This window comes from Pirellulales bacterium (assembly GCA_019636335.1).
Lineage (GTDB): Bacteria > Planctomycetota > Planctomycetia > Pirellulales > JAEUIK01 > JAHBXR01.
Genome location: JAHBXR010000003.1, coordinates 173,015 through 288,357, shown reverse-complemented (window position 1 = coordinate 288,357; position 115,343 = coordinate 173,015). Strand labels below are relative to the sequence as shown.

Genomic DNA, 115,343 nt, shown 5'->3' with positions numbered 1-115,343 from the left:
CGCGTCCCAGCGGCTATGGGTTCTTCCACGGCGAACGATATTTCGTCCCACTCTCCAACGCCGAGGTGGCCACCATCAACGTGGCGACCGGCAAGATCGAAGCGCGTTCGAAGTCGCGCAGCGGACATGTGCCGGGCAACCTGGTGGCGTACGAAGGACAGATCATTTCGCAAAGCCCCGGCTGGGTCGAGGCCTATCACGAGCTGGGCGCGATCGAGAAGGAAATCGCCGCGCGGCTCGAAAAGTCGCCCGACGATGCGGATGCCCTCGCACAGCGCGGCGAGATCCTGTTGCACCAGGGGAACTACACCGCCGCCACAGAAGACCTGCGCCGGTCGTACAAGCTGAAGTCCGACCCTCGCACCCGCGACACGCTGGTGTCGTCGCTGTTGGAACAACTCGCGGCAGATTTCTCGGTGCAGCGCGAACTCGCGCCCGAGATTGCCAGTCTCGCCACGCGTCCCGAGGACATTGGCACCTACCTGCGGGTGATGGCCACGGGGTTTGAAAAGGAGGGGCACCTGCAGGAGGCCTTCCAGAACTATCTCCAACTCTCCGACCCGAAAGCGAATATTTCGGTGGTCGAGCGAGTCGACGGCGACTGGTCGGTCCGGCGCGATCGTTGGGTGCAGGCGCGTGTTGCCGAGTTGGCCCACAAGGCTGGCGACCGCGAACGACAGACGCTCGACGAGGCGATTCAACACCGTCTGCAGGCAGCCTTGGCCGATGGCAACATCAACTCGCTGCGCAAGTTCGTGGCAGTCTTTGGCAGTCACGAGACGGGCGCCGAGGCCCGCGCCGCGCTGGCCGAGCAACTGCAGAAGCCAGGCGAGTTGCTCGAAGTCGAGTTGCTGCTCTCAGAGCTTGCGCAGGGGCGTGATCCCATTCGTGCCCGCTGGGCCGTGGCGAGGTTGGCGCAGCGGCTGCGCGAGGCTGGCCGCGAGGACGCCGCTGCCCCGTATTTTCAGCGTTTGGTCACCGATTGGGCGGACGAGGTCTGTCTCAATGGCCTGACCGGCCGGCAGTTGGTCGAGCAATTGCCGGAGGCCAGCACCGTGCGACGTCGCCTGAGCGATGCCCAAGTCTGGCCCGTCGGCCTGATCGACCTCACGCACGAGGATCGCACGAATCCGAACTTCCGCTACTTTGTGTGCGAGATGCTCGGTCCGCGCGGACCACATTTCCGTTCGATGACGGTCGAAGTCGACCAGGGGCAGTCCATCATCGGGCGCGACGGTCTCGGCCAGGTTCGCTGGCGTTTACCACTGGTCGAACCGGGACAACAGCCACGCTTCGCGATCAACCCGGCCACGACGCGCGTGAAGGCCAACGGTCATTTGCTGCTGGTCTCGCTGGGTCAACAAGTACTGGCCATCGACACGCTTGGCGGCGAGACGCCGGGCACCGCCAAGCTTTTGTGGACGCGGGACATCATCGAGACGATTCCCGGCATGCCGATGCAGCAGGTGGCGCATGCGCATCAGATCGGTCTGCCGTGGGGGGGGCGGCGCATGATGATCGCCGATTCGCTGGGGCGCCCCTTGGGCAATCTCGGCCCGCTGACCGAGCGTTACACCTGCCTGCAAGAGGGACGCAAGCTCGTCGCGCTCGAGCCAGTGACCGGGGCCGTGCTCTGGACGCGCACCGACGTCGAGCCCGGCAGCGACTTGTTTGGCGACGACGAAATGCTCTTCGTCGTGGCGCCGAACGCCGTCGAGGCCCTCGTGCTGCGGCCCACCGACGGCGCCGACCTGGGCCGGCGACCGATCCCCATTATCAACAATCGCATGGGCACGGTCGGACGCCACGTGTTGGAATTCGTCCAGACCTCGGAAGGCGCCAAGCTCCAGCACCAAGTGCGGCTGCTCGACCTGTGGAACGAGAAAGTGATCTGGCAGCGCAGCTTCGATCGGGCGCTGTGCCAGGTAATCGGCGAAGAGGCGGTGGGGGTCGTCGAGCCGGGGCATTTCACCCTGCTGCGGCTGCCCGATGGCGCGACACTCGTCGATGCTCCCATCGAACAAGACGACGCGGTCAACGACGTGTACGTGTTGACCTCGCGCGACCAATACCTGTTGGTGGCCAGCAACAACAACCCCGGCAACGAGCCGGGCATGTTCTTGCGTCCACTGCCGGGGGGCATGACGAACAACCCGTTGGTGACCGGCTACGTCTACGGCTTTGACCGCCCGACGGGGGCCAAGCAATGGTCGAAGCGAGTGTACAAGCAGGGCTTGTTCCTCGATCAACCGAGTGAGTTGCCCGTGCTCTGTTTCTCGACGACGGTCTACAAGAGCCGCAGCAATCCCAACGTGCAGTTCCGCGCGACGACGCACGTGTCGATGCTGTGTCTCGATCGCCGCAACGGCCGCACAATTTACCAGGAACAATTGGGGGCCGAGTACAACGCGTTTGAACTCGAGGGGGAACCGGCCAAGCACACGGTCGACCTGAAGCTGCTGCGCAAGACGGTACACATGGCGCTCAGTGACAAGCCGATTCCGGCCGACATGCCCGACCCCCCCGCGGGGCAGCCCGAGCCGGCCCCGATGCCGGAGGAGGCCGACCAGGAAGGACGCGCCGCAGGCCCCGCCGCGGCGAACGCGGCCCCCGCTCAGGCAACGATCAACCAGCGTCTCGCCCCACGCGCGTTGGAAAATCGATTGGCGCCCCAAGGGCAACCGAAGAAGCCGGTCGATGAGAAGCCCGACGACGAGCAACCGATCGTCGAGAAAGCCGAAGAAAAACCCCCGGTCGAAGTCCCCGACAACTAAAGATTTGTAAGCTCCATGCACATTTCGCGACGCAAGCTGTTGCCGCTACTGGCCGCGTGGCCCTTGGCTGGGGGTGCGCTCGCGGGTACGGCGGCGACGGCGGCGGCGCGCGATCCGAACGTGGAGAAGTCGATCGCGCGCGGTTTGGAATGGATGACCCGCACGCAATCGCGTCTGGGACATTGGACCGCCAATACCGCGCAGTACCCCACGGCCATGACGGCACTCGCGGGCATCGCCCTGTTGTGCGAAGGATCGACCACGACCCAGGGCAAATACTCCGAGCATATTCGCCGTGCCGTCGACTATCTCGTCAGCCGCAGCCGGTCGAACGGCCTGATCGGCGATCCGATGTCGCGCGACAATCGCTACACGTATGGCCATGGGTTTTCGGTGCTGTTCCTCTCGCAGGTCTTGGGGGAGGAAGAAGACCTGGACCGGCGTGAAACGCTGGTCGACGTGCTGGTCCGGGCCGTCGAGTTTACCGGCCAGGCGCAGACGCCCGCCGGTGGCTGGGGCTACGTCAGCGCCAAGGAAGGCAACAACCAGGACGAAGGCTCGACGACGATCACCCAGGTCCAGGCGCTGCGCGGTTGCCGCAACGCGGGTATCCCCGTGCCGAAAGAAATCATCGACCGTGCGATTGGCTATATCCAGCGCTGCACTCTCGAAGACGGCGGCGTGCAGTACAGTTCTCAAGGCGGCGGCGCCCGGCCGGCGATTACGGCGGCGGCGGTGGCCTGCCTGTACAACGCGGGCGATTACGACAGCGAGTACGTGCCCAAGCTGCTGAACTACTGCAAGCAGAACTTGTCGAACATCGCGAACGAAGGGTTCGGCCACTGGCATTACGCGCACTATTACTACGCGCAGGTGCTGTACCGCGAGGCGGGCAACACCTGGCGCGACTACCGCGACAAGATCTACACGAAGATTCTCAACGAACAGAGCGCCGACGGCTCCTGGACGCAGGGGTATATCGGACCGATTTACACCTCGGCGATCAACCTGACGATCCTGCAACTCGAGCGCGCCGCGCTCCCCATTTACCAACGCTAAGCCTGCTCGCGTCCCCGGCTTCGCCCGGCGCGCGAGCGTGCTTCACCCAGAGGAAACCGCGATGAATTCGCCCCATGCGCCCTCGCTCGATTCGGCCGCGATCGGCCGGCTGAGCGCTGCCCGCGAAAAGATCCTCGAGCAGCTCGGTCAGGTGATCGTGGGCCAGAACCACGTGATCGAAGAGTTGCTGATCTCGCTTTTCGCGCGCGGCCACTGTCTGCTCGAGGGCTTACCGGGCCTGGCCAAGACCCTCATGATCAGCACGCTGGCGCGCTCGCTGAACCTGTCGTTCAGTCGCGTGCAGTTCACGCCCGACCTGATGCCGGCCGACATCACCGGCACCGAGGTGATCGAGGAGAACCGCACCACCGGCGGCCGCGAATTCCGCTTTCGCGAGGGGCCGCTCTTCGCCAACGTGGTGCTGGCCGACGAGATCAATCGTACGCCTCCCAAGACCCAGGCCGCGCTGCTCGAAGCGATGCAGGAGCGCCAGGCGACCGTGGGTCGCGTGCGGCACCAGTTGCCCGATCCCTTCTTCGTGCTGGCCACGCAGAATCCCATTGAGCAGGAAGGAACCTATCAACTGCCCGAGGCGCAGCAAGACCGCTTCATGTTCAAGGTCTTCGTGCGCTATCCCACGTTCGACGAGGAATTCGAGATCGCGCGACGCACGACGATGATCTCGAGCGACCATATCGTGCCGGTCCTTTCGGCCGAAGAGATTCTCGAGTTGCAAAAGCTGGTTCGCGCCGTGCCGGCAACCGACCACGTCATACGCTACGCGCTGGCCCTCGTGCGTCAAACGCGGCGTGGCGAACCGGGCACGCCCGACTTCGTCGAAGAGCAGGTGAGTTGGGGGGCCGGCCCGCGCGCCGTGCAGTTCCTGATTCTCGGCGCCAAGGCGCGGGCCTTGCTACACGGCCGCACGCACGTCTCGACCGACGACATTCAAGCGCTCGCGCGCCCCGTGCTGCGGCATCGGCTGGTGGTCAACTTCGCCGCCGAAAGCGAAGGCATCACCTCCGACGACGTGGTCGGACGGCTGCTCTCGCTGACCCCCACCAAAGAAGACGAGTTGATTGGCGATGCCCGCTTCCAAAAGATTTTTGCATCCTGAGGCGATCAGCCGCATCGCGCGGCTCGAATTGCGCGCCCGGCACGTGGTCGAGGGATTTCTCTCGGGCATGCACCGCAGCCCGTATTTCGGCCAGTCGATCGAGTTCCTCCAGCACCGCGAATACGCGCCCGGAGACGATCTGCGCCACATCGACTGGAAGGTCTGGGCCAAGCAAGACCGCTTCTACGTCAAACAGTTCGAAGAAGACACGAACCTGCGTGCCGTGCTGCTCGTCGACGTCTCGGCGAGCATGGAGTACGGCTCGGGCCCCTTGAACAAATACGAATACGCCGCCACGGTCGCGGCGAGCCTGGCCCATCTCATCCTCCGCCAGCAGGACTCCGTCGGCTGCCTGGCGTTCGATGCCGGCGTGCGTTCGATCGTGCCGCAGCGGGCGCAACACCATCACCTCGACGCCATCGTCCGCGCGCTCGACCGTTCGCCGCCGAGCGAAAAGACCGATCTCTACCCCATCTTGCGCCGCGCGGCCGAGAACTATCCGCGCCGGGGCCTGATGGTGATCGTGTCGGACCTGCTCGTCGATCGTGCCGGATTCTTCAAGGGGGTGCGGCTCTTGCGCCAGCGCGGTCACGACGTGCTGGTGCTCCACGTGCTCGACGATGAAGAACTCAATTTTACCTTTGCCGGCCCGACGCGTTTCGACGGTCTCGAGTCGGACGACTTTTTAAACTGTAATCCCCGTGCATTGCGCGAGGGCTATCTCGCGGCGCTGGGGCGCTATCTCGACGAGTTGCGGCGCGGCTGCGCGCAAGACGTCGTCGACTACCAACTGCTGCGCACGAGCGAGCCCCTCGATGCGGCGCTGGCGAAGTTTCTCTCGAATCGACTGGGCATGCACCATCGAAACTAATCCACCCCCTCGCTCTTCCATCGCGCGCGTTGCCGCGTCCTGCGCTTAACGGAACCCGATGCCCGCCTTCGTTCATCCAGCACTGCTCTGGGGACTCGCCCTCGTCGGCGTGCCGCTGTTGATCCATCTGATCAACATGCTCCGGCACCGGCGCGTGCGTTGGGCGGCGATGGAGTTCCTGCTCGAAAGCCAACAGCGCAACCGGCGCTGGATCATGCTGCGGCAGTTGTTGCTCCTGCTGTTGCGAATGTTGGCGATCGCGGCGGTGGTGCTGATCCTGGCGCAGCCGATGTTGTCGAGCGGCTGGGGGGCCATGTTCGGCGGCTCGCGCACGCACCACATCGTGCTGCTCGACGATAGCTTCTCGATGAGCGAGCGTCGTGGCGACACGACCGCCTTCGACCGCGCCAAGGCGGCTATTTCTCGCCTGGGATCCGATCTCGCCCGTCGCGGAGTGCCGCAAACCTTTACCTTGCTGCGCTATTCAAAGTCGGGGGGACCCGGTCGTGGCGCCGAGCCCGATCTGCTCGAAGTCATCGTCGGAGGCGACTTTCCTCAGCGGCTCGATGAGACTCTTGAAGGCCTCGTCCCCTCGCAGTTGGCCAGCACGACGCTGCCGGCGCTCGAGGCGGCCGATCGCATTTCGACCCCCGACGATGCGACGCGCCGCGTGCTCTATGTGGTGTCTGATTTCCGCGCGCACAACTGGAGCGAGCCCGAGGAACTGCGTACCCGACTGGGCGAGCTGAGCGATAGCGGCACGCGATTGAACTTCGTGGCCTGCGCGGAAGTACCGCAACCGAACGTCGGCATCACGGGACTCTCGCCGAAGCCGAGCACGCTGGCCGCGGGCGTGCCGATCGAAATCGAGGTCACCGTCCGCAACTTCAGCGGCGAGACCGCCTCGAACGTGGCGGTCAAGCTCGAAGAAGATGGCACCGCGCGGCCCGGCTTCGTGATCGAGGAAATCGCCGGCGGTCGAAGCGAGACGCGACGGTTTCCCGTGCTGTTTCCCACGGCCGGTCCCCATCGTGTGGTCGCGCGACTGGACGACGATGCCCTGCCCCCCGACAATTCCCGCTATGCCGTAGTGAACGTCCCGCTCGACGAACGAGTGCTCCTCGTCGATGGCGATCCGTCCGGCAAGGATGCCCGATTCCTGGCGACGGCGCTCGCGCCTGGCGGTTCGGTCAGGACGGGGCTTTCTCCGCTGGTCGAGACGCCGCGATTCCTGGCCGAAGAGCCGCTCGACGGCTTCCAGACGATCTACCTCACGAACGTCGCCCATCTGGAACGCGCCGCGGTCGACGCTTTAGAGAAATTCGTGCAACGGGGGGGTGGGCTGGCCCTCTTCGTCGGTCCGCCGTCGAATGCCGCCACCGTTAATGAAGGGCTCTATCGCGACGGCAAGGGCCTGCTTCCGGCGCCACTGGCCGAACCGCGCGAGTTGCTCGTCGATCGCCTCGAAAAGGCTCCCGATCTGCAGGTCACCGAACACCCGATCTTCAAGATCTTCGCCGGCGAGCGGAACAGCTTTCTCGGGACGGTGGGCATCGAGCGTTACGTCGCCATTCCCGACCTGTGGCAGCCGGCCGATCACCCCGGGGTCCGCGTGATCGCGCGGCTGCGCAACCATGCGCCACTCGTCCTCGAGCGCAAGTTCGGCGAGGGGCAGGTCGTGCTGTTCCTGACAACCGCCGCGCCCGTTTGGAACAACTGGGGGCGAAATCCCAGCTTCGTCGTGACGCTGCTCGAGTTGCAGACCTTTCTGGGAGGGGAGCAGCACCGCGAGCCGCCCCGGCTCGTCGGTACGCCCCTCGTGCTCGATCTCGAACCGAGCGTTTACGATCCGCGCGTGCGATTCAGCGTGCCGGGAGTCGCCTCGGACGGAGCCGTCAGCACGGATGGCGTGCTCAAGAATGGTCGGCTCGACGTCACCCTGCCCGATACCGACATCGCGGGCGTCTACGCCGCCGAGTTGGTGACGACCGCGGGTGACTCCGAGCGGCGCGAGTTCGCCTTCAATGTCTTTTCCGACGAAGGCCAGCTTGCGCTGCTCGATGGCCAGCAGTTGGCCGCCGCCCTGACGGGCATTCCCTTCGACTATCACCGCGCCGAAGGCTTCCAGTTCTCGGCGCGCGAGCTGGCCGGTTTCAATCTGAGCGACGGCCTGCTCTATCTCCTGGTCGCCCTGTTGATCGGCGAGCAGGCCCTGGCGTATGCGGCCAGCTATCATCCCTCGCCACCACGGGGGAAACGCTGATGCCGTACGCCGGACTACTCTTCGCGCAAGAAGCGACGCGCACCGTCTTCGAATGGGGGCGCATCCAGGATCGTGTCGACTGGGTGCTGCCGCTGGCGATCTTCGCCGGCATCCTGCTGTACGTGCGTTGGATGTATCGCCGCGACAGCGTCGAGATCGGGCCCTGGCGCCGTCGCCTGCTGACTTCGCTCCGGCTGGCCGCTTTTCTGGGACTGCTCGTGGTTTACTTGCAGCCCCAATGGCGGACCGAGCGCGACGTGACGACCAACTCGCGCGTGCTGCTGCTGGTCGATACGAGCCTCAGCATGGGGCTGGCCGACGAAGGGTCTCCCTCGCAGTCGGGGGGCGCGTCGCGCGCCGATGCCATCGCAGATAGCCTGGCCGGGCATGCCTTGCTCGACGAGCTTCGCAAACGTCACGACGTGTCGGTGATCCGCTTCGACGAAGACACGAACACGCTGGCCACGTTGCCGAAGCAGCCTGCCGCCGGCGCGGGTATTGCGCCGGACGCACCAATCAAGGAGGACCAGACGGCTCAACCACCGCTCGACTGGCGCGCTCTGCTCGCGCCGCGCGGGCCAGAAACTCGCCTGGGACAATCGCTGCGCGACGTGCTGCTCTCCGAGCGTGCCACGCCCGTCGCGGGTCTGGTCATCTTTACCGATGGCGGGCAGAACGCCGGCTTGGGGCCCCAGGCCATCGTGCCGCTGGCGCGCGAGTCGGGCGTGCCGTTGTTCCCCATCGGGTTGGGTTCCGACAAGGCCCCCGGCAATATACGCATCGGCGATCTCGTCGCCCCCATGCGAGCTTATCCGGGCGACAGTTACTCGGTAACCGGATACGTGCAAAGCCAGGGACTGACGGCCCAGTCCATCCAGGTCGAGCTCTTGTCGCGCCCCGCCGATGTCTCCGACGCCGAGGCGGCCGCCGCCACCCGGGTCGAAGCGACCGAAGAAGTGCTGCTCGGCGCCGAGGGTGAACTGGTGCCCGTGAAGTTCGACCTCACGCCGGACGCGACGGGACGGCGGACGTTGATCTTGCGCGCCGATGTGCCCGAGGGAGACAGCGTCGCGACGGATAACGAGCAGCAGGCCGACGTCGAGATCGTCGATCAAAAGACGCGCGTTCTGCTCGTCGCAGGGGGACCGAGCCGCGAGTATTCGTTTCTCCGGGCGATGTTGTTTCGGGATAAGAACGTGACGCTCGACGTGCTGCTGCAAACCGCGCGCCCCGGTATCTCGCAGGACGCCGCCAAGATTCTCGATAACTTTCCGACGAAGCGCGAGGAGATGTTCCAGTACGACGTGGTCGTCGCGTTCGATCCCGATTGGACGCAGTTACGCCCCGAACAAGTGGAACTGCTGGAACAATGGGTGGCCGAGCAGGCCGGTGGCTTGATCGCGCTGGCGGGGCCCGTCAACACGCACCGCTGGGCGCCCGAACCCACGCTGGCGAAGCTGCGCGACTTGTACCCCGTGGAGTTTCAACGGCGTTTCTCGCTGCTCGACGACGGCCGTTTCGGTTCCGAAGAGCCCTGGCCCCTGCGTTTCACGCGCGAGGGACTCGACGCCGACTTCTTATGGATCGACGAGTCGGCGATGCAAAGCAAGACGAAGTGGGAAGAGTTCCCCGGCGTCTACGGCTACTATTCGGTGCGCGGCGCGAAACCTGGCGCCACGGTCTACGCGAGCTATTCCGATCCGCAAGCGGCCGATGGCGGTAAGCCTCCCGTTTACATGTGCGGGCAGTTCTACGGCTCGGGCCGAGTGTTCTATCTCGGCAGCGGCGAGATGTGGCGTCTGCGCGAGGTCGACGAGGCCCTCTTCGAGCGGTTTTACACCAAGCTCGTGCGTTATGTCTCGCAGGGCCGCTTGTTGCGCGGCTCGAGCCGGGGCGTGCTCCTCGTGGAACGCGATCGATATCTGCTCGGACAGACGGTCTCGGTACGAGCGCAAGTGACCAACGAGCAACTCGAACCGCTCGAAGTTCCCTCGCTCACCCTACGGGCGGTCGCCCCCGATGGCACCTCTCAGGCAGTCAATTTGCAACCCGATCCGACGCGCGCGGGCACGTACGCCGGCCAGTTCACCGTGCGTCAGGAAGGGGCCTATCAACTCGACTTGCCCATCGACCAGGGAGAGTCGGAAAAGCTGTCGCGGCGCATCCAGGTGCGCGTGCCCGATCTCGAACGGGAGAATCCGCAGCGTAACGACGCCCTGCTTACCGAGCTCGCGCAAGCGACGGGGGGGCACTACTTTGTGGGGGTCAACGCGGCGGTGACGGGCGAAGGCTGGCAGCCTTTGCCCACGCTGCTGAAGGACCGCAGCCGCACGATGCCGGTTTCCGAGGCCCCGCGTAGCCTGTGGGACAATGCGTGGTTGCTGGCGATCATTTGCGGTCTGCTTTCGCTGGAGTGGCTGTTCCGCCGGCTGTCGCGACTGGCATAACCGCACAAACCCGAGAATACCTTGAACCCCAACCCCATCCAGCCCCACTTAACAGCAGGGTCATCGCATCGGCGAACGTGGGAGCCAGGCCCCTTTGCTGTGCGTAAATACCGCACCATCGTAGAATTGCGGTAGCACGAACCTGGCCGCAGATCAGCAGTTCCGACGAGACTCCAAAACCGGCATGGCGCGCAGTACCAACGAGCATCGGCTACCGGGCGACGTAGGCCACTTGCTGGCCGCGGTGCGCGCCCAGATCAGCCGCTACGTGTGGCTCGAAGGGCTGGGGGCCACGTGCGGGGCGATCGGCCTGGCCTTTTGGGTGCTGCTGGCCATCGACTGGACCTTCGAGCCGGCCGCCTGGATCCGGCTCGGGCTCTTGTTCGTGGCCCTGGCCGGCGTGGGCTTCGTGGCCTATCGCCGCCTGCTCTCGCGCGCGTTCGTGCGGTTTCCCGATCGCTCGCTGGCACTGCTCATCGAGCGGCACTTCCCGCAGTTCCACGATAGCCTGGTCACGGCCGTCGAGCTGAGCTCGCCCCAGGCGTCGGCCGCCCCGATCGATGCCGAGATGCTGCAGCGTACCTGTCGCGAGGCTCAAGCCCTCGCGCGCGGCGTGGACGTGCGCGCCGTGTTCGATCCGGCGCCGCGCAATCGAGCGCTCGCCGCGGGGTCGCTGGCACTCTTGTCTCTGGCGATCTTCGCCCTGCTGGCGGCCGGCGAATTGGGGGTCTTCGCGCGGCGCACCGTGCTCCTCTCCGACGAGTTGTGGCCGCGGCGAACGCATCTCGAGATCGACGGTTTTCCGGGGGGCATGGTCAAGGTGGCTCGCGGCGGCGACCTCGATATCGTCGTCAAGGCCGACACGAAGATGGTGGTCCCCTCGGTGGTGCAGGTGCGCTATCGCAGTTCCGAAGGGGTACGCGGCTGGGCGAACATGAGCCGCCAGGGAGAGGCGCGCACGAGTCAGGATCCTTTCCAACAATTCGCGCACAAGTTTCAGGGGCTGCTAACACCGCTCGAATTCGAGGTCCTCGGCGGGGACGATCGCCTCCGCGATCTACGCATCGAAGTCGTCGATAGTCCCTCGATCGCCGAGATGTCGCTCGACTGCGTGTTCCCCGCGTACACCCATCGCCCGCCGCGCGTCTTGCCGGTGACGGGCGTGATGCAGATCCCGCGCGGCACGGAGATTGTCGTCCGCGCGCGGGCGAACAAGCCCCTGGTGCGGGTCACGGTCGAGGAACCGGTGGCGGGGGATCCATCAACGGGGGGCGCAGGACTGCTCGCCCGCGATGTGGGCGTCGATCGGGACGATCCTCGCGCCTTTGCCTTCCCCTTGGGACGCCTCGACAGCAACCGTACGTTGATGGTGACCTTGGACGATCAAGACGGCATACGCAGTCGCGAACCGGTCCGGCTGGCAATCACCGCCGTGCAGGATGAAATTCCGCGCCTGGCCGTGCGCCCGCGTGGCGTGGGGACCTCGGTCACTCCCGCGGTGCGTATTCCCATCGTGGGCGAGATCAAAGACGACTATGGCATCGCCCGGACCTGGATCAATTACGTGATCGATGAGCGACCGGCGGTGGAACAGGCCTTTGCCAAGCCGCCGCGCGAGCGCGCGGAGCTCTCGGTGGAAGAAACGCTCGATGCGGGGCCTTTCGAATTGCAGCCCGGGCAAAAGCTGGCCCTGAGCGCGCATGCCGCCGACACGTTCGCCCTGACCGAGACGCCGAATATTGGTACGAGCGAGCGATTCGAGTTCGAGATCGTCACGCCCGAGCAACTCTTGGCGCTGCTCGAATCGCGCGAGTTGAACTTGCGACGGCGCTTCGAGCAACTGCTGGATGAAGTCACCGAGTCGCGCGATTCGCTGCGCGACATCACGTTTGCCGAAACCGCGTCGGCCGCGGCCACCACGGACGATGCGACTGCCGCGGAACCGGCTGCCGAGGAAGTTGAAGAGCCGGTCGGGGACACCCCCGAGCGGAGTGCGGAAAGGCGCAAGATTCGCACCGAGCGTGCGATCCAGAATGGCCGCAAGAACGCCAGCGAAACGCGCGGCGTGGCCGTGGCTTTTACCGACATTCACGAAGAATTGACGAACAATCGCGTCGACACGCCCGAGATGATGAGCCGCCTGATGGATGGCATCGCTCGTCCGTTGACGCGCGTGGCGGACGAGATGTTTGTCGAGCTCGATCGGCGCCTGCTCGATCTGCAACGCGACGTGGACAACGCGGCCACGGGGCCCGAGCGACTGGCAGCCGCCGAACAGCAGGCCGACGCGATCCTGCTCGAAATGCAACGTGTGCTCGACAAGATGCTCGAACTCGAGACCTTCAACGAAGTGGTCGCCATGCTGCGATCGATCATCGACGAACAAAAAGACGTGAACGAAGCGACGCGCGACCTGCGCAAGCAGAAGGTGCGTGACCTGCTGGACGATTAGGACCGGCATCTGCCGGACACCGCGTGTAGGATGGAAACGATGCAGAACATGCGCACGATGGCCATGGCTGGGATGCTCTGCGGCGCCACCTGCTGGTGTTCGATCACCGTGCGCGCGCAGGAGGTCCAGCCCCAGCCTGCCTCATCCACGGAACAGGAAGGTGCCAGCACCGCGCCGGCCAAGGCCAACAATCTCGCCACCTTGACGGCCGAGCAGCAACAACTCGCCGCCAAATACAAGCGGTTCGAAGAGGTGCTGCTGCGGCTGGCGGAGCTCACCGCGGGAGAAGATCCGGAACGGGCCGCCCTGCTCCGCAAGGCGGTCTCCCAGAGCAAGGATCGCCTGATCGGCCTGCAGTACGAACGCCTCATCGAGATCCTCGAGCAGGATCGCCTCGCTAATGCCATCACCAATCAGGGAACGATCGCGACCGATCTCAACGCGCTCCTTGAATTGCTGTTGAGCGAGGATCGCGCCAAGAAGATCGACGAAGAAAAGAAGCAGCTCGAGGCCTACATCAAGGAAGTCAACGAGCTCATCAAGACACAGAAGTCGCTGCAAGCGCAGACCGAAGGTCGGGGCGACCCCCAGAAGCTGGCCGAACAAGAGGGAAGCCTTGCCGATCGCACGGGGAAACTGGCGGGAGACATGAAGTCGACCGGCGAAGCGGCGAAACCGAACGAAGCCGAATCACAAGAAGGCACGCCCGGCAGCAAACCGGGTGAGGGGCCCATGCCCGACGAGGAGGAACGTCCGGGCGCCCCCCCAGCGGGTGACGCTTCGGGCGAACCGAAGGAGTCGGGCAAACCATCGTCCCCCATGGGAGATCAGGGCGAACCTCAAGAGGGCCAGTCCGGCGAACCGCAAGAAGGAGCATCGGGGCAGCCCCAAGAAGGCCAACAGGGACAGCAAGGCCAACAGGGCGAACAGGGCGAACAAGGAGAATCTCCGCCGTCGGGTCAGCAACCTTCGTCTGAACAGCAACAGAAGACAGCTCCGGCGCAAGAGCGACTTCAGGCGGCGCAAGAGAAGATGCGCGAGGCGCAGAAGAAACTCGACGAGGCGAAACGGAGCGACGCACGCGACAAGCAGGAGGAAGCCCTGGCCGAGCTCGAGCGCGCCAAGGCCGAGCTCGAAGAGATTCTCCGCCAACTGCGCGAGGAAGAGCAGAAGCGCATGCTGGCGATGCTCGAGGCCCGCTTCCGTGCCATGCTGGCCGAGCAGATCGAGATCTACGAAGGGACGCTGCGGCTGGACCGCACGCCCGAACAGGCCCGCTCGCGCGGCTTCGAGATCGAGTCGGGCCGCCTGAGCCGCCGCGAGTCGGTCCTGTCCGGCGAAGCGGAAAAGACGCTCCACCTGCTGACCGAGGAAGGGTCGGCCGTCGCCATGCCCGAGGCGGTCATGCAGATGCGCGACGACATGGAGCAGGTGGTCGTGCGGCTCGGTGGCGCCAAGGTCGACGAGCTGACGCAAGGCATCGAGGAAGACATCATCGCCGCGCTGGAAGAAATGCTGGCGGCCATCAAGAAGGCCCAGCAGGAGCAGGAACAGAAGCAATCGCAGCCGCCTCCGCCAGCGGGTGAGCCGGGCGAGCCCCCCTTGATCGATAAAATCGCCGAACTGAAGATGATTCGCTCGCTGCAGCTCCGCGTGAACAAGCGCACCGAGCGTTATTCGAAGCTGGTTGACGAAGAAGGTCAGACCGAACAGGCCGAATTGCTCGAGGCCTTGCTCGATCTCGCCGCCAGGGAACAGCGCATCCACAAGGCCACGCGCGACATCGCTGTCGGGAGGAACCAATGACCGCGCTGCGTCGCCTGCAAACGTGCCGGTTGGCTTGGTGTGCCTTGTTTGTCGCCCTGCCCCTGCTAACGGTCTCGGGCCAGGACATGGCGGCTGATCCCTTCGCGCCGACGGCCACGCTCTACACGCCCGCGCCAGAAGAAGTGCGCGCCCAGGCGTTCGCCTGGCTGACCGAACAAGAGGCTACGCCCGAGATCCTCTCCGCCGCCGAGCGCATCTGGGATCCGAGACACCTCGAACCGACGGGCGCGGCGTTGCTCGATCGGCTGGCCGAAACCGTGGCCTTGGTCGATCCGCAGGCACGCGAGCTGGTCACGCTCTGCTCCATGCCTCGCACGACGACGTTGCTGCCCGCGGGCGAGTGGTTGCACGACGACAGTCGCCCGGCGTTCGTGCGCGATAATCTCCGACTGCTGTACGGCCGGTGGCTCTCGCAAGAGAGTCTCTACGACGAGGCCCTGCGTCAGATCGGCGAGCTCTCGCCCGAGCAGGTGGTCGATCCGGCCACGCTGCTGTTCCATCAGGCGGTGGCCTATCACCGCCTGGTCGAGCAGGAGCCGGGCATGCAGGCACTCACTCGCCTGCTCGACGACGTGGGAGACGCGCCGGAACGCTATAAGACCGTGGCCACGCTGATGCGCGAAGATCTCGCGGCGGTGGAGGTCGATTCGCTCGATCACATCGCGCGCCGCATGGACGACATCCGCCGCCGGCTCGAATTGGGCCGCGCCGGCCAAAAGGTGCTCGACGTCGAAGATGGTGTGATCGAGTCGCTCGACAAGCTGATCGAAGAACTCGAAAAACAGCAGCAGCAACAACAACAGCAACAGCAATCTTCGTCGGGCGGCGCTCCTTCGAGCACGCCGATGCAGGATAGTCGCATCGCAGGCGCCGCGGGCAAGGGTGACGTCACCAAACGCGACATCGGCAGCGGCGACGGTTGGGGGGCGCTCCCCCCGAAAGAGCGCGAAGAGGCCCTGCAGCAGATCGGCAAGGATTTTCCGCCCCATTACCGCGATGTAATCGAACAATACTTCCGCAAGCTGGCCACCGAGCAAGCGGATGGCGCACCGCTCGAGACTCCGTAAAGACACAGTAACTTCAAGGAACTCAACCGCGATGTGGGCCCTGGTACTCATCACGCAGCTTCTGGCGGCGGCGCCCCCCGAGGCCGAGCTGCAAACGCTCTCTGGCGAAACGCTGCACGGCCGGCTCACCGAGCTCAGCCGCGAGCGCATGCTCTTCGCCACGCAGGACGGTCCGAAGACCCTTCGTCCCGACGACGTGCTGCAACTGAGCTTCGCACCCGTCCACAAGCCGACGAACAGCGTCACGCGGGCCGGGGCGAACAAGGTCTGGGTCACCTTGGCCGATGGCTCGACTCTGGTCGGTAGTGAATTCGCCTCGGCAGACGGTCAGGCGAGCCTCACCACGACCGACGGCGCCACGATCGGCATGGCCACATCGGCGATCGCCGTAGTTCGCCTGCGCGCGCTGACCGAAGCGGCGGCGGAACAATGGACCACCATTCTCGAAGGTGAGCACGCCTCCGATCTGCTCGTGGTGCGCAAAGACGATGCCATCGACTTTCTCGAAGGCGTGATTCGCGACGTCGACGCCGAGAAAGTCCACTTCGAGCTCGACGGCGAGATACTGCCCGTCAAACGCACGAAGCTCGATGGTTTTGTCTACTACCATGCGAATCGGCCCGATCTGCCCAACGCGGCGTGCCGGGTCACCACCACGGACGGCGCGCAGCTCGCCGCTCGGGCGGTCCATCTCGGTGATGATACATGGCAGGTGACGACGCGTGGCGGCCTGGAGCTGACCTTACCGCTCGGGGCGATCGCACGGCTCGATTACTCGCAGGGCAAGGTCGTCTACCTGAGCGATCTCGACTGGGATGCGAAGCGCTCGCGCTGGGAACCCTACTTCGGTCAGTTCGCCGCCGAGTCGGCGCTCGAGCAATTCTATGCGCCCCGCCGCGATCGGGGGTTCGAATCTCCGCAACTCGTGCTGGGGGGCACTCTCTTCACCAAGGGCCTGGCCCTGCGGAGCCGCACCGAGCTCGTCTACCGCCTGCCCGACGATTTCCGCCGGTTCAGCGCCAGCTTGGGAATTGACGATGCCGTGGGGAACGCGGGAGACGCGCACGTCACGATTCGCGGTGGCGACCGCGTGCTGTTCGAAGGAGACGTGGTCGGCGGCGCCGAGCCCTTGCCGCTCGACCTCGACGTGCAGGGCGTACGCGAGCTGACGATCCTGGTCGACTACGGCCGCGACGGCGATGTCGCCGACTATGTGAATTTCTGCGATGCGAAGGTGATTAAATGACGCGTGTCGCCGCGATTGCAATCGTCTGCCTGGCGTGGACGTGTCTGGCCACGCGAGTGGCGCGGGCCGTCGACCCGGCCGTGCTGGCGGCCGAGCAGGCGCGCGTCGACGCGATTGAAAGCGTGCGCCCCACGGTGCTGGCCGTGTTTCCCGCCGCCGGCGAAGGGGGGGGCTCGGGGGTCGTCATCTCGCCCGACGGCTACGCCCTGACCAACTTCCACGTGGTGAGCGGCTCGGGCAGCCATTTCAAATGCGGCATGGCCGACGGCAAGTTGTACGACGCCGTGCTCGTGGGGCTCGATCCCACCGGCGACATTGCCGTGCTGAAGCTCTTCGGCCGCGACGATTTTCCCGCCGCGAGAATGGGAGACAGCGATACGCTCCGCGCCGGCGACGAGGCGCTCGTCCTGGGCAATCCTTTTCTGCTGGCGACCGATTACCAGCCGACCGTGACGTATGGCATCATCTCGGGCGTCCACCGCTATCAATACCCCGCCGGTACCGTGCTCGAGTATGGCGACTGCATTCAGACCGATGCCTCGATCAATCCGGGCAACTCGGGGGGCCCCCTGTTCAACGGGGCCGGCGAGCTCGTCGGTATCAACGGGCGTGGCTCGTTCGAGAAACGTGGCCGGGTGAATGTCGGCGTCGGTTACGCCATCTCGATCAATCAGATCAAGAACTTTCTGGGGCAGCTCAAGGGAGGACTCATCGTCGATCACGCCACGCTTGGCGCGGTGGTCTCGACCGATCTCGACGGACGGGTGATCGTCACCGACATCCTGCCGGACAGCGACGCCTATCGCCGCGGACTGAGATATGGCGACGAGATCGTCTCCTTCGCGGGGCGCACGATCACCACGGTCAACGCGTTCAAGAACGCGCTGGCGATCTTTCCTCAAGGCTGGCGACTGCCGCTAAGCTATCGCCGCGACGGCCGGCGTCACGACACGCTCGTTCGCCTGCGCGCCGCACACGCCCAGGGAGAGCTGGCGGAACTTGCCGGCAAGCAGGCCGAAGTCCCGGCGCCGCGGCCCAAGCCAGACGACGAACCGCGATCGCCTACGCCCGACGAACACGACCACCAAGAGGGGGACCGCCCGGCCGAGGACACGCCGCGCCCCAAGTTGCCGCCGCGCCTGATGCCGGTGCAACCGGGTCCCAAAAAACCGCCGCTGCCCGAGATCATCCGGCAGCATCTCGTCGAACGCCGGGGCTATGCGAACGCCTACTTCAACAAGTTGAACCTCGATCGCGTGTGGAACGCCTTCCTGGCCAGCGGCTCGTTCGAGGGTGCTGCTGGTCTCTGGACGATCGACGGAGAGATGGAAGGGGGGGGCGGAGTACGCCTGCAACTCGACGAGGTCAGCGTGCGGGCCACGGTGCCGGCCGGCGAGACATCGCTCGCCGCGGCCGACGATCTTTCACAAGCCCTCGATCCGCCCGGCAGCGGCGGCTTGCTCGCGGCGTTGCACCTGTGGCGACGTTTGCTGACGCAAGGCCCCGGCGATTTCGGCGCCCTGCATTACGATGGCGCCGCTCCGGTACTCGGCTCGGCGAATCTCGCCGAAGTGCTGCGCGGCACGTACGCGAACGTCGAGGTCACCTTCGCTTTCGATCCGACGGACGGCCGACTCCTCGCGCTCGAGATGTTTCCGGCCAACGACGTCGACCCCTGCGAGCTCTATTTCAGCGACTACCGCGAGTTCGACGGCCGGCGACTGCCGGGCCGGATCGAAGTTCGCCATGGCGACGAGGTCTACGCCGTGCTGCTGCCGGAGACCTATCGTCTCGAGGCCGCCTCCGCGGACGCCAAGGCCCAGGAGGTACCGTAGTCGATGCACGCGCCGAGTTCCTCGTTCGTCGTCCACGTCGCCCAATGGCGCGCCCTCTTGGTAGGGCTGTTGCTGGCCGTTTGCATGCTTTCCGGAACGGCGGTCGCGCGCGACCTGACCGAGGTGATCGAAGAGGCGCAGCCCAAGATCGTCAAGATTTACGGCGCCGGGGGCTTTCGCGGGCTCGAGGGCTATCAGAGCGGCTTTCTCATCTCGGCCCACGGGCACATTCTGACCGCCTGGAGCACGGTGCTCGATAGCGACGAGATCAAAGTCACGCTCGACGATGGGCGGCGTTATCAAGGCACGCTGGTCGGCGCCGATCCCGTTGCGGAGCTGGCGGTGCTCAAGATCGAAGCGGCCGATCTCCCCTGCTTTCCGCTGGTGACCGCCGTCTCGGTCGAGCCGGGCGCCCCGGTGCTCGCCTTTAGCAACCTGTTTGGCGTGGCGACGGGGGACGAACCGGTGAGCGTGCAGCGCGGTATCGTGGCGGCGAAAGCGCCGCTGACGGCGCGGCGCGGCACGTTCGAGAGCCCCTACCGCGGCATGGTCTACGTACTCGATACCGTGACGAACAACCCGGGGGGCGCGGGGGGCGCGCTCACCGATATCGAAGGGCGACTCGTCGGCATGCTGGGCAAGGAGCTGCGGCACGCGACGGCCAACACCTGGTTGAACTACTCGCTGCCGGTGGAAGAGCTCGCCGGTACGATCGACGAGATCATCTCGGGCAAGTTCGTCCGCAGCGCCGACGCCAAGACCGTAAAGCCGGCCGAGGCGCTGCAGCTCGCGGCACTGGGCATTCGACTGGTGCCCGACGTACTGCCGCGCACCCCCCCCTACGTCGACGCGGTCATCGCGGGCAGTCCCGCGGCGATGGCCGGCATCCGTCCCGATGATCTCATCGTGTTCATCGACGAGCGCCTGGTCGCCTCGTGCCAGTCGCTCGTCGACGAATTGTCGTACATCGAACGCCTGGCCGAAGTCGCCGTCACCTACAAACGCGGCAACGAACTGACGACGGTCAAACTACGTGGACAAGGAACCGCCCAGAGCGAGGCGCCATGATCTGTCACCGATCGTCCCCTTTCGTTCGCGGACTGGTCGCCGCGCTAGCCCTGATAGCGGGCACGCCCTGGGTGCCCTCGCGCGTGCTGCGCGCGGCCGAGGAGACTAATGTCGCCGCGCTGCGCCAGCAGGCGGTGCGCGACGCAGCGGCCGCCGTCGGCCCCAGTGTCGTGCGCATCGAGACGATCGGTGGACTCGAAAAAGTCGGCGACGTCCTCACGAGCACGGGCCCCACGACGGGGCTGATCGTGTCGCCCGACGGCTTCATCATCTCGAGCGCCTTCAACTTCGCGCAAAAGTCGAGTTCGATCCTCGTCACCCTGCCAGACGGCTCGCGCTCGCCGGCCCGGCTCGTGGCGACCGATCACAGCCGCATGCTGGTGTTGCTGAAGGTCGATGTCGAAGATTCGCTGCCCATGCCGGAGGTTGCGCCCCCCGATGCCCATCGTGTCGGCCGCTGGGCCGTTGCCGTGGGGCGCACGTTTGACGGCGACTCGCCGAACCTGTCGCTCGGTATTATCAGCGCCTTGGGCCGCGTCTCGGGCAAAGCCTTGCAGACCGATGCCAAGATCTCGCCGGCCAACTACGGCGGGCCGCTCGTCGATATCGAAGGACGCGTGCTGGGCGTGCTCGTGCCTCTCTCCCCCACCGAGTCGGGGAGCGTCGCCGGATTCGAATGGTACGACTCGGGCATCGGCTTTGCCATTCCGCTGGCGCACGTCCTGTCGGTCTTGCCGCGCATGGTCGACGGGCAGGATCTTCACCCCGGCCTGCTGGGGGTTTCCTTGGGGGGGGACGAAGAGAACGCCGAAGCCCCGCGCATCGCCGAGTGCCGCATCAATTCGCCCGCTGCCAAAGGAGGCCTGGCCGCCGGTGACGTGATCGTCGAACTCGATGGCAAGCCGATCGAGCGCGCCGCCGACGTGAAGAACGAGCTCAACCGCCTGTACGCGGGAGATAAAGTCCGTGTCGTCGTCCTGCGCGGCGAGGAACGCGTCGCCCGCGAGCTGGAGCTCGTCGCCCGTATCGATCCCTACGAGCGGCCACTGATCGGTCTGCTTCCCCTGCGCGGCGAGACGCCCCCGGCCGGCGGCGTGCCGGTGCGTTACGTCTTTCCGACCAGCGGCGCCGCGGCGGCAGGACTACAGCCGGGCGATATCGTCACGTCGATCGATCAGCAACCGGCCGCCGACGCGCAGGCTTTGCGCGTCGCCCTAGCCGATCGCAAACCAGGCGACACTGTAACTCTGGGCGTACATCGCGGCGCCGAGCAGCTTTCGTTCGAAGTGCGACTCACGCCGCAGCCCGAGTTCCTGCCCGAGTCGTTGCCCCCCGCCTCGGCCGCGCGGCAACCGGCCGGCGCCGAGCGTCCCGAATCGGGGCGCGTGCCGCTCGCCGTAGCCGGCTTCAAGCAAGAACCGCTCGTCTATCTGCCGGTGAACTACGATCCGGCGATTCCCGCGGGGCTCGTCGTGTGGCTGCGCCCCACCGGCCAGACGACCGATGACGAGGTGCTCGCCCGGTGGCAGAAGTTGTGCGACGAGTACGATCTCGTGCTGCTCGCCCCCGCTCCGCAGGCCGACGGGAAGTGGCAGCCCGCGGATCTCGAGTTCATGAGCAAGGCGATCGAAGCGCTGCGTGCGAATTATGCGATCGATGCCACGCGCCTGGCGGTGGCGGGCGAAAAGACCGGTGGCACGGCGGCCTTCGTGCTGGCCTTCCAAGCGCGCGACGCGGTACGAGCCGTGGGGGCGATCGATTGCCCGTTGATGGCCAAGCTCACCGACCATGAGCCGCTGCGACCGCTGTCGATCTATCTTGCTTCGGCCAGCCAAACGCCCTTCGCGGCCGCACAAACGAAGGCCATCGCCAAGCTGCGCGAGATGAAATTCCCCGTCACGGTGCAACCACTGGGAGAAACGCCGCGCGAGCTCACGGCCGACGAGTGGCAAGCCTTTGCCCGCTGGCTCGACTCGCTCGATCGCATCTAAGACGCAGCTTCGGTCTTTCTCGTTCGTCGCAGAGGCCGGAAGCTACGCAGACGGCCCTGTCCTCACGGTACTCCGTGTGGGCAAACGAGCGACGTCCTCGTCACGCGATACATGCCCTGGGTGTGAGGTCTTGCCCCCGCTACACTTCGTACCGGCAGCAGGCTGATACGATTCTTCCGTAAAATCCTTCCGCGTCTCCGCGCCTCCGCGTGAGACCCAGATCGTGGAAACCACGCGCGATGCATCGCCCAAGTGTCGGCATTTTGGCCCTGGTTCTGCTCGCGACGGGCACCTCGCTGTGGGCCTTCGGCGAAAACACCGATACCACGGCCGCTTGGGTGGCCGCCTGCTGGCGCATCGGGCTGGCGCTCGCGGCACTCTGGCTGGCGCTGCCCGACATGCGCCGCGTGCCCGTCTGGCTGCTCGCAGGTCTGCTCTTCGTCGCGCTCGTGGTGGCGCGCAATCCACGAATTATGCTGATCGCCGTGGGTGCGGCACTGGCCTTCACCGTGCTACGACCGTTCGTGCAGCGTGGGATGTCTGGACCGCGCTGATGTTCGTGGGCGAACGACAGCATCTGGATTTTGCGAACGCGCGGAGCATCGCGAGACTCCATGCAACGCGCATTTTCGTTTCTTTGTCAGGTACGGGGTACCTGACCACTTTCGATGTGACCAACTCGATCGGTTGTCAGGTACAGAGTACCTGACCTACATGGCGTCACACCCAGGTGCGATTTACACAAACGGGGTGCGGCCTGGCATGGCGACGGGGGCCACGGCCAGCGAGCCCCATTCGTAGGCCGTCGGCGTGAGGTCTTCGGTCGAATTGATCGCCTGATCCCAGGTGATCTCGCGACCCGTGTAGGTGGCCATGCGCCCCATGATGGCCAGCATGGTGCTGCGGGCCATGTAGACGCCGTTGTTGATCGGCTGGCCCGAGCGAATGCCGGCGAAGAGTTCGTCGTGCTCGGTCTGATACATGTTGTTGCGCGGGCCGCGGTAGCGCCATTCGTTCGGGCCTTCGATGCGGTTCTTCAGCACCGTGGCGCGCCCCTTCGTGCCAAGAATGTAGTCGTCGACATCCGAGGCACATCCGTCCTGCTGGCGGCAGAAGGCGAACAGTCGCACACCGTTGGCATACTCGTACTGCACGGCGTGGTGATCGAAGATATGGCCGTACTCGGGCTCGGTGCGAACCTGACGCCCCCCCAGGCCGACGCAGTAGACCGGCGGCTCGTCTCCCATGGCCCAGGCCGCCTTGTCGAGACTGTGGACGTGCTGCTCGACGTTGAAATCGCCCGACAACCAGGTGAAGTAGAGCCAGTTGCGGAGCTGCCACTCCATGTCGCTCCACTCGGGCTGGCGCGGCTTCATCCACAGACTGCCCGTGTTGTAGTTCTCTTGCATGGCCACGATGTCGCCGATCGCGCCATCCTGAATACGCTGCATCGTCTCGCGCACGCCGTTGTCGTAGCGCCAGCAAAGCCCGGAGACGATCGACAGATTCTTCTCCTTGGCCAGCTCGGCAGTGGCCAGCACGCTGCGAACGCCCGGGGCGTCGACGGCGACCGGCTTCTCGCAGAAGACGTGCTTGCCTTGCTCGATGGCGGCCTTGAGATGGGCCGGGCGGAAGTGTGGGGGCGTGGCCAGCACCACCACGTCGACGCCGCTGTCGAGCACCTTCTGGTAGGCGTCGAAACCGACGAAGGAGGTTTCGGGCGTGACGGCCACCTTATCGCCCGCCTCGCGACGAATGGTCTCGAGGCTGGCCTGCAGCCGATCGCCGAAGGCGTCTCCCATGGCGACGAGCTTCGTGTTCTTGTCGGCCGCCAGGGCCTGCGCCGCCGCGCCGGTACCGCGCCCGCCACACCCGATCAGCCCCACGCGGAGCACGTCGTCGCCACCGGCATGGGCGCTCCGGGCAAAGGACATCGAGCCGACGAGCGATCCCGTCACGGCCATGGCCGTCGAGCGGCGGAGAAAATCGCGGCGGTTCGGTTGGGGCGTGGCAGCGGCTTGATCTTGGGGGGGCATGTTGGGCAGGTCTCCCTGTCGAGGGGGAAAAAGCAGATCGGCGAGACTTGCATGATAACCGAAACTGCCCCGCGAACCCAAATCTGATACGCCAAGCAGCGCGGAATCGTTCTCGTCCGGCCGTGCCCGAACAGCCCGCCGTCACGAACCGTAAGATAGTTGCCACGGCCAGCTTGGCACGCTATCGTGGAGCCTTCTTTGCCCCCGCAAAAGAGCCCACCAACGCGCTCGCCTCCCACACCACCCTAGGAGCACTCGCTCATGTCCCAGCGTACAACTCGACGTCGTTTCATTCAGAGCACGGCCGTGACCGGCGTCGGCGTGTGGGTCGCTAGCCGCGCCCGCGCGGACGAGACCGAATCGGCCAACGAAAAGATTCGCTTCGCTTGCGTCGGCGTTGGCGGCAAGGGGACGAGCGATTCGGCCGATGCCGGCAATCATGGCGACGTCGTGGCGATCTGCGACATCGACGAAAAGCGTCTCGATGCCGCCGCCAACAAGTTCCCCGACGCGAAGAAGTACGTCGACTATCGCAAGATGTTCGAGGAGATGGGGGCGAACATCGACGCGGTGACCGTCAGCACTCCGGATCACTCGCATGCCGCGGCCTCGGTGATGGCGATGCGGATGGGCAAGCACGTCTACTGCCAGAAGCCGCTGACCCACTCGATCTATGAAGCCCGCACCATGGCGAACGTCGCCCGCGAGAAGGGGGTGGTGACGCAGATGGGCAATCAGGGCACGGCCGAGAACGGCGTGCGCAAGGCGGCCGCGCTCGTGCAGGCCGGCGCGCTGGGGGACGTGAGCGAAGTTCACGTCTGGACGAATCGCCCGATCTGGCCGCAGGGGGGCGAGGCCCCGAAGCCCGAGGCCGAAGTACCCGCCCACATCCACTGGGAGTTGTTCCTCGGCCCGGCAGCCTATCGGCCCTACGCCAAGGGCTATCACCCGTTCGCCTGGCGCGGCTGGTGGGATTTCGGCACGGGCGCCTTGGGCGACATGGCCTGCCACACGATGAACATGCCCTTCATGGCGCTCGATCTGCGCGATCCGATCTCGGTCGAAGCGAAGACCTCGGGGCACAACAAGCAGAGCTACCCGAAGAACTCGACGATCACCTACGAGTTCGCCGCGACCGACAAGCGTCCGGCCGTGAAGCTCTTTTGGTACGACGGTGGCAATCTGCCCCCGGCGGATCTCTTCGGCGAAGAGAAGCCGAAGAACAGCGGCTCGCTGCTCATCGGCAGCAAGGGCAAGCTCTACTCGCCTGATGACTATGGCGCCGAGTTTACGCTGCTCGGCGACGCCACCAGCCCGGAAGTGACCTTCCAGCAGTCGCCCGGCCACTTCACGGAATGGGTCGAGGGGATCAAGGGTGGTCCGAAGCCGGTGTCGAACTTCGTCGATTACTCGGGCCCCCTCACCGAGACGGTGCTGCTGGGCAATCTCGCCGTCTGGGCCGATGGCAAGAAGATCGAGTGGGACGCCGAGAAGATGGAAGCCAAGAACGCTCCGGAAGTGAGCGAGATCATCCATCGCGAATATCGCGAAGGCTACACGCTGTAGTCGCGCGTTCCGCACGCAAACTCGACAGGCCGCCGGCGCTCAGTCAACATGGGTAGCCGGCGGCCTTTTTTTGTAGTGGTCAGAGATCAGGGGTCAGTTTTGTTGACCGCGTCCACTGCCCACTGCCCACTGCCCACTGCCCACTGCCCACTGCCCATGTCCGACCGCGACGCGAACAAGACGCACAGCACGAAGCCAACGCAGGACTGGCTCGGTTGGCTGTTGCTCGGCGTCGTGCTGCTGTTGGTGATCGGCATTCGCTGGCGCACGCTCGATGCGCCGCTCGAGCGTGACGAAGGGGAGTACGCCTACATCGCCAGCCTCATGCTGCGCGGCGTCCCCCCGTACGCCGAGGCCTACACGATGAAATTCCCCGGCACGCCGGCCATGTATGCCGCCGCTTTCGCCATGTTTGGCGAGTCGACACGGGGGGTCCATCTGGGCCTGCTCGTGGTCAACGTCGCCACGATGGTGCTGATGTATTGCCTCGCGCGCCGCTGGCACGACGGCCCGACCTCGGCCGCCGCGGCGGCGGTCTATGGCTTGTGGTCGCTGACGCCCGGGTTGCAAGGGACCTCGGCCCACTCGGAGCATTTTGCCGTTTTCTTCGGACTGGCCGGCTATGCGGTGCTGGCTGCTGCCGTCGAACGTGCGACGTACTCCGGCGTGGCTTTCGCAGGGCGAGTCTTCGCCGGCGGATGGTTGTTCGGGGTGGCCGTGCTCATGAAACAGCAGGCCGCATTCTTTGTGGCCCCGGCCCTGCTCTATCTGCTCGTCGAGGTCTGGCGACGCACCGAATCTGGCAAGCCTCTCGCACGTGCGCTGACCGGGACGCTGGCCCTGGCGCTGGGCGTCTTCGTCCCCTTTGCGGGGCTGGTGGCCGCTCTGTGGCGATGGGACGTTCTGGAAACGTTCTGGTTCTGGGCGATCGACTACGCGAGCACCTACGGAGTTGGAAACCAGACACATTTTCGCACCATGCTCGGTATCGCCTACAACCAGGTGGGCAAGGCCTCGCTGCTGCTCGATGCCCTCTTTCTGTTGGGAATGGCATCGTTTGCCTGGAATCGAGAAAGTCGCCGCGGCGGCACGCTGGCCTGGTGTCTGCTAGCCGGCGGCAGCGTGGCCGTGATGCCTGGCCTGCGTTTCTACAACCACTACTTTCTGTTCCTGCTTCCGGCAGCCTCGATCTTCGCGGCTTTGGGCTTGATGTCGCTGGTGCGCTTGCTGGAAGCAGCGTGGACGGCACCTTTTCCACAGATGTGGCGTGCAGCATTCCTACTACTGGTGGTCGGCGGGATCGCCTGGGCGAACCGACTCCCCTGGTTTCAAAGCAGCATGGTGGGGTTGTCGCGCATCACGTACGGCAATAACCCCTTTCCCGAAGTCATCGAAATCGCCAAGTTCCTGCGGCACGTTTCGTCGCCCGGCGATCGGCTGCTAGTGTTTGGCTCGGAACCGGAACTGTACTTCCACGCGGGCCTGCCAGCCGCAACGAAGTACATCTACATGTATCCACTCGTCGAACGTCAGCCGTATGCAAAACAGATGCAGGCTGAAATGATCGAGCAGGTCGAACTCGCTCGTCCCGAGTATTGCGTGGCGCTGTACGTGACTCCATCGTGGGTCGCCGAAGCCGGAGCCCCGGATGAGATCTTCCGCTGGTGGAAGAACTACCGCCATGAACACTACGACCAGATCGGCGTGGCAGATATCCTGGGTCGACACGCCACGCATTACTATCTGGGCGAGCGTTGGCGCGACTACCAGCCGCAATCGAACGTCTGGATCGGGGTGTATCGCCGACGCGATCTCACACCCGCTGAGCCACGCAACTGAGCGTCACGCCCGCCGGCAGATTCACCACCCGCGACAGGCCATGCTCGAAGCGCATGGCCAGGTCGAGCGCGGCGTTCACTGGCCAGGCGGGCAAGGTACCGTCGTTGAAGTCGCTTTCCGACTTCTTGCTCGGCAGTACGCGGCGTGCAAGCCAGATGGGAGGCAACAAGAGCGAATTCCAATAGCTCAGGCGCACGATGCGGAAGCCTGCCGCCTCGAGCAGCGGTCGCAATCGCCCGGCCGTGAAACGCCGGGCGGTCATCACGGCGTCGTCGTGCGTGCTGTAGAGCGAGTCGTACGCGGGCAATTCGAGGAAGAGCATCCCGCGTTCGCGCAGCACTCGGTGGAACTCGTCGAGCGGACGCGAGACATCCTTGACCCAGGCATGGTAGAGGACGTGCGTGCTCAACACGGCGTCGAACGACCGGTCGTGCAACGGAATCGCCGACACGTCGGCCCGCACCAGGTTCATGAGTCCGCGCCGTCGACAGAACCGGAGGGCGTCGGGCGAATAATCGATGCCCACGGTCTGCGAGTTCTGGCCCAGACGAGAGAGATTCCCGCCGGTACCGCAACCGGCGTCGAGGATCGGCTTGTCCTGCCAGTCGGTCAGGTAGCGGTCGAGGTTGGCAAAGATGACGCGCCGCAGGGCGCGATACCACCAATGCCCCTCTTCCACGCGAGAGAGAACGTCGTATTCCTGGGTTTTCATGGCAAGTCTGGCCGCTGGCCAGGCGTTGGTGGATCAAAGGATGTCGAGCGATCCGGCCGGCCAGCTTTCGCTCTGGCGCAAGACATCGATCGGTCGCAAGACGGCCACATCCTGCTGCGCGGCCAGCCAATCGAGAAACTGCTCCAGCGCCCCCCCCAAGCGCCGTCCGCCGCACAGATGGGGCTCGGAGTGAACCGTCAGCACGGCCAATCCACCAGCCGCGCGCACGTAGGCACACTTCTCATGCCAGGCAGCCACGATGGCTCGCGGCGAGTACCCTACGTACGTCAGCGACGAGTCCATCGGCAGCGTGATGGGAATCTCCAGGCAGTCGTGTCCCGCGAAGGGAAACACCGTCGTGCAGCCGCGCGCGAATTCGAGGTCCGTATCGCATGTGCTCGAGTCGTAGGCAAAGTGGCGCCCCACGGCCTGAAGCATCCGGTGCGAACGCAGCAGCGATGGCGAACGAAACCCGACACCGCCGTAGGGCTCGATCGAATGCCGCGCCGCTATGAGCCGCTTTTCCATGACGTCGTTGGGCAGGTAGGCCAGCCGATTGTCGTGGACCACGTCGTGCGAGCCGATCTCGTGTCCCCGGGCCACCAGGTCGCGCACGATGCCGGGCTCGGCGAGGACCGCCTCGCCCACGATGTAAAAACAGCCGCGGTAGCCCCGACGTTCGATCGCGTCAGCCACGGGGATCGCGCGACGCAACCCGTGGTGAGAATCGACGTCGACCGTGAGTGAAGCTCCCCATGTGGCGGCAGGCCAGGGCTCGACCGGCAGTCGTCCTGTCAGTGAGCGCAATACATCGAGCCCGGGCGCAATGGGCCAGGGGGGAGACTGATGTCGGCGACGCCAGCGATTGCGAAAGTAGACCAGCTTGGCCCCCAGATAACGCATGCGCCCCGGTAGCCGCTGGTACGAAAAGGGGACGAAGCGCGTCTTGGCGGGCATGGGGCCCGTGAAGCTCTCGTCCGCCAAAATGCGCATCAGCTCGAGCGGATCGAAATTGAAGCTGGCTTCTCCCTGCTCGACCGAGACCGACGGCGCGACGCCATCCGGCACGGGCAGCGTGACCCGATGGCGGCCCAACCAATCGGGGCGTGCCTCAGGGGGCAGGTCCAGGTTTGCCCAACGCATGGGACACCTTCTCCGCGGTTGTCGCGCGTCGCGCCGCGCGTTCGATTCGTAGCAGCTCGCGCATCGTTCGCCAAATCGTGCGAATGCGTATGCCGGTCGGATGGCCCCACGTTCGCGGATGATGGGGCACGCGCACCTCGGTCACGCGATAACCGAGCGCCTGTGCCTTGACAACGATCTCGGCATCGACTGCGAAGCCCGCCGTCTCGATGTTGATCTGCGAGAGGGCCTCGCGTCGGATCATCTTCACCCAATTCAAATCCGACACCTGCAAGTGCAGGTGATTTCGCACGTACCAATTATAGACACGACTCACCACGCGGCGCGGCCAGGGATCGGCCCGATCGATGCGGACGCTGGCGATGATATCGGCCTCGCGCCGCGCGTCGAGAAAGAGCGCCAAGTGCTTGACGTCGAACTGATGATCCGCCGGCACGAGCACGACCCAGTTCTTCTGGGCGTAGCGGAAACCGGTCTTCTGGGCGCCGCCATAGCCGACGTTGAAGGGATGGTGGATCACCCGGACGCGCGGATGCGCCGCGGCCAGATCATCGGCGATGACACCCGTGCCATCGTGACTGCCGTCGTTGACGATGAGGATCTCGAAATCGTCGACCAGCTCCGCGACTTCGTCGAGGGCGTAGCGGACGATCGACTCGAGATTGCCGGCCTCGTTGAAAGCCGGGATAACGATCGTCAGGCTGTCGGGATCGGGAGTCGCCGCTGCCGGCGTCGCCGTCGCACGAGACCGCACGACGCCACTCTGTCGCAAGCCGGGCAACACCTCGGAGAAGTAATCGCGCACGTCCGCCTCGCCGCGGACCCAGTCGAGGTAGCGTGCGAGCCCCGTGCGCAGATCGACCTGCGGCGAGAACCCTAGCTGGCGAATCTTCTCGATATCGGCCACCACGTGCCGCGATTCGTTGGGACGGAATTCGTCGGGGAACTCGGCGGTCAGCTCGGGCAGGTTCAACAATTCGGCCAGCGTTTTGGCCACGTCGCCGATCGAGGTGCTCACGCCGGTCCCCACGTTGAAGACCTCGCCGCGCGATCCTTCGCTTTCGAGCGCCAAGACGTTCGCCCGGGCGACGTCCTGGACAAAGACGAAGTCGCGCCGCTGGCGACCATCCTCGAACAGCACCGGACGCCGGCCGGCAAGCAGTAGCGAGGAGAAAATCGCGATCACGCCGGTATAAGGATTCGTCAGCGATTGGCGCGGACCGTACGTGAGAAAGTAGCGCAACGCGCAGGTATCGATGTCGAACTGACGACCGAAGGAGAGCACGAGTCGCTCTTCGTCGTACTTCGAAATAGCATACGCGTTCTCGGGCGAAGGGGTCTTCGTCTCGGGCGTGGGGACCGACTCGAGCGCGGCGCCGCACTGCGGGCACTTCGGCTCCCATTCGCCACGTTCGAGCTGCTCGACGGCACGCACCGCCCCGGCCTGCGGACCGCAGGCCGCACAGCGGTAGCTGCCTTCGCCATAAATGGCGACCGACGACGCGACGACCACCTTCTTCAACCGGTGCCGCCGTTCGGCCACGAGTTCCAACAGATGGGCGGTGCCGATCGAATTGGTTTGGAAGTAGCGAGAAAGCTCGGGCGTGAAGCCCCCCGTCGCCGCCAGATGGATGACGCCATCGACTCCGTGCAGGGCGCGGGCCACGTCGTCGATGCGCCGCACGTCGCCATAAATGAACTCGGCCTGGGGGGGTACGTGCCGCGGGACGCCCCCCGCGTGCGTCGGCTGCTCGAGATTGTCGAGCACCCGCACGCGGTAACCGCGCTCGAGCAGCAGATCGACGGTGTGCGAGCCGATGAAACCCGCGCCGCCGGTGACGAGGATCTTTCTCATGTCGACTTCCCCCAGCGGTGAAAGACCTCGATCACGTGTTGTTGCGCCTCACGCGTGAGGTGGGGATGAAGGGGCAGAGAAAGCATCTCGCGCGACATACGTTCGGCCACGGGGAGGCTGCCGGGCTTGTAGCCTAGCGAGGCAAAGCACGGCTGCAAGTGCAGCGGACAGGGATAATGGATGCCGGTCTCGATGCCCGCCTCGGCCATGCGCTGCTGCAGTTCGTCTCGATTGGCCACGCGCACCACATATAGGTGGTAGACATCGCCCGGCAATCTGGGTGGGCGGCCAAACCGCAGATGCTCGTCGTAGAAAGCGGCCGCCGCGCGGCGGCGATCGTTCCAGGCGTCGAGACAACGCAGCTTGACCGACAAAACGGCGGCCTGCAGGGCGTCGAGCCGGGCGTTGTACCCCAGGTGGTCGTGAATATAGCGGGCACTTTGTCCGTAGTTGCGCAGGGCACGCAGACGCGTGGCCAACGCGTCGTCCGAGGTGACGATGGCGCCGGCGTCTCCCCAAGCCCCCAAATTCTTCGCCGGATAGAAGCTGAAACAGGCGGCGATGCCCTGGTTGCCTGCGGTAAGCGATTGTCGCCGTGCCCCCTGTGCCTGGGCGGCATCCTCGACGATCGGCAGATTCGCCGCCCGCAGCGGAGCGACGTCGCCGAGGCGCCCGTAGAGATGCACCGGTACGATGGCCCTGGTCCTGGCAGAGACCGCGGCCAGGGCCTGCTCGGCGTCGATGAGCGAATCGTCTTCGCGGCAGTCGACGAAGCGCGGCGTGGCGCCGAGCGCCGTCACGGCCATGGCGGTCGCGGCGAAGGAGTTCGTCGGCACGATGACCTCGTCGCCCGGCCCGATCTCCAAGGCCTCGAGGGTCAGCTTGAGCGCTTCGGTACCGCTGGAAACACCAATCCCCTGCCCCGCGCCGACGTAGGCGGCGAAGGCGCGTTCGAAGGCGTCGACCTCGGGCCCCAGGATGAAACGCGAGCTCTCGACGACGCCGCGCACGGCCGCGTCGAGCTCGGCGCGAAGCTCGGCATGGGCCGCGGCAAGATCGATCAATGGCACGTTCATCCCACCCGCCTTGCCGGCGATCCGACGACGGTGGCGCCAGCTTCGACATCTCGCGTGACGACGCTGCCGGCGCCGACCATCGCACCGCGGCCAATGGTGACGCCGGGAAGAATCGTCGCGCGCATGCCGATCTTTGCCCCCGCGCGAATGATCGGCCCGCGCAGATTGGATTTATCGATCGGATACTTGTCGTTCGCGGTCATCGCGCCGGGGGCCAGGAAGACGTCATCCTCGACCACGGTGAACTGCGCGAGGTAGACGCCCGTGTGTACCAACACGCGCGAGCCGAGGCGGCAGCCATAGTCGATGACCGAGTTGCTCCAGATGCGGACATGATCGCCGATCTGGTTCTCTTCACGGACGATCACGTGGTGTCCCGTGGCAAAATGATCGCCGATGGTCGATCCCTCGTAGAGCACCGTGCCGCTGCGCAGCCGCGCGTATGCCCCCAGGATCAAGGGGCGCCGTTCCGCCAGTCGCTCTGCCAGGTAGCCGAGCAACACTCCGTCATCGCGCCGCAGGCCCTCGCCCGTGCGAACTAGAGATCCATCGGTCATACGCGCACCTCGCGGCCGCGCGCGGCGAGCGACTCGGAACAGGCCTCGAGCACGCGTACGACGTTCGCGCCGCTCGTCCCGTCCGAGATGGGGCGCGTTCCCGTCTCCAGGCATTCGAGGAAATGCAGGCACTGATTCTTCAGCGGTTCGCGCATGTCGATCTTCGGGCTGACGATGTCGCCGGTGGTGAGCAAATAGCGGAACTCGCCAAACGAATCGGTGCGTTTGTCGGTCGAGATCCCCTTTTCGAACACGCGCACCGTGTCGAGGCTGTCGGTGTCGTCGAATTCGATCGTCCGCTTCTCGCTGACGACGACCATCTGGCGAATCTTGCGGGCGTTGAGCCACCCGACCTGGACGCTGCCCAGAATCCCGCTGGGATAGAAGAAGTGCATGAAGGCGACATCTTCGAGATGATCGCGCAGATATTTGCGGCCGACGACGCTGACGGCCTCGGGCTCCTCGCCGAGCAGATACGAAAAAATGGCGACATCATGCGCGGCCAGATCCCACATTGCCCCCACGTCGTCGCGGATGTAGCCCAAATGGTGCCGACGCGATTCGAGATAGTACAGCTTGCCCGTGGCCGGTTGCTGGATCAATTCGCGGATCTTGCGCACGGCGTCGTTGTATAGATAGGTGTGCCCCACCATGAGCACCCGGTTCTTGCTCGCGGCCAGTTCGGCCAGCCGCCGCGATTCGTCGCTGACCAGCGTCAGGGGTTTCTCGACCAGCAGATGCTTGCCGTGCTCGAGCGCCGACGTCGACAGGCGAAAGTGGCTGGCCGCCTCGGTTGCGATGACCACCGCATCGACTTGCGGATTGGCGAGCACGGGTTCGATCTCGGCCGTGGCCCAAACGCCCGGATAGCGTTGCGCCATGCGAGCCAGCGTCGCCGCGTCGCGATCGACGACTGCCACGACGCGCGCGCCGGCAATCTCATGGAAGACGCGAACGTAGTTCGCTCCCCAGCGACCGCAACCAATGACGGCAATACCCGGCATCGAGGCAACAACTCCCTTGTGACGACGAACGTCGACAGCCGCGCCAGTGGGACGTGCGCGCGGCCCTGGTCTCGACACGCAGCTCCTGCGTGGACGGCAGCTTGTCGGCGGCCGTCGGACGTTACGAAATGAGTTCCCCCCACCAACTCCAGACCGTCGGCCAGAGAAGACCGCCGACAAGGCCTAGATCCCGAGTCTAACCGGCCTCTAAACCGCCGACAACAAACTCCACGGGCAGGAGCGGTTATGTCGATTGTAGGGGCTCGAAACTGCGGCTCAGTCTCCGGCCACAAAGTTGTTCGGCGCGGCAGGGGCGGTTACCATCGGTGAACCCTGCCTACCCACCCCGCCCGCCTACCCACAGCGTGGCGTTTCGCCACCGCACGAGTTGTTCATGAATGTTGCCCGCTCGACACGCCAACACTGGCTCCCTGCCCTTCGCCCGCTAGGCCTGGTGCTCCTCGGTGGTCTGACGGCCACGTTCGCTTGGAACGACAATTTCGATTCGGCCCAGGGCGCCCCGCCGGCTGCGGCCACCACTGCGGATGAAGCCCAGGCCGAAGACAGTGCCGACAAAGATTATTCGGCCGAGTTGCCGCGGATCGCTCCAACCGAACCAGCCGAGGCCCTGGCCACGTTCGAAACCCGGCCCGGCTTCCAGATCGAGCAAGTGGCGGCCGAACCCCTGGTGCGCGATCCGGTGGCGGCGGCCTTCGATGCCGACGGACGTCTTTACGTGGTCGAGATGTGCGACTACTCGGAAGATTCAGAAGGACATCTCGGCGCCGTGCGGTTGCTCGAAGACACCGACGGCGATGGACGTTTCGACCGCAGCTCGAATTTCGCCGAGGGGCTCTCCTGGCCGACCGCGATCGCCTGTTACGACGGAGGTGTATTCGTCGGCGCCGCACCGTTCATCTTCTATCTGAAGGATACCGACGGCGACGGGCGCGCCGATGTGAATCGCACCGTCTTCGAGGGGCTCGGCCGTTCGAATGTGCAGGGGCTCGTCAACAGCTTCAACTGGGGGCTCGACAATCGTATCCATGCGGCCACCAGCAGTTCTGGCGCCAGCCTGCGGCGTCCCGTGGCGGACGGTGGCGCGCCCGACGCCCAGCCGGTGACGCTGTCGGGGCGCGACTTCTCGTTCGATCCCCGCACCATGGAGGTGAAGCCCGAAAGCGGCGGCGTCCAGCACGGGCTGAGCTTCGATCGTTGGGGACGCAAGTTCGTCTGCGCGAACAGCGATCATATCCAACTGGTGATGTTCGAAGATCGCTACGTGGCGCGCAATCCGCATCTCGCGGCGCCGGGCGCGCGCATCAGCATTGCCGTCGATGGTCCGCAGGCCGAGGTCTTTCGCATCAGCCCGGTCGAACCGTGGCGCATCGTCCGCTCGCGACTCCGCAAGTCGGGCATCGTTCCGGGCATTGTCGAAGGAGGCGGACGCCCCGCAGGCTACTTTACCGGCGCCACTGGCACGACGATCTATCGTGGCGATGCCTGGCCGGCCGAGTATCTCGACAACTCGTTCACCGGCGACGTCGGCAGTAACATCGTGCATCGCAAGAAGCTGACGCCCCAGGGGGTTGAGCTCTCGGCCGACCGTGCCGAGCCGGGGGTCGAGTTTGTGGCCTCGCGCGATATCTGGTTTCGACCGTGCCAGTTTCTGAATGCGCCGGATGGCACGCTCTATATCCTTGATGTCTACCGCGAGGTGATCGAGCACCCGCTGAGCCTGCCGCCCGTCATCAAGAAGCACCTCGACCTGACGAGCGGCAGCGACCGGGGACGGATCTATCGCGTGGTACCGCAGGGGTTCCAGCAGCCACCGCTACCACGATTGAGCAACGCCACCACCGCCGAGCTGGTTGCGACGCTCGATCGCGCCAATGGCTGGCACCGCGACACGGCGGCCCGCTTGATCTACGAGCGGCAGGACCAATCGGCCATCGCCCCACTCGAGCAGCTTGCCCGTGCGGGCGAACGCGCCGAAGGACGCATGCACGCGTTGTACGCTCTCGACGGTTTGAACGCTCTGTCGGCCGACCTCCTCGGCAACGCCTTGAAGGACAAGCATCCGCGAGTTCGCGAGCACGCGATTCGCCTGGCCGAAGCGAAGGCAGCACAGCATCCAGAACTGCAAACGGCGCTCGTGGCGTTGGCCACCGACGACGATCCGCTCGTCCGCTATCAGCTCGCGTTCTCGTTGGGCGAGTTGCCAGCCAGTGCAGAGCGCCGGGGGGCACTGGCGACCATCGCGCGACGCGATGCGAACGATCGTTGGGTACGTCTGGCCCTGCAAAGCTCGCTCGCCAGCGGCGCCGGCGAATTGTTGGCCGTCTTGCTCGCGGATCGAGAGTTTAGCCAGGCTGCCGGGGCCGCTCCCCTGGTGACGGCGCTGGCCGCGCAAGTCAGTGCGGAACAGAAGCCCGACGAGTTGGCGGCCGTGCTCCGCGCCGTGGCGGCGCTCCACAAGGAACACGCGAGCTTGGCCTCGGCCGTCGTTCGCGGATTGGGCGAAGGTCTCGCGCGACACGGACGAAGCCTGCACGATCTGGCGGCCACGACGTCGGACGCGCAGATCAAAGAGGTAATTGCCAAGCTGCTGGCCGATGCTCGAGACCGGGCGGCCAACGGCGAGTTCCCCGTCGCCGTGCGTGTGGACGCCATCGGCACCCTCCCTCTCGACGACTTCTCCACCGTCGAAGTTGTGCTCGCCGGGTTGATCGATGGCCGGCAGCCGCAAGAGATTCAATTGGCGGCGCTCGCGGCGCTGTCGAGATTCTCGGACGATGGAGTGGCCGAGTTGGTACTGACGGCATGGCCAAGCCTCGGTCCCCGCGTGCGTGCCGAAGCGGGCGAAGTGCTTTTCGCTCGACCCCAGCGCATCGCGGCCCTGCTCGCCGCGCTCGAGTCGAAACGCATCGCCGGGACGGATCTCGATCCCGCTCGGCTCAAGGCACTCGTCAAGCACAACGATCGCGAGATCGCCGCACGAGCCGAATCGCTCGTCGGACAATTGGCGCTCGGTCGCCGGCAAGACGTCGTCGCCATGTATCGTCCGGCACTCGAGCTTTCGGGCGATGTCGAGCGCGGTCGCGCCGTTTTTCGCAAGACCTGCGCCGCCTGCCACAAGCTGGAGGGAGCCGGGCACGAAATCGGTCCCAATCTGGCCACGATTCAGAACCGCGGCAGCGAAGCGATCCTGCTCAACGTCCTCGATCCAAATCGCGAGGTGAATCCGCAGTACGTCAACTACACGCTCATCACGACCGACGGTCGATCGATCACCGGCATGATGGCGGCCGAAACCGCGACGAGCGTCACGCTGCGCCGAGCCGAAGGGGCCGAGGACACCATCCTGCGGAGCGATATCGACGAACTGGCCAGCACGTCGCTGTCGATCATGCCCGAGGGACTGGAAAAGGAGATCGACGCCCAATCGATGGCCGATCTGCTGGCCTATCTGAACTCGATCAAGTAACTCACATGCCCCCCTGCTGAAGTCGTCCGGCCCAGTCCCTGGTGGCCGGCATGACCGGGAGATTCCCATGTCGCGCTGCCACGTGCCCTATTGGTTCGTTCGTTCCTTGTTGCTCGCGCTGGTGGGCGTGTCGCTCGTCGCGGCGTCTGCTCGTGCCGAAAATTGGAAGGCTGGCGTCGCCCGACGCAGCATCACGCCCGAGCAATTCATGTGGATGTCGGGCTACGCCAGTCGCGACAAGCCGGCCGACGGCAAGCTCACCGACCTGTGGGCCAAGTGTCTCGTGCTCGAAGATCCCGCCGGGCGCCGCGTGGCCCTGGTGACGCTCGATCTCGTGGGCATCGATCGCGAGATTTCGAACAACGTGCGCGATCGGTTGCAGGAAAAGCACCAACTCGATCGTTCGCAGGTAGCCCTCAATTGCTCGCACACCCACACGGGCCCCGTCGTGGGACACAACCTGCGGCCGATGTATTTCTTCGACGACGAGCAGGCCTCGCTCGTGCGCAGCTACACCAAGACGCTCGAAGATTCGATCGTGGCCGTTGTCGGCGAGGCCATCGAGAAGCTGGCGCCGCGCGAGATCGCCTTTAACGAAGGCCAGGCGACGTTTGCGGTGAATCGCCGCAACAATCCCGAGAACGAGGTGCCCCAGCTCCGTACGGTGGGCAAGCTACGTGGCCCGGTCGATTACTCCGTGCCGGTGCTCTCGGTGCGTGACGGCGCTGGTCAGCTACTTGCCGTGGCCTTCGGCTATGCCTGCCATGCCACGTGCCTGAGCTCGTTTCAGTGGTCGGGTGACTACCCGGGTTTTGCGCAGCTCGCCCTCGAGCAGCGGCATCCCGAGGCGATCGCCCTCTTTTGGGCAGGCTGCGGCGCGGATCAGAACCCGATACCGCGGCGCACGACGGAGCTGGCCGAACAGTATGGAAACCAACTCGCCGACGCGGTGGATCGTGCCTTGAACGCCGTAGCGACCCCCGTAACGGGGTCTCTCGGCGCGTCGTACAGCGAGTTGCCGCTCGAGTTCGATCGACTCCCCACGCGCGAGCAATTGCAGAGCGAGGCAGCGTCGGGCGATCGTTATGTCGCCAGCCGCGCGACGTACCTGCTCGAGCAAATCGATGGCGGAACGCCCTTAAGTTCGACCTACCCTTACCCGGTTCAAGTGTGGCAGATCGGACCACAGCTCCACTGGGTCACGTTGGGCGGCGAGGTGGTCGTCGACTATGCACTGCGCCTCGAGCACGAACTCGGTCCGCACACGTGGGTCTCCGGTTACACGAACGACGTCATGGCCTACATCCCCTCGCGCCGCGTGCTCACCGAAGGTGGCTACGAAGGAGGAGGAGCGATGGTCTATTACGGACTCCCCACCGTGTGGTCTCCCCAAGTCGAGGAGCAAATCGTTCACCAAGTGCGCAATACCGCCGAGGAAGCAAAAGCCAAGCAATCGGAAAACTGACCTCCATGACGATGGTAATCCACCGCGAAGGCGCGAAGAGCGCAAAGGAATAAACCATGTGCAAAAACGAGCGGTATCCCTTCGTGCCAAAATGCCGTGTAATGCATCATTCCAATGTGCAGTTCATTTCCTTAGCGCTCTTCGCGCCTTCGCGGTAGGCAATCACTTTTAGATTCGGGGCAGACATGCCCCCCTTCGCCGCTGGGGGCCGTTTGCGGTAGAGTAGCGACCGACATGCTTCCCAGGGTGGTGTTGGTTCGAGTCAACGGCGGTCGTCGATGCGGCTTTTTCTCTCGCGGCAGTGGTTCTTGCTGAGCCTGGCGGTCTTGCTGGCCAGCGGCCTGTTGTTTCCGCGGCAGCTCGATCCCCTGGCCGAGGCGATTCCCCAGGCAGCGGTAGTCGCGCTCGTCCTGTTTCTCATGGCGCTGCCGCTCGACGCGCACACCGTCTGGCGCGCGTTGACGCATCCCCGGGCCGTCGTGCTGGCGATCGCGATCAGTTGGGGCCTGCTCCCGCTGGTCGCCTGGTGCGTGGCGCCGCTTTTGCGCCCCGATCTGGCCCAGGGCCTGCTGATTGCCGCGGCCTTGCCTTGCACGATGGCCTCGGCGGCGGTGTGGACACGCCGCGCCGGCGGCAACGATGCCGTGGCCCTGCTGGTCACGATCTCGACCAACTTCTTCTGCTTTCTCGCCACGCCCGTCTTGCTTTACCTCTCGACGGGCACATCGGTTGAAATCGATCTCGCGCAGATGGTCCTTGCACTGGCGGTGCAGGTCGTGCTGCCGACCTTTGCCGCACAAGGTGTGCGACTCTACGCCCCGGTGGCGCGGTTTGCCGCGGCGCACGTCGGTACGCTCGGCTCGATCGGTCAATGCGGCATTCTCCTGATGGCCTGGATCGGCGCCGTGAAGGCGGGCTTGAAGTTCTCCGCCGGCGAGGTGCAAATCGAGCCGCTCGACTGGTTCATCATGTTCGCCGCCGTAATCGGACTGCACGTCTCGATGCTATGGTCGGGCCATGCGATCGGCCGCTTGATCGGCCTCGATCGCGCCGATCGTGTGGCGGTCGGTTTCAGCGGCAGCCAGAAGACGCTGATGATGGGGCTCTATATCGCCATCACCTACTACGATGGCCTCGCCATGCTGCCCATGATCGCCTACCACGTCTGCCAACTGCTCATCGACACGGTGGTGGCCGATCGCCTGGCAATTTCGCACCGCCGAACGATGGCGGCGGCCGAGACGCCCGCCCGCTAGCGCGCGTCTCGCGCGGGTGTACGATTGGCCGTATGAGGAGTTGCTCCTGCGTGACGCAGATCCAGCTCGTGGGGACCCGCGGCTCCACCGCTCGCCTGGCGTGCTTGCATGAATTCGCCGATCCTGGCAACCTTGTCGGCCGCTTTCCCTTCGCCGTCCGCTTCCGCCTCGGGTGCGTGGCCCCATTGAATCACGGCACCGTCGCGCGTGCGAATCTCGTAAAGCTGCCCGCTTCCGTCGCTAGAAAAGTTCTCGCCGACCGGCGTGATGCGCTCGAGATCCCAAGCGACCCAACGATCGATCAATTGGGCGCCGATCTTTGCCCCGCCACGCACGCGCGGGTCTCCCCAGTAGGTTCCCACCGGTCCCTGGGGCTCGGTCGTGATGCCACCCAGTCGCGGGTAGTTGCGCTGCGCGTCGAGCGGGTCTTTCAAAAAGTCGGCCGTCGGTAGCCAGATGCCGGCGGCGTCGGCCGGGTAGAGCCCCTCGGGCACCTCGACCATCACCGTGGGCTGGCGATACGTTACTTCGACGTCGACCCGGGCCGGATGGCTCTTCGTCACACGGTCGACACGCGCGATCCAGGGATGCAGCTTGAAGCCTTCCGCCACGCGCACGGCCAGATCGTCGTCGAGGATCGAGGCGCCACGATCGAGTCCGGTGGCGCGTACCGCCTCGGTGCGCACCTCGGTGCGAATCCAGGCTGGCGGGGGCGTGAGATGGAAGTCGTCGACCGTCAGACGGTATTCATCGCGTGCCGTGACATGGCGGCGCACATAGAGCCAGGAAGCACGCCCGGCGAACCAGAGCACCACGAGCACGACCAGGCCCACGGCCAGGGCGCGACGTACGTTGCCGTCCCAGACGAGCATCCGTAACAGGCGGAAATCATTGCGGGGAGGAGCGTTCTTTTTCGCACTCACCGGCTCACCTCCTTGTGAGTCAGTCTGGCGTTCACTATTTGGCGCCGGCGCCGGTTACCAGATTTCGATCTCGGTTTCGAGTTCCACGCCGAAACGCTCGGCCACTCGATCGCGCACCAACTCGATCAAGCGGAGCACATCCTGGCTCGTCGCGCTCTCGTCGGAGACGATAAAGTTGGCGTGGCGTTCGCTCACTTCGGCGCCACCGATGCGATGCCCCTTCAGCCCGGCCTGGTCGACGAGCATGCCGGCGCTGATGCCGCGTGGATTCTTGAAGATGCAGCCCGCACTCTGATGGCCCAGCGGTTGCGAGGCTTTCTTCACGATCCATTGCTTCTGCATGCGCTTGGTGAGCTCGGTCGGATCGTCTTTTTCGAGTTCGAACTCGGCCTCGAGAATCACCAGGTCGTCGAGACTGCTCTCGCGGTAGGCGAAGTGGAGTTCGGTTCGCTCGCGCGTGCTGATCTCGCCGCTGCGCGACATGACCGTGGCGCGTCGCGTCCACTGGCCGACGTCGCCACCACGGCTGCCGGCGTTGCCGTGCAAGGCGCCCCCCAGCGTGCCGGGAATGCCGACGAGTGGTTCGAGGCCGGCCAGCCCCTCGCGTACCGAGGTGGAAATGACATGGCCCAATTTGGCGCCCCCGCCCGCTTTGACGCGGCGTCCCTCGACCGCGATCTGGCCGAAGGCCGCCTCGGGCAGCCGAATCACCAGCCCCGGCACGCCATCCTCGCGCACGAGCAGATTCGAACCGCCGCCGAGCAGACGAACGGGCGTTTCGGTTTCGTGGCAGCGGCGCACGAGCGCCGACAGCTCGTCGAGGGTGCGTGGCTCGGCAAAGAACTCGGCCGGACCGCCAAGGTGGAACCACGTGTGCGGGGCAAGTGGCTCACGCGGCCGCGCGAACTCCTCGAACCCGGTCAAGAACGCCATCGTGTACCTTCCGTATATCGCCGGCCCCCAGGGTGGCCAGCACGTCTCCCGGTTGCAATTCACTCGCCAGGTGAGCGGCGATCTCGTCGGTGTCGTGCAGGGGCACGATCGCGGCGCCCAGGCGCGAGGTCAATTCCGCCAAAGCGACAGCCAGGCTCCGTGCCTCGGTCGATGGCTCGCGCGCGGCGAAGACATCGGCCACGATCACTTTGTCGGCATTCTGCAAGCTGACAGCCAGTTCGTCCAGCAGATGTTCGGTACGCGAAATCTGGTGCGGCTGAAACACGCACCAAACCCGGCTGTCGGAGTACATTTCGCGGATGGCGGCCAGGGTGGCTGCCACCTCGGTGGGGTGATGGGCGTAGTCGTCGAGGTGGTGGAGCCCCGAGTCGACCGCCAGCGTCTCCAAACGCCGTGTCAGCCCACGGAAATGAGACAGTCCCGCCACGATCGCCTCGGCCGGCACCCCAAACTCCGCCGCCAGGGCCGCCGCCGCCAGGGCATTGAACATATTGTGGCGTCCGGGAACCAATAGCCGGCACTCGACGAACGAACGCCCGGCGCGTTCGATGCGGAACGTGTACCGGCCACGATCCTGCTCGAGGGGCACCGCGCGCCAATCGGCGCCGACAACACCGCCAAACGTGACGACACGCGCCGCGAGATCGGCCGTCGCCCGACCGGCTACCTTACACTCGGCGCGTCGCACGATGACACCATCGGCCGGCACGCGATCGGCGAACTCGGCAAATGCTTCTTCCAGGGCGTCGAGCTGCGGGTAACAGTCGAAGTGATCGGCGTCGACCCCGGTGATGACCGCCAATTGCGGCGACAGTTGTAGAAAGTGGCGACGGTATTCGCAGGCCTCGACGACAAACACGGGGTCCTCGCCGCAATGGCCACCGGGCGCATCGCTCGCCAGACGCGCCGCGCCAAAGATGTGCGAGGGATCGAGCCCGCTCGCGCCCAGAATCTCGACCAGCATGGCCGTGGTGGTCGATTTGCCGTGCGTGCCGGCCACGGCCAGGGTGGTCCGCCCGTACGTGAGCAGCCGCAGTGTCTCGGCATAGCCGAGCGTGGGCACGTGCAACTCGCGGGCGCGCTGTAGCTCGACGTTGTCGGGCGCGATGGCCGCGCTGTGGACGACCAGGTCGAGCGTCGGCCGCACCGCCGAGGCATGGTGTCCCGCCAGGCATTGGTCCGAACCGGTAACGTCCCAGCCGGCTTCGACGAGCAAGCGGGCCAGCGAGCGCATCCCTGCCCCGGCGACTCCCACCAGGTGCGCGCGACCCGCCGCCATGACCGAGGGAGCGTGCTCCTGGGCCGGCGCGCAATTCGCCATGCGAGCGTGATTGGTGAGATTCGTGGCCTGCCCCCCACGATCCGCTAGCAATGGCAGCATGCTTCCCTCCGACAATAGAGCGTCCCGAGACCGTGAGCACGGCGGGGCGGATCATAGGAGGGAGGCCGCGCCAGTGTCAATTCAAGCTGGGGGAAAGGGTTCGATGCTACTTGCCGTCGCGAACGGAGATAGCCCCTTGGGCGACCAGCCACGCGGCCAACTCGGGTTTCTTGCTGCGCTGGGCCGCGTCGAGGGGCGTGAGCTGATCGTGCCCGATCCAATTCAAATCGGCGTCGTGCTCGAGCAGGTACTTTGCCGCCTCTTGCTGGCCCCCGTGGCAGGCGCACCAAAAGGCGTTCGTCACCGCTTCCGGGTGGGGGAGCGAATCGTCCGTAAAAAAGCTCGCCACTCGATCCACCAGGCCAAGACCAGCCGCCTGCCAGAGGGTTGCTGTGGCACCGTGCTCGATGAGCCGGTTCGCGGCGCGCCACTGTCCGAAGGCCACGGCATTTGCCAGGGGCGTGCCATTGGCGATCACGCCGCCGTCTGCTTCCAAGTCGGCCCCCAACTCAATCAGCGTGTCGAGCAAGTCGACATCGTCGCAGCTCGCGGCCCAGTGCAACGGTGTCTCGCGATGATGCCCGACGAAACGTGCGTTCACATCCGCGCCCGCTCGCACGAGCGTTCGCACCGTTTCCGAGGCGTGCGGAAAGTGTCCCGACCAATCGGTCGCCACGTGCAGCAAGGTCTTTGAAGCGCTACGATCGTTCTCTCCCGTGCATGCTTCTAGTCGGGCCGTCGCGAGTGCCGGTTGCGCCGCTAAGAGCCGTTCGAGATCGACCACGCTGCCCGACTGGATGGCCGCGACGGCGGCTGCCAGCACGGCTTCGTCCGGCGAAGAGTGCGACATGGCAGCGATCTCAGTACGTCTCGACGAAGGTCTCTTCGCGGCGATCGGCGCTGTTTTCGAAACGTGTAAATTGCTTGAGCCAGGTGAGCTGGATCTCGCCGATCGGGCCATTGCGCTGTTTGGCCACGATCACCTCGGCGCGGCCTTCGAGGTTATTGGCCCGGGCTTCTTCCTGCGTGTGATAGTACTCCTCGCGGTGGACGAACATCACCACGTCGGCATCTTGCTCGATGGCCCCCGACTCGCGGAGATGGCTCAAGCGCGGTCGATTGTCGCGCGATACCTCGGCCTGCCGATTGAGCTGCGCCAGGCAGAGCACCGGCACTTCGAGCTCGCGGGCCAGCATCTTCAGCCGGCGGGCGATCTTGGCGACCTGTTCCTGCCGGGCATCTTTTTGATTGTCCGGCTCGATCAACTGCAAGTAGTCGATCACCACCAGCCCCAGCCCGCCGCCGTCGCGGCGATGTTTCAGCCGGCGAGCGACGGATGAGATTTCGCTCACCGTGCGGCTGGCGGTGTCGTCGATAAACAGCGGAGCTTTGCTGAACTCCGAACTGTGCTTGACCAGCTTATTCGAATCGTCCTCGCTGAAGTATCCATGCCGGACCTTCTGCGAATCGACGCGCGCCAGAGAACAAAGCATGCGGTTGGCGAGCTCGATGCGTGACATTTCGAGACTCACGAACAGCGTCGTCGTGTTCTCTTGCAGCGAGGCATGTTCGGCGATGTTGGCCGCCAGTGCGGTTTTGCCCATGCTCGGACGGGCCGCCAGGATGATCAGCTCCGACTTTTGCAGCCCCCCCAGCAGGCCGTCGAGATCGACGAGCCCCGTCGGCACGCCCGAGGCGCCATGCTCGCTGCGCGCGTACATCTGGTCGAGCGCCTCGCTCAACGCCTCTTCGATCGATTTGACGACGCTCGTCGAGCGTTGGTCCTTGATAAGAAAGACCTCGCGTTCGGCGTCGTTCAACAACTCGCGCGGATCCTCCGTCTCGTTGAAGGCGCGCCGCTGCACCTCGTTGCTCGTGTGAATCAATGCCCGCAGCAACGCCTTGTCGTGTACGATCGAGGCGTAATGGATCGCATTGGCCGCGGTCGGCACGCTCTGGGCGATCTCGGCCAGCGCCGCGGCGCCCCCCACCGCTTCAAACTCTCCCTCGCGCCTCAGACGATTGGCCAGGAGCAGGATGTCGACGTTGTGACTCTCGTTATGAATCGCCTGAATGTGGCGATAGAGGGTCTGATGCTCGGCCAGATAGAAATCGTCGGCGCGGATCACCAGCGCCACCTCGTCGCACATCTGCGAGTCGAGCAGGATGCTGCCCAACACGGCCCGCTCGGCATCGAGATCGCGCGGCAGCACGCGTCCTCCGGACTGCTCGTCTGGGCGAATTGCCATGCCCGTCCATCCTCCCTGTGCGACGTGTCGTGGCCGCTGGGCCCGAAATCAAGTGTCCGCTCGCATTCTCATCACGTGGTCGATCATAGTGGGTGTGCGCTGCGTCGCAAGCGACTGCCAGGAGTTCGTCATGACAAATGTCGCGGCTCGACCAGACTGCGAGATGTGCGAAAACTGCGGGGGTTAGCCGTCGAATGTCGAGCGAACGAACTCGCGCGACGAAAAAAAAAGCGGCAGCCGTCCGGGGGGATCCGGAGCGGCCGCCGCTCGATACGGCAACAAGGCTCAAGCCTGCACGGTGGCTCAGGTGGCCTCGGTCTTTTCTTCTTCGGAAACGGTCGGCACGACCCAGACCTTGAGGTCGGCTTCGATCTCGTGCCCCAGGTGAATCTTGACCGTGTAGAGGCCCAACTCCTTGAGCGGCCCCTGCAGGCGGACCTGATCGTCGGTGATCGTCACGTCGTTCTTCTTCAAGGCGTTGACGATATCAACGGCGCCGACCGAGCCATAGAGGTGACCTTCGTCGTTGGCGTTCGCATCGACCGTGATGCTGAGCTTGCTCAACTCGTCGGCCATCGACTGCAGGCCGGCCAGACGCGCCTTTTGGATCTCGAACAGCTTGGCACGGTGCTTCTCGACCATGCGTTTGTGGTGGGCCGTGGCCAGCGTCGCGAGCCCCTGCGGCAGCAGGTAGTTCATCGCGTACCCGCGCTTGACTTCCACGACGTCGCCCGCCTTGCCCAGGTGGTCTACCCCTTGGATCAACAGCAGTTCGATCCCGCCGCGTTCACCGCGTGGAAGACGCTTGCCGGGGCCGGCAACACTTCGCTTCACTTTCGTCTGGGGCATCGCTTCCTCACGTGCTATTTCGAGTAAGTCGCCCGCCGTGGGGCAACGACTGATGGTTGATTCGTATCTCGGAGTTGGCCAAACAATCCGCTAGAAGGGGATGTCGTCGCCGCCATCGCTATACGACGAGGCCGAGACGTTCCGCTCCTGACGCCGTTCTGGGGGGGGGCCATATTCGTCGTCGCCACCTCGCTGTCGGGCACGACCGCCGCCGCCACCACCACCGCCACCTTCTCCCTTACCGCCGAGCATCTGCATCCGCTCGCCGATCACCTTGAGCTTCGAGCGTTTCTGCCCGTCCGTCTCCCAGGTGTCGAGCTTCAGTCGCCCTTCGATGAGCACGCTCGAACCCTTGTTCAAGTACTCGCCGGCGATCTCGGCCAGACGGGCCCACAGCGTCACGTCGACGAAGACCGTCTCCTCGACCCATTCCCCCTTGGCGTTCTTGTGCTTCTCGTTGATGGCCAGCCCGATATCGGTGACCGCCGTACCGCTGGGGATGTAACGCAATTCGGGGTCGCGGGTCAGATTGCCGACGAGCATGACGCGGTTATAGCTGGCAGCCATAGATAGGTCGCTCCATCTCTCGGTTCTAGCAATCGCGGTGCCCGACTTCGCGCTCGGCGGCAGGGATTGCCCGCCGGCACGCACCAAATTGCCTATATGAACAAACGTTCCCTAGCTGTTGAAGCTACCAAAGCAGGGCACGCCGGGCAAGCACCGCGATCGCCGCCGTGGCGAAATGCCACGGCATCGTCTCGCAGACTCGAACCAGCAGTCCGCATCGCCGGGGGGGACTTAGGCCGTCGCCTCGACGGCGCCACGGCGACGTGCGCCCCCTTCGCCATCGCGTTCTTGCTCGCGTTCCGTCGCTGGGGCTTCCTTGCGGACGCCGCCCGACAGGGCGTGGCTGACCAGCGTTTCGGCAATGCGGGGATCGACCTTCAGGAAGAGCGCTCGCAGGATGCTCTCACTGAGGCGAACATCACCCTTCACGTCGGTCAGCTTGCGGCTGTCGAGCTTGAAGTAGGTCAGCCAGTAGGTCCCCTTGCGTTGTCCGTTGATGGGATACGCCAGGCGACGTTCTTCCCACAGACGGCTGGCGAGCATTTCGCCGCCATGCTTGGTCACGAACTCGGCAAGCTGACCCGACACGCCGGCCTGATCACGAGCGTACCGATTCGAATCGAGGATCAACAGGCACTCGTAAACTTGAGATGGCAACTGCTCACTCCTTCTCCGGGTCTCGATTGTAACGGTTCATGCAGGCGGCCGTTCCTTCCGCCGCCCACAGGGCCACGGCGTCTGCCGCGAGCCGCACGGCCAGATCGACTTCTGGCCGCTCTTGTTTTGTAAACTTGCTCAGCACGAAATCGGCGGCATCCCAGTTCGCCGGCGGTTCGCCGATGCCCACTCGCAGCCGGGCAAACGCTTCGCTGCCCAGCCGGCGAATGATGTCCGCCAACCCTTTCTGTCCCCCGGCCGATCCCTTGACTCGCATCCGCAACCTGCCCAGCGGCAGATGGAAGTCGTCGCAAATGATCAGCAGGTCCGCATTCTCGATCTTATAAAAATCCCGGGCGGCGAGCACGCTCGTCCCGCTCAGGTTCATCAGCGTATGGGGGGCAAGCAACAGGGTACGATGTCCCCGCACGCTTGCCTCGCTCACTTCACCGTGGAAGGCCGACTTGCCCGGCGAGCTGCCATACTCGCGAGCCAGTTGGGCCAACACCTCGAAGCCGACGTTGTGGCGGGTTCCCTCGTACTTGCGGCCGGTATTGCCCAGGCCAACCACCAGCTTCATCGGTTCTCCCCTGGAGGGCATGCCTTACCTTACCGCAGGCACGCTCCCAGTCGACCAGCCACAAGCGGCCAGCCTATTCCTCTTCTTCCTCCTCCTCGGACGCCGCGCGACCGATGATCTCCGGCTCGGCCCCCTCGGCGCCGACCTCCTCTTCCTTGGCTTCGACCGGCAGATGGCACGACACCACCACCTCGTGCGGGTCGGAGACGAGCGAGGCGCCGGCCGGAAGCTCAAGCTTCCCGAAGGTCAGCGTCTGACCGAGCCCCAGGTGATTCACGTTCACCACCAGCTTTTCCGGAATCGAGCCGGCGGGACAATCGATCTCGACCTCGTGCTGCAGCAGTTCGATGACGCCCCCATCCCGAATGCCGGCGGCCTCGCCACGCATCTCGACGGAAAGCGTGACCTGTACCTTCTCATCGAGCGAGACTCGCGTCAAATCGGCGTGCAACACCTCGATGCCGTAGACGTCCCACTGCAGATCGCGGAGCAGGGCCTTCTCGGAAACCGCTCCTTCGAGATCGACGATGCGGCTGCCGTGACGGATGACCGCGGCCATTTGCTCGGCGCTGGCCGCCAGGTTGACGACTTTTTCGCCGTGGCCGTACAGGATGCAAGGCACCGAGCCCGCGCGGCGCAGCCGGCGCGTGTGGCGTTTGCCCAGGTCGTTGCGAAGCTCGACTTTCAAAACTTCCGACATGTTCGTTTCAATCCTTTGGTCGTTCGGCATCGCCCAAATTCGGCCACGCGGCAATCGCACGGCGGATGAGGCGCAAATGATGTACGAGGGGCATACCTGCCAGCGGCTCTGCCGACGACGAAGAACAGACGTCGCCACGGCCACGGGGTACGACCTTAGCCAAGGCCCTCAAGGACCTTGCGCGAATCTCGCTATTTTGCCCGAATCGTTCTGGATTGCAAGCCCAACGAGGGGTGATTCTTGCGCGAATTTTTAGCCCTGCCCCCGCGGGAGCCTGTCGCAGCCATCACCCCCCCTTTTTCTTTCGCGTTTCCGGAAGGTCGGCTGATAGACCTCGAGCCGCAAGAGAGGCAGAATAACGACTGCCGAACCCATCACCCATTCAGCCCCGAGAGCGCCCCAGGGCACGCCCGATGGAAATCAAGCCCTTCGAGATGGTCGATCGGGAGATGGCAGCCATTCTTGCCGAGAAGTCCTCCCGCGAGCGGTTGGAAATCGCCTTCGGGATGTGGCGATCCGCCAGAAACATGCTCCTCTGCATCGTTCGCGCCGAGCATCCCGACTGGCCGGAGCGCGAGGTCGAACTCGAAGCCGGGCGGAGGCTGCTGAGTGGAACTGACTGACCTGTTGCGGCATACCGCCGATCACCTCGACCGACTGGGCCTCCGATATCTCGTCACCGGTTCCGTGGCCACGATTGCCTACGGCGAACCACGCTTCACGAACGATATCGACATTGCGATCGAACTGCCCCCCGAGCGGGTCGACGAATTCTGCGCTGGTTTCTCGGAAGAAGATTACTACGTCAGCCCCGCTGCAGTCGCTCAAGCCGCGAAATCAAGGCGGCATTTCAATGTGATTCACCCTGCGGCAGGGTACAAGATCGACTTTATGGTTCTGACCGACTCCGCCTTCGATCAGTCGCGACTGGGCAGACGGACTGAAGTCGCCGCCCTACCAGACCGCAAGGTGACCTTTGCGTCTCCCGAGGATGTCCTGATCAAGAAGATGGAATTCTACCGCGAGGGTGGTTCGGAGAAACATCTGCGAGACATCGCCGGCGTCTTGCGGTCGGGAAAGGTCTCGATCGACTCCGCTTACATGGCGGAATGGACCCAAAAGCTAGGCCTGACCGCCATCTGGCAAGAGGTCAGCCAGCGATCTCAACGAGCACCGTGAGCTCGTAGCGCGAACTTCTATCGAGTGAATCCGCGTGCGTCGTCGATGAGCCGGTGCTGCTGCTCGATCCACTCCGAGACTTGCCGTTCGAAGGGAAAGCGAGCGGCGATGGCCACCATGAGCGCGACCGCCACGACGAGGCAAATGATCGCCCCCTCCATGAGGACCGCGATGGTGGCGAAGAAGGCCGCTCCTTCGAGCATGGCGCACGAGACGATCGTCTTCGTCTGATAGACCGCCATCAGGCGGCCGGTGTCCCCCGTGTCGATATAAGAATCGGCCGGCGAATGCCCCCCTGGCGGGTTCCACGTGCCATCGGCGATCTGCTGCCGCGAGCGGGCGACCAGCCATCGCGCGACGAGCGGTTGAGCCAGCACCACCAGGATGGCCACCACCACCGCCGCCACGGAGATGGGCGAAAGCCCCAGCGTGAAGTCGACCTCGGGTTCCTTGACGCGCAAATAGATCGCCACCGCGAGAAACACGAGCGTCCCCTGCAAGAGCGCGCCCACGATGATGCGCTGCGTCATCAGAAACGCCGGCAATCGCTCGTTCATCACTTTCTGAGGCATCGCAACCATCAACTGCTTGGCAAGAACGCTAGAGCCATCCGACCTCTTATTGTGCTTTGACGCGCTTCCAGGCGAAAGCAAAAACAGTCGCGATGTCGACTCACTTCACCTCGCGCAGCCACGTTTCTATCACCCAGCCGACTTTGGCCAAACTCAGTGCCGAGCATTGCTCGGGCGTGTCCTGCTCGGTGTGCCAGTAGGGATAATCGAAATCGATCACGTCGCAGGTCGGAATCTTGCCCACGTCGTGCAGCATGAGGTGATCGTCGCGAATCTCGTGCTTGCGACGGGCCACGAACTCGGTGACGCCGAGCTTCGCGGCCACGCCCCAAATCTCTTCGACCAGCGGACGCGTATCGGGCCACCACATGCTGTGCCGCTCCTGGAAAATCTCCAGGTTTTTATCGGCCACCATGTCGAGCAGCACGCCCCAGCGATAGCGATACGGGGGCGGGTTGGTCACGTATTGCCGCGAAAAAAACTCCGAGCCCAGGAAGTAACGATCGTCGTCGTCGAAGACCAGCTCTTCTCCATCGAAGAGGACGAAATCGACGCCGAGGGGACCCTGAAAGTCACGCATCGACTTGGCCAACTGCATGAGCAGCGCCACGCCACTCGCTCCGTCGTTCGCGCCGATGAACGTCCCGCGCGGATTTACCGGGTCCTGGTCGGGAAAGGGACGCGTGTCGTAGTGGGCCGCCAGCAGAATGCGCTCCGTGCGCTCGGGGTGCCACTGCACCACCAAGTTGGCCATGTCGACGGGCTTGCCCGTCTGCGGATGAGGGTAGCGGAACTTCTGCAGCGATACCTTGCCCCCCAGTTCGGCAAAGTGTTTGGCCAGCATCCGCTGCTGCGCCGCCATTCCGCGCGAGCCGCTGGGGCGCGGACCGATCGCGCAGATCTGCTTCAGGTACTCGTAGGCCTGCTCGCCATCGAAGGGGATCTCGCCCAGGCGCCGCACGGGGGACTGCGCCACGGCCTCGCCGGTCAAGCCGCCGCGGTCGGCCAGCGCCAAATAGGTGCCGGCCAGCGCGCCTATCGCCAGGCTAACCAACAGGGCAATCGTGGAAGAACGAAGCTTGCGCATCACCAACTCGCGCGTTCAGGCGCGCCGACCTTCAGCCAATTGCCCCACTCCCTTGCCCATTGTACCGGAGCAGGCCGATCGACGTGAACCGCACGACGCTACGACGCGGCTCGCCACGGGGGCAGGGCCGAGCGCTCTTGAATTCGCCGGGCAATCGAGGTGGTCGAGTAACCGGGCAACAGCGACAGCGAGACGACCTTGCCGCCACGGGCTTTGACCGTGTCGGCTCCCACAATTCGGTCCACCGACCAGTCGCCTCCCTTCACGAGCACGTCCGGCTGCAGTTCGTCGATCACGCGGGCCGGCGTATCCTCGTCGAAGAGAATCACATCGTCGACGCAGCGCAAGGCCCGTAAGATGACGACGCGATCGGCCGCGGGGATGAAGGGGCGTTCGGGTCCCTTGAGGCGCCGAATCGAGGCATCGCTGTTCACGCCGACGACGAGCCGGCTTCCCAGCTCGCGAGCCCGCTGGAGCAGGTCGATATGACCGGCGTGGATGATATCGAAGCATCCGTTCGTGAAGACCAGGACCCCGTCTCGATCCATCGATGGGACTCTGCTTGCGGCGTTGAAAGGGAGCGGCCAAGAGGGAGATCCTTTCCCAGATCGGCACGCACGAGGGGGGGCATCTTACCGCTCTTGGCCTGAATTCCCCAATAGACGTTCTGGGGTGGCGTCTGCGGATGGTTTGCCGGTTTCGCCACCCCATCTACCCGGCAGCGTGGCCCCTTTTCCACCGGTCTACTGTGGTGGCTGGAACCATTGGGTATATTGGCGGGTAACTGCTAGCGAACCTGCCTGCACGGTGCTGCCGCACCGCGATCACGCCGCACTCCGAATTAGGAAGCTTTCATGAACTGCGTCAGCTTGCGACGATCTCGCTCGATTTTGTTGCTGGCCACCCTGGCCTGCCTGGTTGCTTCGCCGTTGGCGCTGGCCGACGAGACGGAAAAGGAGCCACGCACAGGGGAAGTAATCTTCACCCCGGCCCCTGAAGAAGCGACCGCCGTGCCCGAGGCCTTCCAGCTCGAAGAACACACGTTCCCATTCGAGCAGAAGTTCCTCAAGACGGCTTCGAAGGCGATCGAGATCTCCGAGGTGACGTTCCCCTCGCCCGTCGAGACCCCCCATGCCAATAACAATACCGTCCATGCCGAGTATTTCCGTCCGCTGAGCGAGGGGAAGCATCCGGCCGTGATCGTACTGCACATTTTGGGGGGCGATTTCGATCTCTCGCGGCTGGTGGCCCGTCAAATGGCGAGCAACGGCGTGGCGGCCCTCTTCATCAAGCTGCCCTACTACGGTCCGCGTTCGGAGCCCGGGGTCGAGATCGCCATGGTCGATCCCGATCCGCACCAGACGGTAAAGGGCTTCACGCAGGCGGTGCTCGACATTCGCCGCGGCGCCGCCTGGCTGGCCGCGCAGGAAGAAGTCGATCCCGAGCAACTCGGCATTACGGGTATCAGCTTGGGGGGCATCACCACCTCGCTGGCGGCAGCCGGTGAGCCTCGCTTCAAGAAGATCTGCCCGATCCTGGCTGGCGGCGATATCGCCCGCGTGAGCACCTCCTCGCCCGAGGCGGCCGTCTTCCGCGAACGCTGGCAGGCGCAAGGGGGGACCATGGAAGAATTGATCGAGATCTTGCAGCCGATCGATCCGGTGACGCACGCCGATCGCGTCAAAGATCGCAAGATCCTGATGATCAACGCCCGCTACGACGAGGTCGTCCCGCCGGAATGCACCGTATCGTTGTGGGAGGCCTTCGGTCAGCCGGAGATCCACTGGTACGACGCCGGGCACTACTCGTTCGCCCGGTTCATCTTCGATGCGCTGTCGCGGGCGACGCGGTTCTTCCAGCCGGATGGCTCGAACAGCACCACGGCGGCCGCCAGCAGCAACTAACTCGGCTGGCTGTTATCTGCGTAAATCTGCGTCCATCTGTGGATCAATCGAATTCGATCCGCAGATTCACGCAGAGGAACGCAGATTGGTCTGACGATGCAGGCAGTTGGCGTAGCGAAGGGCTCACACCTTCTGGCTGAGTTTCTCGGCCAGGCGGGCCAGGGCGTTGCTGACGTCGTCATCGGCCAGATGCACTTGGATCAGGCTCATGCCGCTCTTGTCGGCTAGGGCCTTCGTCAGGGCTTGATCGAACTCTCCCTCGGTGCGCACCTCGTAGCCCGTGCCGCCGCCGAACACCTCGGGCAGCCGGGCGTAGTTCCAGGGCTGGATATCGTTGAAGTCGCCGGGGTGCAGGAAGCGTTCGGTCCCGTACCCCTTGTTGTCGAGCACGATCACCACCGGGTCGAAGCGGTGCCGCACGATCGTCGAGAGTTCCATCCCGGTCATCTGGAACGCGCCGTCTCCCACGATGGCGATGATACGTTTGCCGGGTCGCGCCACGCTCGCCCCCAAAGTCGCCGGCACGGCAAAGCCCATCGACGTGTAATAGGCCGGGCTCAAGAACTCGGTCCGCTGGTGGATCACCAGATCGCTCGCGGCGAAGAGGGCGTCGCCGATATCCGAGATCACGATCGTCTCCTGGTCGAGCGAATCGTTGATCCTGCCCATCAAGCGCGAGATGGTGATCTGCGACGTGGGACGAATGACATAGGGCTCGCGGTCGGTGGCGGGACGAGGGGGCACGGCACGCCTGGTCGGTTGCGGGCGACGCGCGGCCAGCTCGCGGAGAAAATCGCCCAGCAGCACCCCTTCGTACATGTGACGGCGGATGCGCAGTTGCTCGCTCGTGACGTAGATGCACTTGCTGGGGTCGAGATTGGCCGTGTAAATGCCCAGATTGATATCGGTCATGAAGGTGCCGAGTAGCACGACGCAGTCGCTGTCCTCAATGAACTCGGTCACTTCGCGGCGTCCCATGGCGCCTTCGTAGATGCCGACGTAGAGCGGGTGCGTCTCGGGCACGACGCTCTTGCCCAGCAGCGTGGCCGCCATGGGAATCTGGCTCTGCTCGGCCAGCGCGATCAGGCGGTCTTGCAGGCCGAAGCGATGGATCTCGACGCCGCCGATGATAACCGGCTTCTTCGCGGCGCTAATCAAGGTGGCGGCTTCGTTCGCGGCCTCGTTGAGCGCCTCGGTGTCGCTCGCCAGCGGCAACAGGTCGAACTCGCAAGGGGCCTCGGGAATCACCTTGACCATGTCGCGCGGGATCTCGATGTAGACCGGCCGCTTGTAGCGCGCGCAGGCACTCAGTACGCGGTCGATCTCGCGGAAGGCGGTGACCGGGTCGTTCAACTCGGTCGCCTCGATGCACAACCGCTCAAAAACTTCGAGCTGCGTGCGGAAGTCGCGCACCATGTGGTGCAACAAGGGATTGTTCTGGCGTTCGTTGAGTCCAGGCGCCCCGGTGATGACCACCACCGGAGACTTTTCGGCAAAGGCGCCCGCGATCGGATTACAGAGCTTCAGCCCCCCCACACAGTAGGTCACGCAAACGGCCCCCATGCCGTTGATGCGGGCGTAGGCGTCGGCGGCAAATCCGGCCGAATCTTCGCTGCAGCAGCCGATCACGTTGATCGGACTGTCGTTGAGCATCGAGTAAAAGCCCAGGATGTAATCGCCGGGCAGCCCGAACACGTCGTGGATGCCGTAATCCTGCAGCCGCTGGATCAGGTACTCACCGATCGACACGCCCGTGCGCGGCATCGGCGGTCGCCCGACGGCGAGCACGTCGCGGGGAACGGAAATCACCGAGGAGTGCGTCGCGTGTGCCATGTCGAGTAGCCTCCAGATCGAACCCTGCGCCTGCCGCGGCCTCAATTCTCCGCGCGAACGCCCCCTATCGCACGGGAGCCAGGGAATTATCCCCCTAGGGGGCGAGAGGGGCAATGCGGATTCAGCGGGACCGCACCGGCGCACCAAGGCCTAAAAGCCGCCCTCGAAATGTATTACGCAGACGGCGCGGTCAAGGATCAGCGATCGCCCTGACGGCCGTCCGGCGATTTCTCACGTTCGAGCCGCGCCCGTCGCGAGGCGAGCATCGCCAGCCAGAAACCGACAAAGGCCAGCGAACAGAGCACTACGACCACGGCCCGCCAGGGGTTGTGGTTGTATTGATACGCCCCCACGGCATGAAAGGTGCCCCAAGCCAGCAAGGCGAAAATAATCAACACGATCCAACCGCGGTTCGTCATGGTCGTTAAATGTGTTCCTTTCGGCGTTCGATGACGTACTCGGCCTTGATACCCGTGCGCGCAAAGAGCTTCTTTTCGAAGTTGGGTTCGTCCACTTCGAAGATAATCCGATCGGCCGACACCTCGGTGAAATATTTCATGCGCTTTTGCAAATTTTCTTCGATCTGGGCCGGATCGTGCCCAGGTTGGGGCAGCACGTGCAAGACGACCAGATCACGAGAATACTCCTGGGCTCCGTTTTCGCTTTCGAGGCTCACCTGGAAGTTGCGCACGCCCGGCGTGTCGCGCACCGCCTCGATCAAGACCGAGAGATCGACCCGCGTCCCCTTGATCTTGGTGAAATCCTTCTCGGCGCGGCAGATGGGGGTGAAGACGCGAGGAAAAGTCCAACCGCAGTGGGGACAGCGTTGCCATTGCAGGCCCCCTTTCACCAGGTCCCCCGTCCAGTAGCGCACCAGCGCCGTACCTCGCCAGTCGATGTGGCTGAAGACGAGCACGCCCGGCTCTCTCTCGGGCACCGGCTCGCGCGTTTTGGGGTGGAGCAACTCCCAGTAGAAGTAGCGCGGGTTCATGTGGATGCCGCTGCGTTCGCTGCATTCGAGCCCGAACCACTTCATCTCGGTCATGCCGAGGCTCTGGAAGATGCGAAACCGCGGATCGGCCCCCAACTGCAGGGCCAGCTCGCGGATGTGCTCGCGCAGCGTGTCGCTGACCGGCTCGGCCCCCAGGACGACTCGTTTGAAGGCCGTCAGCTTGCCGATCACCCCTTCTTGTTGCAGAGTCAGTGCCCGGCGCAACCAGTGTACGAAATAGGAAGGGACGGCGGTCATGGCCGAGAAGCCCCCCTGTTCGAAGAGAGTAATCGAGCGGTCGGTCGGAATCACGCTGCCGCCAAACGTGTCGAACGTCGACGTGCCAACGGCGGTCTTCGACAGCACCGGGCTGAAGAAGGCCAGGTGGGGCGCCCCGGGGAACATGTTCATTCCCCGCTCCGTCCAGTCGTAGTAGCACTCGTTCGGATCGCGCAGATTGCGCTTCGGCAGCAGCAAAGTCGAACCGATGTGCTTGATGACCTGGTTCAGGTCGTAGTGCGTATAGGTGGCCGGAGTTGGCGCCCCGGTCGAGCCGGTCGAGACGTGGAAATGAATCGGCAGCCACTCCATCAGGGCACGGCGGCGAACTTTCTCGCGAAAGTCGGGCTGACGCAGTTGATGCGTGTACTCCCGAGGAAAATTCATGGCCGCCTGCGCCATGTACTTGGCCAACATGCCGCGCCGAGGAGGCGCCGTTTCATAATCAGCCAAGGGCGGCACGCCCGGAAACGCCGGCCGCAGGATGAAGGCCTGCGGATCGGCGCGCATGGCCTTCTTGTCGACGATCGGCAAGCGGCGGAGATCGTCTTCAGTGCGCAGCCGGTCGACATCCACTCCCGCCTGCTTGTACGCGCGGCGCAGGTAGGGGTGAAATGGATAAACGTAGCGGCGGATGTAACGAAACAGGCGTTCGAGCGCCCACTTCTTCTGCTGCGCCGGATCCAGGTCGTAGACGTTCACGTCCTTGTGACCTCCGCCTTGTGGATGTCCGCGACCGCGCGAGATTTTAGAGTTCGAGCTCCATCTCGAGCGGGCTGCGATCGTTCGATTGAATCGCCGCGGCCAGACCATCGTTCTGCGTCAGGATGTTGCTGGCGAAGAAGCGGGCGGTCTCGACCTTGTTGTGATAGAACTTCGCGTCGGCATGATCGGCGCGCAGGGCCTTTTGCCCGGCCGCGTCCGACGCGCCGCGCTCGCCGTAGAGCTGCTCGAGCGCCGCGTGTGCGATGACCGCCTGTTCAAGCAGCAGCCAGCCGATGACCACGTTGCCGAACATGCGCAGGTAAGGCGTCGCCGACAGCAGCGGATATTCGGTATCGCCCGACATCTGCATCATGGCGAAGCTCATGGTTACTTCCTGCAACTTCTGCACGCGCTGCGACATGCTCTGTGCGACGGCGGCGAGCGCGGCGTTCTTCTGCGCGGTCTCGATCGTCTGGCCGATATCGCCCATGAAGGCCATAAAGAGGGCCCCCTGCTTGCGGCCGATCTTGCGGCCCAGCAGGTCGATGGCCTGAATGCCGTTCGTCCCCTCGTAGATCGAGGCGATCTTCACGTCGCGGACGAGCTGCTCGACCGGGTAGTCCTTCAAGTAACCGTGCCCGCCGTAGGTTTGCAGCGCCATCGTGGCCACTTCGTAACCGGTGTCGCTGCACCAGGCCTTGCAGATCGGCGTGAGCAGCTCGACCCGGTCATTCATCCGCTGTCGCAGGGCATCGTCGCCGCTGTTCTCGGCCAGGTCGAGGCAGTGCGCCGTGTGCAGCAGCAGCGAGCGCCCCCCTTCGACGAGCGCCTTCATCGTGGCCAGCATGCGCCGCACGTCGGGATGCTTGACGATGGTCACCAGCGGCGCGTTCGGGTCGCGAATATTCTTCATCTCCGAACCCTGCACGCGCTCGCGAGCATATTCGAGCGCGGCCAGGTAGGCCCAGCTCCCCAGCGCCACGCCTTGCAGGCCGACCCCGACGCGGGCCGAGTTCATCATGTCGAACATCAATTCGATGCCCCGGTTCTCCTCGCCCAACAAATAGCCGATGCACTGGTCGTTCTCGCCGAAGCTCATGGCACAAGTGGGGGAACCGTGGATGCCCATCTTGTGCTCGATGCCCACGCAATGGACATCGTTCGGCTCGGTCATCTTGCCGGCGGCATCGACGCGAACCTTGGGAATGAGGAACAGGCTCAAACCTTTCGTGCCCGCGGGGGCTCCTTCGACGCGAGCCAGCACCAGGTGGATCACGTTGTCGACCATGTCGTGGTCGCCGCCCGAGATGAAAATCTTCGAGCCGCGCACGAAATACTGGCCATCGCGCCGCTTGGCCGAAGTGGTGATCGATCCGACGGCGGTGCCGGCATGCGCTTCAGTCAGGCACATGGTGCCGCCCCATTCGGCCGAGATGAGCTTCGGCACGTACAGCTTGCGCATCTCGTCCGTGCCGTGCTTAATGAGCAGCTCGCCCGCGGCGCGCGTCAGGCCGGCCACCATGCTGAGCGAGCAATTCGAACCGATGAACATTTCGCCGAGCGCCGCGCCGATGGCGAAGGGAACTCCTTGTCCGCCATATTCCGGCTCGGTCGAGGTGGACATCCAGCCCGATTCGCTCTGCTGCTTGTAGGCGGCGTGGAAGGACTTCGGCGCGTAGACCTTGCCATCCTCCCAGCGGCAACCTTCGCGATCTCCCGCGGCGTTGACCGGCGCGAGCACTTTCTGGCAAAAGCGCAGCCCCTCGGAAAGCATCAGATCGATGCTCGCGCGATCGAAATCGGCAAAGCGCGGCAGCTCGAAGAGCCGCTCGACGTGGAGTTGCTCGAAGAGGACAAACTGCGTGTCGCGGAGATCAAACAGATAACGATGTTCGTCGGCCATGGCGTCGGGCGCCTCGCCTCGCGGCGGGCGATCATTGGCGGGGTTAATGACAAGTATTGAGCCGTTTAGCGTCAGCCACGGCTCCCTTTACAAAACAGGCTGTTTTTGTAGTCCAGCAGGTAAGAAACGACAAGGGCATCGACACTTGCGCGCGGCGGACGGCGGGTTGCCGCAGGCCTCTGCTTGGCAGATGGACGAGCTCGACCGCCCCTATGTCGATGTAGGGTCCGCTGCCAGTCTGTCGGCAGTACACCGCCAGCGTGTTTTTACCCTGGACGAGCGCCGCCATCCCCTATTTCAAGAGGGTAAACGGCGTATAGAACGACCGTGTATCCGCGTGCCTCGATCGCTCAGCGCGTCGGCAGATTGTATCGCGCGCTACTCGCCACTCTCGCGAACGGTGGCAGCATCGTCGGCATTCACCGCGGGCAGATGCCGGGCCAGTTGAGATTTCACCTCGGCCCACCGTGGTTCCTGGGCCAGGTTCTTCCACTCCCGCGGATCGGCAGCGTGATCGTAGAGTTCTTCGCTGCCGTCGCTATAGCGGATGTAGCGCCAGCGCTCGTCGCGCACGGCGTGATTGTCTCGTCCGTGCGTGGTGAGCACGGGATGCTCCCATTCGGCCGACGGCTCGGCCAGAAGCGGGGCGATACTGCGCCCCGCGAGCGTTTCGCGCGGGGGAAGCCCACACAATTCGATCAAGGTGGGATAGAGATCGATCAGGCTCACCGTCCGCTCGCAGCGTGCGCCCGGAGTGGTGATGCCCGGCACCGAGATGAAGAGTGGCACGCGCGTGGCTTCCTCCCAGAGGGCAAACTTGCGCCAGTGCTCTTTTTCTCCCAGGTGCCAACCGTGGTCGCCCCATAAAACAACGATCGTGTTCCGCGCGTGGGGACTGGTTTCGAGCGCCTCGAGTACCCGGCCGATCTGACCATCGGCAAACGAAATCGCCGCGAGGTATGCCTGCACGGCACTTTCCCAGTAGTCGCCTTCGACGATCAGGCGATGATCGCCGCGCGGCTTGGCCATCTGGCGACCCAACAAGGGGACGTCGTCGAGATCGTTTTCCGGCACGATCGGCCGTTTCACATCCGACAGCGGATAAAGATCGAAATACTTCTGCGGCACGTACCACTGCAGATGAGGTTTGTAGAAGCCGACCGCGAGAAAGAAAGGCTTTTCTGCCGGCTGCGACAGTTGCTCGATGGCCCATTCGGCCGTTTTGGCGTCGGGCATCTCGGCATCGTCGACGTCGAGCGGTCCCCAGGTAAAAGGACGCGGATGCTCTTCCTGCTGGCGGCGTGCCTTTTTAGGCTCGCCCGGACCAGGATCACGTTTTTGCGCGAAGTATTCCTGCCAGCTCGCAGCGTCGGGATACGCGCCGTGGTAGATCTTTCCACCGCCGCGCACCGTATAGCCCGCCGCCATGAAATGCTGCGGCAGGGTCACCGTCTCGGGCAAGGCTCGGCGCCACGGCTGATTGTTGTGATAAACGCCAGAGGTCGAGGGCTGTATCCCGGTCAGCAGGCTGGCCCGCGAGGGATTGCACGCCGGGGCGGAACAATAGGCCCGGGTGAACGTCACGCCGCGCGACGCGAGCCGATCGAGATTCGGCGTCTTCGTTCCCTGGTAGCCACCCAGCGGGCTGACCCAGTCGTTCAAGTCGTCGACGGCGATGAAGAGGACGTTCGGTTTCGATTCGGCCGCCACACTGGATTTCACCAGCAGCCCCAGAAAGACCGCAACGCCAAGCCACCGCATGACCGACATGTTTCGACTCCCCTATCGCAGAAGCGGATGATTGCCACCGCGGGCTTTGTCCAGCAGGGCCACACGCGGGCGAATCAGCCGTAACTCTCGCGGTGGATTTGCTTCTTGGTCACGCCCAGCTCTTCGAGAGCCGAAAGCGTCGACTCGAGAAACCGGGGCGCCGCTTGCTCCCCGCGCGCCTTGGCGGCCTCGCGATCGAACTTCGTAATGCCCGGCCCGCAGCAGAAGTAAGCGGCCGTCGAGATATCGGGCACGTACTGCCTGATGACTTCGGCGTTGATGCGCCCCTTGCGGTAGCAGGGTCCGCGCCGCTCGACATTCTCTTCGCGCGTGACGCAGTGGACGACCTGCAACTGCTCGGGATACATCTCGCAGAGTTGATCCAACTGCTGTCGGAAGATGATGTCGTGGTAGGTCTTGTTCGTGTAGATAAAGGTATGCCGCAGCTTCATCCGCCGCGAAAGGGCGTGCTTGATGATGCTGAAATTCGGCACGCTGCCCGAGCCGGCGCACAAATGCACCAGATGATCGGTCCGCGACTCGATATCGTGCGGCAGGACATAAGGCCCCGTGAAGCCGGTGATCGTCATGCGCGTGCCACGATTGATGCGCCGCACGAGCAGCGGCGACAGCAGCGGCGGGTACTTCGTCTGGCCGGTAACGTAGTTCTCTTCCTTGACCGTGACGGCCAGATACTTCTCGTCCGGGGCGGAGCACATCGAGTAGGCACGCGGCGGCTCTTTCTTCCCCTTCATGTCCTCGAGATAACGCGTGAAACGGTCGAGCGCCGCAAACTGATGCGGGTCGATCGTGAGAAAGTGCCCGGGCTCGTACTCGAGGCGGTCGTTGCCGGTGAAGAACACCAGCGTCGAGGTATCGTGCGTCTCGGTGATGACGTCGGCGACCATCACCTCGAGTTCGCGAATGCGCTTGCGCTTCGAGGCATCGGGGGCGGTGGCGTCGTGGATCTTCTTGGCGGCCGGGGGCTGATGATCGCCACCCTGGACGTGGGGAAGCGGAGTCTCGAGTTCGACTCCTTCGGCATGCTCGTCGCTATTCACAGGGGATCCTCGCGGCGGCGCGGGTGGGGCGAGCCGCGTTGGCTACAGGTGAACGGTTGCAAGATGAACGCCGGCCGAACCATCGGACAGAACGCCACAACGGCCCCGCCAGCGCGTGCCCCATCATCGGATGCAGGCCACTTGTTTTCAAGTCCGCCAGGTCTTTGGTTTTTCCCTCGGGGAGCTTGAAGAATACTCCGCAACGGTGTCCGCTCGCGCGTGAGTAACGAAAAACGAATGTCGAGTTACGTGAGCTCCTCTTTGGGCGACGACAAAACATCTACCGTGTAATCTTTTTTGTCGACAAGGACATGGTCAGAGTCCTGTGGATTCGCCGCGGACAACGTCGGTTTCTCACGCGACGACAGATTGACGAGGCACGCGAGCCGGAACCCTAATCTGCTAAACCACGTCATCCAAGGAGGGATTTCATCCCACCACGTCTCGAATCACCTTGCCGTGGACGTCGGTCAGCCGGCGGTCGATGCCGTTGTGGCGGAAGGTGAGCCGCGTGTGGTCGATCCCCAATTGGTGCAGGATCGTGGCGTGGAGATCGTAGCAGTAGAGGGGATGCTCGACCGCGCGAAACGACCATTCGTCGCTGGCACCGTAAACGGTCCCGCCGCGAAAGCCGCCGCCGGCGACCCAGGACGTAAACGTGTCGGGATTGTGGTCGCGCCCCCTGCTTCCCTGGCTGCAGGGCATGCGGCCGAACTCGGTCGTCCAGAGCACGATCGTTTCGTCGAGCATGCCGCGGGCCTTGAGATCCTTGATGAGCGCCGCGGCCGGACGATCCATGCTGCGCCCCATGTCGCCGTGATCGCGGGCCAGATCCTCGTGGCTATCCCAATTGCGGCGGGGGAAGCCATTGTCCGCGCCGCTCCACACCTGGACGAAGCGCACCCCGCGCTCGACCAGCCGGCGAGCGATCAGACAATTGCGCCCGAAATCGGCCGTCACCGGATCATCGACCCCGTACAGATCGAGCGTCTGCCGCGATTCATCGGCCAGGCTGAGCACCTCGGGGGCACTCAACTGCAATCGCGCCGCTAGTTCGTACGAGGCAATGCGGGCTTCGAGCTGCGCGTCTCCCGCGCGCTGGGCGAGATGCTCTTCGTTCAATTGCGCGAGTAATTCGCGCCCCGCGTGCTCGCTTTCGTCGGTGACGTAACCACCCGTTGGCGGAAAGAGGTCGAAGATCGGGTTCTCGGAACCGGGCCGCACCATCGTCCCCTGATGCGCCGCGGGCAGAAAACCGGGGCCCCAGTTCGCCGGACCATTCGGAGCAAACCCGCGCGAGTCGGGCAGCGCCACGAACGTGGGCAAATTGTCGTTCGCGTTGCCCAGCGCGTAGCTGATCCAGGCGCCCATGCTAGGAAAACCGGGCAGCACGAAACCGGTCGCCTGCATGAATGTTGCTGGCCCATGCACGTTCGACTTCGCTTGCATCGACGGCAGAAAGACCATGTCGTCGACGCAGGTGGCGAGCTCGGGGACCAGGCTGCTCATCCACTTGCCCGACTCGCCGTACTGCGCCCAGCTCCAGGGGCTTTGCATGACGGCGCCCGGCGTGCTCTGAAACAGTTCGACCTTGCCCCCGGGGTTGAAGGGCTGACCGTTCCGCTCGATCAATAGCGGTTTGTAATCGAACGTATCGCATTGGCTCGCCGCGCCCGACATGAAGAGCTGGATGACGCACTTGGCGCGGGCCTGATGGTGCAGGCCGCCGTTGAACTCCGGCCGCGGCGTGGCCGTGCCGGCGGAGGAAGCTTGCTCGCTCGCGAATAGTCCGTCGTGGCCCAAGAGGGCCGCCAGCGCCAGCCCGCCGAAACCGCCACCGGTTTGCCAGATGAACTGGCGGCGGTTGATGCCCGTCGATGCAGGCAAGCCGGCATTTGGCAAGTTTCGTAGCGGCATGGCATGCCTGTTATTCGATGAAGACAAACTCGTTGGTATTCAGCAACACGCGGCAAGCATTCGGCAGGCCGTACTTGGCCACAAAGTCGAGCATGGCCGCTCGCTCGTTCGGTCGGGACGGTCGCCCTAGCGCCAGCAAGTAAGCGCGCTCGATGCGTTCCGCCGGCGTGGTGGCCTCCCCTTCCAAACGTGCGGCCAGATACTCGGCCTGTCGTAACACGAAGGGATTGTTCAATAACGCCAATGCCTGGAGTGCCGTAATCGTGGTCGTGCGCACCGGCGCGCTCAGCGAGGGATCGGGACAGTCGAGCGCCTCGAGCCAGGGGTTAGGCACGCTCCGCACCGCCCGCGCGTAAACCGTGCGGCGAAACACGTCGGGACGATCCATGGCGACGTATTGGTAGCGTGGCGAATGGTCGTCCTCGAACTCGAACAGCTCGAAGCTGGGCCCCTCCATCGCACTATCGAGCTTGCCGCTAATCGCCAGCAGCGCGTCGCGGATCTCTTCGGCCTCCAGTCGCCGGCGGGGCATGCGCCACAACCAGCGATTCTCGGCATCGACCGATTCGGCCTGCGCGTCATCGCGCCACGCCTGTCGATACACGGCACTGGTAACCAGCAGGCGATGCAATGCCTTCAGCGATTGTCCGTTGTCGCGGAACTCGATCGCCAGCCAATCGAGCAACTCGGGGTGCGACGGCCGCGAGCCGTTCCGTCCGAAGTCGTTGGGCGTATCGACCAGGCCGCGTCCAAAGTGATAGTGCCAGACGCGATTCACGATCGAGCGCCAGGTCAACACGTTGTCGCGCGCCGTAAGCCAGTGGGCCAACGCCACGCGGCGCTCCCCCTCGTTTGCCGGATCGGACAAGACGAACCGATGTTCGAGTCCAGCCAGCGCCGAGAGAGCCCCCGGCTTTGCCTCTTCGCCCGGCTGCTCGACATCGCCACGGTGCAGCACGACCACGGGACGGGGCGCGATCGGCAGCGCGGCGAAGATCAAATGAGGCGGCGGCACGCTGGCCAACTCGGCTTCGCACCGCGTCAGTTCTTGCTCCAGCTCGGTTAATGGCGAGTTCGGCGCATCCTTGGCCGCGGCCTTGGCTGCTTCGAGCTTCTGGCGAGCTGCGTCTCGCTGCACGGTCAACTCGTGACGTCGCGCGTTCAGTTCCGGCGCGTCGCAGTTGCGATCGCCCCGGTCGATGCCGGCGAAGTCTGCCTGTAGTTGGTAGTAATCGTGCTGCGGAATGGGGTCGAACGGATGATCGTGACAGCGTGCGCAATGGACCGTGAGACTGCTGAAGGTCGACATCGTGTTGGCGACGATGTCGTCTCGATCGATGGCGCGCGTCTTGAACTTGTCGACCGTACCTTCGCGCAGCTCGACATGCCCGACGAAATCCCAGGGACCGGCGACGAGGAATCCCGTCGCCGCGATCGCCTCGACATCTCCCGGCCGTAAGACATCCCCGGCGACCTGCTCCTCGACGAAGGGTGCGTAGGGGCGATCTTCGTTCAGCGCCCGAATGACATAGTCGCGGTAAGGCCAGGCGTGATTGCGTTTCTTGTCCTTGTCGTAACCGTGCGACTCGCCAAAATGCACCACGTCGAGCCAGTGCCGGGCCCAACGTTCGCCATAGCGCGGCGAGGCCAACAACCGATCCACAAGCTGTTCGTACGCTTGCGGATCCTCGTCGGCCAGGAAGGCATCGATCTCCTCGGGGGTGGGGGGCAAACCGTGCAGGTCGTACGTCAGGCGTCGAATGAGCGTGCGACGATCCGCCTCTCTCCCCGGCTGCAGACCGGCCTCGACCAGCTTGGCGAGTACAAACGAGTCAACTGGCGTTCTAGCCCAGGCAGAATCGCCTTCAACCTGCGGAACCGCGGGCTGCTCGAGCGGCGCCAGCGACCACCAGGCCTTGCCGTCGAGCGATCGCGCCTGCAGCGTGACATCCGCCGGCCATTCGGCTCCCGCGGCGATCCACGCTCGCACGGCCTCGACCTCGGCCGCTGCCAGCGGCTCGGCGTCCTTGGGCATCGCGGGATCGTCCCCCGAGATGTAATCGAGCAGCAGGCTCTCGTCGGGCTTGCCGGGCTCGACCGCCGGCCCCCCCTCGCCTCCGCGCAAGACATCGGCCCGCGACGCCAGCGACAATTTGGCTCGCGCGGCGATGCCGCGATGGCACTCGAGGCAGCGAGTTTCGAGAAGCGGCGCCACCTTATCCCGAAAGAGATCCTCGGCGCAGGTCACCTGGCCGTGCAGCGCCCAGGCGGCGATGATACCAACGCAAAGTGCGCAGCATCGCAAGGCAACCAGGCAGGCGCGGGCGAGATTCATCGTGGTCGGTCCGGCGGCGGCAATGCAGAAATTAGCACCGCCAGTCTACGTACCGACGTCGTCCGATCGCAACCAGGACGGGGGGGCGCACTCCGAGGATGGCTGGAAGCCCCGTCGCTGCCGGAACGTCGTGGCGGACCACCAACGGTACGTTCGTCGTGGTGCTTTTAGCGGCGCGAAACGCTCAGGCTGCCGTACAGAGTCTCATTACCCCGCAGAATATAGAACTTCACCGGTTCGAACTTGGCAAAGTCGGGGCGGTTCAGGATGTAGGAGACGTTCTCCAAGGAGATCGTTTCCCAGACGTGCATGCCGACGAGGACGTCGCCCCGGCGAATGCCTTGTCGAGCGGCGGGACCGTCGGGTCGAACGGCGGTGATCGCCAGGCCGCCGCGATAGCGCGTGCCGTGACGCTGGAATTGCTTCGACGGGATCGTCTTCAACCGCACCCCCAGCACCTCCCAGAAGGGATCGCCCGTGGGAGCACGCATCGATTCTGGCACGCCGGCGAGCACCAGTTTGACCGTGGTCTCTTCGCTGGCGCGGACGACGTCGATCTCGATCTCGTCGCCGGGGCGGTGACCGAGCATGGCCCGTTCGAGATCGCAGGGTCGCTCGACGCGGCGGCCGGCAATGCTCTGAATGCGATCGCCCACTTTCAGTCCCGATCGTGCCGCGGGACTCTCATCGTCGAAGCCTGCCACCACGACAGCGCGATCGTCAACGTCCTCGGCCGACGTGGTCACCACGCCGTGCCAGGTGTGGTCGACGCGACGCGTGCTCAACAGGTCGGCGGCCACTTCGAGCGCGGTGTCGATCGGAATCGCGAAGCCAATGCCCTGGGCGCCGACCCGCACGGCCACGTTGATGCCGATCAGGTCGCCGTCGATGTTCAGCAGCGGTCCACCAGAGTTGCCCGGATTGATGCTGGCATCGGTCTGGATCAAATCTTCATACTTCTGCGCATCGCCCACCTGCACCGAGCGATGCAGCGCACTGATGATGCCGACGGTGACGGTGTGCTCATAACCGAAGGCATTGCCGACCGCGATGACGGTCTCGCCGGCCATCAGGTCTTTCGACGTGCCGATTTTGAGCACTGGCAACGGCTCGCGCGAATCGATCTTGATGATCGCCAGATCGGTCGAAGGATCGTTCGAAACGACCTTGGCCAGCATCGTCTCGCGATTGGCGAGCGTCACTTTGATCTGCTCCACCCCGTCGACGACGTGGAAATTCGTAATGATGTAGCCCCGGTCGTCGATGATGACGCCCGTGCCCATGCCATTGACACGATTTTCCGAGTTCGTGTGGGTGAAGCCGGCATCGCCGGGCGACAACACCTTCTCGCCATTGATGTTGACGACCGATGGCGCGGCGCCCTGTACAGCCCTGACGATGGCCGAGCGGCGCAATTCCGACGCGTCCGTCGACGCGACGAGGCCACACAGGCTTAACGAAAGGGCCAGCGCCACCGCCAGGCGCGAGCGGGTGATGATCGACCCCACGGGCCGACCGCAACGGCGGGCAATTTGCACGAGCATAGATGGGTCTATCGCTGCCGGGTGGGATCTGAAGGCCCGCTGTGCCGCGCGGCGAGTGGCAGCCGGAAAAGGTAGGTGCGGGGAACCGGCCTAACTCGCCTGGGCACGCAGAGTTAATCGGACCGTTTGCAAGCACGGCTGCAGCAACGCCCCCACCGACTGCAAAGGCTTCCCAGGTTTCCAAGCAATCCCAGTCACGGCGCAGAATCGCGGCGACCGACGAGAGGGGGCGACCCGCACAGACTTTGCGGGTCGCAAAAGAGAGGCCTCCTGCCGAGGCACTGACGAACGTAAGGCCTGAAACGCCGTTGCCTCAAGTCGGCAGGCGCGCGGCACACCTTGCCTGCAAGCAATGGCGATACCAGCGTCGCGCGCTGCTAGCGCGGCTTCCAGCCATCGCCATCGAGTTGTTGGCGCCGCGTGACCTGTTCGACCCCCCGCATTGGCTGCGCGGGACCTTCTTCGAAGATCCAATCGGTCTTCAGGGTGCGACGCGGGATCGGCCGCAAGCGGGCCGGTTCGGCATAGGTGACGCGGTTACGCTCTGGCTGCCAGAGGTCGCGGACCTGGCTTTCACCACTTGGCGCCGGGGGCGGATCGCCGGCTCCGTCGTCTGCCGCAGGTGTCTCGTAGTTGTCCGGCCCCAGCAGGCCCGTGTCGGGAGGCGGCTCGAATCGGTCACGGGCAGGCACCGGCAACTCGCTGGGGGCCTGCAGGGGATTCTGCGTCGGTACGGGCAAGACGCCCGGCCCTCGAAAGACATTTTGCGTGGGGACGGGGAAGAATCGTCCCGTGCCGTAGTGCATTTCCTCGCCGCCGCCGTGACCGCCGCGTCCGCCACAACAAGGCCCGCCACACCCCCCGTCGATGCCGCATCCCCCTTCTGGTCCATATCCGGCATCGACGCCACACGAGTCGTATCCGTCGTAACAGCCGCCTCCACCGCCAGGCGCAATTCCCAGCGACCAGTCGCCGTGCAAGGTCCAACCGGTGCAACAGCAACCGGTAGTGGCGCCGAGCATGACAACGAGCGCAGCCGCGACAGCCAGCGAAGAAGCAATTCGCGTGCAACGTGCCGGGCGAGCCATGGCCCCGTACTCCGTAATTCCTTGCGCGAAGGTGACGAAAGCACCCCCTGTGCGCCATTCGATTCTTTGCACCGCAGTGAGACGGTGATCGATGCGCCATCGCAGAATGCCGCACGCGAGAGATCGGCAAAAACTGCCCCTTAAATTGAGCACAACCAGCAAACTCTTACTGAATCGCGCAGATTCACATCGGGGCTCATCCGGACCCGTCTACTGTCAATCGCCGGCCCCGAGCCACTTCGATTGACCGCATCAAGCGTCACTTCTAGAATCACATCCCCATGCCGAATCTGGACTTAGGCATTACAGGACCAGCCCAACACTGCCCGCCAAGCACCAACGTCGACCGGCACGGGCGTTCGATCCGTACAGGTATTAACTGAAGCACCCGCAAGGACGTCCGCCGTGCCCGATGCCCCGCTGCTCGAAATCCGCGACCTGAAGACCTACTTCCGCACCGAGCAGGGGCTGGCACGGGCGGTCGACGGGGTTTCGATCTCGGTCGGCCGGGGCAAGACGGTCGCCGTCGTGGGAGAGAGTGGCTGCGGCAAGACCGTCACCGCGCTCAGTGTTCTTAAACTCGTGCCGACTCCCCCCGGTGAATTCGCCGGCGGGCAGATCCTGTTCGAGGGACGCAATCTGCTCCCCCTCTCCCAACACGACATGCAGGCGATTCGCGGTGGCGAGATTGCCATGATCTTTCAGGAGCCCGCCACCAGCCTGAACCCTGTCTTCACGATCGGCGCGCAAATCGCCGAAGCGATTCGCCTGCACCGCGAGATCCCCGAGCGCGATATCCGCGGCGAGATGCTGCGCGTGTTGACCGAGGTGCGGATGAGCGAGCCAGAGCGACGGCTCGATCAATACCCGCACGAGCTCTCGGGCGGCATGAAGCAACGGGCGATGATCGCCATGGCGCTGGTCTGCGAGCCGAAGTTACTCATCGCCGACGAGCCCACCACGGCGCTCGACGTCACGATTCAAGCCCGCATTCTTGAACTGCTGCGCAAAAGCCAAGCCAAGCATGGCATGGCACTGTTGCTCATCACGCACGATTTGGGAGTCGTGGCCGAGATGGCGGACGAAGTGGTGGTGATGTACGCCGGTCGGGTCATCGAACGAGCCGGGGTGGATGAGTTGTTCTCGCGTCCCGCGCACCCCTACACGCGTGGCCTCTTCGACAGCCTACCGCGCGTCGATCGCCACGACGATGAATTGCGCGCCATCGAAGGCAACGTCCCTTCGCCGACGAGTTTCCCGAGCGGCTGCCGCTTTCGCGATCGCTGCCCGCTGGCGTTCGAAAAATGTACCGAGGAGCCTCCGCTAAGCGAGATTGCTCCGGGACATCACTCGGCTTGCTGGGTGGCGGATTCGCTCCTGACCACTCCCACACGCGACAGCGTGCCTCAATGACTTGTTCATCTCGTAATCCCGCACAGACCTAAGTGGCGCCGGCCGCCCGCCGGTGCAAGACACGGATGCCAGCATCTCCTCCCGCCACGTCGCTACCAGTCGCTCAATCCAAGCCGCACTCCGGCGCTGGCCCCCTGGTCGAAGTGCGCGACCTGGTCAAACACTTTCCGGTGCGCGGGGGAGTCTTCTCGCGCGTGCGCGAGTGGGTCAAAGCGGTCGACGGTGTCAGCTTCACGCTCGACCGAGGTCGTACGCTGGGCCTGGTGGGCGAGAGCGGCTGCGGCAAGACCACCGTGGGCCGCGTCATGCTCGCGCTCGTCCCGCGCTCGTCGGGCGAAGTGATCTTCGATGGCCAACCGATCTACCACCTGCCACGCCCGAACCTGCGCGAGCTACGGCGACGAATGCAGATCATCTTTCAAGATCCCTACGGCTCGCTCAATCCGCGCATGACGGTGGGCGCCATCGTCGGCGAGCCCTTGTGGATCCACCGCGTGGCGCGCGGCTCGGAACTTGAATCGCGCGTGGCCGAATTGCTGCGCCGCGTCGGTTTGCGCGGCGATGCCATGGGGCGCTACCCGCACGAGTTCTCCGGTGGTCAACGGCAACGTATCGGTATTGCCCGGGCATTGGCGCTCGAGCCCGACTTCATCGTTTGCGACGAGCCCACCAGTGCGCTCGACGTCTCGATCCGCGCGCAGGTCGTCAACTTGTTGCGCCGGCTGCAAGGCGAGTTCGGGCTGAGTTACTTGATGATCAGCCACGATCTGGGCGTCGTGCGGCACATCAGCCACGAAGTGGCCGTGATGTACCTGGGCAAGATCGTCGAGCAAGCGCCCACCGAAAAGCTCTACCGTGGTCCGCGACATCCCTACACGCGGGTGCTGCTCTCGGCCATTCCGATCCCCGACCCCAAACGCCGTCGCCCGGCGCTGGTGGCCCGCGACGACGATGTGCCCTCGCCGATCAATGTCCCGTGCGGTTGCTCGTTCCACCCGCGCTGCCCGCTGTACGAACTGAAGGGCAACCCGGCCGAGTGCCGCGAGCAAACACCGCAGTTACTGCCGGTGGGGGGCGACGTCGAACACCGCGTCGCCTGCCACTTTGCCGCCGAGAGCGGGGCGATGGCGGCCGACCGCGCAAGTTAACTCCGCGCAACTGCGAACCACAGGAGAAACACCACGCCGCCGGCGAAGGTTCCCAGCGCGACCCAGCGCAGCACATCTCCCGCGCCGGTCCAGGCCGTTTCTTCGCGCAGCGCTGCCGGATCTGCCGCCGCGCGATCGAGCATGCGCAGCTCGTGACGTGTGGCCATCCGGCTGCTCTGCAGCGCGCACAGACTGGTGCCGATGCTCGCCAGGAAATCGATTCGCGCCAGCGCCAGTAGAAACCTCAAACGCCCCGTAGGCGCGGGCAATTGCCCCTGGGTCCAAAACACCGACAGCGCCAGCGCCGCGCAACTCAACAGCAGGATCACCGCGTCGAAGCGTGTCGACGCCTGCACCTCGGCGGCGTGCAACACGGCACGCGCGCCGAGCAGTTCCTCTTGCCGATCATCCTGCGGAGTGCCGCAGGAGGCGGCCGCGGGGGTTGCGTCTTCCAAGGAGTTAGTTCTCCTTCGCCTCAGGCTTCGGCACGTCCTTGCCGAAGCGTTCTTCCCAACGGGCCATCATCTCCTTCCAGTTGGTGAAGACGATCCCCTCGCGCTTGAGGAACTCCTTCACCTGTGGGTCGGAGAACATCTGGGCCTCCCACGCACGCTGCTGCCACGAGCCCGTGATGTGCTGCAGGCCAGGCGTCGACGTCGACGGGTGGAAGATAATCTCCGTGATGCCGGGCTGCAGGTCGCGAATCTGCTGGTAGAACTTCTCGAGCTTCTCGTCGTAGGTCTTTCCCTCGGGTACCGCGTCGAACCAGTCGAGCTTCGGCAGCTTGTAGTTCACCAGCATCGAGCGGAGTTGCTCGGAGACAGGAACGCCTTGCTTGCGAAACTTCTCGGCCACGCGGTCCGATGGTTCGATCACCATCGCCGGAATGCGATACTCTTCGGCCACCTTGAGATAGGCCGCCGTGTAGTCGGGGCGCGCGTAGAGAGCTCCCATGTGCGTGTCGATGTGGCTCGGCTTGATCCCCCGGCTCAAGGCGCGCTCGACCTGGGCCCGGATCTCGGTCTCGATCTCGTCCCCCTTCGCCTTGGCCACCAGTGGCAGAATGTCGCGGTGCAGGTACCCCTCGCGGTCGATCATGTTGGGCACCTTCTCGCGCGGGGCAACGGGCCCCCAACGGTACCATTTCCACTCGCTGTTCATCGCCAGGTGGAGCCCCATGTCATGCTCGGGATGCTCCTGGTACCAGTTCGCGATCTCGTTGAACCAGGGACAGGGAACCATCATCGCCGCCGACTGGATGTCCCCCGCGGGCAGATAGTTCTTGGCGGCCTCGTTTGCTTCGTAGCACATGCCGATGTCGTCGGCGTGCAGGATCAGTACCCGGGCGTCGGCCGGATAGCCGAGCTTTTCTCCCCAGGTTTCGGCCCGAACGACCGTCGCGCCGCATGCCAACAGCGACAATGCGAGCACGAATAATTGGCCGCAACGTCGGCCCAGAAAACGAAACGAATGAACGCAGGTCGAATGGTTCAAGGTGCTTCTCCGGCGTGTAGGCAGGTCGAATTGGTGGGCAAGCGGCCTCGCTGTCGCTGACCCAAGTTCTCACGATGGTAATCGCCCCGCCGAGCAGTTCAAAGGCGCTGTTTCGGCCCGATTCCGATCGGCCATCCCCGCGTGGCAATTTTCTTGGGAACTTTCGCCCGCGGCCGGGCGTCTCAATTTCGTTCCGCCGTGCGCCCCGCTCCGGGGCGAGGCGGGTGAATCTCCCTAAGGACTGCTGGCCAAGCACGTTGGAAATAGGGATCCCGGCATGCTTCCCCTGGAAGGAATCGAAATGAACGCATGTACTCATCCGGCGCGAGCCACGAACGGCCTCGCATCGTCCTTCGTGCTTCCGGTGCTGATCGCCATGGCGCTGGGCGCGACGTTCACTTCTGTGTCACGGGCACAGGGTTTGTTGGTCGTTACCGACCCCGCCCAACGTGTGCGTCTGCCTCGGCCGATCCTGCCGCAGCCGACGCAGCCCAGCTATAAGATCGACGAGCTTTCGGTCGACGTGCGGTTGGTCGATCAAATTGCGCGAGTCCAGGTCTCGCAGACCTTCGAGAATACCGGCAGTTCGACCCTCGAGGCCGAGTTTGTCTTCCCGCTTCCCTACGACGGCGCCGTCGATCAACTCACGCTGCTCGTCGACGGCAAGGAGTACCCCGCGAAACTGCTTTCGGCCGACGAGGCCCGCAAGCTGTACGAAGAAATCGTGCGCAAGAATCGCGATCCCGCGCTGCTCGAGTGGATCGGCACGGGCATGTTCCGCACGAGCGTCTTCCCGATTCCCGCGGGACAGAAGCGCACGGTCACTTTACGTTATTCGCAGATCTGCCGCACGGACCGCGGACTGACCGACTTCGTCTTCCCGCTGAGCACGGCGAAGTACACCTCGCGCCCGATCGACGACGTCAAACTGAAGGTGACGATCGAAAGTGCCATCGAGATCAAGAACGTCTACAGTCCCAGTTACCCGGTGAACATCGAGCGTCCCGACTCGAACCACGCCACCGTGACTTACACGGCCAGTAAGTCGATCCCGCGCGACGATTTTCGATTGTTCTACGCGGTCGATCCCGGCAAGGTGGGGACGGCGGTATTGAGCTATCGCCCCACGGATGAGGACGAAGGGTTCTTCCTGCTCTTGGCCAGCCCGCGCATCGAGGCGCAGGCCGCCGAGCGTCCGGCAAAGACGGTGGTCTTCGTCGTCGATCGCTCCGGCAGCATGAGTGGGGAAAAGATCGAGCAAGCCCGCGGCGCGCTCAAGTTCGTCTTAAATAACCTGCGTTCGGGAGACTTGTTCAACATTGTGGCCTACGACAGCGAAATCGAGCTCTTCCGGCCGGAACTGCAGAAGTTCGACGACGAGACCCGCCAGGCGGCCCTGACGTTTGTCGAGGGACTCTACGCCGGGGGGAGCACGAACATCGACGGCGCGCTGACCGCCGCGCTAGGCCAGCTCGTCGACAATAGCCGCCCCAACTATGTGATCTTCCTCACCGACGGCTTGCCCACCCAGGGCGAGCAAAACGAGGCGAAGATCGTCGCTCGCACGAAGGAAACGAATCAAGTCCGCGCGCGGATCTTTCCCTTCGGCGTGGGATTTGACGTGAACAGCCGGCTGCTGGACAAGCTCGCCCGCGTAAATCACGGCCAAAGCGAGTTCGTACAACCGAACGAGAACATCGAAGACCGCGTGAGCCGTCTTTATCGCCGCATCGAATCGCCCGTGCTCACCGACGTGAAAATCGAGTTTGTCATGGACGAGGCGGGCAACAGCTCGCCGGTCAATCGGCTCTATCCGCGCGAGAACTACGACCTGTTCGAAGGCGAACAGCTCGTCCTCGTCGGGCGTTACCGCAAGCCAGGCAACATCCAGGTGACGATTTCCGGCCAGGTTCACGGTGCGCGGCAAAGTTACGACTTCACCGCCGAGCTGGTCGAGAAGAGCAAGGACGACAGCTACGCCTTCGTCGAGAAACTGTGGGCCATGCGTCGCGTCGGCGAGATCATCGACGAGATCGATCTCAAGGGCAAGAACGACGAGCTCGTCCGCGAGTTGGTCGAACTGGCCACGCGACATGGCATCTTGACCCCCTACACGTCGTTCCTGGCCGACGATTCGACCAACCTGCACGAGACGGCCGCCAACGCCACGCGAGCGGGCGTCGCACTCGAACAACTCTCGGAGACGAACGGTCAGTTCGGCTTCCTGCAACGTGCGGCCAAGTCGTCGCTGCAAAACGCGCAGATGGCCGCCCCGGCGGCCTTGGGAGCCGTCGGTGGCGCCGACGGACTCGTGCGCGGACTCCCCTCGCTCCATGCCGATGAAGAGGAGTCGGTCGTCGACAACGTGCGCAATCTGGGGGCCAAGTCGTTCTATCGCCGCGCGAATCGCTGGGTCGATTCGACCGTGTCCGAAGAAGCGGAGAAGAACGCCATCCGTCTCGTCCAATTCAGCGACGACTACTTCAAGCTGGCCGACCAGCATGGCCGCGAGATCGCCAGGTACCTGGCCTTCGATGAACCCGTGCTGGTGAATATCGAGGGCCAGACCTACTGGATCGATCCCGCCACCCCCTAACGCGGGACGGGACATGGGGCAGAGTCCCCTCGCCGGGCGAGTAGTCGTGCCACGGGTGCGCTACTCGCCCGACCGTTTTTCACGAGCGGGCCATCCGTCGCCGCTTTCCCGCTTTGGCCGTCGTCCACTACAATATCTCGTCGCAGGCGATTGGCTCACCAGATGCGCACTTCGGGAGATTCGTGGATGCGGTTCGCTTATCACATGGCCCTGGCCGGGTTGGCTCTAGGGCCGGCTGCCTCGGGTTTTTCCGCCGAACTGACACCCCTGGTGAACCAGCTTCGCTCCGTGGGCCCCATGGCCTCCGGCAATCGTGAAGCCATGCAGGCCTGGCAGCAGTTGAGCAACGCCGACGCGGAGCAGTTGCCCGAGATCCTCTCCGGCATCGACGGCGCCGGCCCGCTGAGCGCCAACTGGCTGGCCGCGGCGGTCGAGGCCGTGGCCGCGCGCGAGATGGCCAAGGGGGGCGCGCTCCCGGCAAAGGAACTCGAGGCCTTCGTGCTCGATACGAGCCATGCCCCACGCGCGCGGCGACTGGCCTTCGAGTGGCTGACGCGAGTCGACCCGAGCACGCCCGACCGTTTGATTCCCGACATGCTCGACGATCCGAGCGTGGAGTTCCGCCGCGATGCCGTCACGCGACAGCTCGACACGGCCAAGTTGGAAGAAGAGGGCCAGCAGAATGCCGAGGCGATCCGGTCGTATCGTCGGGCGCTCGACGCTGCCCGCGACGTCGATCAGATCAAGCTCATCGAAGGACGCTTGACCGCACTGGGCGAAACGGTCGATCTGCCGAAGCACTTCGGTTTCATCATGGAGTGGAAGCTGATCGGGCCCTTCGATCACACCGGATCGATCAACTTCGACAAGGCCTTCCCGCCGGAGTCGGAGATCGACTTTGCCGCCACCTACGAGGGGAAGGATGGCGCCGAGATCTCGTGGAACGATCACCAGACCGAGGACCAGTACGGCACCGTCAATCTGAACACGGCCATCGCCAAGCACAACGGCGCGATTGCCTACGCGGTGGCGGACTTCGATTCGCCGGCCGATCAGCCCGTCGAATTGCGTTTGGGCTGTATCAACGCCAACAAGATCTGGCTCAACGGCCAGCTCGTTCATCAACGCGAGGCCTACCACGCCGGTTCCGAGATCGATCAGTACATGGCCACCGGCGCGATGCACCAGGGCAAGAACCGCATCTTGCTCAAGATTTGTCAGAACGAGCAGAAAGAAGATTGGGCCCAGGACTGGCAGTTCCAACTGCGCGTGTGCGACGCGACCGGCACGGCCATCCTGTCGACCGATCGCCCGCCGACCCCCGCCAAGGCGATCAGCCCGCAACCTGCGGCCGCGTCTGCGGAAGATTCCAACTAACATTGGCAACCGTGGCACCGGCTGCCAGCCGGTGCTTGGATTGATAGGAAGAATTACTTTAGGCCTCGCACAGGCCGGCGGCCTGTGCCCCTTTGTTGTCGGATTGCTATGACACAGAAATCTGCCCCCACGTGTTCACGCGTTTCGAGCACCCTGTTGCTGCTCTTGACGACGATCCCCATGCTCGGCGCCGACTGGCTCGAGTTTCGTGGCAACGCCAACCAGAGCATCGCCAGCGGCTCGACCTATCCCTTGAAATGGAGCGCCCAGGAAAACGTGGCCTGGAAATCTCCCCTGCCGGGGGCGGGCGTCTCCGGACCGATTGTGATCGGCAATCGGGTCGTCATCACCGCCTCGAGCGGCATCAAAGATGATCGGCTCCACGTGATGTGCTTCAAGACATCCGATGGTTCGCTCCTGTGGGAACGGCGTTTCTGGGCGACCGGCCGCACGCTGCATCATCCGACCAGCTCGGTTGCCGCGCCGACACCGGCCTCGGACGGCGAGTCGATCTTTGCCTTTTACTCGTCGAACGACCTGATCTGTCTCGACCTCGAAGGAAATCTCCGCTGGCTGCGCGGTCTGACGCACGATTACCCCACCGCGGCCAACGACGTCGGCATGGCTTCGTCGCCGCTGGTCGTGGGGAATACGGTGATCGTACAGTGCCAGTCTCAGGGAGAATCGTTTGCCGCCGGCATCAACAAGAAAGACGGCACCGATCTGTGGCGTCACGATCTGACAAAGACGGCCTGCTGGACGTCGCCGACACTCTTCCGTGCCCCGGCCGAAAATGGCGCCTCGACCGACGTCGTGCTGATTCAGTCTCCCGATCGTACGACGGCCCACGATCCTGCGAGCGGCAAGATCCTGTGGAGCTACGACGCTTCTTGCCAGTCGATCGCTTCGTCGTGCAGTGCCGACGGCATCGTCTACTTGCCGGCCGATGGACTGACCGCGCTCAAGCCTGCTGCGAAAGACGGAGCGGTCGAGGTGCTGTGGAAGTCGAATCGCCTGGGGCCCTATGCCGGCAGTCCGGTGTTCGACCGCGATTTGATCTACGTCATCAACCGCTCGGGCGTGCTCGCCTGTGCCGACGACAAGTCGGACATGAAGTGGCAGGCCCGGCTGAAGGGAACTTTCTGGGCCACGCCCGTCCTGGCGGGCGATCACATGTATTGCGTGAACCAGGATGGTCTCACGCTGGTGGTCAAGCTGGGCGAAAAGGGAGAAGTCGTGGCCGAAAACGAACTGGGCGATTCGGTGCTCGGATCCCCCGCGCTCGTCGACGGGGCGATCTATCTTCGCGGCGTCGGCCACCTGTGGAAGATTGCCGACGCCACCCAGGCCAGCAAGTGAGGGAAACGCGGTGAGCGATTCCCTGGAGATGCAACCTGGTGGAACCGTGGCGGGCACGATTCGCCCCCCCGGCTCGAAGAGCATTACCAATCGCGCGCTGATCTGTGCCGCTTTGGCCAAGGGATCATCCCTTTTGACCGGAGCGCTCGAGAGCGACGACACCCACGTCATGCTCGACTCGCTCGCGCGACTTGGTATTTCTGTCAACGCGAACCGGCAAGCGCATACGATCTCGGTCGCCGGTTGCGGTGGACGTATTCCGGCACGCGAAGCCGAGTTGTTCATTGGCAACAGCGGCACCAGCGTGCGTTTTCTCTCCGCCATGCTGGCCCTGGGCGAAGGACGCTATCGTCTCGATGGCACCCCGCGGATGCGCGAGCGGCCGATCCAAGATCTGGCCGACACGTTGAACGCGCTCGGCGCCCGGGTGACGTGCGAATCGCCGGGAGGCTGCCCGCCACTGGCGATCGAGGCGAGCGGCCTGCAAGGCGGCATCGGCAGCGTGCGTGGTGACACGTCGAGCCAGTTCACCAGCGGACTGCTCATGGCGGGCCCCTACATGCGCGAGGGGCTCGATCTATCGATTACCGGCGCTATCGTCTCGCTGCCGTACATCACGATGACGGCCGCGGTCATGTCGTCGTTCGGAGTCGACGTGGTCGATCTCGAGGCGTCGCGCTATGTCGTGCCGACCGGTCGCTACCAGGGGCGCACGTACGACATTGAGCCCGACGCCTCGGCCGCGAGTTACTTCTTCGGGGCAGCCGCCATCACGGGGGGCGAAATCGCGGTCCAGGGCCTTTCGCGCCACAGCCTGCAGGGAGACGTGGCGTTCGTCGACGTGCTGGAAAAGATGGGCTGCCAGGTCGAGTTCGGACCTTCGCACATCAAGCTGCGCGGCGGAAAGCTGCGCGGCATCGACGTCGACATGAACCCGATCAGCGACACGGTGCAGACGCTGGCGGCCGTGGCGCTCTTTGCCGACGGCCCGACGACGATCACCGGCGTGGGACATATTCGCCATAAAGAGACCGACCGCATCGGGGCGATGGCTGCCGAGCTGCGCAAGCTGGGCGCGAAGGTCGACGAGTTCGACGAGGGGCTGAAGATCACCCCCGCCACGCTGCACGGGGCCGAGCTCGCCACCTACGACGACCATCGCATGGCCATGAGCCTGGCCCTCGTCGGACTGCGACAAGCGGGCGTCAGAATCCTCGATCCCGGTTGCACGGCGAAAACTTATCCAGACTTCTTCCACGACCTGGCAAGAGTGCGCCGCAACGCGTGACACGGTGAGAATCTCCACGATCCCTCCGCGTCTCCGCGCGAGTTCTGCCCGCGGCGCGAGCGCATAGAAACGTCCGCGGTGCCCCGTGGCGACCGCGGGCGTTTCTGTCTTGTTGTAGCTTGCAATCAAAGAAGCACCGTGCTCACGCACGGCGACGCGCTACTTTTTCTTCTTCGCGGCCTTCTTCTTCGTCGCAGCCTTCTTAGCAGCTTTCTTCTTGGCCACCTGTTGGGCCTCCTGACACGTAACCGGCGACCTCCTTGCCGTTTGCCGGGCTGGGTCCGGAAGCTCGGCAGGGGTGCGCCGCGGGAACAACTCAACTGCCTGCTTCGACCGTGACGCGGCTCAGCGACGCCGTCACCTGTCTTGGGTCGGCAGCATGTCTCCGGGTAGAATCGGCACGCATCGCTTCGAGTCGCGCCGCGCTTGGCTTCGTCGCCAGCAGCAGGCGTGACATCGATCTCTTCACAATCCTACGCATTCGCCTCCATTGTGCAAGATAATTTCGTGGTCTGAGCTCTACGCACATCGCCGCGCGGCAGCGCGGCGCTTCGGCGCGATCTTTGCGCTGCCGATCGTGAAGCGCGTGCGCGAAGTGGTCGTGGCACACGTGCAGAACGGAGCTCGCGTGCTCGAAGTCGGCGCCGGGGCGCGCGAGATGGAACGCACGCTCATCGCGGCGCGCCGCGAGATCATGTACGAATCGTGCGACATCGATCCCGGCACGCGGCACGACTACCGCGATCTCGCCGCGATCGAAGGTCCTTACGACATCGTGTTGGCGCTCGAGGTGATCGAACACCTCTCGCTCGAAGAAATTGGTCCCTGGCTCGCGCGGCTGCACGCGCTGCTGGCGGCCGGGGGCACATTGATCCTCAGCACGCCGAACACGTACTATCCGCCGGCCTATCTGCGCGATGCCACGCACCGCACGCCTCTCTGTTACGACGAGCTGGCGGCGCTCGTGGAAATGGCGGGCTTTTCGACGCGCGAGATCGTGCGCATCTACCACGATCCCCTGCATCGCAAGCTGCTGCGGCGCTACCTGCTCGGCTGGCTGTTTCGCGCGATCGGCATCGACTTTGCCCGGCAAATCGTGCTCGTGGCGCAAAAGCCGGAAGATCAAGCCGACGCTTCGGCCGCGTCGAGCGATTCCTGAGCCGACTGCCGCATCCAGCGCTGCAGGCGGTCCATGTCGCCCGTCACCGTGCGGGCCGCGGCGAGCAAGACGACCGTCAGCACCACGCCCAGCACCGGCACGATATACATGGCCGAGTGGAGTCCCGCGGCGCGGAAAGGGGCCAGTGTTGTTTCATCGAACACGGTGACCCCGGCCTCGCTGGCGGCGCGGATCGCGAAATGATCGCTCAGAAAGCCGGTGCCGATCGGCCCCATCGACGCACCGAAGACGTACATCGCACAGAAGTAGAGTGCCATGGCGGTGCCGCGCAAGCTGGGTTCGACGACATCCTGCAACGTCGAGTAGACCGTCGAGTAATAGACGTACATCACGCCGCAGCCGGCGCTCATCAGGATCAAGAAGCCACGCGTATCCCCCGCCGAGCAACCTAGCGCCAGATAGACCAACGGCACGGAAAGCAATAGGGCGAACGACCCGACGAGCATGCGACCATTCGAACGAGAACGTCGGACGCGATCCCCCAGCCAACCGCCCAGGAACAGGCCGGGGATGCCCGAGAGCCCGTAGATCACCATCGACATGATGCCCGCCTCGCGCACGTCCACCTCGTGAAAGCGCATCAGGAAGGGGGCGAGAAACGCCGCGATGGCATACATGTTGAAGTTGTGCAAGGCGCCCGAGGCAATCAACCACCAGATCGTCGGCGTGGCCAGCACCAACAGATAGGGCGAACCTTCGCGCCGCTTGTCGCCGATGGCGTGCTCTTCGGTAGCGCCGCGTGCAGGTTCTCGAATCCACAGCGTGGCCGCGGCACAAAGCAAACCTGGCAATCCCGCGACGAAGAAGGCGGTTTGCCAGTCATACCGATGCGCGATGATACCACTGACGGCGTAGCTCAACGCGATGCCGACGGGCAACCCCAGCATGAAGACGGACATCGCCTTGCCGCGACCTGCTGGCGGGACGAGATCGGCAATCAGCGAAGTCGCCGCCGGCGCGCAGGTGGCTTCCCCGACGCCGACCCCCAAGCGGATCACGAAGAGTTGCCGGAAGTTCGCCGCGAGACCCGACGCCGCGGTGAGCAGGCTCCAGACAAATACGCCCCCCGCCAGAATGCGCGAGCGATTTCCCCGATCGGCCCAGCGTCCCAAGGGCACGCCCACCACGGCATAGAGCAGCGTGAACGAAGTGCCGAGCCAACCCATTTGGGTATCGCTCAACTGCCAGTCCTTGCGAATGAGTTCCCCCACCGCCCCCAGGATCTGGCGGTCGAAGAAGTTCATCGCGTTGATCGCGAAGAGGACCGCGATCGCGAACATCGTGCGCGAAGCCATGGGCACGGATTCCCTGCCTGCTCGTGAAGAGACTTGCCGAAGTGGCCTCACCGCCTGCTTCCCCCGGGCGGCGAGTCGGAGCATTGTGGGTGCCGGGATGGCGGCGGTCAAACAAAATCGGCGCCCCCCGACGCCCAGCATTATCATCGTGCGGAGGGATCGCCCCTGGCGTTCCGTCCCCAGCAACACGGGCAAGTCCGGCCTCCGCCTCACGTCCATCGCATACAAGCCCCTGCCGAGTTCGTCGCCAGCCGCGCGTGACGGACCGCCGTGGTATCTGCCGCCATCGGACAAATCACGTATAATCGGGCCTTCGACGTTCGCTCACTCTGACAAGCCGAAGCGAGACGCCCCTTGTCCGATACCCCCGACTACGATCCGCTCTACCTGGCCGGCATCGAGCATTTCAACGTCTGCGACTTCTTCGAAGCGCACGAAGTCTGGGAGGAATTGTGGACCGACGATAGCAGCGACTCGCGCAAGTTCTACCAGGGGCTGATCCAGGTGGCCGTCGCCCTGCACCATTTCGGCAACGGCAATCTGCGCGGGGCGAAGAAGCTGAACGTGGGATGCCGCAAGTATCTCGATCCCTATCGTCCCTTCCATCTCGGGCTCGATCTGGAGAAGTTTCTCGCGCAGCTCGACGACTGCTTCACCGAGGCGATGGCCTGCGAAGACGAGTTTCCACAAATCGAAATCGACGCAGACCGCATTCCCGAGATCCATCTCGAGCCACCCCCTGGCGCCGATTAGCGCAACACGCCTGTCGAAAAGATCGACAGACCGGGGGACCTCTGGCTCGCCCGAGGCCTTGATTTCTCGGGTGGAACCGCCATCGGAATGGTTCTCGCTTTTGCGCTCGATTTGCTAGGATGACGGCATCCCGCACCATCCCCGGCTTATCTCCCACGCCATGCGTTGGCCCATACGCCTTCAGTTGCTGCTGCCGAATCTTGCCGTGGCCACGGTGGCGATTTTGTTGCTAAGCGTGGCGATGGCCGTCGTCAGCAGCCGGCGCGAGCGCGAGCAACAGCAAACGCGTCTTTCGCAGACTGTTTCCACGCTGGCGGCTGCCACGTTTCCGCTGACCGATCCGGTGCTCGAACAGATGACTGGTCTTTCCGGCGCGGAATTCGTCGTGCTCGATTCCCAGGGGGGCGTACGGGGCAGCACGTTGCCGCTCAAGCCATCGGCGGGGAGCGAGTTCGCCGCGTTGCCGCTCGATCGCGAGCCCGACGCCATCGGCCACACCACGTCGCTACGGCTCCACGAACAGGATTACGTTGCCCACCGCGTGCTCCTGCGGCGATCGGCCTCGCAGCCGCGCGTGGGAGACTCGCTGGTCGTGCTGTACGCGGATACCCGCTGGAGCGACGCCGCCTGGAACGCGGCTTTTCCTCCCTTGGCGATCGGCATGCTCGCGGCACTGGCCGTGGTGGTCGTCAGCTTGTTGCTATCGCGACGGCTGGTGCAGCCGATCGAGCACGTCCGGCGCCATGCCGCTTCGATCGCCTCGGGCGACTTTCGTCCCATGCAATTGCCGCTGCGCGACGACGAGACACGCGACCTGGCCATTTCCATCAACGATATGGCGGCCCGGCTGGCGCGTTCGGCCGAAGAGATCCGCCGCCGCGAACGCCTGGCGACGCTCGATCAACTGGGAGCCGGCATGGCGCACCAGATGCGCAACTCGGCAACGGGGGCCCGGCTGGCGATCGAGCTCCATCGGCGCGGGTGCAGCGAGGACGACGAATCGCTGCGCGTGGCCGCCGACCAATTGCGGCTGATGGAATCGCACGTGCAGCGCATGCTGGCCCTGGGCAGCCGCGCCGAACCGCAAGAAGGGGTCTCGCTCGATCACATCGTCGACGACATCGTGCGGCTGCTGCAACCGCGAGCCAAGCATCAGCACATGCGGCTCGAGTTTACGCGTCCGGCGGAACCGGTCTTGCTGCGTGGCGATGCCGGGGCCTTGGGGCAACTGGTCGTCAACCTGGTGACCAACGCCCTCGACGCCGTCGAACGTCTGCCGGTCGAAGCGCGCAAGGTGACCGTCGAGTTGACGTCCATTCCGCGCCAGCCTGTGCGGCTCGACGTGCGCGACACCGGCCCCGGCCCCACCGCCGAGATCGCGCGGACTTTGTTCGAGCCGTTCGTCACCGACAAGGCCGACGGCACCGGCCTGGGCCTGGCCGTGGCGCGCGAAATCGCGCGGGCGCACGGCGGCGATATCACCTGGAGCCGCGAGCAGGGAACCACCTGTTTCCGCGTCGAGCTGCCGGCTCCGCGCGACGTGAAACTGAAATCGGAACTCGTTCTGGTGACTTAGTGCGGTCGAGCGCGCGGCGGCGTCCGATCCAAGAATGGAAGTGCGATCATGGCGAATCTGCTGGTAGTCGATGACGAACCGAGCATCTGCTGGGGACTCTCTCGCTTGGGAGGCGAACTGGGCCATACCGTGCGCACGGCGTCCAGTGCCGAGGAAGGACTCGAGCTCGCCCGGAGCCATGTGCCCGACGCGGTGATCCTCGACGTGCGGCTGCCCGGCATGGATGGCCTGACCGCACTCTCGGCCTTCGGCGAGATGGCCGAGGCGCCGCCGGTGATCATCATCACGGCCTATGGCGATTTGCAAACCGCCGTCGATGCCGTGCGCAAGGGGGCCTTCGAATACCTGGTGAAACCGTTCGAGCTCGACGTCGCGCAACGGGCGATCGAACGAGCGCTCGATAAGCCCTCGGCTCCCCAGCCTGCGCCGGCCGCCGCGCCGCCGATCGCCGAAATCCCACAGCAGATCGTGGGTTCGTCTCCACCCAGCCAGGAGGTTTTCAAACGCATCGCGCTGGTCGCCGATTCGGACGCCTGCGTCCACATCCACGGCGAAAGTGGCACGGGCAAGGAGTTGATCGCCCGGGCCATTCACCGCTACAGCCGTCGTTCGACCGGCCCCTTCGTGGCGGTGAATGCCGCTTCGCTCAGCCCGTCGCTGGCCGAGAGCGAACTGTTTGGACACGTGCGAGGGGCGTTCACGGGCGCCGAGCAGGCACGCCAGGGGTTGCTCGAGCACGCCGACGGTGGCACGTTGTTTCTCGATGAGGTGGCCGACATTCCCCTGCCGGTGCAGGTCAAGCTGCTGCGCGCACTCGAGTATGGCGAGATCCTACCGGTGGGGTCGAATCAGCCCGTGCGGAGCGATTTCCGCGTCATCTCGGCCACCCATCAGAACCTGCACCAGTGCGTGCTCGAAGGGACATTTCGCGAAGACCTCTACTACCGCCTGGTGACGTTCGAGATCCACGTGCCGGCCTTGCGCGATCGACCGCAGGATATCTCCGAGCTTGCGGAGCACTTTCTCGATCTTTTCTCCGCGCGCACGGCCACGGCGCGTCCCCATCTGACGGACGAGACCCGGACGGCGCTCGAATCGCGTCCCTGGCACGGCAATGTGCGCGAGTTGCGCAATGCGCTCGAACATGCGATCGTTGTCGCGCGCGGCGGTCAGATCCTGCCCGAGCACCTGCCGCCCCCCATTCGGCGCAACGAGCCAGGCGTGCAAGACTGCGCAGAAACCTTGTCCGCGCTCATCCGCAACTGGACGACCGCCGAATTGGACTCGACCCCCCAGGTCGACGATCTCTACACGCGCTTGCTGAAGATTGTCGAACCGCCGTTGCTGAAGACGGCGTTGGCGCGCAATTCTGGACAGTTTCTCGCCACGGCGCGCCAACTCGGCCTGCATCGCGTGACGTTGAAGAAGAAGCTCGATCAGTTCGCCAACGACGAGTAAGGTGATTACTCGAACTCATCACTTCGCGCACACCTGCTACATCAGCGTGCAACGCATGCGTGCCGTGTCGTTTTCCTTGACTTCGCTGCGGATACTTTCGACAGCGAACGATGAAATCTCGTGTGGCGATTTGCACTGACCACACGTAACTGCTTGCGCCGCAACAGATCAATCTTTTTCGATTCATCTGGCACGCCAAGTGCTTTGCTGCGGCGGCGAGCCACGAGCTCACGGACTAGCGCACGGCGATCGCCAACCGCAATCGCTTTCGCTGCGTGCCCTTCTTTCCCCAAGCGGTTGTGTGTCGAGTTGTCATCGAAAGGACGTTTGCCATGCCAAAGCGCTCTGGCTTTACCCTGATCGAGCTCCTGGTGGTCATGACGATCATCGCCTTGTTGGCGGCCTTGCTGTTGTCGGCCGTGCAACGCGCCCGCGAGGCTAGTGCGCGCACGTCCTGCCAGAACAATCTCAAGCAGCTTGGCCTGGCCATGCATAATCACGAATCGTCACACAGTGCGCTTCCCTACTCGAAGCGTTCGACGAAGCCGCAGCGTAGTTGGGTGCCCGACCTGCTCCCCTTTCTCGAGCAGGCGAACGTCGTCAGTAATGCAAACTACGATCTCAGCCAGAACTGGTGGCGTAACAGCGCCGAGGCCGACGATCCCCTCATTGCCAACCAAGCGATCCCGAATGGCAGGACGTCGCAGTTGTTTCTCGAAGTGCTGATCTGCCCCTCGACCCCGATCAAGGAACGCATCGAGAACAAGATCGATACCGCGTCCGGCGACAAGATCGGCGCGTGTGGCGACTACTTCGCTCCCGAAGGGGTGAACATCGCCATCAACACTGAATTGCCGACGGAACTGCAGTTGAACTTCGGCACGTCCACCGTGCTACCCGGCGCGTTGCAGCCCTTCGAAGACAATCTGCCCAACATTTCCACGGGTAATACCTATCCGTACGCGTATCGCACTTCGACGCTGCAATCGATCACTGACGGCACCTCGAACACGATCCTGTTCGGCGAATGTGCCGGCCGCGAAGACGTGTGGCGCGATCGCGTGATGCGTCCCTCGCAGACCGACAAGGCCTTGCCCAACTGCGCTCGTGCCCGTGGCGGCGCCTGGGCCACGAACGACAATCCCTACGTGATCGGCACCCGCGTCGATTGGTGCGGCGGTACGATCCCTGGCACGATGAAGATCAATAACTCGAACGAATACGGTCACCTGTACTACAGCTTCCACGACGGTGGCGCCGAATTCTGCTTTGCTGATGGCTCGGTGCGATTCCTCTCGGACAAGATCGGACTATGGACCCTCGCCGCGCTCACCACGCGCTCGAACGGCGAGGCGTTGAGTTCGAACTCGTATTAACCGAGCGTGCCCATGGCCTGGTCAGGTCCGGAAGATCCTCAGGAAGCCGCCGCATGACGCGTGCCGCCGATTCGCCTTCGCCCGACGAAGCATATCCCCAACTCGGACGAGAGCTGAAGGTCTCGTTCGCTTGTCCTGGCTGTCAACGCGAGGGCTGGGTCTGCTGGGAACACTTGCGGCTGGGCATGCGATGTCCGGCCTGTGATTGCCGTTTCCAGATCGGCCCCGACGGAAAACTGCACTCGCAGCATGGAACGTTGCGTGTACAGTTCTCTTGTCCTCGTTGTGGGCATGTGGGAGCGGCCTCGTCGACAGCAATGCTCCACGGCGCCGAGTGCCTGGGCTGCGGGCTTCAGCTTTTGCCGGGCCCCGACCGCCAGCTCTATGGTCCACAGGAACTAGCGGCGGCGCAGCGTCTCGCACGCGAAGAGGCTGTTGCTGAAGCGATGCGCTGGCGGCCATCGGCGAAGCCAGAACCATCGCTCCGCGCGATTCCTCGCTGGTCCTTCGCCGTCGGCGGTGGCATCGTTGCGTTGTTGCTGGGGGGGCTCTGCCTGGGCCTGCTCGCGCGCGACGACTCATGCGAAACGGCCGCGCTGCGGTTCACCCAGTATTGTCTCGACGGAGACTGGGAGCACGCGCAGGCCTCACTCGTCGACAACGAATTCCAACGAATGGAGTTCGAACGCTGGCGCATCATGCACTTTGCCTCCATCATCTCGAAGGTGCGTCCGCCGGGAGACGATGTCGAGGTCGTGCTGCAACTCGCCGAGGAGCGCGAGGCGGAACACGTGATCCAGGTACGGCTCATCTCCGAGTTCTTCGGCGAGCGCCGGCACGTTCAGCGCTGGAAGCGAGATGAAGTCGGCTGGCATTTCGACGTGGCGGCTTCGCTGAAACAATCATCGAACTCATGACGAAGTTGCCAGTCGCAATCGCAGCCCTTGCACGCGAAAGAGCCGGCCGATCTGTCCCGATTCACGAGGCGGCTTCACGACCCAGCTCCACTCTCCCAGTCGTTCGACTTCGAAGCGCCGGTCGAGATAGTCGGCCAGGTCGGTGGTGCGCGTCAGTCGATACGTGCCCGGCGTTCCCCATTCCCCGCCGGGCAGGTAGTGGATGAAGCAAACCTGCACGGTATCGGAAAAGTAGATTCGTCCCTCGGGCGCAAGCAGGAGCGCCAGACTGTCGACGAACGTGGCTTCCATGCGCCGCGCCAGCGACTGCAGCGCCTCGGTCCAGGCATTCGAGGCGTGCAAGGCAGCAGCATCGGCTTTCGAGAATCGCTCGGCAACCAGGCTGGCGATGCCCGTGGCGACCGCCACGTGCAGTTGGCACAGCACGCACGAGGCCACGATGAGATCGTAGCCAACGGCGGGATTGCCGGCCTCGCCGTGAGCCTGGGGAGCAAACGGTCGCGGCTGGGTCTGCGTGGCCAACTCGACCAGTGCATCGTGCCACCGCGCAAACGTTCCCTGCGACAGGGAGAGCGTCTCGGCTGCTGCTAAGAACGAGGCCGAGACACCCGTCAGGTCGGCTACTTCGTACGCGACTCGATCGCCGGTCGACCCCGACAGCCCGGCTTCGCGCATGCCCGCCAGGAGCGCCTCTTCGTCCGAGTCTACCAGGTGAACACGCTCGAACTGCGCGGCGAGTTCGGCGAGGGGAACCTCCTCACAACGACCTGCCCCCAGCACGAGTGCCGTGCGGCGCGAGTTCCTTGGCGACGCCGTGTCGAGGATCCCGCGGCGGCTGATCGCGACGTGATCGTCGGCCTGGGGGCGCAGCTTTGTCCAGGGATGCGTCTGCCCGCCACTACCCGAGACAAACAGTGGGTCGGGCGAGCGATCCACGCCTGCCCCCTTTCCAGACCGACGGATAGGCCACGCTTAGAATTGCACCTTTGGGGCCTGGCGCACTTCGGGAGACTCGACCTCGAACAACTGGGCCTCCTGGAAGCCGAACATGCCGGCGACCAGCACCGTGGGGAAGGTTTCGCGCTGCGTGTTGTACTGCATTACCGAGTCGTTGTAGGCCTGGCGTGCGAAGGCGATTTTGTTCTCGGTCGAGCTCAATTCTTCCTGCAGGGCGAGCATGTTCTGATTCGCCTTCAGGTCGGGATAGGCCTCGGACAGGGCGAACAGGCGTCCCAGGGCACTCCCCAGGGCTCCTTCGGCGCCGCTCAAGGCCGTCATGGCGGCGGCATCGCCCGGGTTGGCCGCGGCCCGCTGACCGGCCGAGACCGCCTGATTGCGGGCCTGAATCACGGCCTCGAGCGTCGACTTTTCGTGATTCATATAGCCTTTGGCTACCTCGACCAGATTCGGAATCAGGTCGTTGCGGCGCGTGAGTTGCACGTCGATCTGCGAGAAGGCATTCTTGTAGCGGTTTCGCAGGGTTACGAGCCGATTGTAAAGCGTGATCAACAGCAGTGCCCCGATGAGCACGATCGCCCCGATCACGAGGAGCGCCATCAAGCCGGCACCAAGCGCCATGTTCGTCAACTCCCTGGAACGCGGTGAAACAGGCCCGTCGATAAAGCGTAGCACGCCGCCGCCACGCGCGGACGTATCATAGCACGCCCCCAGCAGGTCGCGTCCACCCTTTTTGCGGTGGAGTTGAAGCCTTTCGGCCAGCGGGTACCATCGCGGAAAGTCGTGGCGAGGCACGACGAGCTCGCCCCTGCCATCCCGCCACTCTTCCCCAAACAGAACGTTTCATGGCCGCCAATCTCACGCCGCAGTATCTGAAGGCCGAGGAAGAGTACCGCCGCGCGGCCACGGTCGAAGAGGAGGTGAAGTGGCTCGAGGTGATGCTCCGCGAGATTCCGAAGCATAAGGCCTCGGAAAAGATGCAGGCCGAGCTGAAGCAAAAGCTCAGCAAGGCCAAGAAGGAAGCCGAGGTCGAGCGCAAGAGCGGCAAGAAGAGTCATGGCGTTCGGATCCCCCGCCAAGGCGCCGGCACGGCCATCCTACTCGGTGGACCGAACTCGGGCAAAAGCCAACTGTTGCGCAGCTTGACGCGTGCCACGCCCGAAGTGGCCCCCTACCCTTTCACCACGCGCGCCCCTCAACCGGGCATGATGCCGTGGGAAGACGTCTACGTGCAGTTGATCGACACGCCCCCGATCACGCCAGATTTTCTCGAACCCTACATGCAGGGGCTCATCCGCGGCGCCGATCTGGCGGTGCTGCTCGTCGACCTGGGAGACGACGCCGGCATCGAGCAAACACAAGAACTGCTCGACAAGCTCAACGAGACGAAGACCCGCCTGGCCGGTCAATCCTATCTCGACGAGGACGATCTCGGGCTCTCCTACACGCGCACGCTCCTTGCGCCCAACAAGATCGATCTCTCCGACGCAGCGCTGCGACTCGAACTGTTTCACGAGCTCTGTCCGCTCGACTGGCCGGAGTACGTCATCTCGGCCGAGCATGGCACGGGCCTCGAAGACCTGCGCAGGGCCATCTACGAATCGCTCGACGTGGTCCGCGTCTACAGTAAGCTTCCCACGCACAAAGACCCCGACTACGAGAAGCCGTATACCCTGCGGCGAGGCGGCACCGTGCTCGACATGGCCGAGATGGTCCATCGCGACTTCGTCGAGAACTTCAAGCATGCCCGCGTGTGGGGCCCATCGGTCCACGGCGGCAGCACCGTCAAGGGAGACCACGTGCTCGAAGACAAGGACATCGTCGAGCTGCACGTCTAGCAACCTGGGGAAGAATGCCCTCGTGGCATTCTTCCCCCGCGCCAGGTTCGCAGCAAAGCTGCTCACGGCTCGCAAAATCACAACTTACGTCGCGATTTTGGGATCGCATCCTGCGATCCACGCAGGCCGAGGAATACTTCCCCGGCCTGCGAGAACACCTCTCACCCCCTGCTTGCACGTCATGAACAACGCACAAATCGCGGCCGTCTTCGACGAGATTGCCGATATCCTCGAATTCCAGGGAGCGAATACGTTCCGGGTCCGGGCCTATCGGAACGGCGCGCGGGTCGTGGGCGATCTTGGCGAACCGCTGGCCAAGATCGCGGCCGACACCGACCGCAAGCTCACCGACATCGACGGCATCGGCAAGGACCTGGCCGAGAAGATTGCCAGCCTGCTCGAAACGGGGCAGGAGCCGTTTCATCAGGAGCTCATTGCCGCCGTCCCGAAAAGCGTGCTGGCGGTGATGCGCGTCCCCGGTCTCGGTCCGAAAAAAGCCGCGGCGCTCTATCGCGAATTGAAGGTCGAATCGCTCGATCAGCTCCGCGCCGCCTGCGAGGCGCACCGCGTGCGCGAATTGAAGGGCTTCGGCGAAAAGACCGAACAAATGATCCTCTCCGGTCTCGAGATCGCCGGCGCCGCCGATCTACGGATCTATTGGGCCGAGGCCGACGGCGTCGTCCAATCGCTCAAGGAATTTCTTGCGTCATGTCCTGCGGTCCGCCAGGTCGAGGCCGCGGGCAGCTATCGGCGGGGCCGCGATACCGTGGGAGATCTCGACTTCCTCGTCGATTCGGCCCAGCCCGACCAAGTGATGGATCATCTCGCCACGTGCCCGGGTATCGAGAATATCATCGCGCGGGGCGACACCAAGATGTCGGTGCGTTTGGAGAGCGGGCTGCAGGTCGATCTGCGCGTCGTGCCAGCCGAGTCGTGGGGCGCAGCGTTGCAATACTTCACCGGCTCGAAGGCGCACAATGTGATCTTGCGCGGCCGCGCCAAGGCCGAGGGGCTGAAGATCAACGAGTACGGCGTCTACCGCGGCGAAGAGCAGATCGCCGGACGGACGGAACAAGAAGTCTACGCCGCGATGGGTCTCCCCTGCTTCCCTCCCGAGCTGCGCGAGGCCCGCAAGGAGTTCGACTGGGCCGCGGCCGGCGAACTGCCCAAGCTGATCGAGCTCGACGATCTGCGGGGCGATCTGCACATGCACACCAACGCCACCGACGGCAAGGCCACGCTCGAGCAGATGGTGGTGGCCGCGCGCGAGCGGGGCCTCGAATACATTGCCATCACCGATCACTCGAAGCGCGTCAGCATGGCCAATGGGCTCGATGCGACGCGCCTGCGCCAACAATGGGCCGCCATCGATCGACTCAACGAGCGCACCGCAGGCATTCGCGTCTTGAAGGGCATCGAAGTCGACATCCTCGAACGGGGTGGGCTCGACCTGGACGATGACGTGCTGGCCGAAGCCGATTGGGTCGTGGCCAGCGTCCACTATGGACAGAACCAGCCTAGCGCGCAAATCACGGCGCGCATCGTGGGGGCACTCGAGAACCCTTATGTCTCGGCGATCGCGCATCCCACGGGCCGCCTGATCAATCGCCGCAAGGCGTACGAGGTCGACCTCGAGACGGTTTTCAAAGCGGCCGCCCAGCACGGCAAGCTGCTGGAGTTGAACTCCAACCCGGCGCGGCTCGATCTCGACGACGTGGCCTGCGCGGCGGCCAAATCGCACGACATACGGATCGTCATCTCGACCGATGCCCACAGCACCGAGGGGCTCGGCGTGCTGCGCTACGGTGTGTTGCAAGCCCGACGTGCCGGACTCACCAAGAAGGATGTGGCGAATACGCGCTCGTGGCCCGAGCTGAAGAAGCTCATCGGGAAAAAACGTTGATCTTTCCCCCCTCCCGTAGCTCATTCGACTCCTGGTGACATCAAGTGGCACCGGCCGGTGGAGAGAGAACCCAAGCTCAGCCCCACTGAATGCCACACCGGCCAGCGGCCGGTGCCACCAGCGGGGTTCGGTATTCAGCACGAGCTCTGTTTCCAGCCGGGCAATGCTCGACCAACATGCTCATCCCGCTGCGTCAAAAGGGCGTGGCATCGTTTTGCCAGAAAGATTACTTCGTGCCGGCCAGTTTCCCGCGCGATTTCTGCCGCGCTTTGAGCACGGGATCCTTGGCCAAAGGCAGATCGATCGCCTTGCCGGTCTCGGCGGCCTTGTAGATTGCCAGGATGATCTCCACCGAGCGGCGGCCTTCGTATCCATCGACGGCCGGCTTCGTGCCGGCGTCGATCGCGGCGAGCACGTCGCGGAATTGCTTCGTGTGTCCGTGATGACCGATGGCCGACGGATCGCTCGCTCCGCCCCCCCCCGAGACCGTGCTGGCCATGCGTTTGCGAATGGCCGCATCGCGCGGGCCACGCTTCTCGAAATCCCAACGCACGATGTCTTCTTCCTCGAGCGCGGCCGAGCCGTTCGAACCGTGCAATTCGATCCGCTTCAAATACCCGGGAAACGCCGCCGTGGTGGCCTCGATCGTGCCGAGCGCGCCGTTGGCAAACCGCAGCGTGGCCACGGCCGTATCCTCGACGGCGATCCGCTCGTGCGCCAAAGTGCCCGTGTGGGCCGAGATCTGCGTCACCGGCCCCATCAGCCAGGTGAGCAGGTCGACGCTGTGGATGGCCTGATTCATCAGCGCGCCGCCGCCGTCGAGCTCCCAGGTACCGCGCCAGGCTCCGCTGTCGTAGTACGCCTGCGAGCGAAACCACTTCACGTAGCTGTCGGCCAGCGTCAATCGCCCAAACCGCCCGTCATCCACGGCACGTTTCAATTCGCGGCTGGCATCGTGAAAGCGCGAGGGAAAGATGGCCGACAGCGCGACCCCCGCCTTCTCGCACTCCTTGATGATGCGGTCGCAGCGCGAGAGGGTGATTTCCAGCGGCTTTTCGACGATGACGTGCTTGCCGGCGCGAGCGGCCGCGATGGCCGGTTCGAGATGCGCGCCGCTCGGCGTGCCGATCGTGACGACCGTGACGGCCGGATCGGCGAGCAGATCGTCGAGATCGTGGTACGCCTTGCAGCCGGTCTCCGCGGCCAGCTTGTCGGCGGCACCACTATACGAGTCGAAGCAGGCCACCAGTTTCGCACCGCGAATGTCCTTGATCGCCCGCGCGTGAAACCGAGCGATCATCCCGCAACCGATAATGCCGAAACCATGCGCCATCTTCGATCCTCGACTCCACAGGTGTGCCACAGGTAAGCAAGAGGAGGAATTATAAGAACCAGACCGGCGCCGAGCCAGTCTCAACGTTCGGCGGCCAGGGCGGCGATCTCATCGGTCGACAAGGCCCGGCCATAGAACCGCAACTCGCGCAGGTGCCCTTGAAAGTAGTCGTGCGGGCCGAAGCCGACGAAGAGCGATCGCTTGTTGTCGAGATCGTAGTCGGCCGGCGAAAATTCTCCTGACGTCGCGACCAAGTTGCCATCGACGAAGAGCATCAGACGGTTCGCCTCGCGCACGGCCGCCACGTGATGCCAGCCGGCTGGCAGCTCACGATCGTGCGTCACGCTGCGACCGGCTTGCAACGCATGGACGTGCCCCGAGGGGAGCGTGCCGCAAAAGAGCTTTCCTTGATAGACGGCCATCGACCAGGCCCGGCGATACTTGACGTCGGGCGTGCGATCGAGCTGCCCCGTGTTCGTCCAGTGCTTGTCGCCATCGAAGCGATACACTTCGGCCAGGGGCAGCGTTCCGCCGTAGAGCTTGCCGTTGTAAACGGCCATGCCCATCACCTCGAGTTCCTCTCCCAGCCGACCGACGTCGAGCCAGTCGGGGGCGCCATCGTCGCGGAAGACCTTTCCATCGGGCCAGGTGCCGGTGTAAAGCTTGCCCTCGTGGGCGGCGAAGGCGTAGACCTGCGTCACCCCCTGTTGATAGCCGGCGATGTCCCACTTCTTGTCGCCCAGGTAGCGATGCACGCCCCCCCGCTCTTTTCCTTCGTTGCCCGCGCCGAGCAGGTGGCCGTTGAAGACGGTGAGCGCCATCATCCGCACGCCGGGCGTTCCGCAGTCAGCCCACGTCGTGCCCCCTTCGTAGCGAAACAGCCCTTGGCTGTAGAGCGGAATGGCGTACAAATCGCCGTCGTAGACGGCCATCGCCATCACGTCGTTCGCTTCGCCCAACCGCCCGCAATCGATCCAGCGTTGCTCGCCCGCGTAACGATAGACTCGTCCGCCGGGAGTCTCATTGGGCGAATCGGCCAGCGCCGAGCCACCGGCCTTGTAGCGTGCCGTGCCCGCGTAAAGCTCGCCGTTGTAAACGGCCAGCGATAGTACGGCGTTGGAACGATCGGGGCTGCCGCAGTCGACCCATTGTCTGCCTCCCGCATAGCGCCAGACATGTCCCGTCTCGTTGCCGCCCGTTTCAAACGTTCCGGCGTAAAGTTCTCCCTCGCAGACGGCCAGGGCGCAGATGTAAACGGCCGCGCCGGGACGCCCGCAGTCGATCCACTCCTCGGCGGCCGTTTCGGCGTCGATGCCGAACTGCAAGTGCCGATAGTTCGATTGCGCTGAGGTAACCCCCGCGTAGTTCATTAAACCCAGGCTGAATCCTCGTCGCGTCTCCGGATCGAAACGGCTGGCGATGTCCCCCAACACATCGGTCAACTTCTCCGCGGTGTGTACCTGCACGGCCAGCGTGAAGTCGCCCGTCCCGGTCAGCAGTTTCTCGCTCGGCTTGATCTCGAGATGCGCGTCGCCGCCATCGAATTTTGCTGCTTTCCTTCCGTCGACTTCGACGAACTCCACGCCGTTGTTCACCGCGTGCAGTTCGTTGGGAGACCTGTCTTCGGCATCGGTTGAGAGGGGCCAGTGACCGATCAGCCGCTCGGCAGCAGGTGGCGCCGCATGCGTTGTCGCCGAGAGGGTCGACAGCAAGATCAAGAAGAGCCAACCGCGCCGCTCGAAGCATTCCCGGATCATGTTGCGTCTCTATCGTTGGTCTGGTTCTTTGCGATTAAATCAGCCGCATTCGGGGGACCACTCACAAGTCTGTACCAACCCTGGCCTCAACCGGGTCGTGTGTGATTATCGCGTTGCTGCCGGCAACTCCCGTCCCCGCTTCCGCCGCGCCACAATCGCCCATCGCCCACACCGCAATCGCGACTAGCACCAGGATCGTGCTGAGCCGGAACTGATACCAGCGGCGTTGCTTCTCGCTCATGCCGCTATCCTACTCGCTGCTGGGGAAATGGGGGCTGGTGGTCTAGCGGGAAAGCCTATCACCGCTGACACTTCGCGCTGGTGATTTTTGAATGAAATTGCGTTGGTTTGCGCACCATCGCGCACCACTGCGGACCACTCGGTCGCCCCAGGAGCAGCGGATTCGTTGCAAGCGGTATGGTGGTGGGCACTTGCGTATCGAGGACCAGGCTGGGCGCTCGTGCTTCTCAAGCGGGTATTGGTGGCCTCGTGGGAGGCGTTGGTTCGCGCACCATCGCGCACCACCACGCGAGGGCGAAGACGTTCGATGTGGCCGAGTCGAACAAGTGTCAGGTACGGGGTACCTGACCTACCACTGTACACGGGTGCGAGGCTTGTTGCGCCGTCGATTTTCGGCCACCGCGCTGGCTGTGGATTTTCGGGCGTCGCCACACCCAGGTCGAATCGCGCCACTTCAAGAAGCGCGAACTGCTGAAAGGCGCCTGCCCGATCGACCCTCTTGTTACTGCGCAACACCGACGACGGTGCGACTCGAGTGTGTTGCCGTGCGCGACGTCGCGCCGCACCATCGTCGGCGCCGCCTGGGTAAGCAAGGGAGCACTTCGAGCGGCGCTCTTTCCAGGAATCTCCTCGCTGATGCTTCGCGCTTGGGATTTCTGCCTCGCTGACGCTTCGCGCTTGGGATTTCTCAAAAGCGCAACTTCAAAACGCACGCGCGTGGTCCAAGCGTAGCCTGCGGGGAATGGTGTTGTCCAACAAGCTGGTACGGCGATAAGCTGCCTGGTATGAGCGCAGACCAATCCCCGCCCTTTCCGCCCTCTTTGGCACGGAACGGGACGAGCGTGCCTCCGCGCGGCGAAATATGGCGTTGGAAAACGCCGCTGTTCTTCGCCTTCGCGGCTACCTATCTCCCGTTTCTGGCCCTGGCCCTCTTCATGACGGCCTTCGTCCCCTGTGCCCACTGCAAACAGACCGCCTGGATGTTGGCACCCGTGGGACCAGGACTGGTGCCAGTACATGCCGTGCTCAAAACGTTCGGACTGGGTCGCATCGGCGACGGTTGGGAGTTTGCCTGCGCGGGGGGCGTATCTCTGGCCCTGGTGGCCGGGCTTGTGCTGCTGAGCCGCAGGGGCAAAGCCGTTTGTTGGTGCGCGGCGGCCGTCACCTTCATCGCGTGCTGTTTTGCCGCGGTGATGCTTTTTGCCGTGATACGCTCTTGATCTCCCCCCGGTGACGCACATCCGCGCATTCGGCTAGTTGACGCACCGCGCCACCGCCGTTAGCTTTCTGGCTGCTTTTTTCACGCAATCGAGACGATTGCGTTTCGTGACGAACTTTCGCAGGTGGTCGAGCGTGAAGCGCCAGACGTTGCGATCGAGAATCGATCGCCAATCGGATACGTTCCGCGCCAATCGAGACGCCGTGCTGAACCAGCTCGGCGCGCTCGAGAAGTTGCTCGCGGCAGCACGCGCCGGCGGTGGATCGAAATACGTCGCGCGGCATCACGAGCGGGGCAAGCTACTGGCCCGCGAACGCATCGAACTGTTGCTCGATCGCGACTCGCCGTTCCTCGAACTTTCGCCCTACGTGGCGGCCGGCACGGAATACACCGTGGGCGCATCGGGCGTGGGGGGCATCGGCGTCGTCTCGGGAGTCGAGTGCCTCATCAGTGCGAACGATCCCACCGTCAAGGGTGGGTCGATTAACCCCTACACGCTCAAGAAGACGTTGCGCGGCTTCGAGATCGCGCGGCAGAATCGCCTGCCGATCATCTTCCTGGTCGAGTCCGGAGGCGCCGATCTGCCGCGCCAGTCGGAGATCTTCCTCCCTGGCGGCGCCGTGTTTCGCGAGATGACGCAACTCTCGGCGACCGGCATTCCGACGGTGGCGCTCGTCTTTGGCAACTCGACCGCCGGCGGAGCCTACAACCCGGCGATGTGCGACTACTCGGTCTTTGTCAAAGGCCGAGCCAAGGTCTTTCTCGGTGGCCCCCCCCTGGTGAAGATGGCCACCGGCGAAGAGTCGAACGACGAAGAGCTGGGGGGGGCCGAGATGCATGCCCGCACCTCGGGCCTGGCCGACTATCTCGCCATCGATGAACGCGACTGCCTCCGCATCGGTCGCCAGATCATGGCCAATCTCAACTGGCGCAAGCTCGGCCCCGCGCCGTCGACCGACGTGCGCGAGCCCCTCTACGATCAAGAAGACCTGCTCGGGCTGGCGCCGGCCGATTTGAAGCAGCCGGTCGACATGCGCGAGATCATCGTCCGCGTGGTCGATGGCTCGGAGTTCGACGAGTTCAAGCCTCTCTACGGTACGAGCCTGATTACCGGCTGGGCCTCGCTGCATGGATTTCCCATCGGCATCTTGGCCAATCAGCAGGGCATTCTCTTCTCGGACGAATCGCAGAAGGCAACGCAATTCATCCAACTGGCCAACCAGCACGACGTGCCGCTCGTGTTTATGCAGAACGTCACCGGCTACATGGTCGGCAAGCGTTACGAGCAACAGGGCATCATCAAGCATGGCGCGATGATGATCAACGCGGTCTCGAATAGCAAAGTGCCCCATGTCACGCTGCAGATCGGCGCCTCGTACGGCGCCGGCAATTACGGCATGTGCGGCCGCGCGTACAACCCGCGGTTCCTCTTTGTCTGGCCCAACAGCAAGACGGCCGTGATGGGCCCGCAACAACTCGCCGGCGTCATGTCGCTCGTGCAGCGGGCCAAGGCGGCCGAGTCGGGCAAGCCTTTCAATGAAGAGGCCGATGCCGCCGTGCGGATGATGGTCGAGACGCAGATCGAGACCGAATCGCTGGCCGCCTTCACCAGTGCGCGCCTGTTCGACGACGGCATCATCGACCCGCGCGACAGCCGCGCCGTGCTCGGCATGGCGATCTCGGCCTGCCATTCGGCGGAGGTCCAGGGCACGCGCCGTTTTGGCGTCTTCCGCATGTAACTTTTTCGAGCCTCAGCACCGCACGACGTCACGATGAACAAGCTTTTGATTGCCAACCGGGGAGAGATCGCGCGGCGCATCATGCGCACTTGCCGCGAGATGGGCATCTCGACGGTGGCAGTCTTCTCCGAGCCCGACCGCCTGGCTCCCTTTGTGGCCGAAGCGGACGAGGCAGTCCCCCTGGGGGGCGCCACGCCGGCCGAATCGTACCTGCGCATGGATGCGGTGATCGAAGCCGCCCAGCGTACCGGCGCCGACGCCGTTCATCCCGGCTACGGTTTTCTGGCCGAGAATGCCGAGTTTGCCCGCCGCTGTGCGGAAGCAGGACTCACGTTCGTCGGTCCCACGCCCGAGGCGATCGCCGCCATGGGGTCGAAGATCGAAGCCAAGCGCCGCGTGGCCGACGCGGGGGTGCCGCTGCTGGGGAGCCTCGAGGTGGGCCAGCAATCGGCTGCCGAACTGAAAAAAGCCGCCGACGAGCTCGGCTGGCCGATCCTGGTCAAGGCCTCGGCCGGCGGCGGCGGCCGAGGCATGCGCATCGTGCGGCGAGGAGAGGATCTCGCGGCTGCCATCCAAGCCGCGCAAGGCGAGGCCCAGTCGGCCTTCGGCGACGGCACCGTCTTCCTCGAACCCTATATCGAATCGTCGCGCCATGTCGAGATCCAGATCTTCGGCGACACGCACGGCAACGTGATCCACCTGTTCGAGCGCGAGTGTTCGATCCAGCGGCGGCATCAGAAGATCGTCGAGGAGAGCCCTTCGCCAGCGCTCGACGAGACCCTGCGCGCCAAGATGGGCGAGGCCGCCGTACGCGCCGGTAAAGCGATCCATTACACGAACGCCGGCACCGTCGAGTTTCTGCTGACCGACAGCGGCAAGTTCTACTTCCTCGAGGTGAACACCCGCTTGCAGGTCGAACATCCGGTGACCGAATGCATCACGGGGCTCGACCTGGTGCGTCTGCAGATCGAAGTGGCCCGGGGACTTCCCCTCTCGCAGGCGGCGCTCGAGGCCAGGATCTCGGGACACGCGATCGAGGTGCGATTGTATGCAGAAGACCCGCGCCGCGATTTCATGCCGGTGACTGGTCGCCTGCATGCCTTCGACATTCCGGCCTTGCCGGGACTGCGCATCGAGTCGGGGGTTTTGGGAACGAGCGAGGTTTCTCCCTACTACGATTCGATGCTCGCCAAGGTCATCGCCCACGCGCCGACGCGCGACGAGGCCGCCGCGCGCCTGGCATCGGCCCTGGCCAAGAGCCGCCTGCACGGACTGCGAACGAATCGCGAATTGCTGGTGCGTATCTTGCGTCATCCCGAGTTTCTCGCCGGCCAGACCGACACGCACTTCCTCGTACGTCACAAGCCGGCCGATCTCGGGGCGCCGCTGGCTGGCGAGGATGCCACGGGCTTGCACGCCGCCGCGGCCGCCCTCGCGGCGCAGGCCGAGCGGCGAGAGTCGACACCGGTGCTGCGATACGTGCCCAGCGGTTGGCGCAATAATGTCTCGCAACTGCAACAGGCACGCTTTACCTGTGACGGTCGCGAGATCGTCGTGGGATATCGCTTCCAACGGACCGGGCTCCAGCTTGAAATCGACGGCCGTGAAATCGCCGCCGTACGGCTCGCGGCCTGCACGCCTACGCAGGTCATCCTCGAGGTGGCCGGCGTGCAGCGCACCTTCGACGTGTACCGCGCCGGCGCGACGTCCTTCGTCGAAAGCTCGCTGGGCTCGACCGAACTCGTCGAGATCGATCCTTTTCCGCTGCCCGACGAGGCCTTGGAAGCAGGCTCGCTCGTGGCCCCCTTGCCCGGCGTGGTGCATGAAGTGAAAGTATCAGTCGGCGCCGAAGTCGCGGCGGGCGACGTGCTGCTGGTGATCGAGTCGATGAAGATGCTGCACCCGGTCACCGCTCCGGCGGCAGGTCGCGTCGCCGAGTTGCGCGTCGAGCGTGCCGCCCAGGTCGACGCCGGCGCGGTCCTGGCCGTCATTGAAGAAACCGCCGCTGAATAGCGGCCCCATGCCGTTCGTGCGAGCGCCACAGGGCGGTTGCCTCGCACACGCGGTGCTAAATACACTCTTGCAGGGACAATTTTCATGGCTGCCAGCCGAGAACCACTTCGTATCGCCAACTGCTCTGGCTTCTATGGCGACCGCCTTGCCGCCGCGCGCGAGATGCTCGAAGGAGGCCCCATCGACTTCCTCACCGGCGACTATCTCGCCGAGCTGACGATGCTCATTCTGTGGAAGTCGCAACAGAAGGACAGCTCGCGCGGCTACGCCACGACCTTCCTCAAGCAGATGGAAGACACGCTCGGCCTGGCACTCGAGAAGAAGGTCAAGATCGTCACGAACGCGGGAGGTTTGAATCCCGCCGGCCTGGCCGCCGAGCTGCGCAAATTGTGCGAGAAGCTGGGCCTCAAGGCGAACATCGCACACATCGAAGGGGATAACCTGCTGCCGCGTCTGGGCGAGTTGCAGCAGGCCGGCCACGAGTTACGCCATCTCGACACCGGGCGCCCCTTGCGCGAGCTGCCGGTCACGCCCCTTTCGGCCAACGCCTACCTGGGGGCCTGGGGCATCGTCGAGGCGCTCGAGTCGGGCGCCGATGTGGTCGTCTGCCCGCGCGTCACCGATGCCTCGGTCGTGGTCGGTCCGGCCGCCTGGCACTTTGGCTGGAAGCGCGATGATTGGGATCAACTGGCCGGCGCGGTCGTCGTCGGCCACGTGCTGGAGTGTGGCACGCAGGCCACCGGTGGCAACTATGCGTTCTTTCGCGAGGTACCCGATCTCACGCACCCCGGCTTTCCGCTGGCCGAGATGCATGCCGATGGCAGTGCCGTCATCACGAAGCATCCCGGCACGGGGGGGCTTGTCTCGGTCGGCACCGTCACGGCACAGTTGCTCTACGAAATCGATCGGGCGCCGTATGCCAACGCCGACGTCGTCGCGCGTTTCGATACGATCCAGCTCGAACAGCAGGGGGCGGACCGCGTCCTGATCAGCGGCGTGCAGGGAGAACCGGCGCCGCGCGACATCAAAATCTGCTTGAACTACCTCGGCGGTTTCCGCAATGCGATGACCTTCGTCCTCACGGGCCTTGACGTCGACGCTAAGGCCGCCCTCGTGCGCAAGACGCTCGAGCGCGAACTCGGCCCCGAGGTGGCCAAGGGACTCGCGTACGAGTTGATCCGCACCGATAAGGTGGACCCCGCGACGAACAACGAGGCCTGCGCCCAACTGCGCGTGATCATGAAGAGCCCTGATCCGGGGCGCGCGGGGCGCGCCTTCTCGAGCGTGCTCGTCGAGTTGGCGCTGGCGAGCTACCCGGGCTTGTTCTTCACGACGCCGCCGGGCGAAGCCACGCCGTACGGAGTCTACTGGCCGACGCTCGTGCCGGCGGATCTCGTCGAGCAGGTGGTGGTGTGCGAGGATGGCTCGCGCCGCACGGTCAAGTCGACGCCGGTGATCGGCGCCCCGCCCGTCGAACCAGCAGCCGTCAAATTGCCCCCCGTGCCCGCGGGTTTGACGAAGCGCGTGCCGCTGGGCACGGTGATCGGCGCCCGCTCGGGGGACAAAGGGGGCAATGCCAACGTCGGTCTCTGGGCACGCAGCGAGGCCGGCTATGCCTGGCTGAGCTCGTATCTCACGCTCGAGCGTTTCCGCGAGCTGCTGCCCGAGGCGGCCAAACTCGACATCCGGCGCATCGAGTTGCCGAACATCCGTTCGTTGAACTTCGTCGTGGTCGGACTACTGGGCGAAGGAGTTTCTTCGTCGTCGCGCTACGATGCCCAAGCCAAAGGGCTGGGCGAATACCTGCGAGCCCGGCTGGTCGATCTGCCGGAAGTGCTTCTGGCCGACGCACCGTAGTCGAGAGGCTGCATTTTCGAAGTGCTCGTCGCAACGAGGCACGAGGACACTCACGTCCTCCAGGATCTTTCACGGAACCGCGTCTTCCGCATATTGGCGGACGAGGTTGAAGCGGAGATCACCACGCCGCGGGCCAGCCCAGTTGCGCCACAAGGCGCGCGCAAAGGGAACGTCATGGACCAACAGCGCGAGCGGATCAGCCGTATTGTAGGCGCTGTAGACTCTGCCGTCGGAGAGCCAAACCATGTAAACCGTGTCGCCTCGCCGCGAACCGTCTTTGAACTGTGAACAAAACGTGTCGACATTGTCCTGAAACCGCTCCAAATCGACATCGGTGAACTCTGTATTGATGTCCTTGTAGATGTCGTTCATGAGCGGTCGGCCCGGCAAGTTGTTGAGGAAGCGGATCATGTAGATCTTGGCCTTGCCGTCGACCAGTAAACCTTCGAGGAGTTCCCACGTCCCGTCCTTGGCCGGCTCGGCAACGTAACTGGCAATGTCGTAGATATCGATGCCGATGGCGCCGAGAATTACCTTATTTCGGCGGAACTGCCCCGTGTACTCCGTCACAAGACTCTCTGCGCCATCTCGAATGGTGATCCGAGCCGGGAAGTTCTCGATTTCCTCCAGGGAAGGCTCGATGGCAATCGTTGGCAACGCGATCCGCGGAGAATCACCTTCGGCCGGCTCCGATTCGGGAGCATGCATGGCGGCCAGGGCCTCATTTTCCATTCCACGAGGCGTCGATGGGATCTTCAGCCCAGGCACTGGACCATTGAAAAAGTACCATCCGTAACCGACGGCACCGGCCAGCACGAACACGACCGCCAGACCGATCGTTCGTCTCATCGCATTACTCCCGTGCCAGGCGCCAATGTCGCTCTCGAATCACCAGGCAGATCCGCCCGCGAAATCATGACGGCGAAGATGCCGATGCGAAGTTTTCGGTCAGCCCCAACTTTGAACGCCTCGGGCTCTCCGGAACCAGGAGAAGGTCTTTTGCGAAACGCCGAGCCCCAGTTTCTCGCTGGCCCAGTCGGCAAGCTGTTCGCGATGGATTTTGGCATTGTGACGAGGATCGACCGGGAACGGGACGACGTGTAAGAGGATGTGCTCTCGCTGAACCGGAAATCCCTGGGCATTCAGTTCGTTCTGAATGGACTGTGCCAGAACATCCCAAGAGCGCGGTGGCTTCTCTTCCGGCTCGACGACAAGAACCGGAATGGTGCGACCATTCTTCATGACCCCGACGAAGGCCGAACGAAACACGCCGGGGACCGCATCCGCAACGCCTTCCGGCTGCTGGGCAAAACAGGTCCGATCCGAGCACGCCACGCGGTGCTTCTTGCGCCCGCAGTACCAGAGCCTGCCTTGGTCGTCGAGATAACCGACATCTCCCATGCGATGCCAAACACCCCCCGGTACTTGAGGATCCTCGATCTTGGCGGCGGCCGTTTGCTCGTGACGGCCAAAGTAGCGGAGCGTGACGTTTTCTCCCGCAACGCAGATCTCTCCGATCTGGCCGTGTGGCAACTCGGCGATCTCGTTCATGCTGCGAAGAGGATGATCCGCAATGGGAATGATGCGGACTTGTACCTGCTCGATCGGCCGGCCCACGCAGATCCCCGCGCCGCGATCGGTCCGTGCGGCGGTGTCGTGACGAATTTCCTCGGAGTCGATGCTGGCCACCGGCAACGCTTCGGTCGCGCCGTAGGGGGTGATCACGCGACCGTTGGGCATCACGCTGGTGATCGGTTCAATTACCTGGCGATAAGCGATGGGAGCCCCCGCGGCGAAGAATACTCGCATCGTATCGAGCGAGATACCGTGTCGCTGACAATACGCCGCGATGCGCACGAGAATCGCGGGAGAACTAAAGCCAAGAGTTGTTTTGTATCGCTGAATGCATTCGACGATATGTTTTGGATCGGCGGCGGTGGGGCGCGAGAAGTCGATGTCCGGCAACACGGACGTTCGGCCCATGAGCGAAAAAATCTGTAGAAACAGCGGATAAAGAATCAGCGCCGTGTCTCCATATTGGTCGCCGATCGACTCGATGCTCCGCGTCAGCATGGCGTTGAAGTTGCGGAAGCTCATTTCGACTCCCTTCGGAGGGCCGGTGCTTCCGCTGGTGAAGACAATCGCCGCGAGCGAATCGGGCAATACCTCGACGGCAGGGAACGGAACGCCAAGGCGGCCATCGAAGTCCCGCAGAAGCTTCACCGAAACCGGCGCCGGATCCGTCGCGAGTGAAAAATAGCGACGCACGCTCGCGAGAGCCCGCGGCTTGGCCAGTCGGAGGAGATGCGCTCTCGGTATCCCAACCAAGGCGGTCGGCTTTGCCTGTTGGATGCAATCGGCCATCGCGGCGGGAGAAAGCCCCCCGTCGATAAAGACTAGCGACGCTCCGATACTGCTGATGGCATGACTTAAAGCCAGAAACTCGGGGCTCGGCGAAACGAGCAACAGAACGCGATCCCTCGAGCGCAGGCCCGCCTCCCAAAGTTCCCAGGCCAATTGATTCGCCATTTGCCAGAGTGTTCGCCAGTCGACGCACCGCTCAGGCCGGCGAGAGCTCGGCGCCTCGACGACCGCCGTGGCGGTTGGTGTTGTTTGCGCCAGTTCATGAAGACGCCGTGGAGATACAAGACTGGTGGGTGCGGAAGCGGGGGAGGCTGTCTGCACCTGTGCCGTCAATTCCCGCAACAAACCAAGGATTTCATCGGCGCGGTCCACCATCGGCAAATGTCCGCTATCGAGAACTTCGACTCGATCGGCAGCCAGTTGCTCGCAAAATGCCATTCCCTGGTCGCAAGGCAAGATGCGATTGTGTTTGCCCCATACGACCCACGTCGGCGGAAAAGCAGACGGCTTTCGAACGGAGTCCAGCTTCGCGAAAGTCGGAAGATAAGCCCCCATGTTGTTGAGAACGCGATGCTGGCACGGTTGCCCATAGAGATGTTCGAACGTCTCTTGCAGTGGATCGGAGAGTTGCTGCCCGGGAGCGAGTTGAATCCCGATCGACCAGCGTTGGAACCGCTTGGGCATCGCTCCCCACTCGAACTGCTGGGCAAGCAGCCATCGTAACCCGGGAATATACTGTCCGGGTTTGAGCAGCTTCCTCAGCTCTCCCGCCTCAACCGTCGCCTGAGTGAGCACATTGCATAACAGCAGTCCGCCAACGCCTGCGGGAAAATTGAGCGCGTACGCCAAAGCAGCGGCACTTCCCATGCAGTTTCCGACGAGAATCGGCCGTTCGAGCTCAAGCTTGCGAATCACATGATCCACGGTCTCGACGAGCAGCGGAAGGTCGTATCGAACAAGAGCGTTCGATGCGGGCAAGCGACGAGGCTTGTCGGACGCGCCGAAGCCGGGAAAGTCGATCGCGATCGTGCGTCCTTCATCTCGCAACCGTTCTCGCACATCGCTCCAAACCGCATGACTCGCGCCGCCATGATGCAGAAATAGAAACGGCTGGCCCGTTCCTTCGTCGGAATATCGAACGGTGACGCCGTTGCACTCGATGGCTTTCAATATCCCGGACTGGTACTGCTCGACTTGTGCGATGACTTCCTGGCCGATCGTCATGGTTTCCCCTCCGCCGATTCCGCTTTCAGGCTGGCGGAGCCAGGGGACGTGCTTTCGAACGAAACGGCGACATTCCGAGGTGTTGGCGCGGGGTCATCGGCGGCCCCCAGCCGGACTGGCACCACAAGCCTTCCCTCTCGATCCGCGGTCATCGTCTTGGGCGCCCGCGGCGCGCTTCCATCGTGAAACACGACAAGGATTTCTTCATCTGGCGCGAACATTTGGCTGGGAGTCGTGACGACGGCCTCCCCTGTGCCCAAGAGTTCGAAACCTTGGCGGCTGGCGTTCTTGAGCGTGACGAATGCCAGTGCCGCATCGCTCCGCTTCACCTGCCACCCGTAACAAGAGAACTCCGGCTCAGCGGCCACGAAGGTGATTGCAGCGGGAGGAGCAGGAGGTCGCGCAAATGTTTCCATGAAGTTGGGCAACGTCTTTTCCAGCGAACGCTTCCAGTGCGTAAAGTTGTGCGCCGCCGGACCGTAGTCTTCCCAGATATTTTCGATGTTCAATTCGTCAAGCCGCGTGTGCAACGATTCCATCGTGACATGAACGCCGAGTTCAAGAATATCGACGCGGGGATTGCCTGGACCCGTGCGTCCATTTCCGGTTCGGAGAACAACCGTCAGGTGCCGCAAGTTCTCTGCGAGGTCGACGGGATTGCGTGCGCGCCAGCGAATGGTTTCATCGGAATATCTCCCAAAGACATCCTCGGGACGGATTTTCTGTACTGCTATCACGGCTTGGAGTCGAGCGGCGCACTGCGGGTCGCCAATATCGACGTAGCCAGAAAAGGCGGCCGCCGCGACAAACAAGTCGGGGTGACGCGCCGCATAGCTCATCGCGCCGAATCCTCCCATCGAGAGACCAGCGATGGCTCGCCCTTCGCGCGTGGCCACCGTTGGGAACTGGGTGTCGATCCAGGGAATGAGCTGGTCGATGTGATACGTTTCCCAGAGCGGCTGACCGCCCGCCCCACGATTGAACCAGTTCGTGTACCAGCCGATCCTTCCGCCGTCGGGCATGACAACGATTAGAGGGAGATCGAGTGTCAGCCGCTCGACATCGCCACCTCGAATCCAATCGCGATAGTCGCCAACCCCACCGTGCAACAAATAGAGGACGGGGTAATGCCGGTCGGCCTCGACGTTTTGAGGCAAGAGAACGCGAACCGAAGTAGGTTCAGCCAGCGCGGACGTGGAAAGCTTGTATTCGATGAGTCGAGGCGATAGCTCAATACGTTCTTCGACCCGTAGGTCTGGGGCACCACCTTCTGCGGCCTTCAGGCCCGTGGCCCACAACAACGCCCATCCGAACACAAGCATCGTGCCGGCGGCATTCATCAACGAATACCGAGCCCTCATCCCCTTCCGCATCGCGGTGGCCCTCGGTTGATACGATTTATGTTGGCGCGCAAAAAACAATACGTACGTACGGTTTGTTTGTATATTGCCGTTCGACCAGCGTCAAGCAAGAATAGGAAGCGCTGTCCCGATAAGTTGATTGATTGCAAGTAGATAGGAACAGGAAAGCGAACGTGGCAAAGATCCTGGTGAATCGGCAAACGCAGGAAGAGCGGCGCGAGGCCACCAGGCTCCGGCTGATTGACGCCACACTGCATTGCCTGGAACAGTACGGCTATGCCGAGACGACGGTAAGTCGCATCGTCGCCGAAGCGCGTGTTTCTCGGGGGGCTTTGCTCCACCATTACGCGTCAAAGAACGAGCTCATCCTGGACGCGGCCCGCACGCTTTTAGGCCGCGTTTTCGAACGGCTGCACATGCTGCTCGGTGCCGATGCGCCACGCTGGCAGCCTGAGGAGCTCGTGGAACGAATCTGGCAGGAATTCTTCATGTCGGGAACACATGTCGTCTACGTGGAGTTTCTGGTAGCCAGCCGGCGCGACAAGAGTCTTGGCACGCTCCTGCAGTCCCTTGCCCCCACGCTGGAAGAGTACCTTCGAGTCACATTCGCTCAGCACTTTGTATCGGCACCCAATGCCGAGTTCGCTCCGCACGACATCTTCTTGATGACACGGTGGCTGCTGCGTGGCATGGCGATCGATGTCCACTTGCTCACTGACCCCCAACGGGTCAGACATTTCCTGGCTCTCTGGTCTCGCCTCTTCGCCGATCAACTTCGTAGCGCAAACGCATGCCTCGCTACGCAATGAAGCTCTCCGTCAGTGCAAGGGGGGAGCGGACTCAGAAAATAGCTTGCCAGAGACTTCGATCCGATCATCCGCGGTGAACTCGGCCCCTCCCGCCTCGGTGTGGCCATCTTCCTTGGAGCGACTTGCGCGGTTGTGCGGGATATCCCGGTCATTTCAAATCTGCTCGTATTATCGATTGGTTTGAGTCGATGGTGACGGTTATGCGGTCGTCGTGGGAAGCTGGCCCGGGCTTCCATCCGGGTGCCTCGCACTTCGCTCTGCGCGACAACCGCCTTCAGCCCAAGCTCGCGGAACCACAAGGTGAGAGCGATCGCGGCTACCGTTCAACGATTGGCGCGAATCAACCTTCGCTGGTTGATCTCGCTCGTATTGGGCGCGATGGCCAGCGAGCACGTTGTCATCGCCCAGCAGCAAGCCTCGCAACTCACGTTCGCCAGCCCCCATCAGACGGCAAACGCTGGGAGCGGGAGCGATGACTTCGCCTTCATGGTTACGCGTTCGGCTCTGCCATCCAACGCGGGCTTTCTCGCCTACAACGACGACGCGCTCCGCGCCACCGACTTCGTCGGCTTCGTCAATGGTGACAACGAATCGCGCCCAGACATTCCGTTCGAGCAACAGCCGCCGACGGATCCTTCGTATCCCGACATTACGAATCCCGGCCCCGACACGACCAACTTTCCCAACAGCCCCTACACGCTGCCGAAGGGGCGCGTGTATGTCGAGAATACGCCCCTGGGTTTTTACGGCGATTCGACCTATTTGCCCTCGAGCTACTGCTGGGCGTTCTTGCTTCGCTATGGCGTCACCGACTATCTCGAGTTTCGCATCTTCTCCAGCGGGCTGACGGTGCAGGACGAGCCCGACCCCATCACCGGCTTCTATCCGCTGGCCTTCGATCTCAAATTGCACTGCTGGGAAGAAAACCGCGATTACTTTCTGCCGGCCGTGGGACTGGAGATCTACCTGCTCACCGATCTGGGCACTTCCGCGCTGAGTTCGGGCACGCAACCCTCGCTCAGCCTGCTGTTCGATCAGGAAGTGTTTTGGGGCATCAGCTTCAACTACAACGTGCAGATCTCTGGCGTCGAGAACGAGTTCCAGCAGACCGCCTATCAGCCCAGCTTCGACTGGGCCTTCGAGCGCGATATCAGCGAGTGCTTGTCGGTCTTCGTACAGGGCTTCTACAACGGTTATGTGCGCCCGCGGCCGGTGCTTCCCGGCGTGCCTCTCGCCGACGCGGTCATTCCCAGCCAGAACATCGTCGGCGTCGGCGGCACCTGGACTATCAACCGGCGCATCGCCACTTGGGGCAGCTTCAACTTCGGTACCACCAGCAACTCGCCGCGCACCATCGGCATCTGGGGCTTTGCGGTGGCGTTCTAGCTCGCCATGCCAAGCCGGGGGTCGACTGGCCGACCGCTGGCTCCCTCTTGTTGGATTAAATTAAACTCGAATGTCCACCGATCCACCAAGTTCGCCGCCTCGACCATCGTCCGAGCGGTGGACGCTCCGCCGCAAGCTGGCACTGGGTGCGCTGTCGTTTCTGGTCGCTTACCTGGCGATCGCTTACGTTGCGATGCCCACGTTCTGGTCGCGTTACATGCGTCACCACCCCGCTCTCGACGATGTGCCGGGCATTACGCAATTGAAGGATGGCGTGCCGGGCGATCCGCTGAACGTGGCCTTGATCGGTACCGAGGCGCAGGTCAGGGCGATCATGCTTGCCGCGAAATGGTTTCCCGCCGATCCTTTGGGACTGCGAGCCGATCTGAAGATCGCCGAGGCCACGGTGCTCAAGCGCGAGTACGACGATGCCCCGGTAAGCAGTCTCTACCTGTTCGGTCGCAAAGAAGATCTTGCCTTCGAGCAGCCGGTCGGTCCCGACCCGCGCAAGCGGCATCACGTGCGATTCTGGAAGACCGACAAGGTCGACACCGATGGCCGCCCCGTCTGGATCGGCTCCGACATTTACGACGAACACGTGGGGCTGAGCCGACGGACCGGCCAGATTACCCACGTTACGGCCCCCGACATCGACCAGGAGCGAGATTATCTTTTTCAGTGCCTGGAAGGTACCGGCGAGCTTGCGGAACGCTACATTGAAGCTGGCTTCCACAAGCAACGGAAGGGTAAGAACGGCGGAGGCGATCCTTGGTTCACCGACGGCGACCTCTACGTCGGGGTCATCGCCGAGAACATTGCCATCCCCACTGCCGCGCAGTCAGGAGAATGAACGATGATTGAAACCTTGCCAACTTCGTCCGATCGGGTGCTCGCCTTCAAAATGTCGGGTAAGCTGCACGACGAGGACTACAAGACGTTCGTGCCGCTCGTCGATGAAGCGATCGCCAAGCACGGCAAGGTGCGCATGCTCGCCCAGTTCCACGACTTTCACGGCTGGGATGCCAAGGCCCTGTGGGACGATATCAAGTTCTCGACCACGCATTGCACCAAGATCGAGCGCATCGCACTGGTGGGAGAGAAGGCCTGGGAGAAGTGGATGGCACAAGTCTGCAAGCCCTTCACCATGGCCAAGATTCGCTACTTCGACGCCTCGCAGCTTGGTGACGCCCAAGCCTGGCTTGCCGAAGCCTGATCGGGCTTCGGTTCAGGGCCGATTTGGGCACCGATCAAGCGGGTTGCACCGAGCGTGGGGGGTCGCCAGGGCAAGCTATGCTTGCCGAGATGGAGACTTGCCACCCCCTAGCGTCCCCCAGCCGGGATGCGCTGTCACAAGGTGTACTCGCCATGAAACGTTCGTGGTGCCTCGCGACGCTGTCCGCCGTGATGCTGGCGGCTACGTGCGTCGTTGCGCAACAGAAGCCCGCGGCGAAACCGGCCGCTCCCGTCTCGAGTTTGCCGGAAGCGGCCGATCAGGCCGTTCGCGCGACGGCCACCGCCTTTGCCGATGCCTTCAATCGCGGCGACGCCAAGGCCGTGGCTGCCCTGTGGACCCTCGAAGGGGACTTCATCGACGAATCGGGCAACGTCACCAGCGGTCAGCAGGCCCTCGAGAAGAAGTACGCGGAATTCTTCGCCGCGCACCCCGGCGCCAAGATGACCATTACGATCGATGCCCTGCGGGCACTGGGGCCCGACACGATCGTCGAAGATGGTCACGCCACGGTGACGTTCGCCCCAGATGGTTCGACCACCGGCAGCCGGTATACGGCGATTCACGTCCGGCGCGACAACAAGTGGCTGATGGCCAGCGTGCGCGATCTGCCCGCCACTCCCTCGACGTTGAGCGAGACCCGTGCCGATCTCGAGTTCCTCGTGGGCAAGTGGACCGCCGAGCACGAAGGCACGCACGTCGACATCGATTGTCATTGGATCGCCGGCAAGGCCTACCTCGAGGCGAACTACCATATTCACAAGGGGGACCATACGGTCTCGACCTCGACGCAGATCATCGGCGCCGATCCCGTGACGGGGCGCATCATGTCCTGGATGTTTGATTCGAATGGCGGACGGGCCGAGGGCATCTGGTCGGCCGGCCCGGGGGGTTGGGCCATCGAGTTCTTCGGCGTCACGGCCGAGGGCACCTATACGACGGCAACGAACTACCTGACCAAGGTCGAAGATGCCCTGGTGTGGAAGTCACTGAATCGAACCGCTGCGGGACAACCGCTGCCGGACATCAACGAGGTCGTGCTGAAGAAAACCAAATAGCCGCGCCAAGGCACTCAGGCCTTGGCCACGCGTTTTCAAAATCACGCCGCGCCACTTCGAGTGGCGCCGCTCCAGCAAACATTGCTTCGTCCAACACAAAGGATCCTCGCCATGCGTCGCACGCTCGCCACGACCGCGGCCTTGCTCACCCTGCTTGCCTTTGCTTCGCCTAGCGTTCTTGCCCGCGGCTTCGGCGGCGGGGGCTTTCACGGCGCCGGTGGCTTCGGTGGTGGCGGCTTCCACGGACCGAGTGGCTTTGGCGGCGGGGGCGGCTTTGGTGGCGGTGGGTTTGGTGGCGGCGGTTATCATCCTGGTGGCTTTTCGCCGGGTGGCTTTGGTGGCGGCGCCCGACCCGATGGGTTCGGTGGCGGCGTACCGGGGGGATTCGGCGGCTTCGACGGCGCGCGCCCCAATGGTTTTGGCGGCTTCAACGGCGCACGTCCCAATGGCTTTGGCGGCTTGGACGGCGGCGCCGGTCGCCCCGGCTTCATGAACATGACCCAGGGTGGGGCTCCGACCCGTCAAGGGCTGAGCTCGTTCCTGGGACTCCCCTCGGACTCGGGCATGGGGGCCGTTTCGAGCAACAGCCGCACGATCGGTAACTACACGATCAACCACGGTTCGATCGACGGCCCGCGCGGTGGAGAAGCGGCCGGCACATCGATCACCGGCCCCGATGGCGGAACGGCGGCGCGCGGCGCCGCAGTCGGCCCGAACGGCGGCACGGTCGCTGGACGAGGTGTCGAAGGTCCCGGTGGCGCCGGCTTTGCCCAAGGCGCTGCAGTGGGGCCAGGTGGACGTGCGGCGGCCGGCTCGGTCGCGCGTGGTCCCGAGGGCAACGTCGCCGCGCGTGGCGTCGCCGTTGGACCGCACGGCGCAGCGGCCGGCTTTGGCTATGTCACCCCCTCGTCGCGTTATGCCACGGGGGCCTATGTCCGTCGTGGTTTCAACGACTGGGGTATCTATGGTCGTGGTTGGTGGAACGATCATCCGGGCGCGTGGTACGCGGCAGGATTCGTCGCCGGCGCCTGGGCCGTACCGACCTGGGATGCGCTCGGCACTTGGTTCGGCACCCCCATGGATCCCGACTACTACGACTACGGCAGCGACATCGTCTACCAGAACGACAACGTCTACGTGAACGGTCAGGATGCCGGCACCGCCGATCAATACTACCAGCAGGCCTCGCAACTCGCCTCGACCGGGGCCGAAACACAACCGGCTGGCGACGATCAATGGATGCCGCTGGGAGTCTTCGCATTGACGCATTCCGATCAGTCGAATGCCAACGCCAACCTTGTGTTGCAGATGGCGGTGAACAAGCAGGGCATCATTCGTGGCAATTACACCGACACGAAGACGAACCAGACCTTGCCGATTCAGGGCTCGGTCGACCTGAAAACGCAGCGTGCCGCGTGGACCGTCGGCGACAACAAGCAAGACGTGCTCGAGACGGGCCTCTACAACCTGACGAAGGACGAAGCCCCCGTACTCGTACACTTCGGCCAGGACCGGACGGAGCAGTGGCTGCTCGTTCGATTGAAGCAGCCCGAGGGACAATCACAGGGCGATCAGCCCGCGACCTCCTCGGGAGGCTAAGGGGGATCCGGGTCTCGTCGTCGATGGCAGATGCCCCCTGTCGAGCGGAGTGCTACACTGGCGGCTCGCCAGCAAGGGACGAAGCACGCAGGGGGAGTTTGCCATGACCGAGCGCACCGATCGGCGCCAGTTTCTCGAACGGATGGGCGTGACGGCCGCCGGCATGCTCGCCGCCGGCTACACCGCTACCGCGCGCGGTTACGCCGCCAACGAGACGATCGGCATTGGCTGCATCGGCACGGGCGGACGCTGTCAGCAGTTGATGAACGCGCTGACCAAGGTGTCCGGCACGCAGATCGTGGCGGTGTGCGATATCTGGGATGTCCATCGGGCCAAGGCACAGGAGATCGCCGGCGGCAAAGCCTTCGCCACGAAGGACTATCACGAGCTGCTCGCGCGCAAGGATGTCGACGCCGTCATCATCGGCGCACCCGATCACTGGCACGTGCCCCTGACGATCGACGCCTGCGCGGCCGGCAAGGACGTCTACGTCGAGAAGCCCCTCACGCACGCGCTAGACGAAGGCACGCGCGTGCTCGAGGCGCAACAGCAGCACAACCGCGTCGTCCAGGTCGGCATGCAGCAGCGCAGCATGCCGCAGTTCCAGGAAGGGCTCGAGATCATTCGCTCGGGGCAGCTCGGCAAGATCTGGAAGGTGCATCTCACCTGGAATCGCAACACGGGCCGGCACCGCCGCAACAAGCTAGGGCTCGATCCGGCCACGGTCGACTGGCAACGATTTCTCGGCACGGCGCCGCAACAACCGTTCGACGAGTATCGCTTTCGCAATTGGCGCTGGTTCTGGGACTTTGGCGGCGGGCTGCTCACCGACCTGATGGTTCACCAGATCGACATCGCCAACTGGTATCTCGACCTCGCGTATCCCGCGCGCGCCACCGCGGTGGGCGATCACTTCCTGGCCAAGGACCTGTGGCAAACGCCCGACTCGATTCAAGCGCTCTACCAATACCCTGACCAGCAGTTGCAACTCTACTTCGAGGGCACCTTCTCGAACGCGCGCAACGCGGCCATGCTCGAATTCATGGGGAGTGAAGGAACACTCTATCTCGATCGTGGCCGCTACGAGTTGTATCCCGAACCGGGGCGCAAATTCGAATATCGCGAGCACGTCATCGGCCAGGGTCCGCGCGGCGCCGATTTCTACGAGCATCCGCCCGGCGAGG

Annotated in this window: 88 protein-coding genes (2 of these 88 running past the window's edge); 47 read left to right on the top strand and 41 right to left on the bottom strand. The window is 64.0% G+C overall.

The window, feature by feature from the left end:
- From KF708_05190 to KF708_05125, 14 genes are all read left to right on the top strand, one after another.
- A protein-coding gene (locus tag KF708_05190) for a PQQ-binding-like beta-propeller repeat protein (protein ID MBX3412093.1) crosses the window boundary here: on the top strand, positions 1–2,774 show its 3' portion. The gene continues 2,215 nt to the left of window position 1, outside the view; 2,774 of the gene's 4,989 nt are visible here — the last part of the coding sequence; the start codon falls outside the window, past its left edge; it ends in the stop codon at positions 2,772–2,774.
- A gap of 15 nt (positions 2,775–2,789) precedes the next feature.
- Positions 2,790–3,833: a terpene cyclase/mutase family protein gene (locus KF708_05185; GenBank protein MBX3412092.1), complete on the top strand. Its 1,044-nt coding sequence runs from the start codon at positions 2,790–2,792 to the stop codon at positions 3,831–3,833.
- Positions 3,834–3,894: 61 nt separating this feature from the next.
- The gene (locus tag KF708_05180) at positions 3,895–4,950 is read left to right on the top strand and encodes a MoxR family ATPase (protein MBX3412091.1); all 1,056 of its coding nucleotides are present in this window, start codon (positions 3,895–3,897) and stop codon (positions 4,948–4,950) included.
- Positions 4,919–5,821, top strand: a complete 903-nt coding sequence (locus KF708_05175) for a DUF58 domain-containing protein (GenBank protein ID MBX3412090.1) — start codon at positions 4,919–4,921, stop codon at positions 5,819–5,821. The genes KF708_05180 and KF708_05175 overlap by 32 nt, the downstream gene beginning before the upstream one ends.
- Before the next feature lie 58 nt (positions 5,822–5,879).
- Entirely contained in the window at positions 5,880–8,084 is a 2,205-nt protein-coding gene (locus KF708_05170) for a BatA domain-containing protein (GenBank protein ID MBX3412089.1), read from the top strand.
- Complete coding sequence (locus tag KF708_05165; GenBank protein ID MBX3412088.1) at positions 8,084–10,531, top strand: VWA domain-containing protein; 2,448 nt, start codon at positions 8,084–8,086, stop codon at positions 10,529–10,531. Before KF708_05170 ends, KF708_05165 begins: the two co-directional genes overlap by 1 nt.
- A gap of 184 nt (positions 10,532–10,715) precedes the next feature.
- Positions 10,716–12,983 (top strand): hypothetical protein, encoded by a 2,268-nt coding sequence (locus KF708_05160; protein ID MBX3412087.1) that lies wholly within the window; start codon positions 10,716–10,718, stop codon positions 12,981–12,983.
- Positions 12,984–13,022: 39 nt separating this feature from the next.
- Positions 13,023–14,789, top strand: coding sequence for a hypothetical protein (locus KF708_05155; GenBank protein ID MBX3412086.1), 1,767 nt, complete (start codon positions 13,023–13,025; stop codon positions 14,787–14,789).
- A complete protein-coding gene (locus KF708_05150; GenBank protein MBX3412085.1) occupies positions 14,786–15,877 on the top strand; it encodes a hypothetical protein in 1,092 nt (363 codons plus the stop codon). The genes KF708_05155 and KF708_05150 overlap by 4 nt, the downstream gene beginning before the upstream one ends.
- A gap of 31 nt (positions 15,878–15,908) precedes the next feature.
- Positions 15,909–17,123 carry an NPCBM/NEW2 domain-containing protein gene (locus KF708_05145; GenBank protein MBX3412084.1) on the top strand — a complete coding sequence of 405 codons (1,215 nt, stop codon included), beginning with the start codon at positions 15,909–15,911 and terminating at the stop codon, positions 17,121–17,123.
- A complete protein-coding gene (locus KF708_05140; GenBank protein MBX3412083.1) occupies positions 17,120–18,958 on the top strand; it encodes a trypsin-like peptidase domain-containing protein in 1,839 nt (612 codons plus the stop codon). Before KF708_05145 ends, KF708_05140 begins: the two co-directional genes overlap by 4 nt.
- Positions 18,959–18,961: 3 nt before the next feature.
- Positions 18,962–20,026 carry a trypsin-like peptidase domain-containing protein gene (locus tag KF708_05135; protein MBX3412082.1) on the top strand — a complete coding sequence of 355 codons (1,065 nt, stop codon included), beginning with the start codon at positions 18,962–18,964 and terminating at the stop codon, positions 20,024–20,026.
- Positions 20,023–22,017: a PDZ domain-containing protein gene (locus KF708_05130; protein ID MBX3412081.1), complete on the top strand. Its 1,995-nt coding sequence runs from the start codon at positions 20,023–20,025 to the stop codon at positions 22,015–22,017. Before KF708_05135 ends, KF708_05130 begins: the two co-directional genes overlap by 4 nt.
- A gap of 239 nt (positions 22,018–22,256) precedes the next feature.
- Complete coding sequence (locus KF708_05125) at positions 22,257–22,571, top strand: hypothetical protein (GenBank protein MBX3412080.1); 315 nt, start codon at positions 22,257–22,259, stop codon at positions 22,569–22,571.
- Between the two features lie 183 nt (positions 22,572–22,754).
- Here the strand turns inward: KF708_05125 and KF708_05120 are convergent, their stop codons facing one another.
- Positions 22,755–24,053, bottom strand: coding sequence for a Gfo/Idh/MocA family oxidoreductase (locus tag KF708_05120; GenBank protein MBX3412079.1), 1,299 nt, complete (start codon positions 24,051–24,053; stop codon positions 22,755–22,757).
- 261 nt (positions 24,054–24,314) lie between these two features.
- On the opposite strand from KF708_05120, the gene KF708_05115 reads away from it, so the two are divergent.
- Together KF708_05115 and KF708_05110 are read left to right on the top strand one after the other, a co-directional pair.
- Positions 24,315–25,619, top strand: coding sequence for a Gfo/Idh/MocA family oxidoreductase (locus KF708_05115; protein MBX3412078.1), 1,305 nt, complete (start codon positions 24,315–24,317; stop codon positions 25,617–25,619).
- Positions 25,620–25,775: 156 nt separating this feature from the next.
- On the top strand, positions 25,776–27,458 hold the full coding sequence (locus KF708_05110) for a glycosyltransferase family 39 protein (protein MBX3412077.1): 1,683 nt from the start codon (positions 25,776–25,778) through the stop codon (positions 27,456–27,458).
- On the opposite strand, the gene KF708_05105 is transcribed toward KF708_05110, so the two are convergent.
- From KF708_05105 to KF708_05080, 6 genes are read right to left on the bottom strand one after another with little or no spacing between them, the layout of a single operon-like run.
- Positions 27,433–28,170 carry a class I SAM-dependent methyltransferase gene (locus KF708_05105; GenBank protein MBX3412076.1) on the bottom strand — a complete coding sequence of 246 codons (738 nt, stop codon included), beginning with the start codon at positions 28,168–28,170 and terminating at the stop codon, positions 27,433–27,435. The genes KF708_05110 and KF708_05105 overlap by 26 nt on opposite strands.
- Positions 28,171–28,203: 33 nt before the next feature.
- The gene (locus tag KF708_05100) at positions 28,204–29,313 is read right to left on the bottom strand and encodes a polysaccharide deacetylase family protein (protein MBX3412075.1); all 1,110 of its coding nucleotides are present in this window, start codon (positions 29,311–29,313) and stop codon (positions 28,204–28,206) included.
- Complete coding sequence (locus tag KF708_05095) at positions 29,282–31,168, bottom strand: NAD-dependent epimerase/dehydratase family protein (protein MBX3412074.1); 1,887 nt, start codon at positions 31,166–31,168, stop codon at positions 29,282–29,284. The genes KF708_05100 and KF708_05095 overlap by 32 nt, the downstream gene beginning before the upstream one ends.
- Positions 31,165–32,244, bottom strand: a complete 1,080-nt coding sequence (locus KF708_05090; GenBank protein MBX3412073.1) for a DegT/DnrJ/EryC1/StrS family aminotransferase — start codon at positions 32,242–32,244, stop codon at positions 31,165–31,167. The genes KF708_05095 and KF708_05090 overlap by 4 nt, the downstream gene beginning before the upstream one ends.
- Positions 32,241–32,801 carry an N-acetyltransferase gene (locus KF708_05085; GenBank protein MBX3412072.1) on the bottom strand — a complete coding sequence of 187 codons (561 nt, stop codon included), beginning with the start codon at positions 32,799–32,801 and terminating at the stop codon, positions 32,241–32,243. The genes KF708_05090 and KF708_05085 overlap by 4 nt, the downstream gene beginning before the upstream one ends.
- A complete protein-coding gene (locus KF708_05080) occupies positions 32,798–33,805 on the bottom strand; it encodes a Gfo/Idh/MocA family oxidoreductase (GenBank protein MBX3412071.1) in 1,008 nt (335 codons plus the stop codon). The genes KF708_05085 and KF708_05080 overlap by 4 nt, the downstream gene beginning before the upstream one ends.
- 394 nt (positions 33,806–34,199) lie before the next feature.
- Here KF708_05080 and KF708_05075 point away from each other — a divergent pair, with 394 nt between their 5' ends.
- The 3 genes from KF708_05075 to KF708_05065 all read left to right on the top strand — a co-directional run bounded on the left by KF708_05075 (position 34,200) and on the right by KF708_05065 (position 40,013).
- Complete coding sequence (locus KF708_05075) at positions 34,200–37,292, top strand: c-type cytochrome (GenBank protein MBX3412070.1); 3,093 nt, start codon at positions 34,200–34,202, stop codon at positions 37,290–37,292.
- Between the two features lie 67 nt (positions 37,293–37,359).
- Positions 37,360–38,757, top strand: coding sequence for a neutral/alkaline non-lysosomal ceramidase N-terminal domain-containing protein (locus KF708_05070; GenBank protein MBX3412069.1), 1,398 nt, complete (start codon positions 37,360–37,362; stop codon positions 38,755–38,757).
- 278 nt (positions 38,758–39,035) lie between these two features.
- Positions 39,036–40,013: a bile acid:sodium symporter gene (locus KF708_05065; GenBank protein MBX3412068.1), complete on the top strand. Its 978-nt coding sequence runs from the start codon at positions 39,036–39,038 to the stop codon at positions 40,011–40,013.
- Here the strand turns inward: KF708_05065 and KF708_05060 are convergent.
- From KF708_05060 to KF708_05015, 10 genes are all read right to left on the bottom strand, one after another.
- Positions 40,010–40,936, bottom strand: a complete 927-nt coding sequence (locus KF708_05060; protein ID MBX3412067.1) for a hypothetical protein — start codon at positions 40,934–40,936, stop codon at positions 40,010–40,012. The two genes, KF708_05065 and KF708_05060, sit on opposite strands and share 4 nt — an antisense overlap.
- A 54-nt stretch (positions 40,937–40,990) precedes the next feature.
- Positions 40,991–41,869 (bottom strand): UDP-N-acetylmuramate dehydrogenase, encoded by an 879-nt coding sequence (gene murB, locus KF708_05055; GenBank protein MBX3412066.1) that lies wholly within the window; start codon positions 41,867–41,869, stop codon positions 40,991–40,993.
- Positions 41,826–43,271: a UDP-N-acetylmuramate--L-alanine ligase gene (murC, locus tag KF708_05050; protein ID MBX3412065.1), complete on the bottom strand. Its 1,446-nt coding sequence runs from the start codon at positions 43,269–43,271 to the stop codon at positions 41,826–41,828. The genes murB and murC overlap by 44 nt, the downstream gene beginning before the upstream one ends.
- Positions 43,272–43,377: 106 nt before the next feature.
- The gene (locus tag KF708_05045; GenBank protein ID MBX3412064.1) at positions 43,378–44,121 is read right to left on the bottom strand and encodes an ankyrin repeat domain-containing protein; all 744 of its coding nucleotides are present in this window, start codon (positions 44,119–44,121) and stop codon (positions 43,378–43,380) included.
- 10 nt (positions 44,122–44,131) lie between these two features.
- Positions 44,132–45,520, bottom strand: a complete 1,389-nt coding sequence (dnaB, locus tag KF708_05040) for a replicative DNA helicase (protein MBX3412063.1) — start codon at positions 45,518–45,520, stop codon at positions 44,132–44,134.
- Positions 45,521–45,823: 303 nt separating this feature from the next.
- The gene (gene rplI / locus KF708_05035) at positions 45,824–46,369 is read right to left on the bottom strand and encodes a 50S ribosomal protein L9 (protein ID MBX3412062.1); all 546 of its coding nucleotides are present in this window, start codon (positions 46,367–46,369) and stop codon (positions 45,824–45,826) included.
- Between the two features lie 90 nt (positions 46,370–46,459).
- Positions 46,460–46,936 (bottom strand): single-stranded DNA-binding protein, encoded by a 477-nt coding sequence (ssb, locus tag KF708_05030; GenBank protein MBX3412061.1) that lies wholly within the window; start codon positions 46,934–46,936, stop codon positions 46,460–46,462.
- A gap of 231 nt (positions 46,937–47,167) precedes the next feature.
- Positions 47,168–47,593 (bottom strand): 30S ribosomal protein S6, encoded by a 426-nt coding sequence (gene rpsF, locus KF708_05025; GenBank protein MBX3412060.1) that lies wholly within the window; start codon positions 47,591–47,593, stop codon positions 47,168–47,170.
- Positions 47,594–47,597: 4 nt separating this feature from the next.
- Positions 47,598–48,173: an aminoacyl-tRNA hydrolase gene (gene pth / locus KF708_05020; GenBank protein MBX3412059.1), complete on the bottom strand. Its 576-nt coding sequence runs from the start codon at positions 48,171–48,173 to the stop codon at positions 47,598–47,600.
- Positions 48,174–48,246: 73 nt separating this feature from the next.
- Complete coding sequence (locus KF708_05015) at positions 48,247–48,873, bottom strand: 50S ribosomal protein L25 (GenBank protein MBX3412058.1); 627 nt, start codon at positions 48,871–48,873, stop codon at positions 48,247–48,249.
- A gap of 413 nt (positions 48,874–49,286) precedes the next feature.
- On the opposite strand from KF708_05015, the gene KF708_05010 reads away from it, so the two are divergent.
- A complete protein-coding gene (locus KF708_05010) occupies positions 49,287–49,496 on the top strand; it encodes a hypothetical protein (protein ID MBX3412057.1) in 210 nt (69 codons plus the stop codon).
- Positions 49,483–50,052, top strand: a complete 570-nt coding sequence (locus tag KF708_05005; GenBank protein MBX3412056.1) for a nucleotidyltransferase — start codon at positions 49,483–49,485, stop codon at positions 50,050–50,052. The genes KF708_05010 and KF708_05005 overlap by 14 nt, the downstream gene beginning before the upstream one ends.
- A gap of 17 nt (positions 50,053–50,069) precedes the next feature.
- On the opposite strand, the gene KF708_05000 is transcribed toward KF708_05005, so the two are convergent.
- The 3 genes from KF708_05000 to rfaE2 form a co-directional block, all read right to left on the bottom strand.
- On the bottom strand, positions 50,070–50,624 hold the full coding sequence (locus tag KF708_05000) for a hypothetical protein (protein ID MBX3412055.1): 555 nt from the start codon (positions 50,622–50,624) through the stop codon (positions 50,070–50,072).
- Positions 50,625–50,724: 100 nt separating this feature from the next.
- A complete protein-coding gene (locus KF708_04995) occupies positions 50,725–51,711 on the bottom strand; it encodes a M28 family peptidase (protein MBX3412054.1) in 987 nt (328 codons plus the stop codon).
- Positions 51,712–51,809: 98 nt separating this feature from the next.
- On the bottom strand, positions 51,810–52,259 hold the full coding sequence (rfaE2, locus tag KF708_04990) for a D-glycero-beta-D-manno-heptose 1-phosphate adenylyltransferase (protein ID MBX3412053.1): 450 nt from the start codon (positions 52,257–52,259) through the stop codon (positions 51,810–51,812).
- Positions 52,260–52,565: 306 nt separating this feature from the next.
- Between rfaE2 and KF708_04985 the strand changes: the two genes are divergently transcribed.
- Positions 52,566–53,615, top strand: a complete 1,050-nt coding sequence (locus KF708_04985) for an alpha/beta hydrolase family protein (GenBank protein ID MBX3412052.1) — start codon at positions 52,566–52,568, stop codon at positions 53,613–53,615.
- Positions 53,616–53,738: 123 nt separating this feature from the next.
- On the opposite strand, the gene KF708_04980 is transcribed toward KF708_04985, so the two are convergent.
- The 10 genes from KF708_04980 to KF708_04935 all read right to left on the bottom strand — a co-directional run bounded on the left by KF708_04980 (position 53,739) and on the right by KF708_04935 (position 69,041).
- Positions 53,739–55,448 carry an alpha-keto acid decarboxylase family protein gene (locus KF708_04980; GenBank protein MBX3412051.1) on the bottom strand — a complete coding sequence of 570 codons (1,710 nt, stop codon included), beginning with the start codon at positions 55,446–55,448 and terminating at the stop codon, positions 53,739–53,741.
- A gap of 197 nt (positions 55,449–55,645) precedes the next feature.
- The gene (locus KF708_04975) at positions 55,646–55,867 is read right to left on the bottom strand and encodes a hypothetical protein (protein ID MBX3412050.1); all 222 of its coding nucleotides are present in this window, start codon (positions 55,865–55,867) and stop codon (positions 55,646–55,648) included.
- 5 nt (positions 55,868–55,872) lie between these two features.
- Positions 55,873–57,420 carry a hypothetical protein gene (locus tag KF708_04970; protein MBX3412049.1) on the bottom strand — a complete coding sequence of 516 codons (1,548 nt, stop codon included), beginning with the start codon at positions 57,418–57,420 and terminating at the stop codon, positions 55,873–55,875.
- Between the two features lie 46 nt (positions 57,421–57,466).
- Positions 57,467–59,326, bottom strand: coding sequence for an acyl-CoA dehydrogenase (locus KF708_04965; protein MBX3412048.1), 1,860 nt, complete (start codon positions 59,324–59,326; stop codon positions 57,467–57,469).
- A 378-nt stretch (positions 59,327–59,704) separates the two neighbouring features.
- Complete coding sequence (locus tag KF708_04960; GenBank protein MBX3412047.1) at positions 59,705–61,087, bottom strand: sulfatase; 1,383 nt, start codon at positions 61,085–61,087, stop codon at positions 59,705–59,707.
- An 83-nt stretch (positions 61,088–61,170) separates the two neighbouring features.
- The gene (locus KF708_04955) at positions 61,171–62,004 is read right to left on the bottom strand and encodes an oxidoreductase (protein MBX3412046.1); all 834 of its coding nucleotides are present in this window, start codon (positions 62,002–62,004) and stop codon (positions 61,171–61,173) included.
- 582 nt (positions 62,005–62,586) lie between these two features.
- Positions 62,587–64,074, bottom strand: a complete 1,488-nt coding sequence (locus KF708_04950) for a DUF1501 domain-containing protein (GenBank protein MBX3412045.1) — start codon at positions 64,072–64,074, stop codon at positions 62,587–62,589.
- A gap of 10 nt (positions 64,075–64,084) precedes the next feature.
- Positions 64,085–66,409 carry a PSD1 domain-containing protein gene (locus KF708_04945; GenBank protein MBX3412044.1) on the bottom strand — a complete coding sequence of 775 codons (2,325 nt, stop codon included), beginning with the start codon at positions 66,407–66,409 and terminating at the stop codon, positions 64,085–64,087.
- 167 nt (positions 66,410–66,576) lie between these two features.
- Entirely contained in the window at positions 66,577–67,953 is a 1,377-nt protein-coding gene (locus tag KF708_04940; GenBank protein MBX3412043.1) for a trypsin-like peptidase domain-containing protein, read from the bottom strand.
- Positions 67,954–68,330: 377 nt separating this feature from the next.
- A complete protein-coding gene (locus KF708_04935) occupies positions 68,331–69,041 on the bottom strand; it encodes a hypothetical protein (GenBank protein ID MBX3412042.1) in 711 nt (236 codons plus the stop codon).
- 405 nt (positions 69,042–69,446) lie between these two features.
- Between KF708_04935 and KF708_04930 the strand changes: the two genes are divergently transcribed.
- Both KF708_04930 and KF708_04925 read left to right on the top strand, forming a co-directional pair.
- Positions 69,447–70,454: an ABC transporter ATP-binding protein gene (locus KF708_04930; GenBank protein ID MBX3412041.1), complete on the top strand. Its 1,008-nt coding sequence runs from the start codon at positions 69,447–69,449 to the stop codon at positions 70,452–70,454.
- 65 nt (positions 70,455–70,519) lie between these two features.
- Complete coding sequence (locus KF708_04925; GenBank protein MBX3412040.1) at positions 70,520–71,602, top strand: ATP-binding cassette domain-containing protein; 1,083 nt, start codon at positions 70,520–70,522, stop codon at positions 71,600–71,602.
- On the opposite strand, the gene KF708_04920 is transcribed toward KF708_04925, so the two are convergent.
- Together KF708_04920 and KF708_04915 are read right to left on the bottom strand one after the other, a co-directional pair.
- Complete coding sequence (locus KF708_04920; GenBank protein MBX3412039.1) at positions 71,599–72,057, bottom strand: hypothetical protein; 459 nt, start codon at positions 72,055–72,057, stop codon at positions 71,599–71,601. The genes KF708_04925 and KF708_04920 overlap by 4 nt on opposite strands.
- A gap of 4 nt (positions 72,058–72,061) precedes the next feature.
- On the bottom strand, positions 72,062–73,096 hold the full coding sequence (locus tag KF708_04915) for a polysaccharide deacetylase family protein (GenBank protein ID MBX3412038.1): 1,035 nt from the start codon (positions 73,094–73,096) through the stop codon (positions 72,062–72,064).
- Between the two features lie 301 nt (positions 73,097–73,397).
- Here KF708_04915 and KF708_04910 point away from each other — a divergent pair, with 301 nt between their 5' ends.
- The 5 genes from KF708_04910 (at position 73,398) to KF708_04890 (ending at position 80,875) form a co-directional block, all read left to right on the top strand.
- Positions 73,398–75,692, top strand: a complete 2,295-nt coding sequence (locus KF708_04910; GenBank protein MBX3412037.1) for a VWA domain-containing protein — start codon at positions 73,398–73,400, stop codon at positions 75,690–75,692.
- Positions 75,693–75,878: 186 nt separating this feature from the next.
- Positions 75,879–77,069 carry a hypothetical protein gene (locus KF708_04905; protein ID MBX3412036.1) on the top strand — a complete coding sequence of 397 codons (1,191 nt, stop codon included), beginning with the start codon at positions 75,879–75,881 and terminating at the stop codon, positions 77,067–77,069.
- 108 nt (positions 77,070–77,177) lie between these two features.
- Positions 77,178–78,428, top strand: coding sequence for a PQQ-binding-like beta-propeller repeat protein (locus KF708_04900; protein MBX3412035.1), 1,251 nt, complete (start codon positions 77,178–77,180; stop codon positions 78,426–78,428).
- A 28-nt stretch (positions 78,429–78,456) separates the two neighbouring features.
- Complete coding sequence (aroA, locus tag KF708_04895) at positions 78,457–79,716, top strand: 3-phosphoshikimate 1-carboxyvinyltransferase (protein MBX3412034.1); 1,260 nt, start codon at positions 78,457–78,459, stop codon at positions 79,714–79,716.
- A 577-nt stretch (positions 79,717–80,293) separates the two neighbouring features.
- Positions 80,294–80,875: a methyltransferase domain-containing protein gene (locus tag KF708_04890; GenBank protein ID MBX3412033.1), complete on the top strand. Its 582-nt coding sequence runs from the start codon at positions 80,294–80,296 to the stop codon at positions 80,873–80,875.
- Here KF708_04890 and KF708_04885 read toward each other — a convergent pair.
- Positions 80,839–82,191 (bottom strand): MFS transporter, encoded by a 1,353-nt coding sequence (locus KF708_04885; protein MBX3412032.1) that lies wholly within the window; start codon positions 82,189–82,191, stop codon positions 80,839–80,841. The genes KF708_04890 and KF708_04885 overlap by 37 nt on opposite strands.
- A 354-nt stretch (positions 82,192–82,545) precedes the next feature.
- Here KF708_04885 and KF708_04880 point away from each other — a divergent pair, with 354 nt between their 5' ends.
- From KF708_04880 to KF708_04860, 5 genes are all read left to right on the top strand, one after another.
- Entirely contained in the window at positions 82,546–82,944 is a 399-nt protein-coding gene (locus KF708_04880; GenBank protein MBX3412031.1) for a DUF309 domain-containing protein, read from the top strand.
- Positions 82,945–83,104: 160 nt separating this feature from the next.
- The gene (locus tag KF708_04875) at positions 83,105–84,520 is read left to right on the top strand and encodes a HAMP domain-containing histidine kinase (GenBank protein ID MBX3412030.1); all 1,416 of its coding nucleotides are present in this window, start codon (positions 83,105–83,107) and stop codon (positions 84,518–84,520) included.
- A gap of 48 nt (positions 84,521–84,568) precedes the next feature.
- Positions 84,569–85,978 carry a sigma-54-dependent Fis family transcriptional regulator gene (locus KF708_04870; protein ID MBX3412029.1) on the top strand — a complete coding sequence of 470 codons (1,410 nt, stop codon included), beginning with the start codon at positions 84,569–84,571 and terminating at the stop codon, positions 85,976–85,978.
- A 332-nt stretch (positions 85,979–86,310) separates the two neighbouring features.
- Positions 86,311–87,354, top strand: coding sequence for a DUF1559 domain-containing protein (locus tag KF708_04865; GenBank protein MBX3412028.1), 1,044 nt, complete (start codon positions 86,311–86,313; stop codon positions 87,352–87,354).
- 53 nt (positions 87,355–87,407) lie between these two features.
- On the top strand, positions 87,408–88,271 hold the full coding sequence (locus tag KF708_04860; GenBank protein ID MBX3412027.1) for a hypothetical protein: 864 nt from the start codon (positions 87,408–87,410) through the stop codon (positions 88,269–88,271).
- On the opposite strand, the gene KF708_04855 is transcribed toward KF708_04860, so the two are convergent.
- The gene (locus tag KF708_04855; protein ID MBX3412026.1) at positions 88,266–89,207 is read right to left on the bottom strand and encodes a hypothetical protein; all 942 of its coding nucleotides are present in this window, start codon (positions 89,205–89,207) and stop codon (positions 88,266–88,268) included. The two genes, KF708_04860 and KF708_04855, sit on opposite strands and share 6 nt — an antisense overlap.
- Positions 89,208–89,243: 36 nt before the next feature.
- Complete coding sequence (locus tag KF708_04850; protein MBX3412025.1) at positions 89,244–89,849, bottom strand: LemA family protein; 606 nt, start codon at positions 89,847–89,849, stop codon at positions 89,244–89,246.
- Positions 89,850–90,073: 224 nt separating this feature from the next.
- Between KF708_04850 and KF708_04845 the strand changes: the two genes are divergently transcribed.
- Together KF708_04845 and polX are read left to right on the top strand one after the other, a co-directional pair.
- Entirely contained in the window at positions 90,074–91,066 is a 993-nt protein-coding gene (locus KF708_04845; GenBank protein MBX3412024.1) for a 50S ribosome-binding GTPase, read from the top strand.
- A 181-nt stretch (positions 91,067–91,247) separates the two neighbouring features.
- Positions 91,248–92,969 carry a DNA polymerase/3'-5' exonuclease PolX gene (polX, locus tag KF708_04840; GenBank protein ID MBX3412023.1) on the top strand — a complete coding sequence of 574 codons (1,722 nt, stop codon included), beginning with the start codon at positions 91,248–91,250 and terminating at the stop codon, positions 92,967–92,969.
- Positions 92,970–93,195: 226 nt separating this feature from the next.
- Here polX and KF708_04835 read toward each other — a convergent pair whose 3' ends face one another.
- From KF708_04835 to KF708_04825, 3 genes are all read right to left on the bottom strand, one after another.
- Entirely contained in the window at positions 93,196–94,302 is a 1,107-nt protein-coding gene (locus KF708_04835) for a Gfo/Idh/MocA family oxidoreductase (protein ID MBX3412022.1), read from the bottom strand.
- A gap of 80 nt (positions 94,303–94,382) precedes the next feature.
- Entirely contained in the window at positions 94,383–96,059 is a 1,677-nt protein-coding gene (locus KF708_04830; protein MBX3412021.1) for a LamG domain-containing protein, read from the bottom strand.
- Positions 96,060–96,120: 61 nt separating this feature from the next.
- On the bottom strand, positions 96,121–96,300 hold the full coding sequence (locus tag KF708_04825) for a hypothetical protein (protein MBX3412020.1): 180 nt from the start codon (positions 96,298–96,300) through the stop codon (positions 96,121–96,123).
- A gap of 841 nt (positions 96,301–97,141) precedes the next feature.
- Here KF708_04825 and KF708_04820 point away from each other — a divergent pair.
- The 4 genes from KF708_04820 to KF708_04805 all read left to right on the top strand — a co-directional run bounded on the left by KF708_04820 (position 97,142) and on the right by KF708_04805 (position 103,127).
- On the top strand, positions 97,142–97,519 hold the full coding sequence (locus KF708_04820; GenBank protein ID MBX3412019.1) for a hypothetical protein: 378 nt from the start codon (positions 97,142–97,144) through the stop codon (positions 97,517–97,519).
- A 148-nt stretch (positions 97,520–97,667) separates the two neighbouring features.
- On the top strand, positions 97,668–99,257 hold the full coding sequence (locus KF708_04815) for an acyl-CoA carboxylase subunit beta (GenBank protein ID MBX3412018.1): 1,590 nt from the start codon (positions 97,668–97,670) through the stop codon (positions 99,255–99,257).
- 33 nt (positions 99,258–99,290) lie between these two features.
- Entirely contained in the window at positions 99,291–101,270 is a 1,980-nt protein-coding gene (locus KF708_04810) for an ATP-grasp domain-containing protein (GenBank protein MBX3412017.1), read from the top strand.
- A gap of 84 nt (positions 101,271–101,354) precedes the next feature.
- Complete coding sequence (locus tag KF708_04805; GenBank protein ID MBX3412016.1) at positions 101,355–103,127, top strand: DUF1446 domain-containing protein; 1,773 nt, start codon at positions 101,355–101,357, stop codon at positions 103,125–103,127.
- A 69-nt stretch (positions 103,128–103,196) separates the two neighbouring features.
- Here KF708_04805 and KF708_04800 read toward each other — a convergent pair whose 3' ends face one another.
- The 3 genes from KF708_04800 to KF708_04790 all read right to left on the bottom strand — a co-directional run bounded on the left by KF708_04800 (position 103,197) and on the right by KF708_04790 (position 108,055).
- Positions 103,197–103,976 carry a hypothetical protein gene (locus KF708_04800; protein ID MBX3412015.1) on the bottom strand — a complete coding sequence of 260 codons (780 nt, stop codon included), beginning with the start codon at positions 103,974–103,976 and terminating at the stop codon, positions 103,197–103,199.
- Positions 103,977–104,075: 99 nt separating this feature from the next.
- Positions 104,076–106,715, bottom strand: coding sequence for an alpha/beta fold hydrolase (locus KF708_04795; GenBank protein MBX3412014.1), 2,640 nt, complete (start codon positions 106,713–106,715; stop codon positions 104,076–104,078).
- A complete protein-coding gene (locus KF708_04790; GenBank protein ID MBX3412013.1) occupies positions 106,712–108,055 on the bottom strand; it encodes an esterase family protein in 1,344 nt (447 codons plus the stop codon). The genes KF708_04795 and KF708_04790 overlap by 4 nt, the downstream gene beginning before the upstream one ends.
- Before the next feature lie 194 nt (positions 108,056–108,249).
- On the opposite strand from KF708_04790, the gene KF708_04785 reads away from it, so the two are divergent.
- The 7 genes from KF708_04785 to KF708_04755 all read left to right on the top strand — a co-directional run.
- Entirely contained in the window at positions 108,250–108,885 is a 636-nt protein-coding gene (locus tag KF708_04785) for a TetR/AcrR family transcriptional regulator (protein ID MBX3412012.1), read from the top strand.
- A 300-nt stretch (positions 108,886–109,185) separates the two neighbouring features.
- Entirely contained in the window at positions 109,186–110,271 is a 1,086-nt protein-coding gene (locus KF708_04780) for a hypothetical protein (GenBank protein MBX3412011.1), read from the top strand.
- 70 nt (positions 110,272–110,341) lie between these two features.
- The gene (locus KF708_04775) at positions 110,342–111,121 is read left to right on the top strand and encodes an LssY C-terminal domain-containing protein (protein MBX3412010.1); all 780 of its coding nucleotides are present in this window, start codon (positions 110,342–110,344) and stop codon (positions 111,119–111,121) included.
- A gap of 3 nt (positions 111,122–111,124) precedes the next feature.
- The gene (locus tag KF708_04770; GenBank protein MBX3412009.1) at positions 111,125–111,484 is read left to right on the top strand and encodes an STAS/SEC14 domain-containing protein; all 360 of its coding nucleotides are present in this window, start codon (positions 111,125–111,127) and stop codon (positions 111,482–111,484) included.
- 152 nt (positions 111,485–111,636) lie between these two features.
- Entirely contained in the window at positions 111,637–112,560 is a 924-nt protein-coding gene (locus KF708_04765) for an SgcJ/EcaC family oxidoreductase (GenBank protein ID MBX3412008.1), read from the top strand.
- A 111-nt stretch (positions 112,561–112,671) separates the two neighbouring features.
- Positions 112,672–114,159 (top strand): protocadherin, encoded by a 1,488-nt coding sequence (locus KF708_04760; protein MBX3412007.1) that lies wholly within the window; start codon positions 112,672–112,674, stop codon positions 114,157–114,159.
- 103 nt (positions 114,160–114,262) lie between these two features.
- Positions 114,263–115,343: the 5' portion of a Gfo/Idh/MocA family oxidoreductase gene (locus KF708_04755; GenBank protein MBX3412006.1), read on the top strand. It continues 146 nt past the right edge of the window; only the first 1,081 of its 1,227 coding nucleotides appear in the window; the start codon lies at positions 114,263–114,265; the stop codon falls past the right edge of the window.

Excerpts from the sequence above, each read along its gene's own strand:
- KF708_05185 (MBX3412092.1), top strand. The coding sequence starts at position 2,790 with ATGCACATTTCGCGACGCAAGCTGTTGCCGCTACTGGCCGCGTGGCCC.
- KF708_05180 (MBX3412091.1), top strand. The coding sequence starts at position 3,895 with ATGAATTCGCCCCATGCGCCCTCGCTCGATTCGGCCGCGATCGGCCGG.
- KF708_05175 (MBX3412090.1), top strand. The coding sequence starts at position 4,919 with ATGCCCGCTTCCAAAAGATTTTTGCATCCTGAGGCGATCAGCCGCATC.
- KF708_05170 (MBX3412089.1), top strand. The coding sequence starts at position 5,880 with ATGCCCGCCTTCGTTCATCCAGCACTGCTCTGGGGACTCGCCCTCGTC.
- KF708_05165 (MBX3412088.1), top strand. The coding sequence starts at position 8,084 with ATGCCGTACGCCGGACTACTCTTCGCGCAAGAAGCGACGCGCACCGTC.
- KF708_05160 (MBX3412087.1), top strand. The coding sequence starts at position 10,716 with ATGGCGCGCAGTACCAACGAGCATCGGCTACCGGGCGACGTAGGCCAC.
- KF708_05155 (MBX3412086.1), top strand. The coding sequence starts at position 13,023 with ATGCAGAACATGCGCACGATGGCCATGGCTGGGATGCTCTGCGGCGCC.
- KF708_05150 (MBX3412085.1), top strand. The coding sequence starts at position 14,786 with ATGACCGCGCTGCGTCGCCTGCAAACGTGCCGGTTGGCTTGGTGTGCC.
- KF708_05145 (MBX3412084.1), top strand. The coding sequence starts at position 15,909 with ATGTGGGCCCTGGTACTCATCACGCAGCTTCTGGCGGCGGCGCCCCCC.
- KF708_05140 (MBX3412083.1), top strand. The coding sequence starts at position 17,120 with ATGACGCGTGTCGCCGCGATTGCAATCGTCTGCCTGGCGTGGACGTGT.
- KF708_05135 (MBX3412082.1), top strand. The coding sequence starts at position 18,962 with ATGCACGCGCCGAGTTCCTCGTTCGTCGTCCACGTCGCCCAATGGCGC.
- KF708_05130 (MBX3412081.1), top strand. The coding sequence starts at position 20,023 with ATGATCTGTCACCGATCGTCCCCTTTCGTTCGCGGACTGGTCGCCGCG.
- KF708_05125 (MBX3412080.1), top strand. The coding sequence starts at position 22,257 with ATGCATCGCCCAAGTGTCGGCATTTTGGCCCTGGTTCTGCTCGCGACG.
- KF708_05120 (MBX3412079.1), bottom strand. The coding sequence starts at position 24,053 with ATGCCCCCCCAAGATCAAGCCGCTGCCACGCCCCAACCGAACCGCCGC.
- KF708_05115 (MBX3412078.1), top strand. The coding sequence starts at position 24,315 with ATGTCCCAGCGTACAACTCGACGTCGTTTCATTCAGAGCACGGCCGTG.
- KF708_05110 (MBX3412077.1), top strand. The coding sequence starts at position 25,776 with ATGTCCGACCGCGACGCGAACAAGACGCACAGCACGAAGCCAACGCAG.
- KF708_05105 (MBX3412076.1), bottom strand. The coding sequence starts at position 28,170 with ATGAAAACCCAGGAATACGACGTTCTCTCTCGCGTGGAAGAGGGGCAT.
- KF708_05100 (MBX3412075.1), bottom strand. The coding sequence starts at position 29,313 with ATGCGTTGGGCAAACCTGGACCTGCCCCCTGAGGCACGCCCCGATTGG.
- KF708_05095 (MBX3412074.1), bottom strand. The coding sequence starts at position 31,168 with ATGAGAAAGATCCTCGTCACCGGCGGCGCGGGTTTCATCGGCTCGCAC.
- KF708_05090 (MBX3412073.1), bottom strand. The coding sequence starts at position 32,244 with ATGAACGTGCCATTGATCGATCTTGCCGCGGCCCATGCCGAGCTTCGC.
- KF708_05085 (MBX3412072.1), bottom strand. The coding sequence starts at position 32,801 with ATGACCGATGGATCTCTAGTTCGCACGGGCGAGGGCCTGCGGCGCGAT.
- KF708_05080 (MBX3412071.1), bottom strand. The coding sequence starts at position 33,805 with ATGCCGGGTATTGCCGTCATTGGTTGCGGTCGCTGGGGAGCGAACTAC.
- KF708_05075 (MBX3412070.1), top strand. The coding sequence starts at position 34,200 with ATGAATGTTGCCCGCTCGACACGCCAACACTGGCTCCCTGCCCTTCGC.
- KF708_05070 (MBX3412069.1), top strand. The coding sequence starts at position 37,360 with ATGTCGCGCTGCCACGTGCCCTATTGGTTCGTTCGTTCCTTGTTGCTC.
- KF708_05065 (MBX3412068.1), top strand. The coding sequence starts at position 39,036 with ATGCGGCTTTTTCTCTCGCGGCAGTGGTTCTTGCTGAGCCTGGCGGTC.
- murB (MBX3412066.1), bottom strand. The coding sequence starts at position 41,869 with ATGGCGTTCTTGACCGGGTTCGAGGAGTTCGCGCGGCCGCGTGAGCCA.
- murC (MBX3412065.1), bottom strand. The coding sequence starts at position 43,271 with ATGCTGCCATTGCTAGCGGATCGTGGGGGGCAGGCCACGAATCTCACC.
- KF708_05045 (MBX3412064.1), bottom strand. The coding sequence starts at position 44,121 with ATGTCGCACTCTTCGCCGGACGAAGCCGTGCTGGCAGCCGCCGTCGCG.
- dnaB (MBX3412063.1), bottom strand. The coding sequence starts at position 45,520 with ATGGCAATTCGCCCAGACGAGCAGTCCGGAGGACGCGTGCTGCCGCGC.
- rplI (MBX3412062.1), bottom strand. The coding sequence starts at position 46,369 with ATGCCCCAGACGAAAGTGAAGCGAAGTGTTGCCGGCCCCGGCAAGCGT.
- ssb (MBX3412061.1), bottom strand. The coding sequence starts at position 46,936 with ATGGCTGCCAGCTATAACCGCGTCATGCTCGTCGGCAATCTGACCCGC.
- pth (MBX3412059.1), bottom strand. The coding sequence starts at position 48,173 with ATGAAGCTGGTGGTTGGCCTGGGCAATACCGGCCGCAAGTACGAGGGA.
- KF708_05015 (MBX3412058.1), bottom strand. The coding sequence starts at position 48,873 with ATGTCGGAAGTTTTGAAAGTCGAGCTTCGCAACGACCTGGGCAAACGC.
- KF708_05010 (MBX3412057.1), top strand. The coding sequence starts at position 49,287 with ATGGAAATCAAGCCCTTCGAGATGGTCGATCGGGAGATGGCAGCCATT.
- KF708_05000 (MBX3412055.1), bottom strand. The coding sequence starts at position 50,624 with ATGCCTCAGAAAGTGATGAACGAGCGATTGCCGGCGTTTCTGATGACG.
- KF708_04995 (MBX3412054.1), bottom strand. The coding sequence starts at position 51,711 with ATGCGCAAGCTTCGTTCTTCCACGATTGCCCTGTTGGTTAGCCTGGCG.
- rfaE2 (MBX3412053.1), bottom strand. The coding sequence starts at position 52,259 with ATGGATCGAGACGGGGTCCTGGTCTTCACGAACGGATGCTTCGATATC.
- KF708_04985 (MBX3412052.1), top strand. The coding sequence starts at position 52,566 with ATGAACTGCGTCAGCTTGCGACGATCTCGCTCGATTTTGTTGCTGGCC.
- KF708_04980 (MBX3412051.1), bottom strand. The coding sequence starts at position 55,448 with ATGGCACACGCGACGCACTCCTCGGTGATTTCCGTTCCCCGCGACGTG.
- KF708_04975 (MBX3412050.1), bottom strand. The coding sequence starts at position 55,867 with ATGACGAACCGCGGTTGGATCGTGTTGATTATTTTCGCCTTGCTGGCT.
- KF708_04965 (MBX3412048.1), bottom strand. The coding sequence starts at position 59,326 with ATGGCCGACGAACATCGTTATCTGTTTGATCTCCGCGACACGCAGTTT.
- KF708_04960 (MBX3412047.1), bottom strand. The coding sequence starts at position 61,087 with ATGCGGTGGCTTGGCGTTGCGGTCTTTCTGGGGCTGCTGGTGAAATCC.
- KF708_04955 (MBX3412046.1), bottom strand. The coding sequence starts at position 62,004 with ATGGTCGCCGACGTCATCACCGAGACGCACGATACCTCGACGCTGGTG.
- KF708_04950 (MBX3412045.1), bottom strand. The coding sequence starts at position 64,074 with ATGCCGCTACGAAACTTGCCAAATGCCGGCTTGCCTGCATCGACGGGC.
- KF708_04945 (MBX3412044.1), bottom strand. The coding sequence starts at position 66,409 with ATGAATCTCGCCCGCGCCTGCCTGGTTGCCTTGCGATGCTGCGCACTT.
- KF708_04940 (MBX3412043.1), bottom strand. The coding sequence starts at position 67,953 with ATGCTCGTGCAAATTGCCCGCCGTTGCGGTCGGCCCGTGGGGTCGATC.
- KF708_04935 (MBX3412042.1), bottom strand. The coding sequence starts at position 69,041 with ATGGCTCGCCCGGCACGTTGCACGCGAATTGCTTCTTCGCTGGCTGTC.
- KF708_04925 (MBX3412040.1), top strand. The coding sequence starts at position 70,520 with ATGCCAGCATCTCCTCCCGCCACGTCGCTACCAGTCGCTCAATCCAAG.
- KF708_04910 (MBX3412037.1), top strand. The coding sequence starts at position 73,398 with ATGAACGCATGTACTCATCCGGCGCGAGCCACGAACGGCCTCGCATCG.
- KF708_04905 (MBX3412036.1), top strand. The coding sequence starts at position 75,879 with ATGCGGTTCGCTTATCACATGGCCCTGGCCGGGTTGGCTCTAGGGCCG.
- KF708_04900 (MBX3412035.1), top strand. The coding sequence starts at position 77,178 with ATGACACAGAAATCTGCCCCCACGTGTTCACGCGTTTCGAGCACCCTG.
- aroA (MBX3412034.1), top strand. The coding sequence starts at position 78,457 with ATGCAACCTGGTGGAACCGTGGCGGGCACGATTCGCCCCCCCGGCTCG.
- KF708_04885 (MBX3412032.1), bottom strand. The coding sequence starts at position 82,191 with ATGGCTTCGCGCACGATGTTCGCGATCGCGGTCCTCTTCGCGATCAAC.
- KF708_04875 (MBX3412030.1), top strand. The coding sequence starts at position 83,105 with ATGCGTTGGCCCATACGCCTTCAGTTGCTGCTGCCGAATCTTGCCGTG.
- KF708_04870 (MBX3412029.1), top strand. The coding sequence starts at position 84,569 with ATGGCGAATCTGCTGGTAGTCGATGACGAACCGAGCATCTGCTGGGGA.
- KF708_04865 (MBX3412028.1), top strand. The coding sequence starts at position 86,311 with ATGCCAAAGCGCTCTGGCTTTACCCTGATCGAGCTCCTGGTGGTCATG.
- KF708_04860 (MBX3412027.1), top strand. The coding sequence starts at position 87,408 with ATGACGCGTGCCGCCGATTCGCCTTCGCCCGACGAAGCATATCCCCAA.
- KF708_04850 (MBX3412025.1), bottom strand. The coding sequence starts at position 89,849 with ATGGCGCTTGGTGCCGGCTTGATGGCGCTCCTCGTGATCGGGGCGATC.
- KF708_04845 (MBX3412024.1), top strand. The coding sequence starts at position 90,074 with ATGGCCGCCAATCTCACGCCGCAGTATCTGAAGGCCGAGGAAGAGTAC.
- polX (MBX3412023.1), top strand. The coding sequence starts at position 91,248 with ATGAACAACGCACAAATCGCGGCCGTCTTCGACGAGATTGCCGATATC.
- KF708_04835 (MBX3412022.1), bottom strand. The coding sequence starts at position 94,302 with ATGGCGCATGGTTTCGGCATTATCGGTTGCGGGATGATCGCTCGGTTT.
- KF708_04830 (MBX3412021.1), bottom strand. The coding sequence starts at position 96,059 with ATGATCCGGGAATGCTTCGAGCGGCGCGGTTGGCTCTTCTTGATCTTG.
- KF708_04825 (MBX3412020.1), bottom strand. The coding sequence starts at position 96,300 with ATGAGCGAGAAGCAACGCCGCTGGTATCAGTTCCGGCTCAGCACGATC.
- KF708_04810 (MBX3412017.1), top strand. The coding sequence starts at position 99,291 with ATGAACAAGCTTTTGATTGCCAACCGGGGAGAGATCGCGCGGCGCATC.
- KF708_04805 (MBX3412016.1), top strand. The coding sequence starts at position 101,355 with ATGGCTGCCAGCCGAGAACCACTTCGTATCGCCAACTGCTCTGGCTTC.
- KF708_04800 (MBX3412015.1), bottom strand. The coding sequence starts at position 103,976 with ATGAGACGAACGATCGGTCTGGCGGTCGTGTTCGTGCTGGCCGGTGCC.
- KF708_04795 (MBX3412014.1), bottom strand. The coding sequence starts at position 106,715 with ATGACGATCGGCCAGGAAGTCATCGCACAAGTCGAGCAGTACCAGTCC.
- KF708_04790 (MBX3412013.1), bottom strand. The coding sequence starts at position 108,055 with ATGAATGCCGCCGGCACGATGCTTGTGTTCGGATGGGCGTTGTTGTGG.
- KF708_04775 (MBX3412010.1), top strand. The coding sequence starts at position 110,342 with ATGTCCACCGATCCACCAAGTTCGCCGCCTCGACCATCGTCCGAGCGG.
- KF708_04770 (MBX3412009.1), top strand. The coding sequence starts at position 111,125 with ATGATTGAAACCTTGCCAACTTCGTCCGATCGGGTGCTCGCCTTCAAA.
- KF708_04765 (MBX3412008.1), top strand. The coding sequence starts at position 111,637 with ATGAAACGTTCGTGGTGCCTCGCGACGCTGTCCGCCGTGATGCTGGCG.
- KF708_04760 (MBX3412007.1), top strand. The coding sequence starts at position 112,672 with ATGCGTCGCACGCTCGCCACGACCGCGGCCTTGCTCACCCTGCTTGCC.